This is a genomic window from Mycetocola zhadangensis, from assembly GCF_003668565.1.
Lineage (GTDB): Bacteria > Actinomycetota > Actinomycetes > Actinomycetales > Microbacteriaceae > Mycetocola_A > Mycetocola_A zhadangensis.
Genome location: NZ_RCWJ01000005.1, coordinates 1 through 114027 on the forward strand (window position 1 = coordinate 1; position 114027 = coordinate 114027).

Here is a 114027-nt window from a genome sequence, read left to right on the forward strand (position 1 = left end):
CAGTCGAGCGCAATGACTCAGTTGTGGTCCGTTATCAGATTGTGAGCGATCACAGTTTGCCCGGGTTCGCTGGCGCAGCGAAAGGCCGGTGGACTCTGGCCCACCGACCTTTCGAGTGCTGCGTCGGCCGCTTTACTGCCGGGTCAACGGCTCGAGTGTCGGGTCGTTCGCATAGGCTTCAGCCGCGTTCTCCTTGGTCACAATCTGCGGTGGCAGGAGGTAGGCAGGAACGACGATGACACCGTTATCGTATGACTCGTCGTCATTCGTCTCGATCTCTTCGCCCTTCTGCGCTTGCTGGACCATGGTGATCGCCTGGGCAACCAGCGCACGGGTGTCCTTATTGATTGTCGAGTACTGCTCGCCAGCCATGATCGACTTGACCGATTCAACCTCTGAGTCCTGACCTGTCACAATCGGGATCGGCTTACCCGCGGCCTTCACGCTGGTGATGATTGCGCGGGCGAGGGTGTCGTTGGGAGAGAGCACCCCATCGAGTTCCGCTGTGCTGTAGTTGGCGGCCAGGAGGGTGTCCATCCTGTCCTGCGCATTCTTGGCCAGCCATCCGGCTGTCGACGTTTGTTTGATGTCGGTTTGCCCTGACACCACGTTGAGCGTCCCGTCATCGATCTTCGGCTGCAGCACCTTCATGGCACCACCAAAGAACACAGCTGAGTTGGCGTCGTCAGACGAACCGGAGAACAACTCGATGTTGTACGGGCCTTCCGGTTTCTTGGCAGCCATTCCGTCGAGAAGTGCCTGCCCCTGAAGTTCGCCGACTTTTTCGTTGTCGTACGCGACGTAGTAGTCAACATCTTCCGTGTTGAGGATCAACCGGTCATATGCGATCACGATGGCCCCAGCGTCGCGAGCCGCCTTCACCTGGCTCGACAGCTGGCCGCCGTCCTTCGCCCCGATGATGATGACCTTTGCGCCCTTGGTGACCATGGACGAGATCTGGTTCTGCTGGTCCGGCACGGTGTTTGTCGCTGCGGCGTACTGGACGTCGCCATCAAAGCCGGCCTCGGCGAGCCCGTCCTCGAACAGTTGGCCTGCCAACACCCAGTTCTCCGAGGTCTTGTCCGGAAGGGCGACACCGATGACGGCATCTTCCGCGAACCCAGACGCCTCTTCGGTCGAGCCTGATCCGGACGATCCCCTGGTGGAACACCCCGTCACCGCCAGGGCCGCTGTGACGGCTATCGCCGACGCGGCAAGTGCAAATTTTCGCATGGGTTTCACTTCCTTGTGCTTGGTGGATATGCCGGGTGCCGTGTGCACTCGGAACTATCCCGTTTTTCAGTTCGGGGTAGTGGACTGTGAGCGCGAGGTCTCTTCCGCGCTGCCTGTCGGTGCGACTGACGGGCGTTCGATCGGTACTGCGTTCTGGTCACCGGGAGAGGGGTTCTTGCGGTTGCGCCTCAGAAGTCCGCGAAGCGTCGGCCTGCCCTGCCGCTTGCTGTAGACATCGATGCCAACGGCGAGAAGCAAAACGAGGCCCTTGATGATCTGCACCCTGTCGACTCCGACGCCGAGCAGCTGCAGGCCGTTGTTCAGCACGGCGATCACGAGGCCTCCGACGATCGACCCGACGATGGTTCCAATTCCACCCGAAACCGCAGCGCCACCGATGAAGACAGCGGCAATCGCATCCAGTTCCCAACCGACACCGTCTCCAGGACCGGATGCCACGGACCTCGCGACCGCGATCATTCCGGCCAGTGAAGCGAGGACCGACATGTTCATCATGACGAAGAAGTTGATCCGCTTGGTCTTCACACCGGAAAGTTCGGCCGCGTGCCAGTTGCCGCCGACCGCGTAGATGTGCCTGCCGAAGGTGGTGTTGCGCGTGACGAACGAGTACACCAGTACGAGCACCCCGAGGATGATGCCTGAGACGGGGAAGCTTGTGCCGATGCGACCTCCGGCGAACAGCAGCGTGGCGTAGACGACGATGCCGAGAAGGATGACGATCTTGACGATGCTTACCCAGAGTGGAGCTTTTTCGGACCCCATCCGGGTCTGGGTGCGCCGAACGCGAATCTCCTGAATCACAATGACAACGGCGACGGCCAGCCCCAACAGCAGGGTCGGGTTGCTGTAACCGATGTCCGGGCCGAAATCCGGAAGGAAGCCTCCGCCGATGATGGTGAAGGCGTCGGGAACGGGAACCGTCGCCGAGTTGCCGATGAACTGGTTTCCGCCGCGGAAGATGAGCATTCCGGCGAGGGTCACGATGAAGGCGGGAACTCCGACGTATGCGACCCACCAGCCCTGCCAGGCACCGATCAGCGCCCCGATGACCAGCCCGAGAAGAATGGCGAGCGGCCAGGGCAAATTCCAGCTATTCATCGACGTCGCCACGATGATGCCGGTGAACGCTGCAACCGATCCGACGGACAGGTCGATGTGTCCGGCGATGATCACCATGACCATGCCGATGGCGAGGATCAGGACGTATGCGTTTTGGTTGACCAGGTTGATCAGGTTGGTGGGGTCGAGGGTCAAACCCCCGGTCGCGATCTGAAAAATGACGACGATGACGACGAGCGCACCGAGGATGCCGACCTGCCGGCCGCTCGACTGTCCGCCGCCAAACATTTTGCCGAGTTCCCGAAGGCCACCCGACCGCTTCTGCTGGGTTGTCGTGCTCATCGACTCACTGCCCTCTTTGACGTCATGTTCTTCATCAGGGTTTCCGGGTCCGCCTCTGCACTCGGCAGGTCGGCGGTGATGGTGCCTTCGAAGATCGTGTAGATCCGATCCGAAACACCAAGGAGCTCAGGCAGTTCAGATGAAATCATGATGATTCCTTTGCCCTGCGCCGCGAGATCACGAATGATGCCGTAGATCTCGGTTTTGGCACCGACGTCGATGCCTCTGGTCGGTTCGTCGAGGATGAGCAGGTCAGGATCGGTGAACATCCACTTGGCTAAAACCACTTTCTGCTGGTTGCCGCCTGACAGCTTGTTCACGCCTTCGTCCACGGTCGGCGTCTTGATCCGCAGGCTCGTGCGGAACCGCTCAGCAACCGTGTGTTCAGCGACCTTGTCGACGACGGAGCCCTTCGAGATTTTCGACAGTTTGGCCGAGACGATCGAGCGTTTGATGTCATCGAGCAGATTGAGCCCGAGCGATTTGCGGTCCTCGCTGACATAGGCGATCCCGTGATCGATGGCCTCGCTCACGTTTCGAAGCTGGATCTCCTTGCCGTCCTTGAACACGCGGCCGGAAAGGTAGGTTCCGTATGACCGGCCGAAGATACTCATCGCCAACTCGGTGCGTCCGGCTCCCATCAGCCCGGCGAAACCGACAACCTCACCGCGGCGAACCGTGAAACTCGAGTTCTTCACCACCAGACGCTCGGTCGTCAACGGATGCTGCACCGTCCAGTTGCGGACCTCGAAGAACACCTCGCCGACCGTCGATTCGTGCTCGGGGAAGCGGTTCTCCAGCACCCGGCCAACCATGCCCTGAATGATCCGGTCTTCGTTGACGCCGTTCGCCACCACGTCGATCGTCTCGATGGTCTTGCCGTCACGGATGATCGTGATCGAATCAGCAACCGCTTCGATTTCGTTGAGTTTGTGCGAAATCATGATCGAGCTGACGCCCTTGCCTTTGAGCCCGCGAATGAGGTCGAGCAGGTGCTGCGAATCGGCTTCGTTCAGCGCGGCAGTCGGCTCATCGAGAATGAGGAGCTTGACCGACTTGTTGAGCGCCTTGGCGATCTCAACGAGCTGCTGTTTGCCGACGCCGATGTTCTTGATCTGAGTGTCGGGGTCATCGGACAGGCCCACCCTGGCGAGCAGCCCGATCGCTTCGGTCTTGGCAACTTGCCAGTCGATGATCCCGCCGCGACCCGGCTCGTTGCCGAGGAAGATGTTCTCGGTGATCGACAGTTCGGGAATCAGCGCGAGTTCCTGATGGATGATCACGATGCCGGCGTGCTCACTCGAGCGAATGTCCTTGAACCTCATCTCCTGGCCCTGGTAGATGATGTCGCCCGAGTAAGTTCCGTACGGATACACACCGGACAGCACCTTCATGAGCGTCGACTTCCCCGCACCGTTTTCACCGCAGATGGCGTGGATTTCGCCGGCCTTCACCTCGATCGAGACTTCGGAGAGCGCCTTCACTCCCGGAAATTCCTTGGTGATCGACCTCATTTCGAGGATCGTTGGATTCGCCGTCACCGAACACTCCCTTGTGTTGCCGACATTCGCCGGTCGTTCGGGGCCAGCGGTTGTGCTCGGATACCCCGCGTTCTCGCGGAATCTGAGACGCCACCGTATGACTCGACTCTGAGTAAACGACATCTGGCGAGCGCCGTCAACGCTTCGACACAATTTCGTGACCTTTGCTCACGACACACAAATTGCGTTCGGCACCTGAAAAGGGACGCTTAACGCGACAAGCGGATGCTGCCGGTCAGCAGCATCCGCTTGTCGCGTTATCGATTTATTGCGGTTAGAACCCCTGGGCCAGGCGGTAGTACGCGTTGTTCCAGCGCGCTTCGCGAGCGAAACCATCGAGGGTGGTGTCGTTGTCGATGACGAGGAGCTCGGTGCCCGCGATCTCCGCAAAGTCGCGGAACACGTCGATGCCGACCGCGTTTGTCATCACCGTGTGGTGCGCGGCCCCAGCGGTGAGCCAGGCGGCAGCCGAGGTGGCGAACGACGGCTGCGGCTTCCAGACCGCACGGCCGACCGGAAGGTTGGGCAGTGCTTCAGCTGGCTCGATCACATCGACGACGTTCGCGACCAGACGGAAGCGGTCGCGCATGTCACTCATGGCCACGACGACGGCCGGGCCGGCGTCAGCGGTGAAGACCAGGCGAACCGGGTCTTCCTTGCCTCCGATGCCGAGCGGGTGGATCTCGAGCGTCGGCTTGGCCGATGTCAGGCCTGGGCTGACCTCGAGCATGTGCGCTCCAAGGATTTGCTCCTCACCGGGAATGAGGTGGTAGGTGTAGTCCTCCATGAGCGAAGCACCACCGGGCAGGCCGGCACCCATAACCGATGCGGCTCGAACCAGGATGGCGGTCTTCCAGTCACCCTCAGCTCCGAAGCCGTACCCATCGGCCATCAGCCGTTGGACGGCGAGCCCAGGCAGCTGCTTGAGTGCACCGAGGTCTTCGAACGAGGTGGTAAATGCGCCGAAGCCGCCCTCTTCGAGGAACGACCGCAGTCCGATTTCGATCGCGGCGCCGTCGCGCAGGGACGAGTGGCGGTCGCCACCATTGCGAAGTTCGGGCGCTACGTCGTACAGCTCTTCGTACTCAGCCACGAGCGAATCGATGTCGGTCTCGGAAGCTGCAGCGACAGCATCCGCCAGTTCATTCACTCCCCAGGTGTTGACCTGAACACCGAACCGCAGTTCAGCCTCAGTTTTGTCACCCTCGGTGACCGCGACGTACCGCATGTTGTCACCGAAGCGCGCGAGTTTGAGCTCGTGTGTAGCGGCCCAGCCGGCCGCCGCGCGCATCCAGGTGCCGACCTGCGCCGTGACGGCCGGGTTCGAGACGTGGCCGACGACGGTTTTGCGTGAGACGCCGAGGCGGGTCTGGATGTAACCGAACTCACGGTCGCCGTGGGCGGCCTGGTTGAGGTTCATGAAGTCCATGTCGATGCTCGACCAGGGCAGTTCAACGTTCGCCTGGGTGTGCAGGTGCAGCAGCGGCTTGCGCAGTGCGTCGAGGCCGGCAATCCACATTTTGGCCGGCGAGAACGTGTGCATCCAGGCGATGAGGCCAATGACACGGTCGTCGGCGTTGGCGTCGAGCGCCGCACGACGAATCGACTCGGAATCCTTGAGTACCGGCTTCCAGACGATCTTGACCGGAACATCGGATGCTGCGCCGAGCGCACGCGCGATTTCCTGCGACTGGTCGGCGACCTGCTTCAGCGTCTGGTCACCGTAGAGGTTCTGGCTTCCGGTGAGGAACCAGACTTCGTACGAGTCGAGCGATGTTGAGAGTTTAGGCATGAGGGTCTCCTTGAGAGTCGGCGAGGGCGCCCTGCGGCGCCTGTCCGTAGACGTTCTGGTAGCGGTCGAACAGGGAATCGATGGCGGGCTGCGGAATCGGAACAGGAGCGCCGAGTTGACGGGAAATGTGCACGGTGCGTGCAACATCCTCAACCATGACGGCGGCCTTGACGGCGTCTTTCGCGTCCTTTCCGATGGTGAACGGTCCATGGTTGGCCATCAGGACGGCTCGGCTGCGGTGACCGCGAAGTGTCTCGACGATGCCGCGACCGATCGAGTCGTCTCCGATGATGGCGAACGGTCCGACCGGGATCTCGTCCCCGAACTCGTCTGCCATGGCCGTGATCACACATGGGATGGGCTCGTTGCGGGCTGCCCACGCCACCGCGTAGGTGGAGTGGGTGTGCACCACGCCGCCAACCTCCGGCATATTCCGGTAGACGTATGCGTGCGCCGCTGTATCGCTCGACGGGGATCGATCGGAACCCGGGGTGCCGGGAATGACGTTCCCGTCAAGGTCGCACAGAATCATGTTCTCGGGAGCGAGGTCGTCGTAGCTCACGCCGGAGGGTTTGATCACGAAGAGATCCGCTCCTGGGACGCGGCCGGAGACGTTGCCCCCCGTCCAGACGACGAGGCCATAACGCACGAGTTCACCGTGCAGTCGAGCGACATCAGAGCGGACCCGCGCGATGGCGACTTCGGTTTCGGGAGCAAAGGTACTCACGCGAGGGCCTCTCTCTTCAACTGGCGCAACCGGTGCATCACGTCGTTGCCACCTCGACCGAAGTAGTCATGCAGTTCGCGGTATTCGGCGAACAGCCTGTCGTATGCCTCAGCGGCTTTCTCGTCAGGGGTGAACACATTTTTGTGAAGTTTGCCCATGACCTCCCCTGCCGCCCGAACGTCCGCGTATGCACCGGCGGCAACGGCCGCGTGGATGGCGGAGCCGAGTGCGGGCCCCTGGTCGCTTGCGATGGTGGAGATCGGCATTCGCAGAATGTTGGAGTAGGTCTGCATCAGGAACGGGTTCTTCTGCAGGCCACCGGCAACGATGAACTCGGTGACGGGAACGCCCGAGGCGTTGAACGTCTCGACGATGACACGGGTTCCGAAGGCTGTGGCCTCAAAGAGCGCCCGGTAGACCTCTTCGGTTCGGGTGGTGAGGGTTGTGCCGACGACAACACCTGACAGTTCGTGGTCGACGAGCACCGAGCGGTTACCGGAGTGCCAGTCGAGCGCGACGAGGCCGTGCCCGCCGACCGGCTGATCCTGGATCAGGCTCGTCAGGTACTGGTGAATGCTGAGGTCGGCCTCTTCGGCGGCCTCGTAATACCCCGAAGGCACCTGATTCTGAACGTACCAGGCGAAAATATCGCCAACCCCGGACTGTCCTGCTTCGTACCCATACAGCCCGGCGACGATTCCGCCGTCGACGACGCCGCACATTCCTGGCACCTCAACGAGTTGGTCGCTGTTCATCACGTGGCAGGTGGAGGTGCCCATGATGGCCACCATCTGGCCCGGCTGCACGGCGCGGGCGGCCGGAGCTGCCACGTGTGCGTCGACGTTGCCAACGGCGACGGCGATGCCCTCGCGAAGCCCTGTCCATTCGGCGGCCTGGGCTGAGAGTCGGCCTGCCGCGTCTCCGAGCTGGCCAATCCGGTGCTCAACCTTGGTCTCGACAAAGTCGGCGAAGTCGGGGTTGAGCAGAGCGAGGTAGTCCCGACTCGGGTACTGGCCGTCCTGGTAGATGCCCTTGTATCCGGCCGTGCACGCGTTGCGCACGTACTCTCCGGTGAGCTGCCACACGATCCAGTCGGCGGCTTCGACCCAGTGATCCATCTTCTGGTACAGCTCGGGGTCCTCTTCGAGCAGCTGCAGTCCCTTGGCGAATTCCCATTCGCTCGAGATCAGCCCACCGTAGCGGGGCAGCCAGCTTTCTCCCCGGGATGCCGCCAGCTCGGTGATGCGGTCCGCCTGCGCCTGTGCGGCGTGGTGCTTCCACAGCTTCACATAGGCGTGCGGACGGTCCGCGTATTCGGGCAGCTCATTGAGCGGCGTGCCGTCAGCGAGAGTGGGAACCATTGTGCAAGCGGTGAAGTCGGTGCCGATGCCAATCACGGCTGCGGGGTCGATGCCGGCGATCTTCACGGCCTCGGGCACGGCGGACTTGAGCACATCGACGTAGTCCTGCGGAACCTGAAGAGCCCAGTCCGGCGGCAGGCGCTTACCCGTTGCGGCCAGTGTGGTGTCCATGACCGCGTGCGGGTACTCGAGGACAGCGCTGCCGAGCTCGGCACCGTCGGAAACGCGCACCACAACAGCCCGACCGGAGAGGGTGCCGTAGTCAACTCCGATGACGTAGCTCTCCTGTGTTTCTGATTTCTCGGTCACAGTGCCGACTCCTTTGTTCTGCGTGTACCCCGGGAAGGGCTCGACTGTACTGTCATGGTTGTTCTCAATTCTCAGATTGTGGATAAGTGCGGAGGCGGTACGCTGCGAGGCCTAAAGCAGACACATTCCCCCCGCGAAGTTCAGTCGAAATGCGGGTGCCGGCCTGCAGCAGGATCCGGTCGCTCAGGTCGATCAGCTGCATGGCATCCGCCGCCTCGAGGAGAACGGCGATTCCGACGTCTGCCAGGCCCTCGATCAGGGTTCGCCGTTCAGTCACCTCGGTCGGCGACAGCCCGGAGAACGGTTCGGTGAGGATAGCGACGCGCGGCGGCTGCGCGGCCCAACCGGCGAGAACCTCGTTCATATCTGACGTTGAAGGCCGGGACGGCGCTCCGGGGATCACCTCGAGGAGCATTGACGGCGCCCGACGCGGAACGTATTCACGACGCCTGTCGATGATTCCCAGTCGTGCGAGCCGGGCGAGGGACGTTCCTGAAACACTCGTCGGAACTCCGCCGATGATGCCGACGTCATACGTGGGCGGATGCTCGGAAATGAAGAGCACTCGAGCGGCGATCGCGCGCTCAACCGTGGACAGGTCCACCGGGTTGCCGTCCACAAACATCGTTCCCGTCACCGCCCCACCGGTGGAGGCACCGAAGATCCCGAGGGCCAGGTCCTGCGCTCCCCCGAGCCCGATGATCTCTCCGGCCCGAACGGTCAGGGATGCGTTCTCAACCCTGACCCGTTCGCGATGAACGGGATCGCACACCGTCACGTTCTGCAGTTCGAGGACGATCGGCCCGAGCACGCGGACCGGCCGCTCGGCGGACGCGGCATTCCCGACGAGGGATTTTGCGAGCTGCGCTGCGCCGTCTGGTTCAGCCCAGTCGACCAGATCCCCATTTCGAACCACGGCGACGAGGTCGAACGCCCTCACCCCGAAGTGCAGGTCGGGTAGAGAATCGACGGCCACGAAAACCCTGGTCGTTCTCGCCGCGTGAGCGAGAACCTCGAGCCACCGACGGTGTTCATCCACAGTGAACCGTGACTGACGATCATCGATCAGAACGTGCTCGGGCGAACGCGCGAGCGCTCGAGCCAGTTCAACCGCGCGGCGCTCAACAGGGTCCAGGTCAATTGCCGCGCTGCTCGGAGCCAGGGACAACCCAACCCTCGCGAGCAGTTCGGCCGCCCGACGGTCGAGCGTTGCCTTCCGGAGAAAAAATCCGCCGGACGACTCCGTGCCGAGGAGGACATTGTCTCCGACGCTCTGGAACGGGAGGATCAGCGATTCGACGCCGACAGCAGGAGCACCTGCCCTCTCGGGCAGCCCGCCGAGCACGGCGATCAACCGTGCGCCGTCCGGCATGTCCCCGCCCAGTGGCATCCGCTTCTCTCTCCCAAGGACAAGGTCCCGGCCGCCAACGCTTCACGCGGGCGACCGGAACCCACCGCCTACTTGCCGCCTGAGCGACGCTTGTTGAAAACGTCGAAGGCGACCGCGAGCAACAGCACGAGGCCCTTGACGGCCTGCTGCCACTCGATGCCGAGGCCGAGGATCGACATTCCGTTGTTGAGGACACCGATGATCAGACCACCGATGATGGCGCCACCGATGGTTCCGACTCCACCCTGCACAGCTGCTCCACCGATGAACGCTGCGGAGATGGCCTCGAGCTCGAATCCGTCACCTGCCTTCGGACCGGCGAGGTTGAGGCGAGCCGTGAAGATGAGGCCGGCGAGGGCCGCGAGGACACCCATGTTCACGAACAGCAGGAAGTCGGTCTTGCGGGTCTTGATGCCTGAAAGCTCGGCAGCGTGACGGTTGCCACCGATCGCGTAGACGTGGCGACCGAAGACACTGCGGTTCATGATGATGCCGTAGATCAGGACCAGCACAGCCAGCACGATCAGCGTCACAGGGATGCCCTTGTACGAGGCAAGAGCGTATGCGAAGAAGCCGATGGCCAGCGTGATGAGGACGAGCTTGGCGACGAACCAGACGATCGGCTCGACGTCCTGGCCGTACTTCTGTCGGCCGGCACGGGTGCGGAACTGCCCAACGATGAGGGCGACGACAGCGGCGGCGGCCACGATCAGGGTGAGTGGGTCGAGGTCGAGGTCACCGAAGACGTTGTTGAGGAAGCCGTTTCCGAGGGCACGGTATTCGGTCGGGAATGAACCGATGTTGGCGTTTCCGAGAACGACGAGGGCGAGACCGCGGAAGATCAACATGCCGGCGAGGGTCACGATGAACGCCGGTATGCCGACGTAGGCGATCCAGAAGCCCTGCCACATTCCGACCAGCGCGCCAATCGCGAGCGACATGATGATGGAGAGCCACCATGGCAGACCCCAGGTCACGGCGAACACACCGGAACATGCACCGACGAATGCGGCGACAGATCCGACCGAGAGGTCGATGTGGCCCGCGATGATGATCATCACCATGCCGATCGCCAGAACGAGGATGTACCCGTTCTGGACGATGAGGTTGGAGATGTTCTGCGGGCGCAGGAGGATGCCGTCCGTCACGACAGCGAAGAACAGGATCACCGCGAGCAGCGCGAGGAAGATTCCGTTCTTGCCGAGGTCGGCGAGCAGGTGGCTGAGCCAGCTGGTGAATTTGTTTTCAGGGGGATTGATTCGTCCGCCGGCGGCGATTTCCTCGGCCGCCGGGGTCTGGGTGCTTGACATGTCGTGGTTCTCCTTGGTGGTGCCGGGCGCGCTAGCGCGGCTTTTCCATGGTCATGAGCTTGAGAAGGGATTCCGGGTTTGCTTCCTCGATCGGAAGTTGCCCAGTGATGCGCCCCTCGCTGAGGGCGTAGATGCGGTCGCAGATGCCGAGGAGTTCCGGCAGCTCGCTCGAGATGACGATGATGCCCTTGCCCTGGGCGGCCAAATCGTTGATGATCGCGTAGATCTCGTACTTGGCTCCGACGTCGATTCCGCGGGTCGGCTCATCGAGAATGAGCACGTCCGGGTCAGCGTAGATCCACTTGGACAGCACAACCTTCTGCTGGTTTCCGCCTGACAGTTTGCTCGTTTTGGCCAGCACGGTCGGAGCCTTGATGTTCATGCTCTTCCGGTAGTCGTTCGCTACCTTGTATTCCTCGTTGTCGTTGACGAGGCCATTCGACGACAGCTTGTCGAGGGATGCGAGGGCGATATTGCGCTTGATGTCCTCGAGCAGGTTGAGTCCGTAGTGCTTACGGTCCTCCGTGGCGTAGGCCAGTCCGGCGCCGATCGCTTCCGAAACGGTGCGGGTGCGGATCTCTTTCCCACGCATGAAGGCCTTGCCGGAGATCTTGCTTCCGTAGCTGTGACCGAAGAGACTCATCGCAAACTCGGTTCGTCCAGCACCCATCAGTCCAGCGATCCCGACAATCTCACCGGCGCGAACGTCGATGTTGACGTTGTCGACCATCACCCGAGTTGGATCCTGCGGGTGATGCGCTGTCCAGTCTTCGACCCGGAAGATCTCCTCGCCGATGTTCGGAGTGTGGTCCGGGTACCGGTGCTCGAGGTCACGGCCGACCATGTCCTTGATGATGCGCTCTTCGGTGACATCCGTCTTCTGGATGGTCTCGATCGTCTGGCCATCGCGAATCACCGTTACGGTGTCTGCAACCTTTTTGATCTCGTTGAGCTTGTGGCTGATGATGATCGACGTGATGCCCTGCTCCTTGAGGTGCAGGATCAGGTCGAGCAGGTGATCCGAGTCCTCATCGTTGAGGGCGGCGGTCGGCTCATCGAGAATGAGGAGCTTCACCCGCTTGGAGAGGGCCTTGGCGATCTCGACGAGCTGCTGCTTGCCGACACCGATGTCCAGGATTTTCGTCGTGGGGTTTTCCTTGAGGCCGACGCGCGCGAGCAGCTTCGCTGCCTCGTGATTGGTCTTGTTCCAGTCGATCAGGCCAAGAGCGCCGGTCTGCTCGTTGTTGAGAAAGATGTTCTCGGCGATCGAGAGGTACGGGCTGAGCGCCAGCTCCTGGTGGATGATGACGATGCCCTTGGCCTCGGAGTCGCGAATGTCCTTGAATTCAACGACCTCGTCCTCGAAGACGATGTCACCCGTGTACGTTCCGTGCGGGTATACCCCGGAGAGGACCTTCATCAGGGTGGATTTGCCCGCCCCATTTTCGCCGCAGATGGCGTGGACCGTGCCGCGCCCTACGTCGAGTGTGACATCCGACAACGCTTTCACGCCGGGGAATGTCTTGGTGATGCTGCGCATCTCAAGGATGTTTGTGGTCACTTTCGCACCTTTTCCATACCGATACCTGCTTCATTGCATTCGAGTGCCGGTGAGGGAGAGTCGCTCTCCCTCACCGGCCTCAGTCGAAAAGAGGGGTGTTAGCCGATCTCTTCCGCGGTCCAGTAACCGGAGTCAACCAGAACCTCGTTGACGTTGTCCTTGACAACGATCTGCGAGTCGAGGAGGTAGGACGGCACAACGAACTTGCCGTTGTCGTAGTCCTCGGTGTTGTTGACCTCAGGCTCTTCGTCGTTCAGGACAGCAACGGTCATCTCAACGGCAGCGGTTGCAAGCTTGCGCGTGTCCTTGAAGATGGTCGCGAACTGCTCGCCCGAGTTGATGGCCTTGACCGAGTCAAGCTCAGCGTCCTGGCCAGAGATGAACGGCCATTCTTCACCGGTGGTGTAGCCGGCGTCGGTCAGAGCCGAGATGATTCCACGTGAGATGCCGTCGTACGGCGAGAGGATTCCGTTGACCTTGGTGCCGTCGGAGTAGCTCGAGGTGAGGATGTTCTCCATACGCTTCTGCGCGGTTTCGCCGTCCCAGCGGAGGGTGGCGGCCTGCTCGAAGTCGGTCTGGCCGCTCTTGACGACGAGCGTGCCTGCGTCGATGAACGGCTTCAGGGTGTCCTGAGCGCCCTCCCAGAAGAACGTGGCGTTGTTGTCGTCGGGCGAGCCGGCGAACATTTCGATGTTGAACGGCCCAGCGGGTGCGCCATCGACGGCCTTGCCCTCGAGGTCTACGAGGCCGAGTCCGTTGAGGACCGAGTTGGCCTGCTGCACGCCGACCTTGTAGTTGTCGAACGAGGCGTAGTAGCTGACGTTCTCGGTGTCACGGATGAGGCGGTCGTATGCGATGACCGGGATCTCAGCGTCAGCAGCGTCCTGGAGGACCTGCGTCAGTGTGGTTCCGTCGATCGACGCGATGATCAGGGCCTCTGCGCCCTTGGTGATCATGTTCTCGATCTGTGAAACCTGGGTGGGGATGTCGTCTTCTGCATACTGCAGGTCAACCTTGAAGCCCTCAGCTTCGAGCTGTTCCTTAACGGCGTCGCCGTCCTGGATCCAGCGTTCGCTCGACTTGGTCGGCATAGCGACGCCGACGAGAGCGCCTCCGCCTTCACCTTCGCCTTCCGCGCCGCCCGATGAGCACGCTGCGAGCGAAACGACCATTGCGCCGGCCGCGAGTGTTGCGATCAGTACTTTCTTCACTGTGTTTACCTCTCTGTAATCGGTGCCATGGACGTCTTTGTCGCCTGGTGACCCAGACAGGATGGTGTTCCGCGCGAGCAGGCTGCGTCCATGAAGGCAAGCTCTCATCGATTGAAGATCGATGCGCGGGTGACCGTGAAAGTAGTAATGGTTCTCTGTGATCGACTCCGACTTTCATGAAGTCGATCTCAGCAATGTGACCGTTCACATTGCTGTCACATGTTACTCAGGTGACGGCCGCTTGTGTCAAGTCGAAAGGTCTCGATTTGATAACCGCTCACGAACGGACCGATTCCCCCGGTCAAAACGACGGCACCCCGGTCGACGAGCGAACAATCAGTTCCGGGTGGATCCGACCCGTGTAGCCGACAGGTGAGCCGTTGATCTCGCCAAGCAACTGAGCGACGCAGCGGCGACCAAGCTCGGGGAAGTCCTGGCGCACCGTCGTGAGAGGCGGCCAGAAGTGCGCCGCCTCGGGGATATCGTCGAACCCCACGATCGAGACGTCCCGGGGAACATCGTGGCCGGAATCACGGATCGCGTGGATAAGGCCGAGAGCCATTTGGTCATTGGAGGAGAAGATCGCGGTGAAGTCGCGCACACGCATGAGCTCCCGGCCGGCGTGGTAGCCGAACTCGGCTGACCAGTCTCCGAGGATGGGCGCTGTCGTACGCACGTCCTGAGCATTCATCTCGTCGAGGAAGCCACGCATGCGCGCCTCGGCCTCCATCCAGTCCTGTGGCCCAGCCAGATGGTAAATGTGCTTGTGCCCAAGCTCAATGAGATGCCGGGTGGCCAGCCGGGCACCAGCAACCTGGTCGACAGCGATCGCGTGGTCGTCCGCGACCTCGTTGGTGTTCATGGTGACGAACGGCACCCGCAAATCGATGTTCGACAGCGCCCGAAATACCCGCACCTGTGGCGCGATGATGACAAGGCCGTCAATCGCCTGCGCGGTGAGGTGGTCGAGCGCCGCGACGATTGAGGCCTCATCGGTCGCAGTGATGTTGGCCGTTGACACCATGTAGCCGGCATCCTGTGCTGCGGTTTCGATGCTCTGGATGATGCTCGACGGCCCGTACTGCGATCGCTGCGAGGCCAGCACCCCGAGCGTTCGGGATCGATGGGTCACGAGTGCGCGGGCGGCCCGGTTGGGCCGATACTGCAGCTCGGCCATGACGTCGAGGACGCGCTGCTTCGTCGAGTCACGGATGCTCGGGTGGTCATTGAGCACCCTGGAGACGGTTTGGTGACTGACCCCGGCAAGCCGCGCGACATCGCGGATGTTCGGCGCTCGGCCTCTGTCGTCGCTGTCTGCCACCGGAACACCTCTGGGTTAATGTGCACGGTCACATCCGCGCGATTAGCTCAATTATGCACGGGCTGAGCGCCGCAGTTCTTGGAAGTTCCGACAACCGCACTCCCAGGAGCCCGGCATGTGACAGTCGTGTGACAACAGAAGTGCAACCGTCACATGCCCTGTCACATGAGGCTCCGGTGGCGACGCCTGGGGCACGCGACCGGTGTCAGGCCTCGGCTCGGACACCGTCTCCGACCCGCGGAGCAACGCCGATCGCCACGCACCCAACAACGGCCGCCAGCACGAAACAGCCGGCGAATGGCCACGCTCCACCGAGCCAGGTGAGTGCGGCGAAGACGATACCGGTTGATGCGAGTGCGAGCGCCCCTCCGAGGGAGTCACCGATCGAGAGCGCTGAGCTGTTGAAACCCTGGTCTCGATCGCTCGAGTACGACAGCGTCATGACGCTCAGCCGCGGATACATCAGTCCCATCCCGGCCCCACCGAAGAGCCAGCCGACGATCACAACCAAGGGCGACAGCTCGGCAGCGGCCGTCGCAACGGCGGTCAGGATGGCAACGAGCACCAGGGCGGTCCCGATCCGCATGGCACGCACGTGGCTGAGCGCATCGTCGAGTTTGCCCTGCAGCCAGGACGCACTCGCCCAGGTGAGGGCGGCGCCTGTGAGGGCAAGACCGGACAGGGCGGCGGAGAAATCGTACCGGTCGTTCAGCAGGTACGGGATGTACACCTCGGCGCCGAAGAAGGCGGCGGCGACGAGGCCGCGGAGGAGGATAACGCTCGGCAGTCCGCGAGCCGCGCGAAGTGAGCCACGGGGAAGCAACGGCCGCACGGCCGCGAGTGCGACAATCACGGCCGTCACGGCGACAACGCCCACCATCGGCCCGTCGAGCTGGGCGGAAAGATTGAGACTCAGCACAGCCACCGCTGCGAGCACAGACCAGGCGATCATGCCGAGCGCCCAGGCCGGTCGCAACGCGGCGTCCGTCGTCGGCTGGCCCCGCAGCATCCGCAATGCGGGTACAACCATCAGCATGGCGATGAGGACAAGCGCGACAACGCCGAGAAACACCCAGTGCCAGCTCGTCAGTTCGGCAACAACACCGGCAGCGAACGGACCGACGAGGGAGGGCACGACCCAGGCAGCCGCGAAGCCGGCGAAGATCCGGGCGTGCAGCGCTGACGGGTAGATGCGTGCGACCACAACGTACAGTGCGACGTTCATGGCACCGGAGCCGAGGCCCTGCACGAGGCGTCCGAGCAGGAAGATCGTCATGTCTGTGGCCAAACCGGCGATCAAGAGCCCGGCGATGAAGATCGCCACCGAACTGACGAGCGGAGCGACGGGCCCGTTGCGGTCAGACCAGTTGCCAGCGACGACCATGCCGATGACGCCGGTCGCGAGCGGACCGGCGAACGCGAGCGCGTAGAGCGCCGCCCCGTCGAGGTCCGCGCTGACGAGCGGCATGATGGTGGTCACCGCGAGCGACTCGAAGGCGCCGAGGAACACCAGCGCACACGCACCGATCGTCACCCAGAGGTAGCGCGGTGAGAAGATCCCGGGCGGCTTATCGGGCCTCTCGCTGCCGGACCCTGCCCGAAGCTTCGCGTTCGATGTCACGGGAACGACCCTAGTCCGCTCCCGCCGGTCAGCGCTTCTTGAGCGCCTTCCCGATGGCACGCTCGACATCGGCGAGCAGGTCATCGACGCTCTCGAGACCGACAGAGAGCCGGATCACGTTGGCAGGAACGGCCAGTTCGGTGCCCGCGACGGATGCGTGGGTCATCTCGGCCGGGTAATTGACGAGCGACTCGATGCCGCCGAGCGATTCAGCGAGCTGGAAGACCCGCGTCTTCTCGGCGAACCGCTTCGCCACCTTTTCGCCGCCCGTGAAGGCGACAGACAGCATCCCACCGAATCGTGACATCTGGGACGCGGCAAGCGCGTGGCCGGGGTGCGACTCGAGCCCCGGGTAGTACACGGTCTCGACAGCGGGGTGCCCGGCGAAGTATTCGGCGATGGCCTGGGCGTTCTCACTGTGGCGGTGCATGCGCACGTCAAGTGTTTTGATGCCACGGCTGGTGAGGAACGCGTCCATCGGTGCTGACACGGCTCCGGCAGCGAACTGCATGAAGCGCACCTTCTCGTGGATCTCGTCGTCGTTCATCACCAGCGCGCCGCCGATGACGTCGGAGTGACCGCCGAGGTACTTGGTTGTCGAGTGAACGACAACGTCGGCGCCCAGGGTCAGCGGCTGCTGCAGCGCCGGTGACGCGAACGTGTTGTCGACGACGACCGTGAGTCCGGCGGCGTGCCCGACCTCGGCCAGCTCGGCGATGTCGGTGATCTTCATCAGCGGGTTCGACGGCGTCTCAACCCAGAGCACCTTCGTGTTCGCCGTGATGGCCGTCTGCACTGTGCGCAGGTTCGACATGTCGACGACCGTGTGTGTGACCCCCCACGCGCCGAAGATCTTGTTGATCAGGCGGTAGGTTCCGCCGTAGGCATCGTTGCCGAGGATGACGTGGTCACCCGGTGAAAGGATGCCGCGCAGCAGCGCGTCCTCCGCGGCGAGGCCTGAGGCGAAGGAGATGCCGTGTTTCCCGCCCTCGAGCGCTGCGAGCTGCTCCTCGAGGCCGTTGCGGGTGGGGTTGCCGCCTCGCCCGTACTCGTAGCCGCCGCGCAGCCCGCCGATGTGCGTCTGCACGAAGGTGGACGACTGGTAGATCGGCGGAATGACCGCGCCGGTTGTCGGGTCAAAATTCTGGCCAGCGTGGATGGCCCGTGTGGCGAAACCCTGCTTCTTTTTGGGAGTCTTCTTGTCGCTCATGGTCGCTCTTCTCTACTCGCTCAGGAAGGTCAGGAGGTCCTGACGTGTGAGAACTGCCTGCGGTTTTCCTCCGTCAACAACCAGCAGAGCGTCGGATGCCGTCAGTGCGGTTCGCGCCGATTCGATCGATTCACCGATACCGATAATCGGGAGCGGTGCCTGCGTGACCGTGGAAATGGCATCCGTCAGCGTTGCAGAACCGGTGAGGATGCTGTCGAGGAGTGACTTCTCCGAGACGGATCCGACCACCTCGCCGAGAACGACGGGCGGTTCGGCCGAGAGCACGGGCAGCTGGGAGATGCCGTTGGCTGAGAGGCGTGCTGCGACATCGGCGAGGGTGTCTGTGGGGCGCGCGTGCAGCAGCGACGCCGCCGTGGTCCCCTTCGCCTGGACGAGGTCGCCGACGGTGCGGTCGTCGGCGCCTGAACCGAGGAACCCGTGCGAACGCATCCACGGGTCGTTGAAGATCTTGGCCAGGTAGCCCCGGCCACCGTCGGGAAGCACAACAACGACAACGGCGTCTGCTGGGAGCGAGCGTGCCGCCTGCAACGCGGCAACGACGGCCATTCCGCTCGACCCTCCGACGAGGAGCCCCTCTTCAAGAGCGAGGCGACGGGTCATGGCGAACGACTCGGCGTCGGAAACAGCGATGACCTCGTCAACAACTCCCGGGTCGTATGCTCCTGGCCACATGTCTTCACCGACACCCTCTACGAGGTACGGGCGCCCTGTGCCGCCTGAGTAGACCGAGCCCTCAGGGTCCGCGCCGATGATTCGAACGCCGCCGTTCGACACTTCGCGAAGGAACCGGCCGGTGCCGGTGATGGTCCCTCCTGTGCCGACACCCATGACGACATGGGTGACACTGCCGTCCGTGTCGTTCCAAATCTCGGGTCCTGTGGACTCGTAGTGGCTGAGCGGGCCGTTCTGGTTGAAGTACTGGTTGGGCTTGAACGCACCGGGAATTTCAGCGGCGAGCCGGTCGGAGACGCTGTAATACGACTCGGGCGACTCAGGCGCAACAGAGGTGGGTGTCACGACGACCTCAGCCCCGTACGCGGTGAGCACGTTGCGCTTCTCCTCGCCGACCTTGTCTGGCACGACGAAGATGCACTTGTAGCCGCGCTGCTGGGCAACGAGGGCGAGGCCAACACCGGTGTTTCCGCTTGTGGGTTCGACGATGGTTCCGCCTGGCTTCAGATCTCCGGATGCCTCGGCAGCGTCGATGATGCGCGTCGCGATGCGGTCCTTGATGGAGCCGCCCGGATTGAAATACTCAACCTTCGCGAGCACGGTGGCTGCGATGCCATCCGTGACGCTGTGAAGCTTGATCAGCGGGGTATTTCCGACGAGGTCGACAATGGTTTCTGCGTACTTCACGTGTTCGTCCGTTCGGCGTGTGCGTTGCTGGCCTCGGTCCGGATCGGATCGGCCCCTTCGACGGATTCTGGCCGTCTCTTCGAGCCTAGCCGCTCCATTCCTTCCGTTACAGGCGTGATCGACGCGAGAACCGGCATCCGCTTCACATCATCTTGTGAGGATGTGCCCCATACACTAAAAGAACAGCCCGGGCGCATACGGATGCATGGAGGCTGCCCCCACGAGAATTTCCTACGAGAGGCCTCTGTTGACCCCCCGAGACGACTCCCCCGCAGAAACCGCAAGCAAGAGCGGCAACCCGGCGAAGCAGAAAACCATCAAAGAGCAGCGCGCAGAACAGCGCACAGCCAAGGTGGAGGCCTTCAAGAAGGAACAGGCTCGGAAGCGCCGCAACAAGCGCATCGGCATCGGCGCTGCCATCGTCGGTGGTGTCGCGGTTGTCGCACTTCTCGTCACGAGCATTGTGCTGACCATTCCGAAGAACGCGACCTACGAGGCCGGCGGTTCCGGGGCAAAGATCGAGGGCGTCGAGACCTTCCAGAACTCGAACACGCACGTCGAGACGGCGGTCGACTACCCGCAGACCCCGCCAGCTGGTGGCGACCACAACCCGGCCTGGCTGAACTGTGGCATCTACACAGAGGTGCAGCAGAGCGAAAACGCCGTGCACTCGCTCGAGCACGGTGCCATCTGGGTGACATACGACCCGTCCATCTCCGATGAAGAGCTCGAACTGCTCAAGGAGAAGCTGCCGTCCACCTACGTCATCCTTTCTCCGTTCGAAGAACTTCCAACTCCGATCGTTCTGTCCGGCTGGGACGTACAGCTTCAGGTTGAGGACGCCTCGGACGAGCGCATCACCGAGTTCTTCGAGGAGTACTGGAAGAGCGAGAACGTTCCCGAGCCCGGTGCCCTCTGCACCGGCGCGGTTGAGGGCCCGGGCAAGGCGTAATTGTGACGGCGACCGGTACGCCCGATTTTGAGACGGATGCTTCGGCATCCGCCTCGACGTCGGCTCCCGTTTCACGACGCCGGTCGCCTCTCGCACTCCTGCTGCTCGCGCTCGTCGCGGTCGTGGTGGTCGGAATTGTCGCGTTCTCCGTCGGTCGGTTATCGACGCTCGGTGATCCGACGCCTACGACGGACAGCGCGGAAGCCGGGTTCGCCAGGGACATGCAGACCCACCACAACCAGGGTGTCGAGCTCTCGATGATCATTCGCGACCTCACCGATGACGACGCAGTTCGGCTGCTGGCCTATGACATCGCAACCACCCAGGGTGCGCAGTCGGGCATGATGCAGGGCTGGCTCGCGGTGTGGGGTTTGCCCGCGCACGGCACTGACCCCGAGATGACCTGGATGATGCAGCCAACGCTCGAGGGTGATGGCCACAACCACGGTTCGGGCGAGAGCGCTCACGAACCCGGTGAGCCGATGCCCGGGCTTGCGACGAGTGAGCAGATCACCGAGTTGAAGAGCCTTCGCGGTGTGGCGGCGGAACGCATGTTCCTCGAGCTCATGATCGCCCACCACCAGGGTGCGATTGACATGGCGGAGGCGGTGCTCGACCGAAGCACGAACTCGACTGTGCGCACGTTCGCGAATGGCGTCGTGAAGAGCCAGGACTCCGAGATCGACCTCATGGAGTCGATGCTCGAGGAGCGGCCGGCGCCGTAACGCCCGTTGGTTCGTTCCTGCACGCGGCGCGTCGTTGCGGCCCACGCCCCGTTCCCACCGCGCGTGCGGTCGTTTCCGGCCACGGCCCGTCAGCGCCGCGCGCACCGTCGTTACGGTGCTCGCCCCGTTCCCACCGCGCGTGCCGACGTTGCGGCGCTCGCCCCGTTCCCACCGCGCGTGCCGACCACAGCCCGTTGGCGCCGCACGTGCCGTCGTTGCGGTCCAAGACCCGTTCCCACCGCGCGTGCCGACGTTGCCGGCCACAGCGCGTCGGTGCCGCGCGCACCGTCGTTACGGCGCTCGCCCCGTTCCCACCGCGCGTGCCGACGTTGCCGGCCACAGCCCGTCAGCGCCGCGCGCACTGCGGGGTTCAGGGCGGCACTGCTGCGTTGTCGATGCACTCGGCGTTCCGTCCCTCCGCCGTTCATCGGTCCCTTCGGCACCGTTTCCGCCCGCAAGGCGTCGCAACGGACCGATGAACGGCACCTCGCGCAGCCCAGCCTCGTTCGTCGGTCCCCTACTACCCGTTTTCGCCCCGCAAGGCGTTGCAACGGACCGATGAACGGCACGTCGGGCAGTCCGCACCGGTTCGTCGGTCCCTTGGTACCCATTTCGCTCCAGGAGGCGACGTAACGGACCGATGAATGGCGGGTCCGGCGGGACAACTCCCGTCATCGGTCCCTTGGGGAAGTTCACGACGCTGCCCCACACACAAGCCCCCGCGGCAGTACCGAACCGTTGTCCACAGGGTGGTTTGCGCCCACAGATCCGGCTCCAGCGCCGCTCCAGGCGCCGCCGAGTGGAACCGTGGGGGCATGAACAGGACTTACCCGCTCCCACCGGGACTCACTGACGCATTCACCATCGCCGATGCCCGCCGCTATGGCGTCGGGCGGAAGCGACTCAACGCGCCCGACCTGGAACATCCCTTTCGCGGAGTGTTCGCGCGAAAGCCGCTCGACGTCTCGACGAACGGCTTGAACGCAGCAGAGGCAATGCGCACGGAAGTGATTCGCCTGGCGCGTGCCTACTCGACGCGAATGGGCCCGGGTGAGTTCTTCAGCCACACCACGGCGGCAACACTGTGGGGTGTGCCGCTGCCGACACTTCGCGACATCGTCCTCGATGTCGCGGTGTTTCGACCGCGACGAGCACCCAAAGCAACTGGACTCCGTGGGCACTCGCTCGATCCACGCCTCTGCTACGTCACCGAGCGCAATGGTCTCAGGCTCACGACACCGGCCTCGACCTGGGCCAGCCTCGGCTCTCTCCTCGCTCCATATGACTTGGTTGCCGCGGGCGACGCGATTGTCTGCTCTCGCACGTCGGACGGAAGGTCTTTCTCCGAGCGCCCGCTCGCCACCCTCGCTCAGCTCCAGGCAGCCATCGACGCTGGCCGCCGCCCCGGCGTACAGGCGCTTCGTAACTCGGTCGGGCGCGTCCGCTCCGGCTCATGGTCCCGGCTCGAGTCGTGGGTACGACTCATCCTCGTTGATGCGGGGCTGCCCGAACCGGTGCTCAACTTCGACGCCTATGACGATGCAGGCAACTTCCTCGGATGCCTGGACCTGGCGTACCCCGATCTGAAAATCGCGATTGAGTACGAGGGCCAGCACCACTGGAGCACCCCGGCGCAGATCCAACACGACATCGATCGCCTTGACCGACTTGTGGAGAACGGATGGCGCATCGTCCGCCTGACCAAGGAACACGTATTTCGAGACCCGGCCGAAGTTGTTCGGCGTGTCGTCGTCGCACGCGCGCAGCGCTCAACCGCGCGCTAGCTGAAGAGGGCCAGCACGGCCCCGGCTCATCCGGGCAATGCGCAGCTGAGGTCGCTGCGCGATTCGGCATGCCGATCGATGCCCTGTTCTACCTCAACCCGGTACGCACGACGATCGTCGAGTACCCATTGCTTGAACTCGGTGAGGTGCTCAACGTCCTCAAGGCGCACCGCTAACCGACTGCGATCAGTCGACCAGCGGACGGCTTCCGAGCTGCTCCTCAAACATCCTCGCGTAGGTGCCGTCGAGCGCGAGGAGTTCAGAGTGTGTGCCCTTCTCGGCGACCCGTCCCGCTTCAATCACGAAGATGACATCCGCCTGAACGATTGTGGAGAGTCGGTGTGCGATCGCGATCGTCGTACGACCAGCGGATGCCGCCTCAAGCGCACGCTGGACGACGCGCTCCGAGATCGTATCGAGGGCACTCGTGGCCTCATCGAGCACGAGAACAGCGGGGTCCTTGAGCATCACGCGAGCAATCGCGATGCGCTGTTTCTCACCGCCGGAGAGGCGATAACCGCGCTCACCAACCACGGTGTGATAGCCGTCCTCGAACGACGCGATCGTGTCGTGGATGTTTGCGGCACGTGCCGCTGTCTCGAGTTCGAGGTCAGTGGCATCCGGTTTCGCATAGCGAAGATTCTCGGCGATCGTCGCGTGGAACAGATACGTCTCCTGGCTGACAATGCCGATGTTCGAGACGAGCGACTCGGCCTGCAGGTCGCGCACATCCGTGCCAGCGAACAGCACACGGCCGCCGGTCGCATCGTAGAACCGGGGAACCAGGTACGACACTGTGGTCTTGCCCGCGCCACTCGGCCCGACGAATGCAGCGAACTCACCGGGTTCAATAGTGAATGACACATTGTCGAGCGTCGGGCGCGATTCCGGAGTCGCATCTGGGTAGCGGAAGGTCACCCCGTCGAACTCGACACTGCCGAGACGTGGGTTGTCGCGGGCGACGGGGACGGCTGTTGGCCGATCGGAGATTGACGGTTTGAGATCCAGATACTCGAAGATGCGCGCGAAGAGGGCACCCGAGGTTTGCAGGTCGAGACCGACTCGCATCAGGGCCATCAGGGGGAAGAGTAACCGTGACTGCACCGTCGTGAATGCGACGATCGCGCCTGCGGTGATGTCGGTGGCTCCGCCGGTCACGAGGAATCCGGCGACCAGGTAGACGATGGCTGGGATCGACGAGAGGAAGATGTTGACCATGGCAAAGAACCACTGCCCGCTCATCGTCTGCTTGACCTGAAGATCAACCTGTTCTTCGTTTGCGCTGCTGTAACGCGAAATCTCGGCAGGCTGCTGGTTGAAGCTCTTCGACAACAGCACACCCGAGACGCTCAGCGTCTCCTGGGTGATCGCCGTCATGTCGGACAGCGACTCTTGTGTCTTGGTCGCGATTCGAGCGCGCACCTGACCGACGCGGCGTTGCGCGATCACGAGAATCGGCATCAGCACGAGAGCGACGATGGTGAGCTGCCAGTTGATGAGAACCATCGCAACGAACGCAGCGAGCACCGTGACGGTGTTGCCGAGCACGCTGGAAATGGTGTTGCTGAGCGCTCCGGCCACTCCCCCGACGTCGTTCTGGAGTCTGGACTGAATCACGCCCGTTTTGGTGCGGGTGAAAAAGCTCAACTCCATCGCTTGCAGCTTGCGGAACAGACTCACTCGGAGTTCGCCCATGACGGTGTTACCGACCGTCGCGGTCAGCCAGGTCTGCCACACTCCGAGCCCGGTGGCCAGAATGAAGATTCCAACCATAATGGCAACGATGCGAGTGAGCGCCGGCATGTTCGGCCCGCCCTCGGGCGGAAATAGTCCAACATCGAAGGCCCGCTCGACGAGCAGTGGTGGGATGACGCTGAGGGCTGCGCCGATCAGCACGAGAACCACCGTGAGTGCGATCTTCGCCTTGTGCGGCCTGAACAGCGCCATCACCCGAGATAACAGGTGCGGAATCTTTGGCGCCTCGGCATTCACCGCCCGTTGCGCTTCTTCATCGCCCCCGCCCCGGCGTCCGCCGCCTCCTCCGCCGCGACCGCCTCCGTGCATACTCATGAATTCACCCTAAGCCCGGCATCCGTCACTCGGATGCCGGGCTTCAAAGGTGAGAGAATGCGCGTCCGGCTTACCCCTTGGTCGCACCGGCGAGCAGGCCACGCACGAAGTACCGCTGCAGGCTGAAGAACACGATCAGCGGAACGATGAGCGAAACGAAGGCTGCGGCTGTGAGGCGTTGCCAGTCCTGCCCTCGAGTACCGGTCAGTTCGGCCAACCTCTGCGTCAGCGGCGCAACGTCCGCAGTGCCGCCCGAGAAGATCAGCGCGACAAGCAGGTCGTTCCACACCCATAAGAACTGGAAGATCGCCACCGATGCGATCGCAGGCAGAGCCAGGGGAAGCACGATCCGGAAGAAGATCTGGCCGGGGCTTGCGCCGTCCACGCGTGCTGCCTCAATAACCTCTCCCGGGATTTCCGAAATGAAGTTGTGCAGCAGGAAGATGATCAGCGGCAGACCGAACATCGTGTGAGCGATCCACACGGGCAGATAGTTCTGCTCAGGAATGATCGGAATCACGTCGTGCAGGGTGTTCTGCAACGGACGGAGGAACGTAGTGAACATCGACAGAACGGGAAGCAGCGCCATCTGGAGGGGGACGATCTGCAGACCGAAGATCACGATGAACAGCCAGTTCGCGCCCCTGAACTTCATCCACGCGAACGCGTACGCGGCCATGGCACCGAGCACCAACGGGAAGAGTGTGCCTGGGATCGCGATCGCCAGGGAGTTGACGAAGTATGAGCCCAGCTGGGGAGATGACTGCGAGGACGAGAACAGAACCTCGGAGTAGTTGTCCAGAGTGAAGCCGGGATTCTGGAAAATCGTCCACCAACCGGTGGTCTGAATCAGTTCCGCCGGACGGAAGGAAGAAATGAAAAGCCCGAACGTCGGGATCGTCCAGATCACCGCGATGATGAGAGCGGCGACGGTCGCTCCACGAGAGGTCAAGCGACGTTTCACTCGCTTGGCCTTGGTGCCGACCTCCGCCTCGCGGCCACGCGCCAGTTCGTCGCCGGCCTTGGGGTCAGTGGTGGTGGGAACAATCGGTGTGGTGCTCATCGGATTTCCCTCTGCTTCCGCATGACTCGGACGTTGTAGATGATGATCGGCAGAACGAGGATGAACAGCACCAGGGCGAGGGCGGAACCACGCCCAGGCTCAGCCGCCCGAAACGCTTGGGTATACATCTCGTTGGCGATAACACTCGTGTCGAAGTTGCCAGCCGTCATTGTGCGAACGATGTCGAAGACCTTGAGAGTCGCAATCGAAATGGTCGTAATCACGACCACAAGCGAACCGCGGATGCCAGGAAGGGTCACGTTTGTGAATCTCTCCCACGCGTTCGTACCGTCGATCTCCGCCGCCTCGAGTTGCTCGGTTGGTACCGCTTTGATCGCCGCTGAGAGCACGACCATTGCGAATCCGGTCTGAATCCAAATTAGGACGATGATCAGAAGGAAGGTGTTGATCGGTGACGTCTGCAACCACTGAACCGGCTCACCGCCGAACCAGACGACGATCTGGTTGAGGAGGCCGATCTGCTCGTCTCCGGCTTGCCGGTAGTCATAAACGAACTTCCAGATGATTCCAGCACCGACCATTGAGATCGCCATCGGCATGAATACGAGTGCTTTGTAGAACCTCTCACCTCTGGACTTATCGATGAAGACGGCGTATGCCAACCCGATCGTTGTCGAAATTATCGGCACCAGAAGGACCCAGATCACTGTGTTAAGCAGTGTGTTCAGAATCGCCGGTTGTGTGAACATCCACACGAAGTTGTCGGCACCGTTGAACTCGCCTCTGCTGTTTGTGAAAGCCAGAAGACTCGTGCGAATCGCGGGATAGATCAGGCCGAGGATCAGGAGGAATAGGGCTGGGGCAAGAAATACGAAGAGTTGCACCCAGTCCTTGCCTCGCTTGGGAGCCTTGTCGAGGAAGAAGAAGAGGAGGCCGATGATGGCGGCGAAGATGGCAAGTCCTCCCACCACCTGAAGGATTTTGCCGAGGAGGTCAGCGGTCGTCATTGAGCTACGCCTTTCGGAATGAGGTAGCTCAAGGGCGGAGTCGCGTAAGGCAACTCCGCCCTTGAGCAGTGCTATGAGCTAACCCTGCGGCCAGCTGGATTCGATGTTGTCCACCGTCTCTTGGGTGCTGTCACCAGAAACCCACGCGATGATGCCCTTCCAGAAGGAGTCGGAACCCACCGCAGCAGGCATGAGGTCAGATCCGTCGAAACGGAAAGTGGTCTCGGGGTCCGCGAGGATCTCGATTCCCTGCTTCAGGATGTCGCTTGATGCGTTCTCCGGGTCGACACCCGAGTTCGCGGAGATCGTTCCTCCGAGCTTGACCCGGATGTTTGCCCAGGTGTCGCTTGACATGTACGTACGAACCGCGTCGATCGCTTCGCCCTCGTTGAAAGCCACGGGGAACTCACCGGCGCCGGTGACAGCCTTCTCACCGTCGGCCTCTAGCGAAGGAAGCAGGAACGCGTACACGTCGCCCTCCGGACCAACCTCAGTGCCCTCCGGGAACAAGCCTTCGTAGAAGGTTGCCTGGTGGTGCAGGGAGCATTCTCCGTCGAGGATGGGGTGCCCAGCTGGCTGGAAGTCGGTGGAGACGATGCTGGATACGTCACCAAGTCCGCCGTTCACGTAGTCCGGGTTCTTGATGATGTCGCCGACAGCGTCGAATGCAGCAACAATCTGCGGGTCATTGAACGGAATCTCGTGTGTCACCCATTGGTCGTAGACCTCGGGGCCCGCCTGGCGGAGTACGTAGTCCTCAACCCAGTCAGTACCTGGCCAGCCCGTCGCGTCACCCGAAGCCAAGCCAACGCACCACGGCTTGTGGTCGCCATCAGCGGCGATCTTTTCGGTGAGGTCAGTCAACTCGTCGAGGGTCGCCGGAATCTCATATCCGTTCTCCTCGAATTCAGCGGGTGAGTACCAAACGAAGCCTTTGACACTGGCCATCAGCGGTGCCGCATAGAAGACGTCGTCGTGAGTGCCGTACGCCTTCCAGTCCTCGCTCCAGAACTCGTCGGTGTTCGCCTCGACCGACTCGGGTGCCGGCTTGAGCCAGCCACCGTCGGCGAGACGCGCGAGGAGACCTGGTTGCGCCACGATTCCGATATCGGGGGCGTTACCCGCCTCAGCGAGAACCGCGATCTGCGCTTCGAACTCTTTCGTCCCCTGGTAGGCGATGTCGATGCCAGTGCAGGTCTGGAAGTCTGCCCACGATTCGATGAGGCGGTCTGCCTCGACGTCGACGATGGTGCCACCGATGGTCACTTCGGGGTTGTCATCGAACGTGCCGTACGCCTCGTAGTCCGCACAGTCGGTGTTCTCTTTGTCACCAGCGGCGGTGTCACCGGTACAACCGGTGAGGGCCAGGCCGACAATGCTCGCCGCAGCCAGCGGCACGAGCACTCGGCGATGGTTTTTAAAGCTCATCTGTGTCTCCTCATTGAGTGTGTTTCGCAGGGCGAGATGATCGCCTCAGCAGTGCAGGTGCAAGCCGGCGCCCATAAGGAACCGGTTCCATGCACAAGGTACGGCACCCCACGAAGTTACACAAGCACGAGGAGATAACGAAAACTGGCGCGTGAACGCGCTCTCACGCGCCACATCAGGCGGCTGCGGTGCGCTCCGCGATGGTCGCCCTCCCCCGCCAATGTGTAACCGGTTCCATTCCGCCGCACGGTCCGCTACCCTGTGACCGAACTACCCCCACCATCGACGGTGGTCCCCGCCCGGGTGCAAGGAGGCTCCATGTCCAGCGCGATCGCCGACGTCGCAGCGCGCGCTGGTGTTTCGAAAGCGACCGCCTCCCGCGCCCTTTCTGGCAACGGCTACGTCGCCGAAGCCACTCGGGTGCGTGTCATCGCTGCCGCGCGGGAGATTGGCTACGTCGCGTCGCCGAACGCGGCGAGCCTTGTCACCGGGCAGACGAAGAACATCGGCGTGGTGATGCCATTCATCAACCGCTGGTTCTTCGGTGAAGTGCTCGAGGGCATTGAGCAGGCGCTCCTCGACCGCGGCTACGACATGACCTTGTACAACCTTCATCCCGGGTCGGCAGATCGACAGCGGGTATTCGAGTTCTTCCTGGCCAGGAAGCGCTTCGACGGCATCGTCGTGATTGGGATAGAACCCACTCGCGTCGAAGTGGAACAGCTCGTCCGGCTTGGCGTTCCACTGGTCGGCATCGGCGGCCCGGTGAACGGCATCCCGTCGTTCACCATGGATGACACAGGCGCCGCCCGGCGCGCCACCGAGCAACTCATTGGGCTCGGGCATCGCAAGATCATGCACATCGCTGGCGAGGACGCTGACGTCCTGAGCGACTCGGTGGCTGGCAGGCGCCGAGCCGGCTATCTTGACGCAATGCGGGCGGCAGGCCTCGAAGCCGAGAGCCGAACGGAACTCGCGATCATGAGCCTGCCCGGCGGTTACGACGCTGGAGCCCAGGCATTGAGCGATGCGACGAATCGACCGACGGCCGTATTCGCGGCCTGCGATGAAATCGCCATTGGAACCATGATCGCTGCGCGCCGGTTGGGCCTCCGCGTGCCCGGTGACCTCTCGATCGTCGGCGTCGACGGCCACGAGTACGCCGAGATGTTCTCACTCACGACTGTGGAGCAGCAACCGCGTCAGCAGGGGCACGATGCGGTCACAGCTCTGCTCAACCACATCGCAGGGGATCCCTCGCCGCCAGCCGTGGTGGACGTGTCGGCCCGGCTTGTCGTGCGAGCGAGCACGGCGGCTCTGACCGCGGTGGCTGCCGCCCCCCTGTCATAAACATCCGTCGAAACTCGCTGCCTTAACGGCGAAAGGCGCCGTTCCGTGAGGAACGACGCCTTTCGCGTAACAGACTGTCGAAAACGACAGCGCACGTCACATCAAGCAAGAGCCCACGAGGGGCACAAATTACTTGAGGGTAACGGTTGCGCCAGCCTCTTCGAGTGTTGCCTTTGCCTTCTCGGCGGTCTCCTTGTTTGCACCCTCGAGGACGTTTCCCGGAGCGCCATCGACGACGGCCTTGGCCTCGCCGAGACCCAGCGAGGTGAGCTCGCGAACGGCCTTGATGACCTGGATCTTCTTGTCGCCGACCGACTCGAGAACGACGTCGAAGGAGTCCTTCTCTTCGACCTCTTCTGCAGCGGCACCGGCAGCAGCCGGTCCTGCAACAGCAACGGGTGCAGCCGCGGTGACCTCGAAGGTCTCCTCGAATGCCTTGACGAACTCGCTGAGTTCGATGAGCGTGAGGCCCTTGAACTGCTCAAGCAGCTCTTCAGTTGACAGCTTTGCCATGATTTTCTCCCTTAGATTTCTTTGGTCTACTCACCGCTGTCCCAGGACGAACCTAGGAAGCGGACTCCTGCTTCTCACGCAGCGCGTCGACCGTGCGAACGGCCTTCGACAGCGGTGCGTTGAACAGATATGCGGCTCCGAACAGCGAGGCCTTGAAGGCGCCGGCAAGCTTGCCGAGCAGAACTTCGCGGGACTCGAGGTCGGCGAGCTTGCCTACCTCTGCGGCGGTCAGAGGGTTACCGTCAAAGTAACCGCCCTTGATCACCAGGAGAGGGTTTGCCTTGGAAAAGTCGCGCAGGCTCTTTGCAACGGTGACAGGGTCTCCGTGCACGAACGCGATTGCCGACGGACCAACGAGCTCTTCGTCAAACGACGAGATGCCCGCGTTGTTCGCAGCAATCTTGGTCAGCGTGTTCTTCACCACGGCGTAGGTTGCGTCCGCACTGATGTTCTTGCGCAGCGTCTTGAGCTGAGCAACAGTGAGGCCGCGGTACTCGGTCAGCAGAACGGCAGTCGAGCTCTGGAATTTCTCCGTGAGTTCGGCAACCGAGGCTTCCTTGTTCGCCATAGCCACTCCTTGATTAGTCTTCCTCGCACCGCGGAAGCGATGCGAGCCAAAGGGGCAGTTCAGTTTTCGGCAAAAAAAGAGCTCCGGCGCAAGCGCACGGAGCATTTTGAGAGAATCTCGAGAATGTTTCGTTCACCTGCGCGGGTCGTCTCAGCTGAGAACCTTAGATCGGATGCTTACTTACGCGAGCACGCCGAAAACCTGCGGTCTTTGGTTTTGTCCCAGCTTATGGCATCCGTTTCGCATCGCCAAATCGGCAGCTTAGGCCAGCGGGCTCAACGACAGCTCACGCAGCAGCGCGGCCGGATCGTCATAGATGGCGATCGCACCGGCCGAGAGGAGCTCGGCCGAGGAGAATCCGCCACTCAGCAGGCCCACCGTGCGAACTCCTGCTCTCGAGGCTGCGATGCAGTCCCAGACCGAGTCGCCGACGAAGATGGCGTCACTCGCCGACACCCCGGCCTTATCGAGGGCGACTTCGACGATGGACGGATCTGGCTTTGCCGTCTCGACATCGTCTGAGTTTGTGGTGGCGTGGATGGCCTCGTCAACATCGAGGATGCCGGTGAGAATGTCGAGTTCGTCCTCGGGCGCCGACGTGGCCAGGACGATGGTGCGGCCGCGGGAGTGCACTTCGCGAAGGAGGTCCTGTGCGCCGTCGAGGGGACGAAGCCGGTCAGCGAGTTGCTTGTAATACTGCGAGTGCAGCTCTTTGGCCCGGTCACCGAGCTCGGCTGCTCGGCTTCCGAGCAGCGAGTCGAGAAGTTTCGCCGAGTCCTGGCCGATCGCACGGTGGATGCGCCACGCCGGAACATCGTTGGCTCCAACGTCGGCGAAGGCGTGCGCCCAGGATTCGACGTGCAGGTAGTTGGAATCGACGAGCGTCCCGTCGATGTCAAACAGGACAGCGGTTGGCGATGAGTTCGATACGGCGTCAGTCATGTTTCTCCTCCGGTTGCCGTCACTGTAGCCCGAGCCGAAAGTTGCCGTCAGGGCATTGCGCTGGCGGCGCCCTTCCCGTATCCCACTCGTCCGTCGGCGTCGACCGTTCCTGCGACCAGCGGCAGGGTGACAGTGAAACGCGTGTTTCCGGAGACGGACTCGACAGCCACGGTTCCCGCGTGCGCTTCAACGACACCGGAGACAATGGCGAGGCCCAGACCGGTTCCGCCTGACGCGCGTTGTCGGGACTGGTCGCCTCGAACGAACCGTTCAAATACGGAGCTGAGAACGGACGGGTCGATGCCCGGACCGTTGTCGGTTACCGAGATGCGCGCCACGGCGCCATCTACTTCGAGCGCGGCGACGACACGCGTGCCGGTCGGTGTGTGCACCCGAGCGTTGCCGAGCAGGTTGGCCACGGTTTGAAACAACCGCTGCGAATCGCCGGTCACGACGACGTCGCGGCCGGGAAGCTCGATCTGCCAGTCGTGCTCGGGCGCTGCCGCTTTCGCATCGCTGACGGCCGCTGCGACAAGTGCGCCGAGCTCTACCGGGTCTCGAGCGAGATCGCGTCCCTCATCAAGGCGGGCAAGCAGCAGCAGGTCCTCGACGATCGCCGTCATCCGCACGGCCTCGGACTCAATCCGGCCGAGCGCATACGTGGCGTCCTCTGGGAGCTCCTCCCCTGACCGTCGAGTGAGTTCGGCGTATCCGCGGATGGACGCGAGCGGTGTGCGCAGCTCGTGGCTGGCATCCGACACGAAGGTCCGCACCTTGTTCTCCGACGCCTGGCGCGCGGTCAACGCTGCGGCGATGTGCCCGAGCATGCGGTTGATCGACGCCCCAACCCGCCCGACCTCGGTATTCGGGTCGGCGTCCTCGTCGGGAACGCGGACCGCAATGGCCACGTGACCGCGATCGAGCGGAAGCTCTGACACGTCAGACGCTGCCTGTGCCACCCGGTCGAGCGGCCGGAGGGCGAGCCGGACGATGACATACGACGCGGCACCGGCGAGGAGCAACACCCCGAGGGCGATCGCGCTAATCACCGCGATGAGCTGGCCGAGGGTGAACTCGAGGTCGGCGAGCGGCAGACCCACGATCATCGCCCCGTCCCCCGCCTCGACGGCAACAACCCGGTACGAACCGAGCTCTCCACCCAGGTCGATCGACTCGGGCTCGCCGCCGAGGCGAACCGAGAGGAGGGTCGCCACCTGTCCGGTGGTCAGCGGCCTCAACTCGCCGGTCTCATCGAGGTAACCGGCATAGCGCACAGCCCCACCGCTGATGATGGCGCCAAGTGTTCCGGCCGACTGGCCTGGCACACCGACGAACTCGGGAACGGGAGGCTGCTCCTGCCGCGGAAACGATCCACCGTTGCCCTGCGGCGACTCAGCAGCGCCGGATGATCGTGTTGTCGCCGCAGTCAATTGCGCGTCGACGCGCCCGAGCAGCACAGATCGAACGCTCACGACACTCGCGAAACCGATCACCACAGCGGCGAGCGCCAACAGAGTGACGACAGCCACCACGAGTCGCTTGCGCAACGTCCACCGTGACATCCGCTTCACTCCAAGATTTCTGGGGCCTTGAGAATGTACCCGGCACCACGCACCGTTGAAATCATGGGGGCGCGACCGGCGTCGATCTTCTTGCGGAGGTAGGAGATGTAAATCTCGACAACACTGGCCTTGCCGTCGAAGTCATAACTCCAGACCCTGTCGAGAATCTGCGCCTTCGACAGCACCCGCCGCGGGTTGCGCATGAGGTAGCGCAGCAGTTCGTACTCGGTGGCGGTCAGTTCGATCGCTGTTCCGCCTCGGCTCACCTCGTGACTGTCCTCGTTGAGAACGAGGTCACCGACGGTCAGGAACGGTCCATCGGATGCTCCGGTGAGCGTCGATCGCCTGATCAACGCACGCAGGCGGGCGACAACTTCCTCGAGGCTGAACGGCTTGGTGACGTAGTCGTCCCCGCCAGCTGTGAGGCCGGCGATTCGATCGTCGAGCGCGTCCTTGGCGGTAAGGAAGAGAACAGGCACATCGTCGCCGTCTGCTCGCAGGCGGTGCAGCACACTCATTCCATCGATGTCGGGAAGCATGATGTCGAGCACGATCGCGTCCGGCCGAAACTCGCGCGCGACCTCGAGCGCCTGTCGCCCGGTTTCGGCGGTTCGAATCTCCCAGCCCTCGTACTTGAGCGCCATCTTCAAAAGATCGGTGAGGCTGCGTTCGTCATCGACGACAAGCACCCGAATGGCGTTGCCATCCGCTCGCTTCAGAGGGACGGATGCCGCGGGGCGGGAAGAAGAAACGAATGCGCTCACAGTCCAAGTATCGGCTTCTGCCTATGAACAAGCTATGAGTCACCTTGGTAGCGCCTCTGCACCTTTAATACGGAAGGAACTGCCAGCCTCGGCATCGGCCGGGCACATTCGGCTCCCATACCTTTGCTACCGCTGCGGTCGCCCGGACCCCAGCGGTCGCCCGTCCGTGTGGGGACTGCGGCGTACCCCCAAAACGGCGCTGTTTGCTTCCCGCCCGTTCGATCCCCACCACTCTCGGCTCATGACACGCTCCGTCGACGAAGCTCCCCGCACGATTCCAGCGGGGCGCGACCTCACGCTCGACCTCGCCCGCGTCTTCTGTGTGTTGCTCGTTGTCTTCGTGCACATCCTCTTCACCGGCGTGGGCCGCGGCGAGAACGGGTCGCTCGTGATCGAGAGAACCGTCGAGTCCCAACCCTGGTTCAACGCAGCAACCTGGGTCGCCAACGTCATGCCGCTGTTTTTCGTGGTCGGCGGTTACGCGGCGAGAGCCGGCTGGCGGACGGCGGTTGCCAAGGGCATCAGCGCCGATGACTTCATTCGGGTCCGCCTGGCGCGGCTCGCGCGGCCAGCCGTCCCGGTCTTCATCTTCTTCACCCTCGCCCTCGGGGCAACCCGCATGCTCGGCATCGCTCCGGAGCTCGTCGACGCGATCGCCATCGGTGTCGGCTCACCCCTGTGGTTCCTCGCCGCATACATGATCGTTCAGGCGCTTGCCCCTGCCATGATGCGCTGGCACGAGCGACACGGAGGGTGGGTGCTTCTTTTCCTGTTGGGCGCCGCCCTCGCGGTCGACGCCTTCCGTTACGTGTTCGTCGGTGGGGTCCTGGGGATCGATCCGCTTCCGCCAACCGGCTACGGAATCGGCCAGGAGGTATTTGGCATCCCGAACGTTCTCTTCGTCTGGCTGTTCGCCATGCAGGTCGGCTTCTTTCTGTACGACGGGTGGTTCGCGCGGCTTCGCTGGTGGCAACTCGTTCTGCTCATCGGCGTCGGGTATGCCGCCCAGTGGGGGCTGGTGTCTCTCGGCGGGTACTCGGTGAGCATGCTCGGCAACCAGTGGCCGCCGACAGCGACGATGGCCGTTTTTGCCATGGTGCAGGCCGCCGCTCTCACGCTCCTGCACGCACCACTGACCGCGCTCATGCGGGTACGGGTTGTGCAGGGCGCCGTCTTTCTCATCGGGTCACGCCTGATGACCGTCTACCTGTGGCACCTGCCGATGATCATGGTGCTCATCGGCATCGAGTTGCTGCTCCCGCTCCCCCTCCCGGAACCGGGCAGCCCGGAGTGGTGGTGGACCCGCGTGCCGTTCCTAGTCGCCGTTCTCGGCGCCGTGCTTCTGCTGTCGCTGTGGCTGGTGCGGTTCGAGAGAGTTCCCCCGGTGATCACTCCCCGCTTCCCGGCGGGTTGGGCAACGCCGCTCGCCGTGATTGTGTTCGTGCTGCCCATCCTGGCGATCACCGCCTACGGTCTCGACTTCCCGCTCGCCGCCCTCGCCCTCGGCGGCTGCGCGACCTCGCTCTGGCTCACCGGCTCGGCGAGAACCGCGGTCTGACCACCTCCGCGGGTCGCGAGTTGCTGGGTTCGAGCGGTTCCGCGCGGCGGGACCCCGTAAACCCAGCACCTCGCGAAAGGTCAGTCGCGCCAGGAGTGCTGCGGGTCGAACCCGAGTACCCGTCGCGCCTTGTCGATCGACAACAGGGTGTCGTTCGTGCCCAGTTCCCGCGTCACCGGAACACCGGAAAAGGTCTCAGCGACCAGCTCGGCGTTCGGCCGGCTCATCACCGTGTCTGCGGCGGCGATGATGAACCGATCGAAACCGGTGAACTCAAGCTCGAGCGCGCGCTGAACGGCCTGCGCGCCGTCACGCCCGTCGATGTAGCCCCAGAGGTTCCACTTGCGCAGTGACGCATCCGCGTCGAAATCGGGGAACTCCGCGTAGTCTTCCGGGTTCATGACGTTCGAGAACCGCAGCGCGATGATCTTGAGGTCGGGATTCCAGCGCACGAGCTCGATCGCCATTTGCTCCTCGAGATGTTTGACAAGGGAGTACGTGCTCTCCGGGCGGGCCGCGTATTCCTCATCGACCGGGATGTATGGCGGCGGCGTCTCGAACGGCAGCCCGAGCACGGTTTCACTTGAGGCGTAGACGATGTTGCGGATGCCCGCCCGGATCGCCCCGTTCAACACGTTGTAGCTCGCGAGAATGTTGTTGGAGAAGGTCGCGACGTTGCTCGACAGGCCGGACGCCGGGATGGCGGCGAGGTGCACGACGGCGTCGAAACCGGAATGCCTGTCGTCAACGCCGAGCAGCGCATCGAGGGTTTGGCCGTAGTCGGTGAGGTCGACCCTCACGAACCCGGGCCCTCGCTCTCCGACAGCATCGAGGTTGATGACGTCGTTTCCGGCCGCACGCAATTCACGGACGACGGTGCGTCCCAGTTTTCCGGATCCTCCGGTGACAGCAATTCTCATGCACCCATTCTGTTGCAGCCGCCGTCTTTCACGAACGGGGTGCGGAAGAACGTGGTTGAGTGTAAGGATGCAACTCGTCCTGTACACCTCGTCCTTCTGTGAGCCTTGCGCGCAGGCGCGATCAGTGCTCGCGGAAGCCGGGCGCCTCGTGCCGCAAGCCCACGTGATCGAACGAGATGTCGCGTTTGAGAATGTTCAAGCCGCCGACGACGGCATCCGGATCACGCCGACCGTCATTGTGCTCGATGACTCAGGCACCGAGGTGTTCCGCGCGACCGGCGTGCCCACCCTCAACCAGGTTCTGGCGGCAGCAGCCAAGGCCCTTTAACTCCTCGCGCGTACGCGCAGATCGGCCCGCCAATGACGACGCTCCCGAACCCTCGCTTCGCCAACCCGCGCGATGCTCCGACCCTTCGCTGGGGAATCGTCGGGCCAGGCGCTATCGCGAACGATTTCACGCGTGTTGTACTCGCGCACACCACTCAAGAGGTGGTTGCCGTGTCCTCACGTTCTTCGGAACGTGCGGCGCTTTTCGCGGCGGCCCATGGCATCCGTTCGTCGTATGGAAGTCACGACGAGCTCTTTGCGGATCCGGGGATCGATGTTGTGTACATTGCGGTTCCGCACACCGAGCACGTCAGGCTCGCGCTCGACGCGATTGCGGCGGGCAAGCACGTGCTCGTTGAAAAACCGATGGCGACAACCGCAGCCGATGCGAAGCGCGTTGTGAATGCCGCGCGCGCGGCCGGGGTGTTCGCGATGGAAGCGCTGTGGGCGAAGTATTTGCCGAAGTTCGACGTCATTCGGCAGCTGCTCGACGACGGCGCGCTTGGCGACGTGCGATTGTTCTCCGCTGACTACGGGTTCAAGGCCGACTACAACCCGGGCTCACGATTTTTCAACCCGGAACTCGGCGGCGGCGCGCTGCTCGACCTCGGCGTCTACCTCATTGCGACCGCATCGTTCGCGCTCGGCGAGTTCTCATCGGTCACCGCGAGAGGGCAACTCTCCCCCACCGGCGTCGACGTGCAGGCGTCGCTCCTGCTCGAAACTGCGGCAGGCGCGCAGGCTGTGATGTCGACGACGCTGCTCGCCGATACCCCCGGCCAGGCGAACATCGTCGGGACACACGGGCGTATCGCCATTGACCGGGTGTTCGTCGGTCCCGGCGGCTTCACCTTCTCCCCTGCCGGCGGAAACCCTGTGCGTTTTGAGGACACGTCCGGGCTCATCTGGCGTGAAGGGCTCAGCTATCAGGCGTCCGCCGTTGCACGGTATATCTCGGAGGGACGAACCGAATCACCGCTGCACTCACTGGACGAAACGTTGTCGGTACTTAGGACTCTCGACGAGGCGCGCCGACAGGTTCGTGATGGCGGCAGCATCCGTTCGTTGGAGGCACAATAGAGGAGTGACTTCCACTCATCTCGACCGCCTTGTCGCTGACTCGTCGGATCGAGTGGCCTGGCTTCGGGCGCGCTCTCGCGGGATCACCGCGACCGACGTTGCGCGCCTGTCGAGCGCGAAGTCCATCGACGCCGTTGCCACCGAGAAACTCGGAGGAGGGCCCAGCTTCTCCGGGAACGCGTACACCGATCACGGGCGGGCCCGCGAACCGGAGATTGCACGGTGGGTGGCTGCGACGCACGGCATTTCGCCGTCGTCTGCGCTGTTCCACGCCGAAATCGAGAAGCGGCACCTGGCCACGCCGGACGGCCTGGCCGTGACGAACTCGGGTGCCCTCGTGCTCGCCGAGATCAAAACGACCACCAAACCGTGGCGGAGTGTGCCCCGCAACTACCTGCGCCAGATCTGGTGGCAACAGTACGTGCTTGGTGCTGAACGCACGCTCGTCGTGTGGGAGCAGCACACAAACTTCCAGCCTCTCGGCGAGGAGCCGATGTGCCGTTGGATCGACCGCGACGACAGGGAGATCAACCAGCTCGTCGGCCTGGCCAACAACCTCATCGACGAGCTGCACAGGCGAACCACCCGGGTGTCTCGCTACGTCGTGAACGACGACCCGTACGACATCCCGTAGGTCGCGCTCCTGATGCCGGATGCCGGGCTCAGGAGGATTGTTTGCTGGGCGGGAACTCGGTCGTAACACCGCTGACTCATTGTGGGCGTTAGCTAGAGCACATGGCGACGACGACAGGGGGCAGCGATGCGTGAGGGTGTGGGTATTGCGTGGCAGACTCGGGGCATGACTGGAACTTCTGACGTTTCCCGGGGCGAGGTACCAGCAGCTGTCGTTCTTCCGGAGACGATGCGCGCGGCAGTTATCGACGCCGTCGGGGACGCCGGTTCGCTCTACGAGGCGACGGTACCTGTGCCGAGCGCCTTCAACTCGGAGTTCATCGTTCAGGTCGTTGCGGCAGGCATCAATCCCATCGACGCGAAGACGCGGGCGGGGCGCGGCGTCTCGGCGGGGATCTCGAGCTTTCCTGCCGTGCTGGGTTTCGACTTCAGCGGCGTCGTCGTGAAGGCACCGTACGAGGCACATCCGTTCCGGCCGGGCACCGAGGTGTTCGGCATGACGATGGTGCCGCGCACCTCGGGCAGTTATGCCCAGTACGTCGCGGTCTCCACGCTCTCTGTCGCGAAGAAGCCCGCTGCGCTCTCCCATGTCGAAGCGTCTGCCGTTCCGCTCGCCGCGCTGACTGCGTGGGGCATGGTCGTCGAAGTGGCCAAGGCCCATCACGGCCAACGCATTCTCATTCACGCCGGCAGCGGTGGCGTTGGCCACTTCGCCGTGCAGTTCGCGCGCTACTTCGGCGCGCACGTCATCGCTACAGGGTCGACCCGCAATCAGAACTGGCTGCGGGAACTCGGGGCGAACGAGGTCATCGACTACTCAACCACTCGGTTCGAGGATGTGGTGAGCGACGTCGACGTGGTCATCGACCTCATCGGCAACGTTGTCGACGACACCGGCAGCAGGTCGCTCGGGGTACTGCACGAGGGTGGCCTCATCGTCAACGCACCAACGGGCAGCTGGCCGACCTTCCTCGAGGACGCTGCCGCAGCCGGGCTCCGTGCGACGACGTTCAAGGTTGCCCCGGACGGCGACACTCTGTCGACGATCGCGCGGCTGCTCGAATCTGGCGACGTTCACGTCTTCGTCGACGAGGTGTTCGACCTCGCGCACGCCGCAGACGCGCACCGCGCGCTCGAGTCAGGCCACACCCGCGGCAAGATCGTGCTAACAATTCCGACGCACTGACAGCTCACTCAGCGGGTTGCGGCTCACGCGCCGGAGAGCGCTTGGCCCAGTTCGCTGCGGAAGTACAGCACGCTGTGGCCGTACCGCGTCGACGTGACGAGACCGGCGTCAGCCAATGCGCGCAAGTGCTGGTTCACAGCCGAAGCGCTGATGCCAAATCGAATGCCGAGCTCGGTTGATGAGGCAGGCGAGCGCAGAGCGGTGAGCAGCTCCGTTCGGCGAGCACCGATCAGGTTTTCGAGCGCGGTCGAGCGCTGCCCTGTCTCCACTGCCCACATCGTTCCCTGCCCGCGGGCCGGGTACATGATGAGCGGCGCTTCTCCGGCACCGATCGGGGCAGACGCCCGCCGGGTGAACATCGTAGGGACGAGAGTCACACCGGAACCACCTGCATGCTCTATTCGACTGTCAGGGGCGGACAGAGCGACGGAAACGACTCCTCGTTCGTACGACACCGCTGAGGAAATGCCATTGAGCATGGCGGCCAGACCGTCGTGCGCGATGACCCGTCCCCTGTGCACGATGTCCGCCTCCAGAATCGCACGCATCCGGGGCCAGTGCGGCTTGAGGCAGGCCTCCCAGTACTCGCGCAGAGCGCTCGTCATCCGCCGAATCGCCTGTTTTGGCGGGCCGGCGAACACGTCAGGCAGTTCAGTGTGAATCGAGAGGAGCCCGCTCCGGAACGTCTGGGAACTGATGCCATCGAGTACCGCGAATTCATCGTCGATCCGGGTGAGCGGAGAGGCAGGTCGCGGGTTGAGGAAGTCCGGCGTCCAAAGCCTCTCGTTGACCAGCGCGCTCAAAGCCGCACCGTCGAGATCCCGCCGCAAACTCTCGGTCCGAGCCAGCCACGGCAATTGCAACGGGTACCGCTCAGGGTGGCTGACCGAGCGAAGTGAGAGCCCCAGTTCGCACAGTGGGGAGATTCCGAAACGAACACCACCCAGATCCGACTCGCTGAGCTGGTACCGCAACATGAAGCACAACGCTACATCACTAACGGATGCTGTCAGTTGCGTGGGACAACAGAGAACGTGACCTTCTCCCCACCCACCGGCCTTCCGTCCTCATCCGAAACAGGTTCTCGACCAACCATCGCGAACCGCCGGTTCGGTGCAAGCCGGTTTGACGCGATACGTCAGGATCCGGTACTCAGCCGGTTAGTGCTTGCCACCTTCGTCTCCACGCTCGGCCGCGGCGTCTTCCTCACGCTCACGGTGCTGTACTTCACGCTTATCGTCGGGCTGCCCGCCATCCAGGTGGCGCTGCTCCTCACTATCTCGAGCGCGATTGGAGTGGGCACGTCCTATCTCGGCGGGCATCTGGCCGACCAGTTCAGCGCGAGGCGACTCGTAACCTGGCTGGTCATCGTCGAAGCAGTGGCTCTCGCCTGCTACCCGCTCGCCACATCGTTCGGCGCAGCCCTCGCGGTCGCGTGCGTGGTCACCGCAACCGAAAGAGCCGCGAACTCGACCCGCGGTGCGATCATCGCCAGGGCCTTCACCGGCCAGCGCCGGGTGGGAGCACGGGCAGTGCTTCGCACGGTCACCAACATCGGCATTTCCCTGGGGAGCGCTGCCGGCGGGCTGGCCCTGCTGATCGCCACACCGACGGCGTATCGCACGGTGATGATCATCGCCGCGGTCGTCACAGGCGCTAGTGCCTTTCTGCTGTCCCGGCTGCCCGACTATGTCGACGCACCACAGCACGTGCCCGAATCCGGAGTTGCAGCGCCCGTCCGCGGCCGGTCACCGTTTCGAAACCCGAAATACCTGGCGCTCACGGTTCTGTCCGGCATCTTCGGCATGCAGTTCGGCGTCGCCGAGGTCGGCCTTCCGTTGTGGATTGTCAACGAAACCAGCGCACCGAGCGCCGTGTATTCGTTGCTCCTGATTCTCAACACGGTGCTCGTCATTCTGTTTCAGGTGCGACTCTCGCGCGGCACCCACGACGTCGCCCACGCCGGCAAGGTGTCCGTGCTGGCCGGACTGCTCATGGTGGTGGCATGCGGACTGTACGCGGGATCCGCGGACCTCGCGATCGGCATGGCCATCGTTCTCCTCCTCGCGGCGATGGCGGTGCACTCCTTTGCGGAAGTGCTCTCAAGCGCCAGCAACTGGGGGCTCAGTTTCGAGCTGGCCGACCAGTCCCGGGCCGGCGCCTATCAGGGCCTGTTCGCGATGGGATATTCACTTGGCTCGATGGCCGCACCCCTGGTGATTAGCGCAACCGTGCTCACTCACGGTGTCCTCGGTTGGGTGATCCTCGCCGCAATCTTCCTTGCCTCCTCGGTCGGGATCCACCTCCTGGCGAAGCATCACCTTAAGACCCTCCCAGCGCACTGACACCAGCTTCGCGCCGCGCTCGGACCCTTGGCCGAGGAGCAGGTGACACTTGTGGCGGGTGCCGCGCGTGAACATCCACAACAAGTGTCACTCGAACCTTTCGGCCCGATTTCAGGTGCCAGTTTTTGCGAGTGCGAGACGCCCCAACCCACAAGAAGTGTCACTTGAACGGCCACACGGTCGCGGAGAGCGCTACAGCCGCCGCTCCATCGTGAAGTCGCTGTGCAACTCGGGCCCGAGGGAGAACGTCTTCTCTCCGACCACCCGAAAGCCGCTCTTCTCGTAGAAACGCTGCGCGCGTGCGTTCAACTGATTCACGCCGAGCCAGATGCCGACAGCGCCGCGAGCTCGCGCCTCGTCGAGCGTCGCTGCCATCAGCGGAGCGGACACGCCACGCCCGTGCGATCCGGCGAGCACATACACCTTGCTGAGCTCGATGGTCGGCCGGATACCCAGCGCGGCCGCGACGTCCGCGTCTGCCGGTTCACCGGCGATGAGCATCGTGTATCCGCAGAGTCCACTCTCGTCCTCGGCCACAACGATCACGCGGCCGTCGTCGACCAGGTACTCGCCAAACTTCGCGGCCGAGAGGGTGCCCGCAATGTATTCAGCGATCGCCTCGGGTGCGCTTCCAGGCGGGCAGGCAAGCGGAAACGTGACAGCAGCAAGTTCGCTCAGCCCCGTGGCATCCGCTTCACGGGCACGTCTCACAGTCACAGTCACCCCGCCATTTTAGGGGCGACGGATGCTTCGGGGCACGAAAAAGGACCCCGCACGAGGCGAGGTCCTTTCCGTCAGTTCGAGGAAAACGAACTAGATGGAGTTGATGTCCATCGGGATGCCAGGACCGAAGGTGGTCGAGACGGTGCCCTTGAGGATGTAACGGCCCTTCGAGGAGGACGGCTTGAGGCGGTTGACCTCTTCGAGAGCTGTCGAGATGTTCTCGAAGAGCTGCTCAGAGGAGAACGATGCCTTGCCGACGACGAAGTGCACGTTGGAGTGCTTGTCGACGCGGAACTCGATCTTTCCACCCTTGATGTCGTTGACCGCACGGGCCACATCGGGGGTGACGGTTCCGGTCTTCGGGTTCGGCATGAGGCCGCGGGGTCCGAGGACCTTACCGAGACGACCGACCTTGCCCATGAGCTCTGGGGTCGAAACCGCAGAGTCGAAGTTGGTGTAACCGGCGGCTACCTTTTCGATGAGCTCGTCGCCACCGACCTCGTCAGCGCCAGCAGCGATTGCCGCTTCTGCTGCGGGGCCCGTTGCGAAGACGATGACGCGGGCGGTCTTACCGGTTCCGTGAGGAAGAATCACGGTACCGCGGACCATCTGGTCTGCCTTGCGGGGGTCAACACCGAGCTTGAGGGCAACCTCAACCGTGGAGTCGAACTTGGCCGAACCGGTCTCCTTGGCAAGGTTAACTGCCTCGGATGCGGAGTAGACCTTGTCTGTGCCGATTTTCTCGGCGGCGGCCCGGTAGGCCTTTGACTTCTGTGCCATGTGAATTTCTCCAATTCGAGAATGTGGTCATTTGCGCCTGGCCGGCGCTGCCACGAATGTTGTGTCGTGAGTCGGCGTCAACTGGCCGAACTCGGGTGGAATCCTCCGCGCACGGGCGGTTCGGATTCCGGGGTGTTACTACGCTTCGACGGTGATTCCCATGGAGCGAGCGGTTCCGGCGATGATCTTCGACGCAGCGTCAATGTCGTTTGCGTTGAGGTCGGCCATCTTCTGCTCGGCGATCGAGCGGACCTGCTCCTTGGTGAGCTTCGCAACCTTGACGGTGTGCGGGGTTCCTGAACCCTTCGCAACGCCGGCAGCCTTCTTGATGAGCTCTGCGGCGGGCGGGGTCTTCAGGATGAACGTGAACGAGCGGTCCTCGTAGACGGTGATCTCGACCGGGATGACGTTTCCACGCTGGGATTCGGTCTGGGCGTTGTATGCCTTGCAGAATTCCATGATGTTCACGCCGTGCTGACCCAGTGCCGGGCCGATTGGCGGGGCGGGGTTGGCGGCGCCAGCCTTGATCTGAAGCTTAATCAGACCAGTGACCTTCTTCTTCGGTGCCATGTTTCTTCCTTCTTATTGGGGTTCGAGCGTCCGTCCGTGTGACGGGTGCTCTCCCGCTGGCTCGGTTGAGCCGCGGTGGTTTGAGAAAACTTCTAAAGCTTGGTGACCTGGTCGAAGCTGAGCTCGACCGGGGTCTCACGCTCGAACAGCGAGACGAGAACGATGAGCTTTCCGCTCTCCGGCTTGATTTCGCTGATCGAACCGGGGAGGCCTGCGAACGAGCCTTCCTTGATCGTGATTGTCTCGCCGATCTCGAAGTCGACCTCGGCCGGAATCGAGCGAGCGGTCTGGCCGCCCTTGCTGCCCGTTGCCTTGGCCTGGGTGGCTTCCTTGACCTCGACGAGGCTCTTCAACATGTTGAAGGACTCTTCGAAGCGCAGCGGCGTCGGGTTGTGTGCGTTGCCGACGAATCCGGTGACGCCGGGGGTGTGGCGAACGACAGACCAGGAGTCTTCGTTGAGGTCCATGCGGACGAGCACGTATCCGGGGATCCGAACGCGAGTGACCATCTTGCGCTGGCCGTTCTTGATCTCGACGACGTCTTCCATCGGTACTTCAACCTGATAGATGAAGTCTGCGACGTCGAGCGATCCCTTGCGCTGCTCGATGTTCGCCTTCACCTTGCGCTCGAAGCCGGCGTAGGAGTGAATGACGTACCACTTGCCCGGCATGCTGCGCAGCTCGGCGCGGAACGCGTCGTACGGGTCAACGTCTGCGGCTTCGGGCTCTTCACCGTCGTACGGTGCAACCTCTGGCTCGAGTTCTGCTTCTTCTTCGCGCTCAACCTCGACCGAATCCTCGATCGCCAGGGCGGCGGCCTCAGCCTCTGCGGCCTCGTCGATCTCGAGTGCGTCGTCAACGACGGCGTCGGCTTCGGGGTCGACAGCCTCGGCCAGAGCGTCGAGCTCTTCTTCAATGTTGATGGGAGCGCTCGAGGGGTCCTCTATGTGAAGCGCCGTGTGCTCGGCGGCGTCGACGGAATTCTCCTCGGCGGCGAGCACGTTGCCCTCCTGGGCCTCGTCGGGCTCGCTTGACTGCTCAGCGGCTGTTGCCCAATCGACGTCGTCTAGATTTCTCTCCGACACTTAAATCTCTTTCCTTTGGCTCTCGTTTGGCCGGTGCACGGCCACGTTGCGCTTTCTTGAGGTTCGAATGAACGGATGCCGGTGGCTAAGCCGCTGGCGTACCGAATGTAAAGATCACAACCCAGCTGAAGACCTGGTCCAGGCCCCAAACCAGCGCCATCATGATCACGACGAACACGAGCACAACACCGGTGTAGCTGAGCAACTCTTTGCGGGTCGGAGTGACGACCTTCTTGAGCTCAGCAACCACCTGCTTCAAAAACAGAATGATCCCGGCGAAGGGTCCGCGCTTGGCAGCGCGCTCTTTCTTCGCTGCTGCGACGATTTCCTCGCTCGGTTCGTCGATAACTTTTCGGGCCACCTGGTTACACCTTTCATGAGCCGGGGTGTTAACACCGACGCGCAGGGCGGACAGGACTCGAACCTGCAACCTGCGGTTTTGGAGACCGCTGCTCTACCAATTGAGCCACCGCCCTATGACCGGAGACCCGGTCGGGAAGGCAAAATCTGTCACGCTATTTCGAACTGCACTCCCCAGCAACCGAAACTACGGCAAAACAGGAAAATTGGCGCAAAAAAGCTTGGCAGATTTCAACTACCTCCCCCAAGTGTACAGGCCGATTCCCTCAGCGCCAACCCGAGCACGCCGGCCCTCGCACCGGGGGGTGCGCGCCCATGCAGAAGTGCCCCTTGACGCCTTACTTGCTTTTTGCAAGCATGGCCCCTGACGGTGACCGTCACCGCCGGGTACGTCAAAGGAGACACTCGTGACCGACGTCTTTATCAACCTCCCCACGCGGGACCTTGAGCGCTGCAAAGCGTTCTACGCGGCTCTCGGCTGGGAGATCAATCCGCTGTTCACCGACGAAAACGCTGCCTGCGTCGTCGTCGACAAGAACATCTACTTCATGTTCCTGACTAACGATTTCTTCGCCACTTTCACCGACAAGAAGATCATCGATCCAACCACGGCGGCGCAGGCGTCGTGCGGCTTCAGCCGCGAGAGTCGTGACGAGGTCGACGCGATGATGGAGAAAGGCCTCGCCGCCGGAGGAAGCGAACCGCGGCCGTCCCAGGACTATGGCTTCATGTACTCACGTGACCTCGAGGACCCGGACGGCAACATCCTCGGCTTCCTTTACATGGACCCCGTTGCGGCCGAGAAGGGCCCTGAGGCGTATCTGGCAGAACAGGGAGCGCAGGCCTAAAGGCTGACCATGGCAGCTCGCAACTACGGTCAGTACAGCGGCATGACGACCGCCCTCGAGCTGGTCGGCGAACGGTGGGCCCTGCTCATCGTTCGCGACCTGCTCGTCGGGCCACGCCGCTACACCGACCTCAAGGCTGGGCTGCCGCGCATCCCCACCAACATCCTCAGCACCCGGTTGCGTGAGCTGCAGGAGAGCGGCGTTCTCGCTCGCGCACCGCTTCATCACTCGGTCGTGTATGTGCTCACCGATCTCGGCCGGCAGCTCGAGCCCATAGTTCTTGCGCTCGGGCGGTGGGGATTGCAGGTGACGAACGATCCGGCCGAGGGCGACGTGATCACGGCGGATTCACTCACAATGGACCTGTACTCCGCTTTTCGAACGGATGCCGCCAGCACGCTGGCAGCGACGACCTACCGTTTGCACGTTGGTGACGTCGACCTCGCTGTGTCGGTAGACGGTGCAACCGTGCACATCGCGCCGTGGTCATCTGCAACTGCCGAGCTGGAACTCGAGGTGACTCCGAGCATCCGTTCGCTGATTGCAGGCGAGGTTTCACCGGAGAGCGCGAGAGAGCAGGGAATCGTGCGAATTGCCGCAGGAAACCCGGAGCTTCTCGCCCGATTCGCCGCGACATTCAGCCTCGCGTCCGTCGCGGTACCCTTCTAGGGTGAGCACAACACCGAGACTCTCCACGAAGATTTCCGCCATCGCCGAATCAGCAACGCTGAAGGTCGATTCGAAGGCGAAGGCCCTGCAGGCCGAAGGCCGGCCCGTGATCAGTTATGCCGCAGGCGAGCCGGATTTCGGCACGCCGCAGCACATCGTCGAGGCCGCCATCGCCGCGGCCAGCGACAAGAAGAATCACAGGTACACCCCGGCAGCAGGGCTGCCCGACCTGCGCGAGGCCATCGCGGCGAAGACCCTGCGCGACTCAGGTCTTGCGGTTCGCGCGAGCTCGGTGCTCGTCACCAACGGCGGCAAGCAGTCGGTTTACGAGGCGTTCCAGGTACTGCTCAACCCGGGCGATGAGGTCATTGTTCCGACGCCGTTCTGGACCACATACCCCGAGGTCATCGCCCTCGCAGACGGTGTCGCCGTCGAGGTTTTCGCCGATGCGTCGCAGGGCTACCAGGTCACGCTCGAGCAGCTGGAGGCCGCACGCACCGAGCGCACCAAGGTGCTGCTGTTTGTGTCGCCGTCGAACCCGACAGGAGCCGTCTACTCCCCCGAACAGACAAAGGCCATCGGCGAGTGGGCACTCGAGCACGGCATCTGGGTGATCACCGATGAGATCTACCAGAACCTCACTTACGACGGCGTGAAGGCGCTGTCGATCGTCGAAGCGGTTCCAGCGCTTGCCGAGCAGACGCTTCTCGTGAACGGTGTGGCGAAGACCTACGCGATGACGGGCTGGCGCGTTGGATGGACCGTCGGCCCGGCCGATGCCATCAAGGCACTGTCGAACCTGCAGTCGCACCTCTCCGGCAACGTCAACAACATCGCTCAGCGTGCCGCGATCGCCGCGCTGACCGGCCCGCAGGACGATGTCGAGACCATGCGCCTGGCGTTCGACCGCCGCCGCAAGGTCATCGTCTCAGAACTCAACAAGATCGACGGGTTCTCGGTGCCGACCCCGCAGGGTGCGTTCTACGTTTATGCGGACGTCACAGCGCTTCTCGGCAAGGAGATCGGCGGGGTCACCCCGACGACATCGCTCGAGCTGGCCGACCTCATGCTCGATTCGGCCGAGGTTGCCGCTGTTCCCGGTGAGGCGTTCGGCCCGTCCGGGTACCTGCGCTTCAGCTATGCGCTCGGCGACGACGCGTTGCTCGAGGGTGCTCAGCGACTGCAGAAGCTGTTCGGCTAGATCGACGTGCGTGAACCTCGGCTAAAAGTCGAGGTTCACGTACACCGGCTCGGGCTGCAGCACGACGCCGAACTCAGCGGCGACGCGCATCTGCACGTACCTGGCCAGCGAGGCGATCTCGTCCGCTGTCGACCCACCGGTGTTGGTGAGCGCGAGCGTGTGCTTCGTCGAGATACCCGCCCGAGAGCCTGGGAGGCGGAAACCCCGGGTGATTCCGGCTCGTTCAATGAGCCAGGCCGCACTGAGCTTCACTCGCGCGCCATGTTCGAACGACGGTGGCGGCACATCGCCGGTCCACTCGCCGAGCGGGATGACGACGGCATCTTCGTGCTCGTCCCCCATCGGCCAGCGCGGAGCATCCGCTGGCAGCGATCGAGCAAACGACTCGGACACGATCGGGTTGGTGAAGAACGATCCGGCACTCGACGTGTCTGGGTCTGACGGGTCGACAACCATACCCTTCGACCGGCGCAGGTCGAGCACGGTGCGACGCACGTCGGCGATGGGTAGCCGGGCTCCCATCTCAACGCCGAGCGCTGAGGCGAGCTGGGCGTAACCGATCGGAGCGCTGAGCCCGGCGTCATCCGTGAGCTCGACGTCGATGGAGACCACAACGCCGTTCCGCTCCGGCGCGTGTCCGCCGTGGCGTTTGAGCACCGAGGTGCGGTATCCGAGCCCGAGTTCGGCGGCGGGCACCCGAACCAGGTCGCCGTGCTCACGGTCGAGCAGCTCGACAGCGACGAGACAGGCGGAGAGCTCCTGCCCGTACGCGCCGATGTTCTGGATGGGGCTCGCACCGCACGAGCCGGGAATTCCACTGAGCGCTTCGATGCCAGCAAGGCCGCGCTCGACCGCAAAGGCGACGAGGTCGTCCCAGCATTCGCCCGCCTGCACACGCAGCAGCACACGCCCGTTCTCGGATGCCAACACCTCGATGCCGCGCGAAGCTACCCGGATCAGGGTGCCGTCGTATCCCTCGTCAGCGACGAGCACATTGGAACCGCCGCCGAGAATCAACGGGTCTTCGCCGAAACCCCAGACCGAGGCAACAGCAGACACGAGTTCATCTCGAGTCGTCGCCGTGATCGTTTCGACCGCTGGACCGCCGACCCGAAGCGTCGTGAGTTCAGAGAGGTTCGTCATCGTCGGCCAAGTGCAACGCGCACCTGCGCCTTGCCGAGCACTGTCTTGCCGTCAAAGCTCACGGTCAGGTCAACCCGCGCGACACCCTCATCGAGCGCACCGATCTTCGCAACCACAGTGACGAGTGCACCGTCCTGCGGGTGGACGACAACGGGGCGGGTGAACTTCACCGCGTAGTCCACGACGCGGGCGGGGTCTCCGGCCCAGTCGACAACCGGCTGAACGGCGAAACCCATCGTGAGCATGCCGTGTGCAAGGACACCGGGCAGGCCGACGGATGCCGCGACATCGTCGCGATAGTGAATGGGATTGAAGTCACCGGATGCTCCGGCGTACCGAACGAGGGAATCCCGCGTTAGCGGGAACTCACGTTCCGCAATCACGTCGCCGACGGTCAGTTCGTCGAAAATGGGCGTGCTCATTCGTCACCTCGCACAACAAGGGTGGACGTCGCGGTCACGACGTGGGCTCCAGTGGCATCGACCATGGTGGACTCCGCCGTCACCATCGCGTGCGGACCGAGCGTCTTCACACTGGTCACCGTCAACGTCGCGGTCAGCTCATCCCCGGCCACGATGGGGCGAGTGTAGGTGAAGCGCTGGTCACCGTGCACAACGCGAGTGAAGTCGATACCTGCATCAGGTTCGCTCAGCAGTTGAGCGAGGGTCTGCTCTTGCACAACGACCGCGAAGGTCGGCGGCGCAACGACACCGGCGTGACCTGCCGCGAGCGCAGCATCCGTTTCGAAGTTGATCGGGTGAGAGGCGAAAACGGCTCGCGAGAACTCGCGCACCTTCTCGAGTCCGACGAGGTATGGCGGGGCCGGCGGGAACACGCGACCCTGAAGTTCGGGGTTTACTGGCACCCGTCCAGCCTACCGGGGCGTGCAGGGACCTCTGGCGGTGCGCCGTTACTTGCGCCCGCCACCGAGCAGGCCACCGAGTACATCACCGATGCCGCCAGACGATCTGCTGTCGCCGCCGAGCAGCCCGCCGAGGATCTCACCGATGCCACCGCTGCTGCCACTGTCTGACGAACCGCCGCCGAGGAGGCCGCCAAGTATTCCACCGAGGCCACCCTGCTCCTTCTCGGGTGTCGGTTTGGGCACGCGCGACTGCATCGGCTCGGTCGGCTGGGCCGTCTCGGTCGACTGCTTGCGCTCGGAGAACTGCTTGGCGAGGTAGCTCAGCACGATCGGGGCGAGAATCGGCAACAGTTTGCCCACGACCGATCCGCCCGTGAATGACGCCGGTTGGGTGGTTCCGCTCGACAGGGTTGCGACCACCTGGTCCTTGTGCTCACCGAAGATGTGGCTGACGATCTTCTCGCCGTCGGCCGGGTCCACCTCCTCAAGGTCGATACCGCCTTCGACGAGGGCGGGTGAATGCTGCGAGACGGCTTCCTCGAGGGAGGCCGCGCCGCCGGCATCCTGCGCGTTGGCCTCAAGGCCACTGACCAGAGCGGGAAGCGCCTGCTCAACCGCGGCGGAGGCGGTTGCCTCATCGACGCCCAGCCTGGCGGCGATGTCAGCGATCGGAAGTCGGCCGAGTAGATCGTCGAGTGATGGCATGGTGTCTCCCTGTCGAACGGCAATTTCGGAAAATCGTACAGACGAGTATCCACAGGCGGTAGGGCCTAGAAAACTGAAGCGTCCGCACGGTAAGTGAGAAGGTCGCACGGGAACGGTACTCTCGGATGCGAACGGTCATTGCCGATCGCATCCGCCACGACCCCGTCCCGAATCGCAAGGAGCCCATGAATACATCGCAACTCCCGTACGCTGCGCCGGAATTGGCGAGCTTTGAGGATTCGGCTGTTGGTTACCTCAAGCGCCGGTCGTTTTTGGTGGTCTTCACCCTGCCCGGCCTCGTCATCGCGGGTGCTGGCGCAACCTGGGTGCTGATTTCAGCGGCCCTGCGGGAGAACATCGAGTCGGGTCTGATCATGACAGGGATGGGGCTGGCGATGGCCGCCATCGGCTGGCTTGCGACATTACCCATGCGGTTCAGCCGTAAACCGCCTACACCGATCCGATGGACCGAAGAGATGGAGCGCTGGGCATGGGGCTGGCCGCTCGCGCTCGGCATAGTGACAGCGCTCGTCATTGCTGGTGGTGCAGCACTCGTTCTGTTTGCCCCGCTCGGTCGGGAACCGGGTCGGATCGCCCTGGTGGCGTCGATCGCAGCGTACCCCGCCTCAATGTGGGTCGGCTTGCTCTACATCAAACACCTCAGGCTCCGACGCAACGAGAACTATGCCCGGTGGCTGGCGAAGAGGGCCAGGTAGGGCTCAGCGCGAGCGCAGCGCCTTCACCGTCATCTGCACGGCGACCGCCGCCAGGAAGATCGCGAAAAGAATTGTCGAGAGTGTCGGCGAAATGACGCTGGCCAGCGCCGCACCGATGGCCGTGGTTGTGCAGGCCGAAACGCCGATCACCGCGGCGGCGGACAGATCGACGTTGTGGCGACGGAAGTTTCCGATCGTGCCGAACAGCGCCGTCGGGATGATGACAAGAAGTGAGGTGCCCTTCGCGACGAGGTCGCTCGCTCCGAACAGCAGGATGAGCAGCGGCACGATGACAACGCCACCGCCAACACCGAGCAGACCGGACAGGATGCCGGTGCCGAGGCCGAGCACAACGAGGCCGATTCCGCTGAGCACTGTGATCTCGACGAAGGCGTCTCTCGAGGGGATGACGAGAAAGAGCGTCGCGATGACGACGACCAGGAAGCCGATGAACAGCCACGACAACACCTTGCGTGGGATGCGGTTGAGCAAAAGTGAACCGATCTGCGCACCGACAACACTGCCGAGGATGAGCAGCAGGGCTGCTGCCCAGTCGACGTAGCCGCCGATCGCATAGCTGATCACTCCGACGGAGGCCATCGGCACAATCGCGGCCAGCGACGTGCCAGCGGCGATGCGCTGGTCGAGCCCGAGCAGGAGCACGAGCGCTGGAACGATGAGGATGCCGCCACCGACGCCGAACAGGCCGGAGAGGAACCCTGCGGCGAGGCCGATGACGACGAGCCAGACCCAGTGTCCTCGTGTGCGTTGCTGTGGCATCCGCTTCCCTTCGTCGCCCGTGCGGCGAAATCGAACCTATCAGCCGGCGTCCGCGTCGAGCGGCGAGCCGACGCCGTGTGAATGCCCTGCGAGCTGGGTCGGATCGCGCAAACTCACGCGCCGCGGGTGCCAGAATTGACGAAGGCGCGCTCAAACGCGGGTCGTGAGGGAAGAAGGATCCGATGAAGGTCATTGCCGATATCGAAGTATGTGTTGCCGCTGGAGTCTGTGCCGCGATCGCGCCTGACGTGTTCGACCAGGACGACGAGGTGGGCAAGGTCATCCTGCTCGACGCTAACCCCGGTGACGACCAGCTCGACGCCGTTCGCGACGCCGTTCTGAGCTGCCCGTCCGCAGCGTTGAGGCTCGTCGAGTAGTCGTGAGCGCTGCTCCCTCGAACATTGTCATCGTCGGGGCGTCGGCTGCCGGGCTGACGACGGCCGCCGCACTCCGCCGCAACGGCTATGACCGCGACCTCACCCTGGTTGACGCCGAGCGTCACGTTCCGTACGATCGGCCGCCGCTCTCGAAGCACCTGCTCACCGGCGAGTGGGGTGTCGACCGCGTCGCGTTGAAAACCGAGGCCGATCTTGCCAGCCTGGCCGTCGACATCCGTTCGGGGGTGTCTGCAACGAAGCTCGACGTCGAACGTTCGATTCTTTCGCTGACGGATGCCACGGACCTTCCGTTTGATCGCCTCGTCATTGCGACCGGTGTGACGCCGCGCGTGCTGCCGGAGTCGGCGCACCTCGCCGGTGTGCACACCCTGCGCACGATCGACGACACGCTTGCGCTCTCCGAAGAACTCGTGGCCGGTCGGCACCTCGTCGTTGTTGGCGGTGGATTCCTCGGGACCGAGGTTGCTGCGGCTGCGATCGGGCTCGGGTTGCGGGTGACCCTCGTGAATTCGCGGCCCACCCCGCTCGAACGGAGCCTCGGGCCCGCGATCGGTGCCGAGGTTGCCGCCCTGCACACGGGCCACGGCGTCGAGTTGCGCACGGGTCCCGAGAACGCTGTGCAGTCACTGCTGTCGTCCGCGGGCCGGGTCACCGGGGTGTTGTTTACTGACGGCTCGACCCTTAACGCCGACGTGGTGTTCGTGGCGATCGGCGCATCGCCCACTGTCGACTGGCTCAACGGAAGTGGGCTGTCGATCGGGGACGGTGTCGAGTGTGCGCCAGACCTGTCCGCGGCACCCGGGATCTACGCCGCCGGCGATGTTGCCCGGTGGGAGAACCCTGCGTTCGACGAGTCGATGCGGGTCGAGCACCGCACCAACGCGACCGAGCAGGCCATGCATGTTGGGGCCCGACTGGTGGACGGGGCGCCAGACGCGTTCGCCTCTGTGCCCTACTTTTGGACAGATCAATACGACCTCAAGTTGCAGGTGCACGGCTGGATTCCGGGTTACGACGAGGTGCGAATCCTTGAGGGGTCGCTCGTCGAGCGGCGGATGCTCGCGGTGTTTAGGCGCGGCGATCGGGTGGTCGGGGCGCTCGGTGTTGGTGCGGCGAAGGCGTTGCGCCAGTGGCGGCAGCTCATCGTCGATCGCACAGCGTGGGCGGACGTCGTCGGCGGCTGATCCGCCGGAGTGCTCGTACTCACGCTTACGCTCGTACTCACGCTCACGCTCACGCTCACGCTCACCCCATTCCCGGGAGCCGCGGCCGCGACAATCGACCGGGCCCAAATGGTCACTCGGGATTCGATTGGGCCGAAAGGGTCACTCGTTAAATATTGAGCCGCCCTTTGGGCCGACTCGATTGAGCGAACAACCCTTTGGGCCGACTCGATCGAGCGAACAACCCTTTGGGCTGACTCGATCGAGCGAACTGCCCTTTGGGCCGACTCGACTGAGCGAACTACCCTTCGGGTCCGACTCGAGGGAGGGGCGGTCGTTGCCGGGTGAGCTGTGCGCAGGCTCGGCCGGTTGGCTCGCATGGCCGCACTTCCAGTGTCCGCATCCCCGCCACTGCCCCATAGGCCGCCGAGTTGCCGAACTTTGTCCCTCGCGCGCTCACGGGACGACGATTTGCGTCGTCTCAGCCGGCTCCTCCTTCCCGACCCACCCCACGGCGGGGTGAGTTGCCACACCTCGTCGCTCGCTCGCGGTGCGGCCACGAATTGCGTCGTCTCAACTGACCACGCCCCACGGGCAGATGCTCGCTCTCGCAACGGGTGAGTCGAACGCGCGTTGCTCGGGCGCGAATGGTTGTTGGGCGCGTTAATAGCGGTTGCTCGGTCGCAACCGGTCGCATAATCTGCGATTGAGCCACCACTTTCGACCGAGTAAGACCCGAACCACCGATTGTGACCGAGCACGAGGCGGGACGGCACGAGGGACACCCGAACCACCAGTTGGTGACCGCGTAGGGCTGCACAAGGGTCGAGGGACCACCCGATTCACCGGTGGGTGACCGAGTAAGGCGGCACGAGGGTCGAGGACGAGGCACCAGGCACGAGGCACCAGGCACGAAGCACGGCGCGCGCAAATCGCGGTCAGGGGCGGCCGTACGACTCCGCCAGGCGCCTGAAACCCTCATCGAGCGAAACGGCAGGCGCCCACTGGAGGTCGGCCCGCGTGCGACGCTGGTCGAACCAGTGCGCCGTCGACAACTGCTCGGCCAGGAACCGCGTCATCGGCGGCTCGTCAACACCCGGCTTGATGCGCCACGCACGTTCAATGAGCGAACCGGCGCCACGCGCAAGCCTGGCCGGGACGCTCCACCCTGGTGCCCGTACTCCCGCCGCGCCACAGATACCAGCGAGCAACTCCGCCACCGGCCGCGGCTCACCATTCGTCAACACATACGCGTTGCCGTGAACGACATCAACCCGTTCGAGCGCGGCCGCGATACCCGACGCCGCGTTGTCGATGTAGATGGTGTCGATGAGCGCCGCGCCCGAATCGAGCAGCGGCAACCGACCGGCACGTGCCCTTTCGACAACCCGCGCGACGAGCTGAGTATCACCGGGCCCCCAAACGAGGTGCGGCCGCACGGCGACGACCCGCAGCGAGGGTGAGTCAGCAGCGAGCGCGAGCAGCTCGGCCTCAGCCTTGGTCCGCGCATAGTCGCCTCGAGCGTGCTCCGGGTCGGCAGGCAACGCGTCATCACCCACAATCGACGCGCCCGCGTGGGCCACAGACGGCGACGACACGAACACAAACTTCTCGACCCCGGCAGCAGACGCCGCCGCGAGCAGATTGCGGGTTCCACCCACGTTGACGCGGTCAAAATCAGCCGGGTCCCCGGCGAGTGAGACCTTCGCAGCGAGGTGGACGATCGCGTCGACGTCCTGTGTGACGCGCGCGACAGCATCCGTTTCGGTGACAGAACCAAGCACATCGGTGACCCCGTCGACGCCAGAGGCACGTCTCTGGAACGTCGTCACCTCATGGCCAGCCGCGACGATCTCGGCCGCAACGGCACGCCCGAGCAGTCCGCTCGCACCGGTGACCAGGACTCTCACGGCGTCCGCATCCGCCCGCCGGCAAGAATGCCGCTTGCCCAGTCGGACAGCGCCGAACGGTTGATTTTCGAATTGTGACGGATGTCTGTCGGCAGCTTCGGAACCACCAGGGCTGCGGCGAGGGGAACGTCGACCACACCGCGCATTGCGGCGACCAGCTCTGGCGTGGCGAGCGACACACGTCGGGCGGGAGGCACGGTCTCGACAACGGCGACGACCTGGCGGTTGCCGTTGGGGCCAACGCCGACGACGCCAGCGCGGGCGATCTCGTGCAGGCGTTCGAGGGCCTGCTCGGGGCCGACCGGGGTGAGCACGCCGTTCGCCGTGGCGATGACGTGCGGCATGCGCCCTTCAACCCAGAGGCGCCCGGCTGAATCGAGGTGTCCAACGTCGCCGGTGCGGTGCCAGCGTTCGCCTGGCACTCCCCCGCGGCGGCTGGCGCGGTGAGTCAGCCAGAGCCGGTCGTAGTGGTCTTCGACGTGCGGAGCGGAGACGACGATCTCGCCGGTGACGTTCGCGTCCTCGGTGAGTTCTTCGGTGGCACGACCGGTCTCGTCGAGCGGCGCAATGCGCACCCGAGTGACGCCGGTGGGCGTGCCGACGCAGACTCCGCCTGCACCGGCTTCGGCGGCAGCCTCGCGGATGCCATCGAGGGTGATGTCTGTCATCAGCAGCCCCTCGGTCATGCCGTATGGGGTGTGCGCCGACGCGTTCGGCATGAGCGCGGCGATTGCGGCGAGCAGCGGTTCGGACACCGGAGCGCCGGCGGAAAGGAACCGTTCGACCCCGGCAAGGGCGGCGCGGTCGTCGTCGGTCAATGCGCTCGAGGTGGCAACAACGTTCGCGACGGCAGCGGGTGAGAGGAACACCACCGTGGCGTCGACCGCGGCGACGGCGGCCGCAACAGCGGTTGCCGTGAGCGTCTTCGGTGAGGTCACGTCCATGTCGGGGGTGACCGACCGCGCGCCGAGGGCTGGCCCGAGCAGGGCAAACGGCGCGAATCCGGCCACGAGCCCGGTGCCCACTCCGACGCCATACTGCGCGGCGAGCGCGTCACGTACAGCCGAGAGCTGGGCGTGGGTGTAAACGACACCCTTCGCGGGCCCTGTCGAACCGGAGGTAAAGAGCACGGCGGCAGTGTCTGTCGACGCCGGAGGCGCGGGCAGGATCTCGTCCGATCCGAGCGAGATCAGGTCGGAGAGCGAGTACGAAACGTCGAGGGCGCGGCGAACGGCTTTCGGGTACGTGGCCGTCGAGATCTTCTGCCCTGGCCAGCCGAGCGCGCGCGCGGCGGAGAGACCCGGCGCAGCGCCGATGACGTGGTCGGGGTAGGCGCCGCGCACTGCACGGGTCAGCCCCTTGAGGCCGAGGCCGGCGTCGGCAACGACGACGATCGCACCGATCCGAAGGCAGGCGTAGAGCACCGCAACGAGGTCGGCACTCGGCGGGATCAGCAGAGACACCCGGTCGCCCCTGGCCACACCAACGGCACTCAGCCCTGCGGCAATCTGCCGAACCCGACGTGACAGCAGCTTCCAGCTGACCACCCGCGGCGTGTCACCGGTGGGCGGCACCATGTCGACAACGACTGTCTCGTCGCTGTCGCGCATCTCGTCGAGGTAGTGCCAGAGCGGCGGCCGCTCGGTGTCATCGGCTGGCGCAACTTCGGAATCGAACGATGAGCGGATGCCATCTGCCAGCCAGGTGAGCACGGCACCTGCATAGTCCACATCTTCGGCGACCAGGTGACCGGCACCTTCGAACCGGTGCACGTCGGCGTGCGGCAGGCGGTCGATGAGGTCGTCGAGGTACTTGTCGCTGAAGATCGGGTCGCGCGGTCCCCAGAGCATGAGCGCCGGAACGGTGAGCTTCGCAACACCCGATGAGATGCGGTCGAGCTCGGCGAAGCTCTCGTGACTGTCGTCGACGGGGATGTCGGCGACGAAGCCGCCGATTCCGCCACGGCGGGCCGCGTCGCGATACGGCGCCCGGTAGCCGTCCTTGACCGACGTCGACAGTGGCGGGTGCGCGAGCGCGAGCGTGGTTTCGAGGAAGGCCGGTGTTGCGACTGTGGCGTTGCCGAGCAGCGCAGGCTGAAGCGCGAGGCGCAGCGGTGCGGGGATCGGGTCGGACTCCGGCTGGTGTACCGCCGTGTTGAGCATCATCACGCCGGCGAGCAGCTCGGGGTGATCAACGGCCCAGCCGAGCGAAACGACGCCGCCCCAGTCGTGGCCGAGCGTGAAGACGGGTCCGTCCAGTTTCAGGGCGTCGGTCAGCGCACCGAGGTCGCGTACACGCTGCGGAAGCGGGCGCCGAACACCGGTTCGCTCGGAGAATCCCATCTCCAACTGGTCGACAGCGATGACGCGCCATGCCTCGTCACCGTTAGCGGCAGCATCCGTCGCCTTCGATACCAGGTCACGCCACAGGTATGACCAGGTCGGGTTGCCGTGAACGCAGAGAATCGTGCCGACCGGCGTCACACCGAGTTCGGCGAGGCGATCGGCGTTGTCGAGCAGATGCCAGTCATTCGACCCGGACGCATCGCCAGCAGTCACAATCCGCGAGAACGCGGAGTCAAGTCCGTCAAGGTCCGTCGGGGGAAGGATCGCGGGCGAGCGAAGCTCAGCGGCGCGCGGCAGCCGAGGACTCACCAGGCGAGTTCCATCATCGCGGTGTTGAGGCCGGAGCCGACTCCCATGAGAAGGACCCGGTCACCACCCTTGAGTGTGTCGGCCTGCGCGGCGAGCGTGATGGGAATGGAGGCTGGACCGACGTTGCCGAGCGTGGGGTATGTGAGCGGAACACGTGAGCGGTCGATGCCGATCGCCTTGACGATGGCGTTGGTGTGCACGTCGGAAACCTGGTGCATGACGTACCGATCCATCGCCGACCAGCTCCAGTCGGTGCGGGCGTCTTTCCACGCACTCGTCACCAGCTGCATCCCGCCCTTGAGCAGCGCCTTGGCGTCGGTGAACATGCCGTCAACACTGCCGACACACAGTTCGTTGAACTGGGTGGCCGCACGGGTGACCCCACCGAGGATGCGGTGCCCGTTGGGGTTCGCGTCGGTCCGGCCAAGCACCGCGGCGGCAGCGCCCGAACCGAGGGTGAGGCTCGCGAACTCGCTCATGAAGTCGGTGCGGCTGATGTCTGGGCGGTGAAGCCGCTCGATGGTGTTGTGCTGGATCTCGTCGGCGTCTTCGCCGTCGATGATGACCGCGTACTCGATCTGCCCAGCGTCGATGAGCTGTGATGCGAGCGTCATTCCGTTGACGAAGCCGAGGCACGCGTTGGCGATGTCGAAGTTGATGGCAGACGACGGCAGCCCGAGGCCGTCGTGCATTTTGACCGCGACCGACGGTTCGAGGTGTTTGCGGGTGACAGAGGTGTTGATCAGCAGACCGACCTTGTCTGGAGTGATTCCAGCGGATGCCATGGCGCGCTTCCCTGCATCGATGGCCGCACTGTAGAAGGTCTGTCCCTCTTCCCAGTTGCGGCGTTCGTGCACACCGGCGACGCGCTGCAAGAGCCGCGACGGAAGCTTCAGTCGTTTGAGCACAGGCGCCAGACGGGCATCGATCTCGTCTGAGGTGGTGACTCGGGATGCGAGTGTCGACGTGACAGACAGCAACGAGACGTTGCGATGTGTGGTCGTGGCATTGCCGGTCAAGAAAGACTCCCTTTCGACTTCGGGCGGAGCCGAGTACCCATCGATTTTACGGTGCTGTTGGCTGAACGTTTACCGGGGTTGCGCTCACCGCAGATGCGTGTAGTGCGGTGACATTCATGACCGAGCGGCTCGGAAACTGAAAAACCCCAAGGTGGCGAGACCTTGGGGTTCAAATGGGAAGAGGCCTTGAGGGGCCTATCCCCGTAGCAGGAGCGGGATTCGAACCCGCGACCTCACGATTATGAGTCGTGCGCTCTCACCAACTGAGCTACCCTGCCGCGAAACTTCGCCCGGCTCGCCGAGAAAGTAACGAGCCCCGAGTCGGGTTTGAACCGACGACCTCTTCCTTACCAAGGAAGTGCTCTACCACTGAGCTACCGGAGCGTGGCCATACGAAATGGCACCAGTAGAGACTAGCATCCCGCGGGGGATGCTTCGAACCATACCGGCGGTCTGCTTCCCCAACGTAGCATGGTGGCCGGGAAGGACTCATGACCGAGATCAAGCACGCTGCACCAATCGACCAGATTCTGTCTGGCCGATACCGACTGCTGTCCATCGTCGGTTCCGGCGGAATGGCCTCGGTGTATCGGGCACGCGACGAGTCTCTGAATCGTGACGTCGCGGTCAAACTGTTCTCAGTGGCATCCGCTTCACCGTCAGACTTCCGCCGCCAACAGGGTGAAATTTCCCTGCTCGCGAGCCTCACCCACCCCGGGCTTGTGATGCTGCTTGATGCGGGCACAGACGAGACCGACCCGCTGAACCCGCGGTCGTACCTGGTGATGGAGCTGGTTCGAGGGGCTGACCTGCGTGTGGGGCTGACCGCCGGAGCGTTGAGCGAGGACGACACCAGGCACATCGGCGCCGACCTGGCCGATGCGCTGCACTACATCCACGAGCGCGGCGTTGTGCATCGCGACGTGAAGCCGGCGAACATCCTGATGGCGCACGCGGCGGGCAAGGACACCCGGCCGCACCCCAAACTCACCGACTTCGGCATCGCCCGTCTGGTCGACGGCGCACGGCTGACCGCGACGCACTTCACCGTCGGATCCGCCGGCTACCTCAGCCCCGAGCAGGCCCGCGGCGATGTTGTTGGGCCGCCGAGCGATGTCTACTCCCTTGGGCTTGTGCTGCTGGAGTGCGTCACCGGGCAGCGCGTGTTCTCGGCGCCCGGGCAGGAGGCGGCGCTCGCTCCGCTCACCCGTGACCCTCAGATTCCTGACGACCTCGACCCGATTCTCGCCGAAACGCTCGCCGCCATGACGGCGAGGATGCCCGCGAACCGGCCAAGCGCGCACGAGGTTGCCCTCGCGTTGCGCGGCATTTCTCGAATCGGAAACTACTCGGCGAGCGCCGATCCCGAGAACGACGCGACGGCCGCGATGGCCGTCGACACAGAGGGGGGCTCAACCGTCGCTCTTGCAGTGGGCTCAGCCGACCGTTCGGCTACGAAACTTCTGCCGGTGGCATCGGAGTTGAGCACCGCGTCGACGGCCCTGCTCGCACCTCGCGCTCACACGTCTCCTTTCACAACGGATGCTGTGAGCCCGTCACAGCGCGCGCGTCGCGGTCGCGGTCGCTTGCGGGTGACGGCAAGCATCGTCACGGCCGCGCTCGCGGTGATTGTCGCGATTGTGATTGCCATCGTGATCGGCATCAGCGGATCGACCGAATCGACACCCGTCGAGTACCCCGACGTGCCCGGCACCGTCGGCGAGCACCTCACCGAACTTCAGGACAGCGTGACGCCATGACCGTTCACACCTTGCTCAACGGTCGGCGCGGTCGCCTCGTCACACTGGCGTTCGGCGCGATACTGGCCGGCGGCGCTTTGACCGGTTGCCAGGCCAGCCCGCCCGATCTTAACGCTGAGACCGCGAAGCAGTTCCAGTCCACGGTGCTCTCCGTGACCCAGGCGGTCGCGGACGGCGACCTCCAGGATGCCCGCGACACCCTGGTCGCCTTCGACGCCGCACTCGAGAAGGCCGCGGCGGACGGCTCCGTCTCCTTCGCTCGGCACCAGCGCATCGACGCGGCACTCGCGCTCGTTCTGGCTGACGTCGACGCGGCACTCGCCGCCCAGGCTCCGGCGCCCGAGCCGGAGGTCGTGCCCGCGCCAGTGCCCGAGCCTGAGCCGACCCCAGAGGTCACGCCCGAGGTCACCCCCGACCCTGTCGTGCCAACCGCTCCGGTCACCGACGATCCCGGCGTTGAAAACGGCAACAACGGGAACGACAATAAGGACAAGAAGCCAAAGCCCGACAAGGGACCAAAGAACAACAAGTCCGACGATTAGCCGGGCCGGACCGAGACGGTCACCCGGCATCGCGCCTTCTCCGGGTCAGCCGACCGGTAAGCCCTCCGCCGGTGAGGCGGAAAAAATGAACGCAGTGCGGACCGGACCGCTCGCGGTGTGCCGAGAGGGTGCGACACCCGGGGTCGAACCTCGACACACTCGCCAAGTTCGGGCGACGGGTTGGAAACGGAGAAGGATCACCCGTCGTGTGGTTTCATGTCGGAAAATTACTTGACCGCACCCGCAGTCAGGCCGGAGACGATGTACTTCTGCAGGTAGAGGAACAACGCCATGACCGGGAGAGCTGCGAGCACGGCACCGGCGGCGAAGACTCCCCAGTTGGTGGTGAATTCGTCCGACACGAACTGGTACAGGCCAACCGCGAGCGTCTGCCGCTCCGGCGTGACGAGCACAACGCTCGAGATGACGAAGTCGCTGGTGGTGGCGATGAAACTCAGCAACCCGACGACAGCGAGAATCGGCGCGACCAGACGCAGGATGATCGTGAAGAAAATCCGGGCGTGCCCAGCACCGTCGAGTTTTGCTGCTTCATCCAGATCGGAGGGAACGGTGTTGAAGAACCCATACATCAGGTAGGTGTTCACGCCGAGTGCGCCGCCGAGATACACCATGATGAGCGCGATTTGATTGTCCAGACCCAGGATGGGGAAGATGTCGCCCAGAGTCGTCAGCAGCAGGAAGATAGCAACGACGGCGAGTAACTGCGGGAAAATCTGCACGATCACCAGCGACAGCAGCCCGAAACGGCGGCCGACAAATCGCATCCGACTGAAGCAGTATGCCGCGAGTGCACCGAGGAAGACGGTGCCCGCCGCTGTGGTGAGCCCGATGACCAGGGTGTTGATGAACCACGCGGCGTACGGCCGTTGCGGGTTGTTGAAAAGTGTGACGTAGTTATCGAACCCGAGCGACGAGAACAGGCCGTTCGATTGCAGAAGCGTGCCATTGGGGTTGAGCGATGCACTCAGAACGTAGAACAGCGGGAACATCGAAAACACGATCATGACGATGCCAACCAGGTGCCGCCAGCCGGTTGCTCCGAACCAGCGGGAAAACTTGAACGGGCGTTTCGCCGGGACCGCCGCTGCAGTGGTTGTGGTTGTGCGCTGAGAGGCGGGAGTCGAGGTGCTCATTAGTTCAGATCCTCCAGGGCCTTGGTCTGTCGGAAGCTCACGATGGAGATAATCGCGACGATGAGGAAGATGATGATCGAGAAGGCGCTGGCCAGCCCGTAGTCACGGTCGGCGCCTGAGAACGCCACCTTGTAGACCATCGAGATCAAGATGTCGGATGCCCCCACGTTGATGCCGGCGGATGCATCCCGCGGCCCACCGTTGGTCAACATATAGATCAGGTTGAAGTTGTTGAAGTTGAATGCAAACGATGCGATGAGCAACGGGGCGATCGATACGAGGAGCAACGGAAACTTGATCCGTCGGAAAATCTGCCAGGGATTCGCACCGTCCATCTTTGCCGCTTCTTGCAGTTCGTCGGGTATCGACTGAAGAGCGCCGGTGCACACAAGGAACATGTACGGGAAGCCGAGCCACAGGTTGACGAACAGAATGCTGAACTTGGCCAGCCACTCGTTGGTCAGCCACGGTATCTCGGCCCCACTGAGCAGGGCAACGTTCACAAATCCGAAGTCCTTGTTGAGCATGCCGGCCCAAACCAGTGCCCCGAGGAAACTGGGGAACGCGTACGGCAGAATCATCAAAACGCGGTAGAACTTGCGTCCGCGCATTCGGACGTCATTGAAGACGATGGCGAGAAATAGCCCGAGGATGAACGTCGTCGCCACGCTGAGCAGCGCGAAAGCGAAGGTCCACGCTGTGACGCTGAGCAGCGGCCCACGAATGCTCGCGTCTGTGAACGCCGTGACGTAGTTTTCCACGCCGACAACGACGCTCCAGCCGGGGAGAATCTCTTCGCCATCCTCGGACGTGAAGGCGCCGTTACCCGTGTCGGCGTAGACGACCCCTGTTTCGGTGTTCGTCATGGTGTCTGCTGCTTCATCGAAGCTCAGGGTGGAGAGGTACAGGTACGCGCTCGATCCGTCCGGAGTGCGCAGTGCGCCGTCGTTGGGGTCGTCCGAGACCTGCACGGTCATGGCTGCGATGGCGTCCTGGTTGGCGACGATGTCGGTGAAGTTGACGGTGTTGTATCCGGGGATGCTGACCGCCTTGCCTCCGGACATCTCGGCGTTCGACACCTCGGTCAGCGGTGTCTCAGTGTTCCCGATCGTTACGTCGCCATCCGGGTCGGTGACGAGGAAGTTGAACTGCCCGGCCTGCTCCACGATCGCGAGGTCGAAGGTCGGAGAATCCGGCACGCGGTACTGGGCTGACTGAATCAGCGACGTGACGGCATCCTCCTTGGTGCTGTTATGTCCGGTGCCGTAGTTCGTGAACGAGATGTATGCGGTGTACCCGATCACGAAGACCTGGAAGAGCAGCAGGAAGACCAGGCCAGGAGCGAGGTACTTCAGCGGGAGAAGGCCCCGCTTGAAGTAAATGATGTTGATCGCCGCGGTGATGACCAGTACGACCGTGAAGATCACCCAGTCCTGCTTGAGGAACAGGATGAAGAGAGCGTATACAGCGATCGCGTCAACGACGGCGAGCATGCCGATCTTGATCAACAGGGCGATGACACCGCCGGATGCGTGTTCGGCGATACGGCCGGCACGCTTTTGCCTCTTGGACTCGACCACCTTAGGGATACTCTCGTTGGAATTCTGCGTGCTCGTCTGCATTGTCGCCTCGGTTGGTTTTCGCGTATTTCAGACGGATGCCGGATGGCCAGCGATCGCTGGCCATCCGGCATCCATTCCGTGTTATTCGGCGATCGCAGCCTGGATGTCCGCGGTCATTTTGGCCCACAGCGCTGCCGGGTCTCCGCCGTCGATGATGGCGGCTTCGGTGACACCCCAGAACTGCCAGACCTTACCCATTTGAGGGATCGACGGCTGCGGGGCACCTGTTGCTCCCACTTCACCGAATGCGGCGACGATCGGGTCTGACGCGGCCTTCTCGAACGAGGCGGTCAGCGCCGGTGGGCGCTGGCCCTTCTCGAACAGGGCGGTCTGAACGTCTTCGGTACCGATGAAGTTCGTGAGGAACTCGTTGGCCGCGAGAGTGTTCTTGCTCTTTGCCGAAACGAAGAAGCCCTGCACGCCGACGAACGGCTGTGCGACCTCGCCACCAGCGGACGGGATCGGGTCGACAGCCACGTCGATGCCGGCTTCCTGCGCCGGTCCCACGTTCCATGGCCCGGTGATGAGGTACGGGCTAGCACCGGCGTTGAACTTTTCCTTGGCGATGTCTCCAGTGATAGAGGTGCTCAGCAGGCCCGCTGCGCCCTGCTCGGCGAGCCAGGCGGCGAACTCGTCACCCTGGCCGATCTGCAGGTCCTCCGGGTTGTAGCTGCCGTCTTCGTTGGTGCCGAAAACAGGAGCACCAAACGAGGACTGGAACGGGTACATGTGGTACGGGTCGCCCTCTGCGGTGACCTGCACGAGGAACGGGAACTCTGTGCCTGCTGCCCTGCCGTCGGCGACCATGTCGTTGTAGTCGGTTGGTGCCTCGGCGGCGAGCGCCGTGTTGCGAAGCAGCGCGATGTTCTCGATGGCGTACGGCAGTCCGTAGTTCTTGCCCTCGTAGCTCATTGCCTGAATGGCGACGTCTTCAAACTCCGATGCCTTGTCGCCAAGTTCGATCGGCTGCACGACGCCGTTGGTGACAAAGCCGCCAAGCCAGTCGTGTGCTCCGATAGTGATGTCCGGGCCCTTGCCAGAGGGAACCTGGGCGGTGAACTCCTCCTGGATCTTGCCGAAGTCCTTCTGGACGAGCTTGACCTTGACACCGGATTCCTTGGTGAACTCCGCTGCAGCGTCCTTCAGGACGGGAGCACGGTCAGCGTCTACCCAGACGGTCAGTGTTGTGTCGGATTCGCTTTCGGAATTGTTTCCGCCTGTGGAACAACCCGCGAGTGCGAGCGCTGCAACGGTCGCCAGTGCGCCCGCCTTCAGAATCGAAGTATTTTTCACCCTCATTGGTGTGTGCCTTTCGTGACTACGTGTGTGAGCGAGGCCTCGATGCCCCTCATAGCTGTCGGCGGTACGGTGTACCCCCGGAAGCGCCATGATCGCGAGAAACCTCTTTCTCGGTGCCGACAAGTGCTGCAAGCGTACCCAGATATACCGGGCGGGTATACAAAGCACAATTCGCGAGCGTTCTCTAGCTCGGATCGGCGGCGCTAGCAAGTACTCACGCTAGGCGAAGCGTTGGCCTAAGGTAGCGGAATGACTACCCCCACTAGCCCCGAGTGGTGGCGCTCAGCCGTCATCTACCAGATTTACCCGCGCTCCTTCGCCGACGCGAACGGTGATGGCCTCGGCGACCTGCCCGGAATCACGTCGCGTTTGGAGTCACTCTCGGAGCTCGGAGTTGACGCGATTTGGCTGTCCCCGTTCATGACGAGTCCGCAAAAGGACGCCGGCTACGACGTTGCCGACTACTGCGACGTCGACCCGATCTTCGGAACGCTCGACGACTTTGACACGATGACAGCGCAGGCACACGCGAACAATATCCGCGTCATCGTTGACCTCGTTCCCAATCACTCCTCCGACGCCCATTCCTGGTTCCAGGCTGCCCTTGCCGCAGGACCTGGCTCAGCCGAACGCGCGCACTACATGTTCCGCGACGGAAATGGGGAGAACGGCGAACTCCCGCCAAACAACTGGCAGAGTGTGTTCGGCGGACCGGCATGGACCCGTACCACCAACCCCGATGGCACCGCTGGCCAGTGGTACCTGCACCTCTTCGACTCCAGCCAGCCCGACTTCGACTGGACCAACGATGAGGTCCGCGCGATGTTCCGTGACGTTCTGCGGTTCTGGCTCGACCGAGGAGTCGACGGCTTCCGGGTCGACGTCGCCCATGGCATGATCAAGGCCGACGGCCTGCCCGACTACACCCCGCCGGCCGAAGGCGGCAGCATGGGTGGCACAACCCCGCTCGGCCTTGAACCTGGCATCGACGACTTCGAGGACATCGACGGTGGCGCTCCGTACTGGGGACAGGAGGGTGTTCACGACATCTACCGCGACTGGCACAGGCTCCTCGAAGAGTACGAGGGCGACCGCGTGCTCTGCGCTGAAGCCTGGGTCGATCCTCTGTCGAAGATGGCGAAGTGGGTGCGCCCTGACGAAATGCAACAGGCGTTCAACTTTCCGTACCTCGAGACGCCGTGGCAAGCATCCGCCCTGCGTGCCGTCATCGACGAGTCACTCGAAGCGTTCAGCGCCGTCGGCGCGCCGAGCACCTGGGTGCTTTCGAACCACGACGTCGTTCGTCACGCCTCGCGGCTCGCGCTGACCGCCGAGAACCCGCAGGGTCACGGCATCGGCCCCAAGAGCCCCGGCCAGCCGATCCGCGAGGTTGGCCTGCAGCGGGCCCGGGCCGCGTCGGCGCTCATGCTCGCTCTCCCAGGAGGCGCTTACATCTACCAGGGCGAGGAGCTCGGGCTGCCCGAGGTTATCGACCTGCCGGACGACGCCCGCCAGGATCCGACCTGGTTCCGCACGAACGGCGAACGATACGGCCGTGACGGATGCCGCGTGCCGATTCCTTGGGAGGCCAACGCCCCCGCCTACGGATTCAACACCACAGGTGCCGCGTGGTTGCCGCAGCCAGACGACTGGGCTCCGTACGCCCGTGACGCCCAGGTTGGCGTGGACGGTTCGACGCTCGAGCTCTATAGTTCCGCTCTGCGGAAGCGCCGCGAGCATGGCCTCGGCCTCGGCTCCATCGAGTGGATCGATGGCCTCGGCGATGACGTCATCGCGTTCACGAACGGCGCCGTCAGCGTGATCGCGAACGCCGGGTCCACCGACGTCCAGCTGCCCGACTCTCTTGCCGGGGCTGAACTTATCCTCTCCAGCGGAGCGTTCGACGGATCAACGCTCGGCGCTGACACCACCGTCTGGCTGCGCACGGCGTAAGTGCCACGGCAAAAAGGGGACGGGCTGCGAAGGCAGCCCGTCCCCTTTTTTAATCCCGCAGATCGGGAAGCGGTCGCCTCTTCGGCGCCTCACTCAGCTGTCGCGGCTTTTCCGCACGGCCCTGGCGATGAAGTGGAGCACAACGCCGGCGGCCAGAAGCAGCAGGCCGAACAGCCACACCTGCGCGTCCTGCTGGGTGAGCAGCAGCACACAGGAGAGCACACCGAGAACGGGAACAAATGTCCACACCGTGAAGTGCTTGTGCTCGACCTTGTCCTTGCGCAGAACGAGGACAGCGACGTTCGTGGAGATGAACACAAACAGGAGCAGCAGCACAACGGTTTCAGCAAGAGTCGACACGTCGCCGATGAGAGTCAGCGCCATCGCGACGAGGGTGGTCGCAACGATTGCGGCCCACGGGGTCTTACGCTTCGGGAGCACCTTGCCAAGCACGCTCGGTAGTAAGCCGTGCTCCGCCATGCCGTAGGTCAGGCGGCTCGACATGATCATGGTGAGCAGCGCACCATTGGCCACAGCGACGAGAGCGATGAGGCTGAAGATCCACTCGGGAACTCCGACGCCGGATGCCGCGACAACGGCGAGCAATGGCCCGGACGATTCAGAGAGCTCGTCAGCGGGAAGCGCGATGGAACTGGCGAGCCCAACGAGGATGTAGACGACACCCGCTGTTGCAAGTGAACCGAACAGCGCCATCGGGTACACCTTGCTGGGGTTTTTGATCTCTTCAGCAACGTTGGCGCTCGTTTCGAAGCCCACAAAAGAGTAGTAGGCGATGATGGCGGCGCTCAGGGTCGCGGCGGCTGGAACGGAGCCGGCGGGGAACTGGCCGATGCGCGACACGTCGCCACCACCATTGCCCAACATGATCGCAACGACAACGATGACGATGACCAGACCGCTCAGTTCGATGACGGTCATCACAAAGTTGCTTTTCATCGACTCGCTGATGCCGCGGGCGTTGAGACACGCAACAAGGGCCAGGAAGACAATGGCGGCCGGAATCGGCGGCACATCGAGGAAGGTTGCGAGGTAGTCCCCCGCGAACGCGAGCGACAGGCCCGCCGCGCTCACGACGCCAGCGGCCAGCATGCTGAATCCGACGAGGAACGAGATGATCGGCTTTTTGAACGCCCGTTCAGCGAACACGGCGGCTCCACCGGCCCTGGGGTATTTCGTCACGAGTTCGGCATACGACCCGGCGGTGAGCAGCGCGAGCAGAAGGGCGAGGATGAGCGGTGCCCACAGTGCGCCGCCGACCTCAGCGGACAGGGCACCCATGAGGGCGTAGATCCCGGCACCGAGAACGTCGCCGAGGATAAAAAGGAAGAGGAGAGGACCGGTAATGCCCTTTTTCAGCTTGGACGTGGGTGCCGATTCCGATTGGCCCGCCGGTGTCATTGTGGTCATGAGCGTCTTTCTCTCTGTCGACGTTTCTGGGTACACGCCGAATAACGCATGGGCGCCTGCGGGAACAACAGTAAGAGCGGATGTGCGCGGTCCCAAGTTCCAGGCCGGGGCTTGCGCAAGCGTGAAAACCGTGCAAATACGCTCGCCGGAGCGCGAAAAGCGACTCACAGCATCCGTCTGGGTAAACTGTCGGGGTGTCCAGACTTCTCGTAACCGGCGGCGCCGGCTTCATCGGCTCGAACTTCGTCCACTATGTTCTTCAGAACACCGATCACACGGTGACCGTGCTCGACAAGCTCACCTATGCGGGCAATCTCGCCTCGCTCGACGGCCTGCCCGAGGATCGCTTCACTTTTGTAAAGGGCGACATTCAGGATGCAGCTCTCGTCGACTCGCTCGTTGCCGACTCCGATGCGGTCGTGCACTACGCGGCTGAGAGCCACAACGACAACTCGCTGAACGACCCTCGTCCGTTCCTCGACACGAACATCATCGGCACGTACACGCTGCTCGAGGCGGCGCGGAAGCATGACAAGCGGTTCCACCACATCTCCACAGACGAGGTCTACGGCGACCTTGAGCTCGACGACCCGAACCGGTTCACCGAGAGCACGCCGTACAACCCGTCGAGCCCGTACTCGTCGACGAAGGCCGGCAGCGACCTGCTCGTTCGCGCCTGGGTGCGTTCGTTCGGTGTGAAGGCAACCATCTCGAACTGCTCGAACAACTACGGTTCGTACCAGCACGTTGAGAAGTTCATCCCGCGCCAGATCACCAACGTGCTCCGTGGCGAGCGGCCCAAGCTGTACGGCTCGGGCGAGAACGTGCGCGACTGGATCCACGCCAACGACCACTCCTCCGCTGTGCTCACGATTCTCGACAAGGGCGAGATCGGCGAGACGTACCTCATCGGCGCCGACGGCGAGAAGAACAACAAAGAGGTCGTCGAGCTCATCCTCACGCAGCTCGGCCAGCCGGCTGACGCGTACGACCACGTCATCGACCGCCCTGGACACGACCTGCGCTACGCAATCGACTCGACACGCCTGCGCACAGAGCTCGGCTGGGCTCCGCAGTTCTCCGACTTCGAGGCCGGCCTGAAGGACACCATCGACTGGTACCGCGACAACGAAGCATGGTGGGGCCCTCAGAAGGACGCCACCGAGGCTCGCTACAAGGAGCAGGGCCAGTAACCCTCCGACACAACAAATGAAGCCGGGCTCATGGGCCCGGCTTCATTCGTTAAGCGAAAAAGATTAACCGAGAACGGATGCCTCGGCTCCAGCCTCAATCAGCAACTCATGCAGCGGCTCAAAGAGGTCAGCCGCCGTCGCGAGGGTGAAATCGCGGCTTGCCCGTGCACCGTTCAGTCCGCCGACGCGCGCGCCCGCCTCCTCGGCAATGAGCACACCCGCCGCGTGGTCCCACGGGTTGAGGCCGCGCTCGTAGTAGGCGTCCAGTCGACCGCAGGCAACCGAGCAGAGGTCGAGTTCTGCCGAACCCATGCGTCGGATGTCGCGAACCGAACCGATCAGCTGCTGGACGATTCCTGCCTGCCAAATGCGACGCTCCGCAGAGTAGGCGAAGCCAGTGCCGACCAACGCAAGTGACAGAACGACATCCGTGTTCGCCTGAATTTTCGTACCATTCAGGGTCGCTCCCATGCCGCGGGCCGCACTGAAGGTCTCGCCCGCCGCTGGGTTTGTCACCGTTGCGGCGAGGGCGGTCCAGGTGTGCGGGTTCGGGTCGCCTTCGATCACGGCGATGCTGACTGCGTAGTTGGGGATGTCGTAGAGGTAGTTGACGGTGCCATCGATCGGGTCGACGACCCAGGTGATGCCCGTCGTGCTGCCAGTCGCGTCCGACTCTTCGCCGTAGAAGCCGTCGCCCGGTCTAGCGTCGGCGATGAGCGAGCGAATGAGGTTCTCCGACTCGCGGTCGGCGTGGGTGACGACGTCTTCCGCCGACGACTTCGATGCGGCGATGCTCACGCCCTCGCGGCGGCGGCGAACGATCAGTTCACCCGCCTGAAGTGCAATCTCGGTGGCCAGTTTCTGCAGCTCAGCGCTCATCGAAAAGTCCTCTCGGGTCCCCTCCAACGCTAGACCAGAAAGTGTGGAGACAATTGTTGAGGGATCGCCGATGTGGAATTGATTCTCGGCAGATTCGAAACTATATTCGAAGTATGCCCGATCTCTCGAACTTCACGAAACCACTGGAGTGGGAGGTGACCCACAGCGCGTCGCAGGTGCCGATTGCCGTCATCCGCAAGCTGAAACTCGGGCCAGGTCAGGTGCTCTACTTCCGCGCGGTTACCTGGAACGCCGATGTGCGGAAGCGCGAACTGATCGGTTACTGGGGCTCGCTCGCTGAAGCGACACAGAACGTGTATGGGCTGTACGAACGCAAACTACCGCCACAAAAACTCGCGTCGAGCGGGAGTACCTGGCGTGAGCCTCTTCCCCTCACGAAGCCGAAGGCGCCGCCCGCGGGTTGAGGATCGGCGGGTGCACTACCCGCCCTGAGGCGTCGAACATGCGTCTGAGTTCCCGGCCGTCCCGCTTGGGTATTCCGGGCTCGCCTTGTGCCTGCCCCACAACCCGTCGGCCGTGATCCGCGCGCGGACGCGGGTGAGCATGGACTCAAGCTGGTCCTGCTCCTCTGGGGTGAGCGGATCGAAGATGGACTCACGAACGAAGGTCACGTGACCCGGCGCCGCCGCACGAATCTCATCCCAGCCGACGTCGGTGAGAACAATGTCCTGACCACGGCCGTCGACATCCGAAATGGCGCGCTCGACTGTACCCTTGCTCTCCATGCGCTTGACGAGGTGAGACAGTCGACTGCGGTCCCAGCCGAGGTCTGCGGCCAGGTCGCCTGAGCGTTTTCGCGCACCCTCACACTCCGAGAGCGCCGCAAGTACCGAATACTCGACGTTCGACAACGCGGAATCCCGTTGGAGTTGACGATCCATAGCGGCCGGGAACTCCCAGATGAATTCGCGGAGGGTCAGCCACACTGCTTTCTCCCTGTCGTCCAGCCACCGGGGCTGGGAGTTCTCTGCGCTCATTAGATATTCACCTCCATTTAGTTGACATGACAATCAATACACTGCACACTGATCTAGTCAGACTAATTGACACATCAACTATTCGAAAGGTCGCCAATGACTAAGATCGCTATTGTCACCGGAAGCACCCGCCCCGGACGCATCAACCTCGGAGTTGCTGAGTGGGTTCTCGCACAGGCGCAGCTGCGTTCAGACGCCGAGTTCGAACTGGTAGACATCGCGGCTTACAACCTGCCGATCCTCGACGAGGGCTACCCCGCCGCGTACCAGAACTACACGAACGACCACACCAAGGTTTGGTCCGAAAAGATCGCTGAGTTCGACGGCTTCGTCTTCATCACCGGTGAGTACAACCACTCGGTCACCCCGGCACTCGCCAACGCGCTCTCGTACCTCAACGCAGAGTTCGCCAACAAGGCTGCCGGCATCGTTGGGTACGGATCCGCTTCGGGCGTCCGCGCCGTCGAGCACCTCCGTGGAATCCTCTCCGAGCTCCAGATCGCTCACGTCCAGAAGACCGGCATGTTCAGCCTCTTCACCGACTTCGAGAACTTCAGCACCTTCGCTCCGACCGAGCTCTCGGCCGCGACCGTTGCGCCGATGCTCGACCAGACCGTCGTCTGGGCCAAGGCCATGGAGACCGTTCGCGACGCAGCACTCGTCGCCGCGTAAGCTTCTCCCCTGCGTTCAGGGTGTCTCGCCATCGGCGAGGCACCCTGTTCTCGTTAACGGGCTGTCGCCTGACTGCGCGCCTCCGGTAGCATCCCCGGTTATGGATGCGATCCTAAGCCAGTGGTCCGAGTTCAACGTCGCCATGGCGGGCGCAACGGCAGCGTTGGCCGGGTTGGTGATCGTTGCATCCAGCGTGAATATCGCTGAAATCATCAAGTCGAACACGCTTACTGCCCGGCTGGGCGCCGGAATCGCATCGCTCGTACTTGCACTCGTTGCCTCGGCCCTGGGTCTGGTTCCGGAGATCTCGCCGATGTGGTTCGGGATCGTTCTGCTGTGCGCCGTGCTGGGTTCCGCTGTGTTCCAGGTCCACGCGGCCCGACTGGTCTTCGCGGATGCCGATCCGGCCGCTCGGGTGCGCATACCCAAGGCCGCGCTCGGCTTTCTTCCGATCGTCGCATACGCAGCAAGCGCAGTCGCGGTAATGCTCCAGCACCCGTCCGGACTTCACTTCAGTGCGGCGGGATGCCTGCTGGCGATCGTGGCAGCGATCATTGTTTCGTGGGTCGCTCTCGTCGAGGTCCTGCGCTAACCGACGAGGACCCGGACGACTGTGTGCCTGGTGTAGCTTCGGAGCTTGCGCGCGCGGGAAATCCTATGGGCACAACACCTCGCCCGCCCGCACCGGCTCGTCGTTCGTCATTAGATTGAGCTCATGGACATTACGTGGCTGCTCGTCGTCGGATTTCTCGTGGTCGTTTTCGCCAGCATCAGCGCCATAGGCGCCTTGCGGCGAATTGCGGATGCCACGGAGAAGACAGCCGCGGACGTCGCGGAACTCCTCACCGCGGCACGAAAAAGCGATCTCCAGCCGTAACGGGGAATGACTAGCTCGCACGCCGCAACGGGAAAACCCCCGGAATCCGCATGATTCCGAGGGTTTGTACGTGGCGAGTGAGGGATTCGAACCCGTTTGCCAGCCCCAAGCTGAACAGCCAACCTGACATAGAGCTGGACTTACGGCTCTCGGGCGTTGTCAAGCTGTTTGGAGTCGTTTGTTGGTGTGCTTGTCGTTTTCGGGAACGTTGTTGATGCCGACCAGGGCTGCCGGGGAGGGTGTGGAAGGGCGCTGACGGAATCGTTCGGGGTGCGCTTGGTAGTAGGCCTGCTGTGCCTGGTCGCGGTGGTTCCAGAGCTCTAACCAGGTGCCGTCATGCACCTCGGAGGGGAAGAATTATGCGATCCCGGAGTGCTTGTGGTGGTCGTTATACCAAGGCACGTATCCCTCAACGTAAGCGCGTGCGCCGTCGAGGTCAGTGAACACGGTCGGGTAGTTCGACCGGTATTTCATGGTCCGAAACTCGGACTCGGACTCGGACTCGGAGAACGGATTGTCGTTCGAAACCCGGGGCCGGTTATAGGTCTGCTCGATGTTGTTCTCGATCAGGAACTCTTTCAGCAGGTTGGAGCGCATCGCGGGACCGGAGTCGGCGTGGACAACGTCCGGTGTCCCGTGACGGTCGCATGCGCATTGGAACATGTCGACGGCGAGATGGTCGCTTTCGCGTTCCTCGACCCGCCAGCCGACGAGTTTGCGGGAGAAGATATCGATGATCGAATATGCCTTGAACGTTATCCCGCGCCAGGGCGAGCGCAGGTCGGTGATGTCCCAACTCCAAACCTGACCTGGGCCGGTCGCTTCCAGCGCCGGAGCCTGGCGGGGTGTCCGACTGCGTTGCTTCGTTGGTGCGATCGATGCGCCACCACGAGGGCCGCGAACCGAGCATCTTATTCCTGTGGAGTTCAGTTTCGGGTATCTCGTTGACTGGCTAGGGCTTGTCAAGTCTTTTGTGTAAGTGAGTTGGTCGGGGTTAGAGATATTTGTTGATTCGGTCGGGGTAGGCCAGGGCGAGTTGGCCGAGTGCTTGTTTCCAGTTGGTGACGATCTGGCCTTCGACGAGGTGGCCCTCAGCGTTCCTCGGGAGCCTGTGTGGTGTCCCTTTCTGTTTCAGTCGGTCGCGGGCTCGTTTGTCTTCGATGTTGCAGATCGCGAGCCAGAGCAGCTTCACTGCGGCGTCGTCGGAAGGGAAATGGCCTCGGTTCTTGGTGACCTTGCGCAGTTGGTAGTTCAGCGACTCGATGCTGTTGGTGGTGTAGATCACCTTCCGCAGCTCGGGCGGGAAGGCAAGGAACGGGATGAATCTCTCCCACGCGTCCTCGAACGTTTTCACCGCCGTCGGATATCTCTTGCCCAGCTCCGAGGCAGAAAACAAGGCCAGCTCGTCCAGTGCCGCGTCAGCGGTCGGGGCTTGATAGATCGGCTTCAACGCCGCAGATAACGGTTTGCGATCTTTGTAGTTCACGAACCGGTTCGCGGCGCGAATCAGGTGAACAACGCAGGTCTGGATCGTGGTTTCCGGCCAGGTTTCCGCGATCGCTTCGGAGAACCCTTTCAACCCATCGCAGCAGACGATGAGCACGTCACGGACACCACGGTTGGCGAGATTCGCGCAGACCCCGCCCCAGACCTTCGCTCCCTCGGTCTGCTGGATCCAGATCCCGAGGACGTGCTTGATCCCGTCGATGTCGACACCGACAGCGATATGGGCGGCCTTGTTGATCACGTGGGCTCCGTCGCGGACCTTGACCACGATCGCGTCGAGGAAGACCACGGGATAGAACACGTCCAAGGGTCGGTTCTGCCAAGCGATGACCTCGTCGAGGACCTCGTCGGTGATCTTCGAAATCGTCTCCGGGGACAGTTCCGTGCCGATCGTCCTCGCCAGATGGTACTGAATATCGCGGATCGTCATTCCGCCGGCATAGAGCGAGATGATCATGTCGTCCAGCCCGCCTAACCGCCTCGAGCCCTTCGGCACCAGCTTCGGTGTGAACGATCCGTCACGGTCCCGGGGAATCGCGAGGAGGATGTCACCGGTCTCGGACGCGACGGTCTTCGCCGACGTTCCGTTGCGTGAGTTCTCATAGAACCGGGCCTCCGGATCGCCCTTGTCATAGTGAAGATGCTCGCTCAGTTCCGCCTGGAGGCCACGTTCGAGAGCTGCCTTGATCAGTCCCGGGACGAGACCGCCGTCACCGGTGAGTTGCACTTCACCGGCGTCGATCTTCGCGAACAGGGCATCCAACGCACCCGTCGCACGGAGTTCCTCAATCGCGTCAGCCGCGGACTGCGGCGACACATCCCTGTCGTCTGTCATAGACATCAGTGTCGGTTCCTCTCAGAGTTGACCGCCACCCCTTCCACAAACAATCTGACACCCTCACTGGCTACAATCTTCGACGCATCAGGAGAAAATCAGGGAAGTCAGAAGGCCCAATCCCTCCTTCTGAGAAAAACGCCAAAACAAAATTTGTCGCCTCTTGCTCGATCTGCGTCCGGGTCAGGCTTCCCTCAGCTCCGGGCCCATGCTCGCCGCCTCCGGGCGCGACCGTGAAGCCATAAGTCCCATCCTCAGGACCATTCAGCCACGTGAAGTCGACGGCCTGTCGCCCAAATGGATCGGTTCGCGTATCGACGCGGAAGCGCTCTCCTCGGACCTCAATAAAAACGCTCACTCCATCACGATACGACATCCTCGCAGCGGTCGACCCTAGTCCCCCAAAAGGTGGATATTGCACTACGTCCACATGTGCTCAAATCGATAAACGGCGCAGAACTAACGGCGCAGAACTATTGAAGGGACACCTATGATCAACCTAAGAGCCACTTCTAAAGCAGAAACTCGACCCGAACTCCGCTACCGCGATCGACGAAGTGGTCGCGTCATCGGCGCCGTACTCGCTTCACTACTACTCGCATCCCCTCTTGCCACGGCACCTGCTACGGCGGCACCGGCAATCTCCCCTCCGACCGACGGACAGCAGGGTGAGGCGGAGGTCTTCGATGGGCCAGGGCATGGGACCCTTGACCAGGAACTGGCACCACAGCCTGTCAAGTCGCCGGCACCTGAGGACCTCGGGCGACAGCCGTCCGGCTCAGCATCCATCGCGGCCACCTGCGTGTTCCAGCAGCGAGTGGATTATGTGCACTTCTCAACTAGTTCCTTACCCGACAAAGCTGTTCAGTCTCACGGCAATTGGTACAACGAAAACTGCCCGCAGTACACAAAAGGTGACACCACAACGCAGATCGACCGGAAGAACTTTATCGGTCTCTTTCAGGCCGTCGGAAGCCCCGGTCGAGCGGTTCTCGCGCCGAATCCGAATGGACTGACAAGTGGCGGCGCGGGGCGAGTGACAGCGCACTACGACTGCAACGGAACAGCAACCGCCGCATTCCGTTCGTGGACCGGCGTCGACATCGTTGGCTATGACAACACGGATACTCCTGCATTTTCCCCGGCAATCGACCTTGCTTGCGGCTGATCCAAGCCATAGGGCCGTCGACTCACTTCGACGGCCATACATCATTTGACCACGACCGGCCCCTATAAGCAGCGAACGGAACATCGAGAACAATGCACAAACGCGTCAATCGACTGGGGAAGCTTGGGCACGTACGCATTGCGATGGTGCTTCTCCTATCTAGCGCATTTCTCGCTGGATGTTCGACGTCACCATCGGCGCCAAGTGACCCTATAGAAACGGCCAGAAAATTTGTTGAGCGATATGACGCGTGGGCACAGCAGGGGTATTCCAGCCCCATTCCGGACTTTCTACGCAACGCCTCGACCAGTTCGACCTTAGATGCGCTAGAGCGAGATCAGTCCTGGTATGAACGAGGGGAGGTTCGTCAAGAGGGTTCAGCGCGAATATCAAAGGCCGAGCTCCTCCGCTTGGAGCAGGACCAAGCGGTTGTGCGCATAATCCTCGACGTGAGCGACATCGTCGTCACGGCGGGGGGAAGCCCCACAGCAATGGACGGCAAGAAGGTTCACTCGACAGTCATCACGCTCATCGAAGAGCAAAACCAGTGGCTCGTCTCAGCGTCGGCCCCCGAGGAATAAGCCTCATCCACTTCTGAGCAAGGCAGGGTTCTAACAAATGTCATAAGGCAAAGGTCCGCTCGTGAGAGGAAGTACCGAGCCCCGAGCCAGCGATCGTTGAACACCATCACGGCAGACTCGGCGCCATCCACGACGTCACCGCAGATCATCTTTGTTCAGCCATGAAATGGGCGGCGTCGATTCCGTCGTCGTTCTCGGCGTGAGCTGCGAGCCAGTCCGCGGCGGCGAGCGCGAGAACTGACAGTGTCGTAACGGATAGTGACGGTGCCTGTTCGTTTGTCCCGAATAAGTCCGATGACCGTCCGGCAGACGTAACACCGTCGGGCGTCGGCCGCGCAGCGCATTTCGATGGTTCCGTTCAGGCGTAAACGAGACGCGCTGAAACGATCGTGGGGCTTTCGTAGGGGACGGCCGTCGAGCAACGACTGAAACCCTCGGAATCCGCGTGATTCCGAGGGTTGTGTGCGTGGCAAGTGAGGTTTCTGTCGTCAAAGCATTGTTAGTACATCTGTCGCGCATCGTTCGCGACTGATTGTTCCTCCATGTCTCGGGACATGAATCCGATCTGACTGGCGGTCGGTGTTCCAGGACATCGTTCATCATTGATCCCGTCGTGCGGCCTGGTCTCACTCCCGTGATCACAGCCAAGGGGCAGGCATCAGCCGAACGACGTAGCCTCTCCCGCTTCGGCGAAGAAGCCGTGCGAACCGCCGAAAGGTGAGTTCCGCAGCGGACCGCGTTATCCCAATACGATCGGGCAGAATCAACGAACCCACGTCGTCGCGCTCGGCAAGAAGGCCTACAACACCAACATGGCCGCCGGAACGTTTCGGGGCTATACCTACCCGGACAGCACCTGCAGGCCAAACAGAAACAGCCCAGGCCTGAGATCGACCAGTCGGTTAAATGAACGATGTCGCGGGACATATATGAACTATGTCCCGCGACATCACAACGTGGCGAGTGAGGGATTCGAACCCCCGAATGCTGAGCAGTCTGATTTACAGTCAGATCCCTTTGGCCGCTTGGGTAACTCGCCAGAACGCATCCGACCGACTTGTACAGACAACCGGAGGCGCTGTAAAAGAATACTCTGTGCCTACCCGCTTCGAGAAATCGGCTCCCTCGCGACGTGAGGCTAGGGGCGCACGCGGCCCATGGCATCCGGAACCGGAGGCAACTGGAGAAGCGCGCCCGGAGTCCGACAGGTCCAGCCCGCGATGAGCATCGCTTCATCGAGAACCCGCTTCCACGCGTCGAGCCCGTTCGGGATTCCAGCGGTCGCCAGCGCGTGCACCGTCGCGGCGAGGGTGGCATCGCCGGCCCCCATGGTGTCGACAATCGGGCCGGGCAGGTCAGCAATCGGCGCGACAACCCGCCCGACCGCAGAGACGATCTCGGCCCCGTCGCGACCAGCCGTCGCGAGCACGTGAGCGGCACCGGCGAATCGCAGCCGTTTCACCAGGTCGGGCAGCGCGACGCCGTACAGCAGTTCAGCGTCTTCGTCGCCGACCTTGGTGACGAGGCTGGTCGCGGCGATCCGTTCGAAGTTGAGCACAAAAGCCGCCGGGTCATGCAGCATGCCAGCACGCGGGTTGGGGTCGATCACCAGTCGGCGACTCGGGTTCAGCACAGACTCTTCGAGCTCGGCACTCTGCTCATCGTCATCAAACGGGAAGCAGCTGACCACGACGAGCGGAGCATCCGCTATCGCCAGTCGCTCCTCGTCACCGAACACGATTCGACGCTTCTGCGCCGCCTCATTGAAGCTGTAGCGCGGCTCGCCGTCTGTGCGGTCGCTCACCGCCCGCGAGCTGCCGAGCGGACCCGGCGTCGCGATGAGTTCGACACCATGTAGATCAAGAAATGAACGGATGCTTGCACCATCGGCGTCGTTTCCAACCATGGCGATCAGTGTGGTCGGAACGCCCAACCGGGCCAGGCCGACGGCCACGTTGAGCGCGGCGCCGCCGACGAAATCCCGACTGGTCGAACCGTCTCGCATCTCGTCAATGAGCGCGTCACCGATAACCACTGTTCTGGCGTCGTTTCTGTCCATTGCTCGTTTGCTCCGTTCCTCTTCGAGGGTCGCACACCACGCCAGCGACTCGCCAGTGCGCCGCCGCCGCAGTTGCGCCACCACCGCACGGTCGACATGGGTGGGCAGCTCGCTTACGCACGGACATGCCTACGCCGCTCGGCCGCACCGCCCGTTTGCCGAAAATGGCTTTGCAACACCGTCAGGGAGCCGCGCACGGAGCGACTTTTGGTAAATCGACGGGGCCGGAGCGGACGCGACGAGCGAACGACTACCCCTCGGCGGCGCGCTCCGCGTACAGGGTGCCGGCACGGGCCACCGTCGCCACATAGTCCTCGTTCGGGTTGAACCCGAGCACCGCTTCTCTCCACCCGGACTCACTCACCAGGTCCCCCGACACCCGGCAGAGGTAGTTCGCCGTTGCGAACGCCGCATCGTCGAGGTTGTGCGGGTCCTGCACCCCGTCACCGTTGCCGTCGATGCGCCAGTTGTTCCACGTCTGCGGGATCAGCTGCATCGGCCCGATCGCACGATCGTGCTCAGCATCGCCGTCGATGGCGCCGGCATCCGAATCGGGAATGGCGATGTTGCCGTCGCCGTCGAGCGCGACACCGAAGATCGGCGGCGACACTGTGCCGTCGTCGCCAACCGCCGAGCCACCGTGGCGGCCGTGGTCACTTTCGGCGAACCCGACGCCGGCGATCGTGTTCCAGCTGAGCCCGCAGGTCGGCATCTGCTCAGCCTTGAACAGCGCGGCACCGGCATACGCACGCAGCGCCCGTTCCGGGATCCGCGTCGCCTTCGCCGTTGCGGTGACCCAGCCATCATCGACGAGCCCAGGGTTACCCGGGAGCGTTGGCACAGTCGCGGCAAGCGGCGCTTCAGCGGGGGCCGCAAAGGTCGGGGCCGGCCCCTCCGGCGATGCGGACGGTTGAGCGGCAGGCGTGATGGCACACGAGCTGAGCAGCAGAGCGGATGCCACGGCACCGGTCGAGAGTGCAAGGCGAGCAGACAGCATCCGCTTATCTAATCATCCCTCGCAGACAGGATGCCTGATGGTGGCCGCTGACCGCCCGGCCAGCGGCGGAAACCCGTACCATGGGGGCCATGGCAGATTCATCGTTTGACGTGGTTAGCAAGGTCGACAAGATGGAGGCGGACAACGCACTCCACCAGGCGCACAAGGAGATCGAGCAGCGCTACGACTTCAAGGGCACCGGGGCGTCGATCGCGCAGTCCGGCGACAAGATCCTCATGAAGGCGAACAGCGAGGAGCGCGTCAAGGCGATTCTCGACGTGTTCCAGACGAAGCTGATCAAGCGCGGCATTTCGCTCAAGAGCCTCGACTCAGGTGAGCCGTTCGCGAGCGGCAAGGAGTACCGCATCGAAGCCGAGCTCAAAGACGGCATCACGCAGGAGAACGCGAAGAAGATCAACAAGATCATTCGCGACGAGGGACCCAAGGGTGTCAAGAGCCAGATCCAGGGCGACGAATTGCGCGTGCAGTCGAAGAGCCGCGACGACCTGCAGGAGACCATTGCCCTGCTCAAGGGCAAGGACCTCGACATCGACCTGCAGTTCATCAACTTCCGCTAACGGCAGTCGCAGACCATGAGCGTGCTGGTTCTCGGCGCAGGACCTGTCGGGTCGACTGTGGCTCGCGCGTTCCTGGATCGGGGTGAGCAGGTGACCGTCGCGACCCGGTCGGGCACAGCCCCGGAGGGCGTAACCTCGGTGCGCCTCGATGCTGCCGATGTCGACGCGCTCACTCGCGCCGCGTCGGGTCATTCCACCGTCGCGGTGTGCACGAATCCGCCGTACAACACCTGGCGCCGGGACTGGCCGCCGATCATCGAATCGGTGATCGGCGCGGCTCGGTCTACGGGCGCGAACATCGTGATGATTGGCAACCTGTACTCGTACGGCATGGCAACCATGCCGATGCGGGAGAGCTCTCCTGAGGAGCCCGCGGAGTCCAAGGGCGAGGTTCGTCGCGATCTCTGGGCCGCACTTCGGGCTGCGACCGAGCGAGGTGACGTGCAAGCCGTCGAAGTGCGCGCGAGCGACTACTTCGGCCCAGGCGCCGCGGGTGAAGCGCACCTCGGGACACGGTTCTTCGACCCGATTCTTGCGAACAAACGGTCGTGGGCGATTGGCAACCCGGCACTGCCCCACAGCTGGGCGTACCTTCCTGATCTGGCTCGCACTGTTGTGGCCGCGAGTGAGTATCGAGGGGATTGGGGACGCGTCTGGCATGTGCCGGCGGCGTCTAACCTCAGTCGCACCGAGATTTGCCGCATAGTCAACGCGCGCTACGGTGTCCGCGGGTCGATCTCCGGCATCCCGTCGTTGGTACTCAAGGGCGTCGGCACGTTCAACCCGATTTTGCGCGAGGTCTCAAAGTCGAGCTACCAGTTTCTGGCGCCATTCCTCTCGGATGCCACCGAAACCGAGAGCATGCTCGATGTTGGTGCGACCGCCTGGGAGCGCGCACTTGACGACACTGTGGCGTACTACCGGTCGGGTCGACCTGCCTAGATCGCCTTGGTCATTTCGTTGACAGTCGATTCGGGCGCACGGGCCGCGCGTCGCTCGGCCCGGTTCACCAGAGTTGCCGCAGTTGTCGCCGCGACGATGCCAGCGATCACACCGAACATCACATAGCCCAAGGGCCAGCCCGAGTCGCTGACTACAAATCCGAACACGATGCACTCGGTCAAGACGGCCATGCCCGCACCGACGCCGGCCCAGGACACACGGACGATGGCTGCCCGCTGCAGACGACGATCGACCAGCGCTACCGCCGTCATGCCGCCGATCAGGGCCGCAACCGCAACGACGACTCCGATGAGGCCCCACGTGAGAATCGAACGGAATGCCTCAGCAAGTGAGATCTGCGCCTGCCAGCCAATGGCGCTGGTGAGCACGACAAACTGAAACAGCCCGGCGCTGATCGCGAACCCGAGAAAGGGCGCTTGCAAAGCCACGCGGCGGTATCGGCGGAACACACCCGAAGCCTATCGCCGGAACACGAGGACCGAGGCCGCACGCGAAACGCTGACTCTGAGGGGTTGCGGTTCGCCGCACACCAGCAAAGTCAGCATCTCGCGAGCGGTTACACCGGCAGCTCGTCGAGTTCCTCGTCGTCTCTCCCGTTCGACGCTCCACGCTCGAGCGTTTCGCCGCGGAAGAAGGCCGGACGCCGGATCGCCTGAATGATCATGAGGACGATGCCAGACACGATGACCGCCATGCCGAGGATGAACACAAGCCCGACCCCGCCAATGTTTGAGCCCGAGCCGTACTCCGGGTCCATGCTCTCGGTGATCGTCGTGTAGAACAGCACAGCCAGGATGATCCCACCAACGAGCGGGAACAGCAGTTGGAAGAAGAAGTTGCGCACCGAAACGAACAACTGCTTTCGGAAGTACCAGACGGCGGCGAATGCCGTGAGGCCGTAGTAGAAACAGATCATCATGCCGAGCGCCGTGATGGTGTCCCAGAGCACATCCTCGGAGACGAACCGCATGATCGCGTAAAACGCCGACGCCACAACACTGGAGACGATGGTGGCGAATCCGGGTGTCAGGAAACGTGGGCTGATCCGAGAGAATCTCTCAGGCAGCGCCCCGTAGTGCCCCATCGCAAGCAGCGTTCGTGCCGGCGAGACGAAGGTTGACTGCAACGACGCCGCCGAACTGGACAGCACCGCAATGGACACGAGGATGGCAAGTGGGCCAAGCACCGGGCCGGCGAGCGCAAAGAACACGTTGCCCTGAATGTCTTCGTTTCCGAGCCCGAACTCACCGGTTCCGATGCCGGCGAAACTGATCGACGCTGTCGCGATGAGCAGGTACAGCACCACGATGATGAGCACTGTGAGAGTCGCCGCCCTACCAGGAGTCGACCGTGATCCCTTGGTTTCCTCGTTCATGGTCAGTGTGACGTCCCAACCCCAGAAGATGAAGATGGAGAGCGAGAGTCCAGCGGCGAACGCACTGAAAGACTGAACGGCGAACGGGTTGAACCACTCGAGGCTGACCGGCACCGGGTCGAACGCTGATCCGTTCGCGACCTGGTAGAACGCGACGATGCCAAACAGGAGCAACACAATCAGTTGGAAGCCGACGAGAACGTATTGCACCTTTTGTGTGGTCTGCATGTCGCGGTAGGAGATCGCCGTCGCCGCAGCCATGAACGCCAAACACGTCACGACATTGATGACGGGGTTGAGGGCGAGGTTCGCAATGTCGGGGTTGCCGAAGATCTGCGCGAGCATCAGGTAGAAGAAGTCCACAGCAATTCCTGCGAGGTTTGACAGCACAAGGATGGTTGCCGCGATGAGCCCCCACCCGGTCATCCAGCCGATCCACGGCCCAAAGGCCCGCGTCGCCCAGGTGAACGACGTGCCGCTGTCAGGCATCGCCCGGTTGAGTTCGCGGTAGCCGAACGCGACGAGCAGCATTGGAATGAAGCCGACCAGAATGATGGCTGGCACCTGAAGGCCCACTTCTGACACGGTCGGGCCGAGCGCCGCCGTCATGGTGTACGCGGGCGCGATGCAGGAAATCCCGATAACAATGGCACCGAGCAGCCCGACGGAGCCGGCGCTGAGGCCCTTCTTGGAGAGACCGCGCTCGGTCTGGTGAACGGCCATGGCCCTAGTCCTCAACCGTCAGGATCGAGTCGCGCGGAACGACGACCATCGGCACCGGCAGCTCACGAAGCATCTTCGCCGCTGTGGTTCCCAGGAACAGCTGCCTAGGCTGTGCGAGTCGACTCGACCCGACAAACACCACCTCACCCGGGTCCCATTCGAGCGCAGCGACCGCATCCTCCACCCGACTTCCGGATGCCGTCAGTACAGTCACGTCGATATCGTCCGGCAGGTGCTCCGCCACATACGCGACGGTCTTCGCTGCGTGCTCTTCGGCCTGGGCCCGCACCCGCGGGGGTGTGTCGACACCGTCAGCGTCGAGGGCGACGAGCGAGACCAGCCGAAGAGGAACCCGTGATGCTCGCGCAGCCAGGATTCCGGCGTCGACGAGCTCCTTCGCGCCTGACCGGGTGCCGACCGCGACGGTGATTCGCGAGATGCCCTCGAGTCCCACTTCGGCGACGGACCCTTGCGGCGCGAGAGCAACAGGGACAACTGCCGAGTGCAGCAGGGAGTTCGCCACACTTCCGATGGTGAATCGGCCGAGCAGGCCGCCCCGCGCCGCACCAACGATGATCATTCGACCCTCGAGGTCGCGACTGGTGTCGAGGAGCCCCTGCGCGAACGACTCCGCGTAGACAATATGCCCCTTCGCGTCCATGTCGTTCGGCACAAGAGTGAGTGCACGGTGCAACCACTCTTCGGCCGCCTCGTGCAGATACTTCTCGTAGCCGGCGTCCACCGGAACAAGGGTTGCCCTCGCTTCGCTCCTCAGAACGATGACGATGTCGAGGCCCCTCTGCATGGAGCGAGCGAGCCTCACGGCGAGGTTGAGTGCATCCTCGCCGGAGGGGGTGTCGGTGTAGCCCACGATGTATCGCATGTCGAGTCGCTCCTTTGCGGTCGGTACAGCGGGAGTTGCGGGATCTTACGTTCGGTTCAGAAGGATGGCGTCGGCGGTTTGTCGGCCCATTCGGATGGCACCGTCGACGTGCTGGTAGCCCTCGGCGGCCAGGTCGCTGCACGACCAGTGGATCGGCCCGACCGGCGAGCGCAGGTCGGCGCCGTACCGATGCAGCCCACCCATGTCGAAGCTCGCGGCATACGCACCGCGCGTCCACTCCTCACTGCCCCAGTCGCTCTCGTAGTAGACGACAGGGCTCAGCGCTTCCTCGCCGTAGTAGTGCGACAGGGAAGTGAGGATGATCCGTTTGCGTTCCTCGGCGGGCAGCGTGAACAGCTGATCGGCCTTCCGGTCAGACACGAAACCGACCAGTGTGCCGCGCGGGTCGTCGTAGTTCGAGTTGTCATAGGCCTCGTGCACGATCTCGTATGGGCTGAACGAGGTACCGGAGAGCCCGGCGTTCCGCCAAAACGGAGTCTCGTAGACGGCATGCACCTTGATCACGAAACCGAGCGACAGGTGCTGGTGCATCTGCTGCTGGCGCCGCGGCAGTGGCGGCTGGAAGTCGATCCTTGAGTAGAGGTTCGGCGGCACTGCGACGATCGCCTGCCGCGCCGACACCGTCATGCCGTCGGCGACCGCTCGCACACTGTCAGCGGTGTACTCGAGGCGGCGCACCGGCTGCGACAGGAACACGTCGTCGCCGAGCTTCTCGGCGAGCAGCAGCGGCACCCGCTGCAGGCCGCCAATCACCCGCTTGTCAAGAATGAAGTCGGCGTCGACCAGATTCGAAAAACTGCCAGCGGATGCCGCCATCAAGATCGCCTGCAGCGCACTGAACGCGTGGGCCGGTTTGGTGAGCATGGCGTCGGCGACGAAGAGCGCGATGTTGTCACGAGCTTCAACGTCATCGGTTTGGCTCTCAAGCCACTCGATCCAGGTGACCGAGTCGAGCTCCTCCGCGCGGGGGTGCGCCCACGGCTCGCGCGGACCGATGTCGGCGACGAGCTCGTCGAGCACAGTGATGAGCCGTTCCATCTCGCGCTGGGTGGATGCCTCGACCGGGAAGATCTCACCGGTGAACCTGGTCAGCGTTCCCGACGCATTGATGTAAACGCTGTCACCCTCGCGGTAGCGCGAGTAGGTCTCGAGTCCGAGCTCGGCGAGCGTCTCGATCAGCGCGTCCTGGTCTGGAGACACCCACTGGCCACCGATCTCGAGGGTCGCCCCGTCAATGTCGTTCGTCCACAGCCGGCCGCCCACCCGATCCCGTGCCTCAAGCACCGCCACGCTGAGTCCCGCCTCGCGCAGCCTGGTGGCCGCTGTCAGCCCCGATGCTCCTGCGCCAATGATGACGACGTCGCGCTGCAGTTCGGTCATGCCCTGTTCTCCTCGGCGTGCCACGCTCATACCTCGATCGCGCTCATCACGTGCTTGATCCGGGTGTAATCCTCGAGTCCGTACGACGAGAGGTCCTTGCCGTAGCCCGACATCTTGAATCCGCCGTGCGGCATCTCTGCGGCAAGCAGGATGTGGGTGTTGATCCAGACCGCGCCGAAGTCGAGCTCACGCGCCATTCGCATCGCCGTGCCGTGATTCCTCGTCCATACACTCGACGCGAGTCCGTAGTCCACATCGTTGGCCATGTCGACGGCCTGCTCTTCGGTGGCGAACGTCTGCACAGTGAGCACAGGCCCGAAGGTTTCCTCCTGCACGCAGGCATCGATCTGCGATACACCGGTGATCACGGTCGGCGCGTAATAGAAGCCCTTCTCCCCCACCCGATGACCACCGGTGACGACCTTCGCGTGGGAGGGCAGGTCGTCGATCACGCTCGACACCTTCGCGAAGTGTGAGGCGTTATTGAGCGGCCCATAGTAAGCGTCGGGGTCCTCAGCATTCCCGGTCTTCGTGGCTTCCGCCGCCTTGACCAGCTCGGTCACGAACTCGTCTGCGACCGATTCGTGCACGAGCACACGCGTGACAGCCGTGCAGTCCTGGCCGGCGTTGAAGTACCCGGCACCTGCGATGCCCTCTGCGGCTCCCGCGATGTCCGCGTCGGCGAAGACGACGGCGGGCGCTTTGCCACCGAGTTCGAGGTGCGCCCTGTGCAACCTCTTCGCAGCGGATGCAGCGACCGCCATTCCGGCGCGCACAGAGCCTGTGATCGACACGAGCCCCGGAACAGGATGCTCGGTCATCAGTTGACCTGTGCTTCCGTCGCCGAGCACAACGTTGAGCACGCCGTCTGGGAGGATGCCCTGCGTCAGCCGCGCGAGAACCAGGGTGGACTCCGGCGTGGTGTCGCTCGGCTTCAGCACGACGGTGTTGCCAGCAGCGAGCGCTGGAGCGATCTTCCAGATGGCCATCATGATCGGGTAGTTCCACGGCGTCACCTGGGCGACGACGCCGATCGGTTCACGGCGCACAAATGAGGTGTGGTTCTCGAGGTATTCCCCGGCGCTCTTGCCCTCGAGCACCCGCGCTGCTCCGGCGAAGAAGCGCAGGTGGTCTGCACCGGCGATCACCTCTTCCACCCGGATCGCCTCGCGGGGCTGCCCGGTGTTCCGGTGTTGCGCTTCAACGAGTTCGTCCGCGTTAGCCTCCATGGCATCCGCAATTTTCAGGAGCATCGCCTGTCGCTGGCTCGGGGTTGTGCGCTTCCAGGTGGCAAATGCCGCGTGCGCACCGGCGAACGCGTTGTCGATATCCGCGTCGTTCGAGATCGGCGAGGTCGCAACGACGTCGCCGGTCGCCGGGTTCACGATGTCGAGTGTTTTCGACCCGGCAGCGTCCACAAATTTGCCGTGAATGTAGTTCTGGAGCAACGTCATTGTTCTTCCTTCCGTACTGCGAGCGGGTGCCCTACGCCACAGGCGTCATGGTGTACTTCGTGGAGAGGTACTCGTGGATTCCCTCGAAACCTCCCTCTCGGCCGATGCCGGACTGCTTCACACCGCCGAACGGTGCTGACGCGTTCGAGATCACACCGACGTTGAGGCCCATCATTCCGGTCTCGAGCTTGTCGATCATTCGCTGACCCCGCGCCAGGTCGGTGGTGAAGACGTAACTGACGAGTCCGTACTCGGTGTCGTTTGCCAGCCGAATGGCATCCGCTTCGGTGCTGAATGGGACGATGGCCAGCACCGGGCCGAAGATTTCTTCGCGGAGGATGTTCGAGCCCGGCTTCACGTCCGTGATCACCGTTGGTTCGAAGAAGCTGCCGTCGCCGTCGATCGACGAACCGCCGGTGAGGAGCGTCGCGCCCTTGCTCACGGCGTCGTCGACGAGGTCGGTGGCCTTGGTCACGGCGCGGTCGTCGATGAGCGGGCCAATGGTGACGCCGTCCTCGGTGCCGCGGCCCACGGTAAAGCCCTTCACCCGTTCGGTGACCCGGCGCGCGAATTCTTCGGCGACGGATTCGTGGACGATGAAGCGGTTCGCCGCAGTGCAGGCCTGGCCGACGTTGCGGAACTTCGCGGCGATGGCGCCGTCAACGGCTGCGTCGAGGTCAGCGTCACCGAACACAACGAACGGGGCGTTTCCGCCGAGCTCCATCGAGGTGCGGAGCACGTTCTTCGCCGACTGGGAGATGAGCTTCTGGCCGACCGGTGTGGATCCGGTGAAGCTGAGCTTGCGCAAGCGAGGGTCATCGAGCAGCGGCTCGGTGACGGCGCCGGACGAGCTCGTCGTGAGCACGTTGACCACACCGGCTGGAAGACCAGCCTCTTCGAGCAGCTTCGCGAAGTACAGGGTGGTCAGAGGTGTGAGCGACGCCGGCTTGACGATGACCGTGCAGCCTGCGGCGAGTGCCGGCGCGATCTTGCGCGTGGCCATGGCGAGCGGGAAGTTCCACGGGGTGATGAGGTAGCACGGCCCGACCGGGTGCTGCGAGACGATGGTGCGGCCGGTGCCCTCGGGGTTCACGCCGTACCGCCCGGTGATGCGGACGGCTTCTTCGCTGAACCAGCGGAGGAATTCGCCGCCGTAGGTCACCTCACCCTGCGCCTCGGCGAGCGGCTTGCCCATTTCGAGTGTCATCAGCAGTGCGAACTCGTCACGCCGTTCCTGCATGAGGTCGAATGCCTTGCGGAGAATGTTCGACCGGGTGCGTGGAGCGGTTGCCGCCCACTCGTCCTGCACGGAGACGGCGGCGTCGAGTGCTGCCCTTGCATCGGTGGCGGATGCGTCGGCGATCGAGGCGAGGACGGCTCCGGTTGACGGATCCATCACGTCGATCGTTCCCTCCGTCGATCGCCACTCCCCGCCGATGAACAGTCCGGTCGGGATCTTGGCGAGCAGGGCGGATTCGGAAATCATGCGTTCTCCAATGCGGAAAGGACGACGTCGATGCCTTCGTTGAGCAGCGCGTCGGGGATGGACAGTGGGGGCAGGAAACGGATGACGTTACCGTAGGTTCCGCAGGTCAGGACGATCACACCTTCGGCAGCGGCCGCCTTCGCGATCGCCGCCGTCAGCGCGGCATCCGGTTCGTTCGTTCGTGGGTCAACGAATTCGATCGCCATCATGGCGCCACGCCCGCGGATGTCACCGATGCGCGCGTCGGTTTTCTGCGCCGCGGTGAACCGGGCGGCGATCGTCTCACCGATAGTGCGAGCGGCCGATGCCAGGTCGTCCTCGAGGTACGTCTCGATGGCGGCGAGCGCGGCGACGCAGGCGATGGGGTTACCGCCGTACGTGCCACCGAGGCCGCCGGTGTGGGTGGCGTCCATGATCTCGGCGCGACCGGTGATGGCAGACAGCGGAAGCCCGCCCGCGATGCCTTTTGCCGTCGCGATGATGTCGGGTACGATGCCCTCGTTTTCACTCGCGAACAGGTCACCGGTTCGCGCAAATCCGGTTTGCACCTCGTCGGCGATGAACACGACGTCGTTTTCGCGAGCCCACTCCGCGAGCGCCGGGAGGAAGCCGGGTGCCGGAACGATGAAACCGCCCTCACCCTGAATCGGTTCGACGACGATCGCCGCCAGGTTGGCAGCGCCGACCTGCTTCTCGATCACCGAAACCGCGCGCTTCGCTGCCTCTGGCCCCGACAGCCCATCGCGGAAGGGATACGACATTGGGGCGCGATAGATCTCAGGAGCGAATGGGCCGAAGCCGCTCTTGTACGGCATCGACTTCGCGGTGAGCGCCATGGTGAGATTCGTGCGGCCGTGGTAGGCGTGGTCGAACGCGACGACGGCCTGTTTACCCGTGTAACTCCGCGCCACCTTGATGGCGTTCTCGACGGCTTCGGCACCGGAGTTGAAGAGGGCGCTGCGCTTCTCGTGATCACCCGGCGTGAGTTCGTTGAGTTTCTCTGCCACCTCGACGTAGGAGTCGTACGGCGTGACCATAAAACAGGTGTGCGTGAACTGCGCGACCTGCGCCTGCACAGCGTCCACAACGCGGGGTGCACTGTTGCCGACGCCGGTCACGGCGATGCCCGAGCCCAGGTCGATGAACGAGTTGCCGTCGACGTCGACAATTACTCCCCCGCCGGCCGCCGCAGCGAACACCGGCATGGTCGTTCCGACCGCGCTCGTCACAGCGCTTCGCTTGCGGGCCATCAGCTCCACTGAGCGCGGGCCTGGGATGGCCGTGACGATCCTCCGCTCCTGCGCGAGCGTAGGGCCTCCGGTGGTCGGGGTGGTCAGTGTCATGGTTTCGAGTGCTCCCTGTCAGTGGTTGCCAGCGTATGAGGTGACCGGGCCGCCGTGAACTGACAAAACGGCCAGAGGCATCCGCTATTCTGCCACTCTGGCATTTCCGCGTACGCTTGCCCCATGCAACCAACGGTGAACGGACTGCTCCACAATGCCGGCCTCGGACTGCGCCTGCTCACCGGCGCGAACTCGGAACGACTCACCGCGCCCATCTCCTGGATTCACAGCTCGGACCTCGCCGACCCAACGCCGTTTCTCGACGCCGGGCAGCTCGTGCTGACCACTGGCACCCAGTTCGCCCAGGCAACCGCGACGCGGGAGAGCTTCGAAAGCTACGTCGAACGTCTGGCCGGCGCTGGCCTCCTCGGCATCGGTTTCGGCACAGAGGTGATCCAGGCCGGAACCCCGGATGGCCTGATCGCGGCGTGCGAACGTTTCAGCATGCCGCTGTTCGAGGTGCCGTACCGCGTGCCGTTCATCGCCGTCATCCGTTCGGTCGCCGACCTCATCGCCGAGGCGGCACACGCCAGAGACGCGTGGGCTTTGAATGCGCAGCGCGCCATTTCGTTTGCAGCACTTCGACCGGATGCCATCGGTTCGGTCCTGCAGGAACTCTCACGTCAGCTCGGTCGCTGGGTGCGTCTCTACGATTCGCGCGGGCACCAGTCGGCGACGTTTGATGAGGCATCGGCGCTTGGGCGGTCCGAGCTGCTCGAGCGGGTGGACGCTGAAGCCCAGCGTTTGATCGCGCGAGGGCAACGATCGAGCTCGACCATCAGCGACCCGGCCGGGCAGGTGTCGCTGCAGACACTGGGCCGACGCGGAGCCCTCAGGGGTGTTCTCGCCACAGCTGGTGCCGGGCCGCTCGACGCCGCTGACCAGACCGTCGTGACGAGCGTTGTTGCGCTGGCCGGTCTGGCGCTCGAACAGAACCGTGAGCTCGGTCGGGCACGCGGCCGACTGCGCAGCGGACTGTTCCAGAGCCTGCTCGAGGGAAACGTTGCCCCGGTACGGCGGATTGTCGAGCAGATGGGCGGCGCGCTCCCCGTCGAGCCTGTACGGTTCGTGGTGCTGCGCCCATCGAGTGGGTCGCGCGACGCCCTGTTCACCGACCTCGAAGCACGAGACGCCGAGTTCACCGGAGAGCTGTTTTTTGCTGCGAGCGACGGGCGGGTTGTGATCTCCGCGTCGTCGGACGCTGCGCCCGCGCTTGCTGCCCAGCTGAGCCGACTGCACGGGCTGGCCGCTGGGCTCTCTGAGCCGATGCCGTGGGTTGAGACGGCGACCGGTGTCTCGCAGGCGGTGCGTGCTCTCGAAAAAGCGGGCGAAGCATCCGTTCTCGGATTTTCCGACATCGTCGATGGGAGCCTGTCCGGGTTGCTGCGCGAGACCGCGGCGAGCGAGGTGGCTCGTGCGCTGCTGCGGCCGGTGCGAGAGCACGACGCGGGCACGACGCTGATCGAGAGTGCGCGGGTGTGGCTCGAGCACAACGGCGCATGGGACCCGGCCGCGAAGCAGCTCGGCATTCACCGGCACACGCTGAAGAGCCGGGTGGCGCTCGTGGAGAAGCTCACCGGACGCCCGTTGGCAGGTTTTGACGCGCGCACCAACCTCTGGCTCGCGCTGGAGCTCGAGTAACGGGCGTCAGCGCAGGTAGGATCGCGCCCAGCGCGTGATTTGTGCGTAGGCGTACGCCCGTACCGACGGCGCAGACAGCAGCACGTCGTGGATGGCGCCGGGGATCCTGGCGACCGTGACCGTCGGAGCGAGCCGCAGCGACTGCTCGGCGATCTCATCAACAACGAGCACCGTGTCACTCGACCGCATCTCGTCTGACCAGGTCATCGAGAGCGTCGACTTCGCTGAGACCATGCTGAGCACTGGAACGTCGATGGAGAGCCCTGCTGCGACGCGCTGGTGCCCGCCGAACACCGCGGCGAGCCAGGCCGGATGAGCCGGGAAACCGCGGGCCGGACGCCAGTCGGTGTTGTACTCCCATTCGCCGTCCATCGCCCTCGACACGGAGCGGGAGTAGAAACCCAGGTCGACGTTCGGGAGAGGTGCCCGAGGGTCGAGCCGCGCTCCGATCGAGGCGAGCGGGGCGAGGGCACGGCGGCCGACGGCGCCGGCCTGGAACTCGAGCCACGGGCTATTCAGTACAACGGCGTGCGCCCGTTCAGGGTGCCGGTCGACCCACAGCGACACGGTCAGCCCGCCGGTGGAGTGGCCCAGAATCAAGAGACGACGGGACGGCTGCATCCCGTGCCCATGCCCCATCGCGGTCAGAGCCGCTTCGATGTCCTCGTCATAGTCGGCCAGGTTGGTGACATAGCCGGGGGTGTGGTGGTCCCGGAGAGAGCGGCCATACTTTCGCAGGTCGAGTGCGAAGAACCTGGCACCCTGCGAGTGCCAGTATTCGGCGAGCTCGGTCTGAAAGAAGTAGTCAGACCAGCCGTGCACGTAGAGGACATCCCAGCCACGGGCGACCGCTTCGTCGTCGAAGATTGACGCGAGGCGACGGAACGCTGATTCGCGACGGCGAACCAGCGTCGCCACTATTGGGCCCTGGAAGTCGTCGGTCAGCTCGAGGGTGAGCTGCTCGAACGGTTCACCGAGGACGTCTGGCTGCCAGTTGTCGCCCTCCGGCTCTCTCTGCGCGCTTGCTGCCACCGCTGACTACGGCTGGGGCGGGTACGGCGGCTGCGCCTGGGGAGCGGCCGGGTACTGCGGAGCCTGCTGCTGCGGTTGCGGTTGCGGCTGGTGCTGCTGCTGCTGCTGCTGCTGCTGAGCGTGTGGCTGCGGAGCGTGCTGCTGGGGCACCTGGCCCTGCGGCGCAGCGTAACCCTGTGGAGCCTGAGTCTGCTGCGGGGCAGCGTAACCCTGTGGAGCCTGAGTCTGCTGCTGGGCAGGGTAACCCTGCGGTGCGCCGAACTGCGGTGCCGCGGCTCGCGGTCGCGGCGGCACGTTGCGGGCGATGAGCACACCGAGCACGAAGATCGCGGTCAGGGTGAGAGCCGTCAGGATCGATCCAATGAACGCCGAGCTGAAGATCACCTGTCCGAGAAGTGAGCCGCCGTCAATCACGGCCCAGATCAGGTTGATGAGGACGAGCCCGACGAGGCCGATCGCGCCGCCGACGACAAGCTTCTTGAGCAGTTCGACCGTGTTGCGTGCCTTCTCGATCGGCACGATGTACAGGGCACTCACCACGACGAGGCCAGCGAAGACCGCAGCGGCCACAACCGAAACGATGAAGTAGATGACCTGGTTGCCGAGCATCCCGTAGATCGCATTGCTGACCAGACTCAGGACGCCGGTGAGGAACTCGAAGCCGACAACCAGGACCGCACCGAAGATCAGCTGGCGCAGAATACTCTTGTCGATCGGACGTGACTGCTGCACCGGTGGCCCGAATCCGCCCTGGGGTGCGGCACCCTGGGGCTGCCCTCCCGCTGGCGGTACCTGCTGGGCGTACGGGTTCTGGGGAGGCTGCTGCATCGACATGCCACCACCCTATCGGGCGTCAACAACGCCGAACCATGGGCAGGACTGCCCGACTACGCCCCGAGTGCCTCGCCGCGCGAAATAGCGACCATGTCCTCGCGCGGGACCACCTTGATGCGCGCCCGACCGTGCGGTTCACCGAGCTTGACCTCGTGCTGGTCGAGGTTGTGCCACCCGTCGAGGTCGGTGTACTTCACGCCACGCTCCTCGAGCAGGTCAATCACACCCTGTTCGCTCGGGTCTGCAGGCGCCCACCAGTTGCTCTCGCCGTTGATGACGTGCTTGATGGTCTCCATGGCATCGGACTTCGTGTGGCCGATCAGACCGACGGGTCCGCGCTTGATCCATCCGGTCGCGTAGACGCCAGGCACGACGTCATTGCTGCCCTTTTTGAGCACCATACCCTCGCGGTTCGGAATCACTCCGTGACGTTTATCGAATGGGATGCCATCAAGCGGCGACCCGAAATAGCCAACGGCCCGGTAGATGGCCTGAATGGGGACCTCGCGAATCTCGCCTGTCCCGACGACCCCGCCCTCGGCATCCGGTGTCGTCCGTTCATAACGGAATGCGGCGACACGGCCCTCGTCGTCGGAAACGACCTCGAGGGGCTTGGCGTAGAAGTGCAGGTGCAGGCGACGGGAGGCTGTTCCGACGTCACGCTGGCGCCACTTCTGCAGCACCTTGTCGATCACCATGACCTGCTTGTTGCTTGTGATGGCGGCCTTTGAGGCCTCGTCGTAGTCGAAGTCCTCGTCGTAGACGATCATGTCGACGTCGCGAAGCTCACCAAGTTCGCGCAGTTCAAGCGGTGTGAACTTTACCTGCGCCGGGCCGCGACGCCCGAAGACGTGCACGTCGGTCACAGGTGAGGCCTTGAGCCCTTCGTAGACGTTGTCGGGAATCTCGGTCGACAGTAGGTCTTCTGGGTGTTTCGCCAGAATGCGCGACACGTCAAGCGCGACGTTGCCGTTGCCGATCACCGCGACCGACTGAGCTTCGAGCGGCCAGGTGCGCGGAACGTCGGGGTGACCATCGAACCAGCTCACGAAGTCGGCGGCTCCATAGGACCCATCGAGGTCGATGCCGGGGATGTCGAGGTCGGCGTCGCGAACGGCACCCGTCGCGAAAATCACCGCGTGATAGTGCTTCTTGAGGTCGTCGAGCGTGATGTCCGTGCCGAAGTTGACGTTGCCGAACACCCGGATGTCACCGCGATCGAGTACCTCACGCAGAGCGGTGATGATGCCCTTGATGCGCGGGTGATCTGGAGCGACGCCGTAACGCACCAGCCCGTACGGCGCCGGAAGGCGGTCGAACAGGTCGATCGACACGTCGAAGTTGCGTTCCGCCTTGAGCAGGATGTCCGCTGCGTAGATACCTGCCGGGCCGGCGCCGACGATCGCGAGTCTCAACTTGGTCATGCGGGAATTCGTTCCTTACTTGCTTCGGTCAACGATGGTGTCCGCAAAGCGGGTGAGAGCCTGTTTCACCGGGCCGTCTGGCAGCGGTGCGAGAGCCTCGACGGCTTCGCGGGCCCATTCGTGCGCTTCGGCGAGGGTGCGCGTGGTGACGTCGTGGACGCGGAGTTCAGCGATTGCCGCATCAAAGTCAGCGGATGCTGCGTCGCCGTCTGTTCCCGCGGCATCCGTTTCGATGCGGGACACAAGCGCTGCCGCTGCCGCATCGGTTGCAGCGAGTGCGCGAAGGCGAATCAGCGGCAGGGTTGCGACGCCGGCACGGAGGTCGGTTCCCGGAACCTTGCCTGTCTCCTCGGGTTGCGGGGAGAGGTCGATCACGTCATCGATCAGCTGAAACGCGACACCGATCTTCTCGCCGTACTCGACGACCGGCGCCTCGAACTCGTGCGGAGCACCGGAGAAGATGAGACCGGCCTGGGCGGCGAGGGCGATCAGCGACCCGGTTTTGTCTGCGAGCACCTGGATGTACTGCTCTTCGGGATCTTCGTCGTCGCGCGGGCCGACGGTTTCGTGCAGCTGGCCGAGGACGAGTCGTTCGAAGGTGTCGGCCTGCAGTTGGGTGGCGCGTTCACCGAGGCCGGCCATGAGCTGGCTGGCGCGGGCGAAGAGCAGGTCACCGGTGAGGATCGCCACGGAGTTGCCGAAGACGGCGTGTGCACTCGGGACGCCGCGCCTGCGGTCGGCGTCGTCCATCACGTCGTCGTGGTAGAGCGACGCAAGGTGGGTGATCTCGATGGCCTGGGCTGCCTGGATGACATCTGGGGTGTTGCCGTCGCCGAGCTGAGCGGTGAGCAACAGAAGCATCGGACGAACACGTTTGCCACCGGCTTCGAGCAGGTACCGCGAGGTGGAGTCCGCGACGGAGTCGGTGAAGCTCAGTTCGACCTCGAGTGCGCTTTCGATGAGTTCGAGTCCGTCGTCGACCGCTGCGAGCACTTTTTTGCTCTTTGCTGACGCGAAGATGCGGTCGGTCTGACCCAGATGACTGGAAAGGCTCGTCGCACGCCGGATAGCACTCGAATTCACGCTCTCTAGCCTACCTGTGCCCGACGACACCGCCCCTTCTCCTCAACACCGCCGTCAGCTGGCGATGGATGGACTGCGGAAATTCGTGCTAGAACCAATATTGTGAAGAGCTCTCGCGCAGTCCGGCAAGCCCATCAAGACCAGTTTGAGGATGGAGTGTGCCTGGGATCGCTCGAGTTCCAGCAGGCGCTCGACACACCATCGCTCCGGACCGGGATGTCGGTCGACACCTTTGCCCGGCTCGCCAAGGGCATCGCGCTGGTCGCGCCACTCGGCGGATTTTTCGCGCCGATCGGTGGCTCAGGGGCTGACGTCTTCTCGGGCACCGGCATGATGAGTCCGGATCTCGCGCGATCGGTCACGGTGATCTGCTTCTGGGTCGCAGCGGTCGGTCAGGTGTGGGCGCTCGTCGACTGGTGGCGACTTGGCCGGCCGAAGGATGGCTACGGAATCGCTGCCGCGTTCCTCGCGATGACTGCAGTAGCTGGGGCGATATGGTTTCACAGTTCGCGTGCTGACCCTGCGACACTGCCGATGCTCGCCGTGCCGATCATCCTCACGGGCTTGCTGGGTGCTGTCTCTTTGGTCGCACGCCTGATCGGTTCACAAAAGTTCACCGTGCGCCAGGCCAGGCTTACGGTGCTCGGCGAACGCATGCGCTCGCTCCCCGGTCACGAGCAGCAAGCGCTTCACGCCGAGCGGCGGGAGATCCTGGACGCATTGGACAAGCGGGACCTTGTTCACGCTGGCCTTGCCGAGCGCGCCGCAGCAGCACCGCTCGGCGACTGGTGGCTCCTCGACGCGGCCAACGGCAAGCAGTAGTTTCCGGCGGATGATGCCGCGCGGCCTGCCCGAAGTCGGCGCTATTTCTCCTCGACGCCCCAGGGGGAACCGTATCCGCGCGGCGAATCGGCGGCGAGGAGATCGAGGAACGGGCGAGCGTCGAATGCCTCAGGTCCGAGCACTCCTGTGCCGCTCCAGACACCGGTCGCCAACAGCTCGAGGGCCACGACGGGGTTGATGGCTGTCTGCCAGACGACGGCCTGGGATCCGTACTCCGCCATCGTCTGCTCGTTGTCGACCACGTGATACAGGTAGGTGGAGCGAGGTTTGCCGTTCTTGCCTGTGCCGCGCACCCAGACGCCGGCGCAGGTCTTGCCTCGCATCCGATCGCCGAGTGTTGCCGGGTCGGGAAGGCTCGCGGCGACCACGTCGCGCGGTGATACCTGCATCCCTTTCACCGTGACGGGATCCGTTCTGTCGAGGCCGATCTTGTGCAGCACCTGAAGCACCTGGATGAATTCGTCGCCGAGCCCGTACTTGAATGTGACCCGCTTCGCCTTCGTCCAGCGCGGCATGAGGAGCACTTCCTCGTGTTCGACGTTCACGCACTCGACCGGACCTATGCCTTCGGGAAAATCAAACACTTCGGGTTCGCTGAACGGCGGTGTCGTAAACCAGCCGCGGTCCTTTTCGAAGATCACCGGTGGGTTCAGGCATTCCTCGATCGTGGTCCAGATCGAGAACGACGGAGCAAAGTCGTAGCCGTCGACGACGAGGTTCGCACCGTCGCGGACACCGAGTTCGTCGATCTCACTGAACAGTTCGTCCTCGGCGTATCGCGCGAAGACGTCGGACAGGCCGGGCTCAACGCCGATGCCGACCAACGCGAGCCGACCGGCATCCGTCCATTTATCCGCCTGCGCGAATTGCTCATCACCGAGCTTCACTCCCGGCAGTTCGTGGGGCTTTTCGGGATGCGGGTGCGAGAGGCTCATTGCCATGTCGAGGTAGACGGCACCGCCGGCGAATGCGCCGTCGAAGATCGGCATTACGAAGCGCGGGTCGACGGCGTTGAGAATGTGGGTGATGTTGTGCTCACGGATGAGGGCGGCGACCTCGGCGGCACTCGACGCGTCAACCTGTGCCGCGGTGAGCCGCGCGTCAGCCAGTTCAGCGGCGAGCGCTTCTGGCCGCGCGGGGTCGTAATCGGCGATCACCAGCGCCTCGAAGAAGTCGCGGCGAACGAGGATGCGAGCGGCGGCCGAGCCGACCCCTCCCGTGCCGATGATCAGGATGCGCATGCGATTGCCTTTCGAAAGAGGAGCGGGACAGGCGAACGGGTCATGCCAGGCCGCCGTCGACCGAACGGCCATACACCTCGGGGCTGTCCGGCACGAGTACCTCGGTGTCGCGGTTGAGGCTTTCACCGCGGAAGAAGGGCTTCGATCGCGGGAACGCCCACCAGACCAGCATCAGGACCACGCCGATGGCGAGCGCTCCAACACCGATCACAAACGTGCCGCCGATGCCCCAAATGATCGTGTAACCGTAGTCGACGTCGTACATGTCGATGCAGGACTGGATGAAGGCGTAGCCGAGCATGAGCGCACCGAGGAGCGGAAACAGGCCCTTGAAGAAGAAGTTTCGAGCCGAGGTGAACAACTCACGGCGGAAGTACCAGACGCAGGCGAAGCCGGTGATGCCGTAGTAGAACGCGATCGCGAGACCGAGGGAGAGGATCGAGTCGGCCAGGATGTTCTCGGAGATGAACGTCATGCCCACGTAGTAGACGATGGCGACAATGCCCATCACCAGGGTGGAGAACGACGGTGTCTGGTATTTCGGGTGCACCGTGGCGAACCGTTTCGGCAACGCCCGATACGCGGCCATGGACAGCGTGCCCCTTGCTGTCGGGAGGATGGTGGTCTGGGTCGATGACACGGCCGAAACGAGAACGGCAACCACGAGGATCCATGCCCAGGGACCGAGAATGAGGTCCTTGAGCGCCAGGAACACGTCATTCGCGTTGTCTTCGTTCGCGAGCCCGGTGCCGCCAGTGCCGAGACCGGCGTACGACATCGCGGCGACCGTGACGGTGACGTATGTGACGAGGAGGATGACCGTGGTGACGAGCGCCGCCCTCCCGGGAATGCGTTTCGGGTCCTTGGTCTCTTCGTTGAGAGCCAGGCAGGTGTCCCAGCCCCAGTAGATGAACAAGGCGAGCAGGACAGCCTCGATGAATCCGGAGTAATCGGTAAAACCCAACGGATTGAACCAGTCCAGGCTGACGGGTGTCGGATTCGGTGCGTCGCCGGTGCCGACCTTGATGAACGCGACGATCGCGAACAGTGCAAGGGCGAAGTACTGCACGGCGAGGAGCACGTTCTGCACCCGCGCTCCCAGCTCGATTCCGCGGTAGCTCACCCAGGTCATGAGAGCGATGAACACGACACCCGTTCCTGTGACGAGCGGCACGTTCGAGGCCAGGGACCCGTCACCGACCAGCAGCCAGAGGTATTGCCCGCCGACCTGGGCCAGGTTTGCCAAAACGACCATTCCGGCGACGGCCACTCCCCATCCGGCCATCCACCCGACGTACGCCCGGAACGCCTTGGTTCCCCAGGTGAACGCCGTGCCGCAGTCGGGGACGGCCCTGTTCAGTTCCCGATATGCGAACGCGATGAAAAGCATGGGGATGAAGGCGACGATGAAAGCGATGGGCGCCTGCGCGCCTACTGCGAGCACCACAAATCCGAGGGTCGCAACGAGCGAGTACACGGGCGCCGTTGATGCGAGCCCGATCACGACGGACCCCCACAGGCCGAGAGTGCCTGCCGCGAGCCCCTTTCCCTCGCTGCCAGGGGCTGTCGGGCGCGAGGGACCCGTCGACTGCGTTGTCATGAGCGAAAGCTACTGCCGCGCAGTTTCCGAGTCAATGCCCGAGAGCGGGGGCGGGTGCAGGGGAAAGGTGAGAGAACGGATGCCACGTGGCAGGTAGCGCCAGTGCCTCCCGGGCCGAGCGCAAGAGGCTTAACCTGAGGTCATGGCAGACACCCGTGCAGAGATCCGTGAGTTTTTGAGTTCTCGCCGTGCCCGCATTGCGCCGGAAGATACCGGCCTCACTGCGTTCGGCGGCAACCGTCGTGTCCCCGGCCTCCGCCGTGAGGAGGTTGCTCTGCTGACGGGGGTTTCCGTCGACTACTACGTGCGACTCGAACGCGGCAACCTCGCCGGAGCCTCCGAAAGTGTTCTCGATGCGCTCGCGCGCACCCTTCGGCTTGACGACGCCGAACGCGAGTACCTCTTTGATCTGGCGCGCGCTTCAGCACCCACCCTGCACAAGAAGAAGCGGGCATCGACGACAGTGCGTCCCGCTGTGCAGCAGGTTCTCGACGCTCTCGCGGATGCCCCTGCCTGGGTTCGCAACGGTCGTCACGACATCCTCGCGGCGAACCGGATGGGGCGAGCACTCTATGCACCGGTTTTCGATGACCCCCGCCGACCGGTCAACACCACGCGGTTCACCTATCTCAATCCGGCCGCTCGTGAATTCTGGCGGGACTACGACCGCATCGCCAACGACGCCGCGGCCATGTTGCGTCTCGAAGCCGGCCGCAACCCGCACGACCCCGATCTGATCAACCTGGTCGGTGAGCTCTCAACCCAGAGCGAACTGTTCCGTGAACGATGGGCGTCACGCGACGTCATGCACCATCGCAGTGGAGTGAAGCGACTGCACCACCCGGTTGTCGGTGACCTCGACCTCAACTTCGAATCGATGGAACTTCCAAGTGAACCGGGGCTCGTGATGAATGTGTACACGGCACCGGCCGGTTCTCCCACCGCCGACGCCCTGCGGGTTCTCGCCTCATGGGTCGCTTCGCAGGAAAGCTCGGTCGCGGAACAGGAACCACGACCGAGCTGACTTGGCCCGGGACGAGCCCGGGCGTGGAACAAACGCCCTAGCTTGGCGGGTATTCCTCGCTGGTGAGTTTGTCACCCCAGGTCGTTTCTGGCTCGTCGCTTTCCGGTGCTGGAGCCTCCCACATCGCCAGGTGACACATGAAGTTGTCCGCGGTTGCACCGTGCCAGTGCCACTCGCCAGCCGGCGTGTAAACGGTGTCTCCCGGGTGAAGCTCAATCAGTTCCTCGCCGCGAGACTGCACGTACCCGAGGCCTTCCGTCACGTGAAGCGTCTGCCCGACGGCGTGTCTGTGCCACGCTGTGTGCGCACCCGGCGTGAACCGGACGAGGTTCAGGCGTAACCGGGACGGCTCCTCGCCGCGGTAGTAGGCGTTGAAGTAGACGTCCCCGGTGAACCACTCGGCTGGGCCCTTCACGGTTGGCGCTGTTGGCTGCTTCTTAGTACTCATAAGTCACTCCTCGATGAAAATGTCGTGTGCATTGTGGGGCGCAGACATAGCTCTGAGGCCAGCCCGTGTAGGCGATGGCGCCTGTCCCTGCGCGGCAGTTTGGTCTTCTGTCATATCTTGTGCTCCTCTTTTGTTCCGGCTCTGAGAACGGGCCCTCAGAATGCGATCATGACCTTCAACGCTTCGCGGGCATCCATCGCCGCGTACGCGGCTGGTACGTCATCGATCGTCACTGTGCGGTCGAAGACTCTTCCCGGGGCGATTTCGCCGTTCAGAACCTGCCGAATTGCTTGTTCCAGGTAGGCGCGGACGGGCGCTGGGCCTCCGGTGAGTGTCGCGTTTTTACCGAACAGCGAACCGAACCCGACCGGGGCTTTCTCATACTGCGGAACGCCGACGCGCGAGATCACTCCGCCGGGACGAACGATGCCGAACGCCTGTTCGTAGGCTGGCATCAGGCCGACAGCTTCCAAAACTATGTGCGTTCCCTCTCCGCCGGTAAGCTCCATCACCTTGGCGATACCCTCCTCGCCCCGCTCGGCGACGACGTCTGTTGCGCCGAAATCGACGCCCAGATCGGTGCGAGCCCGGTGTCGGCCCATGAGGATGATGCGCTCGGCGCCGAGCCGCTTCGACGCGAGCACCGCAGAAAGCCCAACAGCGCCGTCACCGATCACGGTGACGGTCTTGCCAGTTTCGACTCGGCCCATGTGGGCTGCGTGATATCCGGTCAGGTACACATCCGACAGGGCGAGCAGGGAAGGCAACAACTCGCTGGCCTCGTCTACACCCGGGACGACGACGAGGCTGCCGTCCGCCTGCGGGATCCGAGCCATCTCAGCCTGCAAACCACCGAACTCGGTGTTGCCATACCAGCCTCCGTGAACGCACGACGTCTGGAATCCTTCGAGGCAGAACGCACAGGTGTTGTCCGAGAATGCGAACGGCGCAACAACGAAGTCGCCCTTCTTCACCGATGAGACGGCCGCCCCGGTCTCCTCCACGACACCGATGAGCTCGTGTCCCATCGGGTTGCCACCCTCGGAATACGGCATCGAATGATACGGGTGGAGGTCGCTGCCGCAGACGCACGCGCGCACAACCCGCACGATGGCATCCGTCGGTTCTTTGAGAATCGGATCGGCAACGGTCTTCACGCGGACGTCGCCCGCGCCATACATGTACGTGGCTTTCATGAAATCCTTCGAGTCGATGAGCAACCGCAATGGCGGCGTTCAACCATCACATCGTCTTAATGCTGCGCGTGGGAGTGCCCATCGAGACAGGTACCACCAGTGCCTCCCGGCACGCCCGATTGCGGCGTAACGTCCGTGATCCGTCCGTCACCTCGGCCATCATCGGGCCCGAACCATGAAGCAACTCCAGTCGCAGCTCCCGCAGCCGACACAGTTCTCAGCGACGAGCTGCTCGATTGCATCGATGAGATCGTCGCGTCTGGAACAACGATCAACCCCGATGACAACAGCTACGGCGCAACCGAACCCCGAACCCCGAACGCACGACAACGCGAGGTCCCGGCATCCCGAAGGTCTAGACGGATGCCACGTGGCACGCCACTATTGGACCGTTCAGGTGTCGACACGGGCGAGACACCGGAAGCGGAGTGATCATGTTTCTGAGAGGTATTGCCACCGTCAGTTTCTTCGCTGACGATATTGACGCGGCGCGCGCCTGGTACACCGAGCTGCTCGGAATCGCGCCCTATTTCGTTCGCCCCGAAACCGGCCCTGCCGCATATATCGAGTACAGGCTCGGCGACTTTGAACACGAACTCGGCATCATCGACCGGCGATACTCGCCGCATCCAACGGCGACCGAACCTGGTGGCGCTGTCGTGTTTTGGCACGTGAACGATGTGGAGCAGGCGCTGGAGCGACTGCTCACTCTTGGAGCGGCAGAACACGAACCGATAACCAAGCGGGAAGCGGGCTTTGTGACGGCATCCGTTGTCGACCCTTTCGGCAACATCCTGGGCATCATGTTCAATCCGCACTACCTCGAGATCCTCGAGTTCCGTACCGGCGGGATGCTGGGCGAGTAATGGCGGTCGAGCAGGAAACGCTGCGTTTTGACGGCCCGGACGAGTTCCGCGCCTGGGTCGAGGAGAACCAGGACACATCGCCCGGCATTTGGCTGGTTCTCGCGAAAAAGGGATCAGGCCAGACGACGGTGACCTACGCCGAGGCGCTTGACGTCGCCCTCGCGTATGGCTGGATAGACGGTCAGGCGCGCCGGGTCGACGATGAAACCTATGTGCAGCGCTTCACACCGCGGCGGCCGCGGAGTCCCTGGTCGATGCGCAACGTGCGAACAGTCGAGGCCATGATCGCCGAGGGGAGGATGACACCGCGCGGCCTGGCCGAGGTCGAGCGTGCCCGCGCCGATGGCCGCTGGGAGCGGGCATACGAGGGGCCCAAAACGGCCGAACCACACCCCGACTTCCTCGCTGAGCTGGAAAAGAACCCCGAGGCGGCCGCATTCTTCGCGACGCTCAACAGCCAGAACCGCTTCGCCATCTATTACCGGATCCAGGAGGCCAAACGACCGGAGACACGTGCTCGACGGATCGAGACCTTCGTCGAGAAACTCGCTCAGGGAGAGAAGTTTTATTGAGCGCCGGAGTTCAAGCGGCCGGTCGGGGCGTCGAGGCGACCGACCGGCTGCGGCGTGCGGGATCGGTGTTTGCCGCGGACGAGGCGCGGCTCCTCCTCGAAGCGGCAGGCGATGCGTCCGAATTCGAAACGCTGGTGCTCCGTCGCATCGCGGGCGAGCCGCTCGAGTACATCCTCGGCTGGGCCGAGTTCTGCGACCTGAGAATCAGGGTGCAACCCGGGGTGTTCGTGCCCCGGAAACGCACCGAATTTCTTGTGGAACGTGCAGCCGCCCTCGCGTCGCAGCGCAGGCATCCGCTCGTTATCGACGTGTGTTGCGGGTCGGGAGCCATCGGAGCAGCACTGCTGACGCGGGTTGAGGGAATCGAGGTGCACGCAACGGACATCGACCCTGCCGCTGTCGCCTGCGCTCGGGAAAACCTCGGCGAGCGCGCCGTCGTGGCGGTCGGCGACCTCTTCGCTGGACTCCCAACCGACCTCCTTGGCCGCGTCGATGTCATCGTGGCGAACGCGCCGTACGTTCCGAGCGCCGAGATCGACCTCATGCCTCGAGAAGCCCGATTGCACGAGAGCCGCTTGAGTCTCGACGGTGGTGGGGACGGGCTCGCACTTCACCGTCGGATCAGCGCCGACGCGGTGGAGTGGCTGGCGCCCGGTGGCCAACTGCTCATCGAGACGAGCGAGCGTCAGGCCGAACGCACGGCACTCAGCGTGGAAAACGCTGGCCTCGACGCGCGGGTGGAGCACTCCGAGGAGTTCGACGCGACGCTCGTCATCGGCACGCGATGACCGAACACATCGCGCCGGCCCCGAGCGGGGAGGCCAGCAGCACGAGGACGCTGAGGTTCGCGACGACGGTGCCCCCGAATACTCGCATGAATGTCTGTTTGCGGATCTTGTGGCGAAACACCTGCTGCGCAACGATCGCACCGGGCCACCCGCCGAGAAGCCCGAGGCTGAGCAGGGTGTTCTCGGGTGTGCGCCGGCGACCGGACACAGCGGCGGACTTGTCGACAGCGTAGGAGACGAAGCACAGGATGCTCACCGCGAGGTAACCCAGGACGGCCCAGTACGGAACGGTCCACCAGCTCGCCCGCACGAGGAGAGCCGCGAAGAATGCGAGTGCCACCGCGAGGGCGCCCAGAACGGCGACGGCTCGCGAAGCGCGCGACCGCGCCAATGGGCGAGGCCGGGTCGATGGGCGAGGCCGCGTCGATGGGCGAGGCCGCGGTGACCGTGGGGCGCGGTTCGCTGTGCTGTTCGTGTGCACCAAGTCGACCCGCGCAGCCCGCCGCTTGCCATCAGCAGTGAGTTCGACGACGTAATTGACCAGATCCCCGCGTTGCGGTCGAGCGGCCGAGCGTGGAACCGCCGAGATGTGAAGGAAGACGTCCGCACCACCATCGAGGGGCGTGAGGAAGCCGAAGCCCCGCTCGTCGTCCCATCGAGTGAGCTCGCCGGTGAGCGTCGCAAGCGGTGAAGTCATTCCACCGATGCTAGCGGCCGTGGTGCAGTTGCCGGTTTACCGAAAAGTGCTCTGTGACACGTGGATTCGTTGCTGCTGGCGACCATTTTTAGTACATGGTCGGCGGGCGTCGATCGCACGCGAGAGGGAGCGGGGCGGCGCCCTACGCGCGGGGCTTCGTCCCGCGGTGCAACGCCACGATTCCCCCGGTGAGGTTGCGGAACTGCACCTCGGTCCAGCCGGCTCCACGCAGCCACGACGCCAGCTCGCGCTGCCCCGGCCACGCCTTGATCGAGTCGTTGAGGTAGTCGTACGCGTCGGGGTTCGAGCTCGAGAACTTCACCATCACTGGCGTCACACGCTCGAGGTAGAAGTCGTAGAGGTTCTTCATGGCCGCGTTCGGGGGCGTCGAGAACTCGCAAATCACGATGCGCCCACCCGGCTTGGTCACGCGGAACATCTCGGCGATCGCCTTCTTCGGCTCCACCACATTGCGCAGCCCGAACGAAATCGTCGTCGCGTCGAATTCGTTGTCGCCAAACGGGAGGTCAGTGGCATCCGCTTCGACAAACTGCATATTGCGCACGCGGTCGTACTTCTTGCGACCAACCTCGATCATCCCCGGCGAGAAGTCGGCGGCGACAACGGTCGCGCCGGACTTGGCCAGTGAGGCGCTCGAGGTGCCGGTGCCGGCGGCGAGGTCGAGAATACGGTCGCCAGGGCGCGGGTCGACAGCGCGGGTGGTGGCCACCCGCCAGAGCAGGTCATTGCCGACACTCATCACCGTGTTTGTGCGGTCGTAATGCGTCGAGACCTGGTCGAACATGGCGGATACCTGCGATGGCTGCTTGGAGAGATCTGCCTTGTTCATTCCCCCAGTGTACGGCGACTGCTGAGCAAGCCACGGGGGTGGCAGCGCAGCACAATTTATGGCAGGCGACCGATACTCTGACAGGAATATAAGCGGATGCAGTTTCGCAGCAACACCAGCGAGGAGAAGCTCGATGCTCGAAATGCGTCCGAACTGCGAATGCTGCGATCGCGACCTGTCACCCGAGGACACCTCGGTCTCGATCTGCTCGTTCGAGTGCACGTGGTGCGCGGACTGCGTCGCCACCTTCCGAGGCGGCCGCTGTCCGAACTGCGGCGGCGACCTGACACCGCGCCCGACCAGGTCAGCCGAGAAATGCGCAAGCAACCCGGTCTCAACGGTGCGTGTGCACAACCCGGACTGCCTCAGCGCGCGCTGAGCACCCACTCCCAGCCGGGAGTAAGCGCCGAGGCGTAGGCTGATCGAGTGATTTCACCCGGAACAATCGCACAGGACTCCCGCGTGCGGCATCTCACAGTGTCGACGATTCAGGTTGACGACATCCGCTCGCTCCTCCCCCTCGCGAACCCGCACCACCCCCTGCTGTGGCTGCGCCAGGGCGACGGCATCACAGGTCTCGGTGAAACGCTCCGACTTGAATTCTCCGGCCCAACCCGAATGGCAGACGCCGCACGGTTGTGGCGCGAGGTAGCCGCAGCCGCTGACATTTCCGACGAGGTACGGATGCCAGGAAGCGGCCTGGTTGCGTTCGGCACCTTCGCGTTCGCAGACTCCTCAGCGAAATCGAGCGTGCTCGTGATTCCCCGCATGATTCTCGGTCGCAGGGATGGGGTCAGCTGGATCACACGAATCACCGAGTCGGATTCGGGAACCGAGCCGATGGCATCCGCTCCCTCCGCAACGCCGTTCGGCGATGAGTATCGCATTTCACTCACCCCAGGTGCGGAGTCCGTCGACGGTTTTCAGGCGCACGTTGCCGAAGCTGTGGAGCGCATCGTCGCCGGGAACGTAGACAAGGTCGTGCTCTCCCGTGACCTCACCGGGCACCTCCCAGCCGGCGCCGACCTTCGGCGGGTTCTCGCCGACCTCGCGCTCGGGTACCCGAACTGCTGGACATACTCGGTTGACGGGCTGATCGGGTCGAGCCCCGAGACCCTGGTGACCGTGTCGAACGGGTCCGTCACCGCGCGCGTGCTCGCCGGAACGAGCTCGCGCGGTCGCGACGCCGAGAGCGACCACCGGGCGGCCGTCGACCTTCAGTCGAGCACGAAGGACCAGGATGAGCACCAGTTCGCCGTGCAGAGTGTGCTCGACTCCCTTCGCCCGCACACCGCGCACGTGATCACGAGCGAGATGCCGTTCACCCTCAAGCTGCCGAACCTCTGGCACCTGGCGACGGACGTCGAGGGCACGCTCACCGACGACGCCTCGTCGCTCGACCTCATCGATGCGCTGCACCCGACCGCCGCCGTTGCCGGCGCTCCGACAGCGAAGGCCGTCGCCCTCATCGACGAGCTCGAGCCGTTCGACCGCGGCCGGTACGCCGGGCCGGTCGGCTGGGTCGGCGCAGACGGTGACGGCGAATGGGCCATTGCGCTGCGCAGCGCCCAGGTCGAGCACAACGGTGACGTCACCGCGTATGCCGGCTGTGGCATCGTGGCCGAGTCGGTGCCAGAGAAGGAACTCGCCGAAACCCGGATGAAGTTCCGCCCGATCCTCGACGCGTTCGCCTGACCCGCTAACCCAGGCTTGAGGCCTCGAGCCGCGCCTTCTGCTCCTCAACGTCGAAATCGGCGGCCGGCCACTGCGGGTCGATCGTGGTGAGCGCGTGAAGCAGCAGGTGCTGAACGGCCACCCGTGCGTACCATTTGTGGTTCGCAGGCACCACGAACCACGGCGCTGCCTCGGTCGATGTCCGGTCGAACACCCGCTGGTACGCGGCCTGGTAGTCGGGCCACATCTGCCGCTCGTCGATGTCGCCCGGGTTGAACTTCCAGTGCTTGTCCGGCCGTTCCAGCCGCTCGGCCAACCGACGCTTCTGCTCTTCCGGACTGATCTGCAGCATCACCTTCACCACCCGGATGTCGCGCTGCACGAGCCGCGACTCGAAGTCGAGAATGGCGTCGAAGCGTCGCTCGATCTCATTCTCATCCGCGAGCTTGCGCACAGAGCCGATCAGCACGTCCTCGTAGTGCGACCTGTCGAACACCCCGATGTAGCCGGGATCGGGAACGCGCTGCTCGATCCGCCAGAGAAAGTCGTGGCTGAGCTCCTCAGCGGTCGGTGCCTTGAACGCGGTAAGCGCAACGCCCTGAGGGTCGACAGCTCCGACGACGTGGCGCACGATTCCGCCTTTGCCTGCCGTGTCCATCGCCTGCAGAACAAGCAGCACGGCGTCTGGGGCCCCGCCCTTCGATGCCGCGAACAGTCGCTCCTGTTTCTCGTCGAGCAGCTCAGCGACGGCGGTCAACTCGGTTTTTCCCTCGGCCTTTCCACCCGCAAAACCCGGCGTCGAGTCCGGATCGACGTCGGCAAGAACAAACCCGGGCGCCACCCGGAGGACCGTCGTCGGGTTCTCAAGCCACGCCGATTCCGGTCGGCTCTCCCCCGAGTTCTTTTTCGCGCTCATGCCGCCAGTGTGACCCGCTTACCTCGCACGCTCAAGTGATTGCGCGATTCGGGCCGCTGTGTCACCGCGGCAGTGGAACCTCGATAAGAACAGCGGATGCCGTCGGCGCTGTCAACGCCTGATCAAGCGACGAGCGCGTGGTCGCCTTCACGTAGTCCCAGCCGTACGCCGTCGCGAGGGCCTCAAGGTTCACGGACTGTGGGGTGTAGAGCACCCGGTCGACGTCGTGGCGGTCGGTGGACTGGGCCACCTCGAGTCCGTCGAAGATCGTTCCGCCCCCGTCATTTCCGACGATGACCTGGATCCGTGGCATCCGTTCGCCCGAAGCGGTGAGGAACGCACCCGCATCGTGCAGGAGCGTGAGGTCGCCGAGCAGCACCCGGGTGATGCCGGCACCGTCGTTCTGGCTGGCCGACGCGATGCCGAGCGCTGTGGAGATCGTTCCGTCGATCCCGGCCAGACCACGGTTGGAGTGCACGGCGATCTTCTTGCCAGGCACTGCCGCGTCGACGTCACGAATCAGGCGAGACGCTCCGAGCACCAGCCGATCGTGCGGCCAGGTCGCTCCCCACACGGCGAGTGCAAGCGACCGCCGGTCAACGGGGGCGCGGACCGCCTCGAACTCGCCCTTCACATAGGCGAGCCGGGTGGCCGGGTCGTGGGAGTGTGCGGCCTCAAGGTCTGGTGCTTTGTCCGTCGACCGGGCGTCGACAAGCTCCCGAGACGCCGTGATCCACGAGCCAAGCCAGGCACGGTCGATTCCGCCGTCGACGACGTTCGCTGTGCCGACGATGTGGGCGGCGCGGCGGCCGGGGTTGTAGACCTCGTCACCGGTGGGGGCGACGATGATTACCTCGACGCCGTCGGTCGCAAGCAGCGTTGGCACCTGCCTCGACAGCGTCGGGTGCCCGAACACCACGGCACGCTCAATGCGACCACCGAACTGCGGCTCACCGAGGAGTTCGCGGTACGCCACGACGAGGTTGCGACCGTACCGAGCGCCGCTCGACACCTCGGCAATCAGCGGCCAGCCTCCCGCGTGAGCAAGCGCCTCGGCGGTCGGACCCGAGCCGTGCCCGGCGATCACCACTGTGCGCTTGCCACGCTCGAGCAGGATGCCCGGGCGGGTCATACGGGAATTCTGCGGCTCAGCGATATCGGGAGCGTGGCTCTCGGGCGCAGCGGGAGCCGGAGCCTTCGGAGCGGGCGTCCGGTCCGAAAGCGGCCGCGACAGCGGCTCGCGCAGCGGCAGGTTGATGTGCACGGGCCCCGCGCTCGCCCGCCCGGTGCCGAGCGCCGCCGCGACAGCGCTCCTGCCGAGTTCGAGCGCGTCGGCGTGCTCACCTGCCGCACCGGTCGGCGCATCGACGTCGCGAGCAAACCGCACTGCCTCACCGAAGATGCCGACCTGATGTGTGGTCTGATTCGAACGGATGCCACGCAACTCAAGCGGGCGGTCTGCCGTGATCAAGAGCAGCGGCACGTCGGAGGAGTGCGCCTCGAGCACTGCGGGGTGAAGGTTGGCTACAGCTGTGCCGCTCGTCACAATGACGATCGCAGGGGCGCCCGTCTCGACAGCGAGGCCGAGCGCAAAGAAGCCGGCCACCCGCTCGTCGATACGAACGTGCAGCCGCACCTCGCCTGAACGCTCAAGCGCCGCTGCGGCGAGGGCGAGCGCCTGCGACCGTGAGCCAGGGCACACGACGATATCTGTGACACCCTGCCGAATGCATTCCTCGAGAAGTGCGAGCGCGTAATCGGTTGCCGGACTGGCGTCAGGCATCCGCCCTGCCCGTGTCATCAGGCTTCGGTTTCGGGTCAGGGTTCTTGTCCGGCGTCGGCTTCGATCCGCCAGGCTCGTGCGGGTCGACACCGTCAGAGTCGAGCGATGCGAGCTCTTCCTCGAGCCGGCGAATGCGCTCGTCCTGTTCCTTGTCGCGGCCGAGCGTTCCGATGAACGCCGGGTCGTCGTCGGGAGCGAGGCGAGGACGGGCCACCTGGCCTGCGCGGGCTCGCCCGACCGTGAACCACAGAATCAGTCCGAGAACCGGCAGCAGCAGGATGATGACGAGCCACACGGGCTTCGACAGCCCGCGTACCCTGTCGTGCGCCATCATGGCGCAATCGATCACCGCATAAATCGTCGCGACAACGACAACGACCGCGAGAATGAGGAGCCAACGCATACCCCTCATCGTAGCCTCAGGTTCTGGGAAATCCCCCGGCTCGAGAGAACCCGTGAGGCCCACTCACAGCGCTCTCCCCGGACACCGCCGCATACACTGGAAATCGTGAAACGCATTCCCCCCGTCGTGACCTATACGGTGCTCCGTCTCCTGACGTTCGCCGCTCCGCTGGCCCTTCTCCTGCTGCTCAACTTCGAGCCGTGGGTGGCGACGGTGCTGGCCGCGATCATCGGCCTGAGCGTCTCATACATCTTCCTGCGGCACCCGCGCGAGCGCGTCGCGGCTGAGCTCTACGAACGGCGTCACGGCAACCGCACCCCCGACACGCAGGACGAAGACGCCGAAGATGCGGTGGCGACCGACGGCTCGGCTGTTTCTTCCCCCGCTACACCGCAGGAAAACACGAAAACGGATGCCACAGCATCCGTTTCCGAGATCCCCTCGCCAACCGAGAAGTAGTTACTTCCAGAACGCCACAAACAGGGCGATGCCGTAGAGCAACTGGGTGAGACCGGTGAGCTTGAGCGCCAGGATGTACTCCTTCGGCGTGCGTGCGGTTGCGACAATGATCGCAGCCGGAAGCGCGGCCAGGAGCGCAAACAGTGCGAACCAGGCAATCGGGTAGAGCACTGCGATCCAGACGGCGATGCCGAACGGCGCAAGCAGGCAGACGATGTAGAGCACTCGGCTCGGAACCGTTCCGAGGAACGTGGTGAGCGTGCGCTTGCCAGCCGCCCGATCCTGCGTGATGTCACGGATGTTGTTGACGATCAGCGTCGCCACCGAGATGAGGCCGACGCCGACCGCGCCGAGCCACGCCTCCTGGGTCAGCGCGAGAATCTGCACGAAGGTGGTGCCGAGCGTGGCAACGAGCCCGAAGAAGATAAAAACGAACAGCTCGCCGAGCGCGAGGTAGCCGTATGGACGTTTGCCGCCGGTGTAGAACCAGGCAGCCACGATGGCGAGGGCACCGACCGCGAGCAGCCACCACTGCTGCGTGAGGATGGTGAGCACGAGGCCGGCGACCGCCGCGGTGCCGAAGAAGACCAGGGCGGCGGTGAGAACGGCCTTCGGTGTGGCTTTGCCGCTGCCGACGAGACGGAACGGTCCGACCCGGTCGCGGTCCGTTCCGCGGATGCCGTCGGAGTAGTCGTTCGCGTAGTTCACGGCGATCTGCAGGCTCACGGCCACAACCAGGCAGAGCAGCGCGCGAACCCAGTGGTACTGGCCAGGGTCACTGGCTGCGATGGCCGCGCCCGTTCCGACGAGAACAGGTGAGATCGACATCGGCAGCGTCGGGATCCGTGCGCCTGCCACCCAGTCGCTGAACCGCGCCGGGCGCACGTCGGCGTAGACGCGAGCCGCCGGGTTGCCGCTCTTGCCCTTGCCCTTGCCCTTGTGCTTCGAAGCGGCCGGCGCCTGAGGCGGTGTGAGTCTCTGCTGCTTAGCTGCCACCTGGCAACCTCCCTCTGTTCCGGGAAGGAGTTTACAGGGGGCGACGACGTCGAATCGCTGTTCGCTCAGGGCAAACGGAAACGTGCTTTTCGTTGTGCGAAAACCGGTGTTAACATGTTTTCCAGAAATTGAGTCACCTCGACTCAACTTCGAAAACATTTCACGACACTAGTAAAGGAGAGATCCTATGGCACTGAACTTCGACCCGTTCC

General features: G+C 63.6%; 108 protein-coding genes and 4 tRNA genes (1 of these 112 only partly in view). 38 read left to right on the forward strand and 74 right to left on the reverse strand.

The genetic code is table 11. From position 1 onward, the window contains the following. Nucleotides 1–132: 132 nt before the first annotated feature. The 14 genes from D9V28_RS14540 to D9V28_RS14605 all read right to left on the reverse strand — a co-directional run bounded on the left by D9V28_RS14540 (nt 133) and on the right by D9V28_RS14605 (nt 19389). On the reverse strand, nt 133–1233 hold the full coding sequence (locus tag D9V28_RS14540) for a substrate-binding domain-containing protein (RefSeq protein ID WP_121660439.1): 1101 nt from the start codon (nt 1231–1233) through the stop codon (nt 133–135). 66 nt (nt 1234–1299) lie between these two features. Beyond that, a complete protein-coding gene (gene mmsB / locus D9V28_RS14545; protein ID WP_121660440.1) occupies nt 1300–2655 on the reverse strand; it encodes a multiple monosaccharide ABC transporter permease in 1356 nt (451 codons plus the stop codon). Next, entirely contained in the window at nt 2652–4169 is a 1518-nt protein-coding gene (gene mmsA, locus D9V28_RS14550; protein ID WP_188422845.1) for a multiple monosaccharide ABC transporter ATP-binding protein, read from the reverse strand. The genes mmsB (D9V28_RS14545) and mmsA (D9V28_RS14550) overlap by 4 nt, the downstream gene beginning before the upstream one ends. 301 nt (nt 4170–4470) lie before the next feature. Further along, entirely contained in the window at nt 4471–5988 is a 1518-nt protein-coding gene (gene araA / locus D9V28_RS14555) for an L-arabinose isomerase (protein ID WP_121660442.1), read from the reverse strand. After that, nucleotides 5981–6715, reverse strand: coding sequence for an L-ribulose-5-phosphate 4-epimerase (locus D9V28_RS14560; protein WP_121660443.1), 735 nt, complete (start codon nt 6713–6715; stop codon nt 5981–5983). Before D9V28_RS14560 ends, araA begins: the two co-directional genes overlap by 8 nt. Beyond that, on the reverse strand, nt 6712–8385 hold the full coding sequence (gene araB / locus D9V28_RS14565; protein WP_121660444.1) for a ribulokinase: 1674 nt from the start codon (nt 8383–8385) through the stop codon (nt 6712–6714). The genes D9V28_RS14560 and araB overlap by 4 nt, the downstream gene beginning before the upstream one ends. A gap of 64 nt (nt 8386–8449) precedes the next feature. After that, complete coding sequence (locus tag D9V28_RS14570; protein ID WP_121660445.1) at nt 8450–9775, reverse strand: sugar ABC transporter ATP-binding protein; 1326 nt, start codon at nt 9773–9775, stop codon at nt 8450–8452. A gap of 68 nt (nt 9776–9843) precedes the next feature. After that, a complete protein-coding gene (mmsB, locus tag D9V28_RS14575) occupies nt 9844–11085 on the reverse strand; it encodes a multiple monosaccharide ABC transporter permease (protein ID WP_121660446.1) in 1242 nt (413 codons plus the stop codon). A 31-nt stretch (nt 11086–11116) separates the two neighbouring features. Continuing rightward, a complete protein-coding gene (gene mmsA, locus D9V28_RS14580) occupies nt 11117–12646 on the reverse strand; it encodes a multiple monosaccharide ABC transporter ATP-binding protein (protein WP_121660447.1) in 1530 nt (509 codons plus the stop codon). 98 nt (nt 12647–12744) lie between these two features. Further along, nucleotides 12745–13818 carry a multiple monosaccharide ABC transporter substrate-binding protein gene (gene chvE, locus D9V28_RS14585; protein WP_183086567.1) on the reverse strand — a complete coding sequence of 358 codons (1074 nt, stop codon included), beginning with the start codon at nt 13816–13818 and terminating at the stop codon, nt 12745–12747. A gap of 340 nt (nt 13819–14158) precedes the next feature. Further along, the gene (locus D9V28_RS14590) at nt 14159–15178 is read right to left on the reverse strand and encodes a LacI family DNA-binding transcriptional regulator (protein WP_121660449.1); all 1020 of its coding nucleotides are present in this window, start codon (nt 15176–15178) and stop codon (nt 14159–14161) included. A 205-nt stretch (nt 15179–15383) separates the two neighbouring features. Then, entirely contained in the window at nt 15384–16799 is a 1416-nt protein-coding gene (locus D9V28_RS14595) for an MFS transporter (protein WP_371870013.1), read from the reverse strand. 28 nt (nt 16800–16827) lie between these two features. Next, nucleotides 16828–18009, reverse strand: coding sequence for a cystathionine gamma-synthase (locus D9V28_RS14600; protein WP_121660451.1), 1182 nt, complete (start codon nt 18007–18009; stop codon nt 16828–16830). A 12-nt stretch (nt 18010–18021) separates the two neighbouring features. After that, nucleotides 18022–19389, reverse strand: a complete 1368-nt coding sequence (locus tag D9V28_RS14605) for a cystathionine beta-synthase (protein ID WP_121660452.1) — start codon at nt 19387–19389, stop codon at nt 18022–18024. Nucleotides 19390–19636: 247 nt separating this feature from the next. On the opposite strand from D9V28_RS14605, the gene D9V28_RS14610 reads away from it, so the two are divergent. The 3 genes from D9V28_RS14610 to D9V28_RS14620 all read left to right on the forward strand — a co-directional run bounded on the left by D9V28_RS14610 (nt 19637) and on the right by D9V28_RS14620 (nt 22850). Then, nucleotides 19637–20341 (forward strand): thioredoxin-like domain-containing protein, encoded by a 705-nt coding sequence (locus D9V28_RS14610; RefSeq protein ID WP_229728168.1) that lies wholly within the window; start codon nt 19637–19639, stop codon nt 20339–20341. Nucleotides 20342–20343: 2 nt separating this feature from the next. Further along, nucleotides 20344–21066 (forward strand): DUF305 domain-containing protein, encoded by a 723-nt coding sequence (locus D9V28_RS14615; protein WP_121660454.1) that lies wholly within the window; start codon nt 20344–20346, stop codon nt 21064–21066. Between the two features lie 815 nt (nt 21067–21881). Beyond that, the gene (locus D9V28_RS14620; protein WP_121660455.1) at nt 21882–22850 is read left to right on the forward strand and encodes an endonuclease domain-containing protein; all 969 of its coding nucleotides are present in this window, start codon (nt 21882–21884) and stop codon (nt 22848–22850) included. Nucleotides 22851–23036: 186 nt separating this feature from the next. Here D9V28_RS14620 and D9V28_RS14625 read toward each other — a convergent pair whose 3' ends face one another. The 4 genes from D9V28_RS14625 to D9V28_RS14640 form a co-directional block, all read right to left on the reverse strand. Further along, nucleotides 23037–24914 (reverse strand): ABC transporter ATP-binding protein, encoded by a 1878-nt coding sequence (locus D9V28_RS14625; protein WP_121660456.1) that lies wholly within the window; start codon nt 24912–24914, stop codon nt 23037–23039. A gap of 76 nt (nt 24915–24990) precedes the next feature. Then, nucleotides 24991–25983, reverse strand: a complete 993-nt coding sequence (locus tag D9V28_RS14630) for a carbohydrate ABC transporter permease (RefSeq protein WP_121660457.1) — start codon at nt 25981–25983, stop codon at nt 24991–24993. After that, complete coding sequence (locus D9V28_RS14635; RefSeq protein ID WP_121660458.1) at nt 25980–26951, reverse strand: carbohydrate ABC transporter permease; 972 nt, start codon at nt 26949–26951, stop codon at nt 25980–25982. The genes D9V28_RS14630 and D9V28_RS14635 overlap by 4 nt, the downstream gene beginning before the upstream one ends. A 78-nt stretch (nt 26952–27029) precedes the next feature. Beyond that, nucleotides 27030–28379: an ABC transporter substrate-binding protein gene (locus D9V28_RS14640; protein WP_121660459.1), complete on the reverse strand. Its 1350-nt coding sequence runs from the start codon at nt 28377–28379 to the stop codon at nt 27030–27032. A 318-nt stretch (nt 28380–28697) separates the two neighbouring features. Here D9V28_RS14640 and D9V28_RS14645 point away from each other — a divergent pair, with 318 nt between their 5' ends. Further along, nucleotides 28698–29729, forward strand: a complete 1032-nt coding sequence (locus D9V28_RS14645) for a LacI family DNA-binding transcriptional regulator (RefSeq protein WP_121660460.1) — start codon at nt 28698–28700, stop codon at nt 29727–29729. Nucleotides 29730–29858: 129 nt separating this feature from the next. Here D9V28_RS14645 and rplL read toward each other — a convergent pair whose 3' ends face one another. From rplL to D9V28_RS14670, 5 genes are all read right to left on the reverse strand, one after another. Further along, a complete protein-coding gene (rplL, locus tag D9V28_RS14650) occupies nt 29859–30242 on the reverse strand; it encodes a 50S ribosomal protein L7/L12 (RefSeq protein ID WP_121660461.1) in 384 nt (127 codons plus the stop codon). 52 nt (nt 30243–30294) lie between these two features. Beyond that, a complete protein-coding gene (gene rplJ, locus D9V28_RS14655) occupies nt 30295–30810 on the reverse strand; it encodes a 50S ribosomal protein L10 (RefSeq protein ID WP_121660462.1) in 516 nt (171 codons plus the stop codon). A 261-nt stretch (nt 30811–31071) separates the two neighbouring features. Continuing rightward, nucleotides 31072–31752 (reverse strand): HAD family hydrolase, encoded by a 681-nt coding sequence (locus D9V28_RS14660; protein ID WP_121660463.1) that lies wholly within the window; start codon nt 31750–31752, stop codon nt 31072–31074. A gap of 47 nt (nt 31753–31799) precedes the next feature. Then, the gene (locus D9V28_RS14665) at nt 31800–33314 is read right to left on the reverse strand and encodes a sensor histidine kinase (protein WP_121660464.1); all 1515 of its coding nucleotides are present in this window, start codon (nt 33312–33314) and stop codon (nt 31800–31802) included. A gap of 5 nt (nt 33315–33319) precedes the next feature. Beyond that, a complete protein-coding gene (locus D9V28_RS14670; RefSeq protein WP_121660678.1) occupies nt 33320–34078 on the reverse strand; it encodes a response regulator transcription factor in 759 nt (252 codons plus the stop codon). 241 nt (nt 34079–34319) lie between these two features. Here D9V28_RS14670 and D9V28_RS14675 point away from each other — a divergent pair, with 241 nt between their 5' ends. Then, nucleotides 34320–35636, forward strand: a complete 1317-nt coding sequence (locus tag D9V28_RS14675) for an acyltransferase family protein (protein ID WP_183086552.1) — start codon at nt 34320–34322, stop codon at nt 35634–35636. A gap of 80 nt (nt 35637–35716) precedes the next feature. On the opposite strand, the gene D9V28_RS14680 is transcribed toward D9V28_RS14675, so the two are convergent. Continuing rightward, nucleotides 35717–36556 (reverse strand): NAD-dependent epimerase/dehydratase family protein, encoded by an 840-nt coding sequence (locus D9V28_RS14680; RefSeq protein WP_121660466.1) that lies wholly within the window; start codon nt 36554–36556, stop codon nt 35717–35719. Between the two features lie 124 nt (nt 36557–36680). Between D9V28_RS14680 and D9V28_RS14685 the strand changes: the two genes are divergently transcribed. The 4 genes from D9V28_RS14685 (at nt 36681) to D9V28_RS14700 (ending at nt 39782) form a co-directional block, all read left to right on the forward strand. After that, on the forward strand, nt 36681–36884 hold the full coding sequence (locus tag D9V28_RS14685; RefSeq protein ID WP_244934446.1) for a thioredoxin: 204 nt from the start codon (nt 36681–36683) through the stop codon (nt 36882–36884). A gap of 32 nt (nt 36885–36916) precedes the next feature. Continuing rightward, a complete protein-coding gene (locus D9V28_RS14690) occupies nt 36917–37963 on the forward strand; it encodes a Gfo/Idh/MocA family protein (protein ID WP_121660468.1) in 1047 nt (348 codons plus the stop codon). Then, nucleotides 37929–38597 (forward strand): YqaJ viral recombinase family protein, encoded by a 669-nt coding sequence (locus tag D9V28_RS14695; protein WP_121660469.1) that lies wholly within the window; start codon nt 37929–37931, stop codon nt 38595–38597. Before D9V28_RS14690 ends, D9V28_RS14695 begins: the two co-directional genes overlap by 35 nt. Nucleotides 38598–38762: 165 nt before the next feature. Continuing rightward, entirely contained in the window at nt 38763–39782 is a 1020-nt protein-coding gene (locus D9V28_RS14700; protein ID WP_229728169.1) for an NADP-dependent oxidoreductase, read from the forward strand. 23 nt (nt 39783–39805) lie between these two features. Here the strand turns inward: D9V28_RS14700 and D9V28_RS14705 are convergent, their stop codons facing one another. Beyond that, on the reverse strand, nt 39806–40759 hold the full coding sequence (locus D9V28_RS14705; RefSeq protein ID WP_121660471.1) for an ArsR/SmtB family transcription factor: 954 nt from the start codon (nt 40757–40759) through the stop codon (nt 39806–39808). A gap of 57 nt (nt 40760–40816) precedes the next feature. On the opposite strand from D9V28_RS14705, the gene D9V28_RS14710 reads away from it, so the two are divergent. Further along, nucleotides 40817–42127, forward strand: coding sequence for an MFS transporter (locus D9V28_RS14710; protein WP_183086554.1), 1311 nt, complete (start codon nt 40817–40819; stop codon nt 42125–42127). A 192-nt stretch (nt 42128–42319) separates the two neighbouring features. On the opposite strand, the gene D9V28_RS14715 is transcribed toward D9V28_RS14710, so the two are convergent. The 6 genes from D9V28_RS14715 to D9V28_RS14740 all read right to left on the reverse strand — a co-directional run bounded on the left by D9V28_RS14715 (nt 42320) and on the right by D9V28_RS14740 (nt 45761). Further along, entirely contained in the window at nt 42320–42850 is a 531-nt protein-coding gene (locus D9V28_RS14715; RefSeq protein WP_121660473.1) for a GNAT family N-acetyltransferase, read from the reverse strand. 90 nt (nt 42851–42940) lie between these two features. Beyond that, nucleotides 42941–43630: a 50S ribosomal protein L1 gene (gene rplA / locus D9V28_RS14720; protein ID WP_121660474.1), complete on the reverse strand. Its 690-nt coding sequence runs from the start codon at nt 43628–43630 to the stop codon at nt 42941–42943. A 138-nt stretch (nt 43631–43768) separates the two neighbouring features. After that, complete coding sequence (gene rplK / locus D9V28_RS14725) at nt 43769–44200, reverse strand: 50S ribosomal protein L11 (RefSeq protein WP_108390140.1); 432 nt, start codon at nt 44198–44200, stop codon at nt 43769–43771. A gap of 92 nt (nt 44201–44292) precedes the next feature. Continuing rightward, a complete protein-coding gene (nusG, locus tag D9V28_RS14730) occupies nt 44293–45285 on the reverse strand; it encodes a transcription termination/antitermination protein NusG (RefSeq protein ID WP_121660475.1) in 993 nt (330 codons plus the stop codon). Between the two features lie 85 nt (nt 45286–45370). Continuing rightward, on the reverse strand, nt 45371–45646 hold the full coding sequence (gene secE / locus D9V28_RS14735; protein ID WP_121660476.1) for a preprotein translocase subunit SecE: 276 nt from the start codon (nt 45644–45646) through the stop codon (nt 45371–45373). A 42-nt stretch (nt 45647–45688) separates the two neighbouring features. Continuing rightward, a tRNA-Trp gene (locus D9V28_RS14740) sits at nt 45689–45761 on the reverse strand. 291 nt (nt 45762–46052) lie between these two features. Here D9V28_RS14740 and D9V28_RS14745 point away from each other — a divergent pair. Genes D9V28_RS14745 through D9V28_RS14755 form a run of 3 tightly spaced genes read left to right on the forward strand, consistent with a single transcriptional unit; the run spans nt 46053 to nt 48363 of the window. Continuing rightward, nucleotides 46053–46493, forward strand: coding sequence for a VOC family protein (locus tag D9V28_RS14745; RefSeq protein ID WP_121660477.1), 441 nt, complete (start codon nt 46053–46055; stop codon nt 46491–46493). Between the two features lie 9 nt (nt 46494–46502). Next, the gene (locus D9V28_RS14750; RefSeq protein WP_121660478.1) at nt 46503–47162 is read left to right on the forward strand and encodes a winged helix-turn-helix transcriptional regulator; all 660 of its coding nucleotides are present in this window, start codon (nt 46503–46505) and stop codon (nt 47160–47162) included. Nucleotide 47163: 1 nt separating this feature from the next. After that, a complete protein-coding gene (locus D9V28_RS14755) occupies nt 47164–48363 on the forward strand; it encodes a pyridoxal phosphate-dependent aminotransferase (RefSeq protein ID WP_121660479.1) in 1200 nt (399 codons plus the stop codon). 21 nt (nt 48364–48384) lie between these two features. Here D9V28_RS14755 and D9V28_RS14760 read toward each other — a convergent pair whose 3' ends face one another. Genes D9V28_RS14760 through D9V28_RS14775 form a run of 4 tightly spaced genes read right to left on the reverse strand, consistent with a single transcriptional unit; the run spans nt 48385 to nt 51076 of the window. Beyond that, nucleotides 48385–49506, reverse strand: coding sequence for a UDP-N-acetylmuramate dehydrogenase (locus D9V28_RS14760; RefSeq protein ID WP_121660480.1), 1122 nt, complete (start codon nt 49504–49506; stop codon nt 48385–48387). Beyond that, nucleotides 49503–49928: a MaoC family dehydratase gene (locus tag D9V28_RS14765; RefSeq protein WP_121660481.1), complete on the reverse strand. Its 426-nt coding sequence runs from the start codon at nt 49926–49928 to the stop codon at nt 49503–49505. The genes D9V28_RS14760 and D9V28_RS14765 overlap by 4 nt, the downstream gene beginning before the upstream one ends. Then, nucleotides 49925–50371, reverse strand: a complete 447-nt coding sequence (locus D9V28_RS14770) for an FAS1-like dehydratase domain-containing protein (RefSeq protein WP_121660482.1) — start codon at nt 50369–50371, stop codon at nt 49925–49927. The genes D9V28_RS14765 and D9V28_RS14770 overlap by 4 nt, the downstream gene beginning before the upstream one ends. A gap of 45 nt (nt 50372–50416) precedes the next feature. Continuing rightward, nucleotides 50417–51076: a DUF937 domain-containing protein gene (locus D9V28_RS14775; protein ID WP_121660483.1), complete on the reverse strand. Its 660-nt coding sequence runs from the start codon at nt 51074–51076 to the stop codon at nt 50417–50419. Nucleotides 51077–51261: 185 nt separating this feature from the next. On the opposite strand from D9V28_RS14775, the gene D9V28_RS14780 reads away from it, so the two are divergent. Beyond that, nucleotides 51262–51792 (forward strand): hypothetical protein, encoded by a 531-nt coding sequence (locus D9V28_RS14780; protein WP_147441022.1) that lies wholly within the window; start codon nt 51262–51264, stop codon nt 51790–51792. A 3-nt stretch (nt 51793–51795) separates the two neighbouring features. Here D9V28_RS14780 and D9V28_RS14785 read toward each other — a convergent pair whose 3' ends face one another. Further along, nucleotides 51796–52572 (reverse strand): sulfite exporter TauE/SafE family protein, encoded by a 777-nt coding sequence (locus D9V28_RS14785; protein ID WP_121660485.1) that lies wholly within the window; start codon nt 52570–52572, stop codon nt 51796–51798. 182 nt (nt 52573–52754) lie between these two features. On the opposite strand from D9V28_RS14785, the gene D9V28_RS14790 reads away from it, so the two are divergent. Both D9V28_RS14790 and D9V28_RS14795 read left to right on the forward strand, forming a co-directional pair. Then, the gene (locus tag D9V28_RS14790) at nt 52755–52949 is read left to right on the forward strand and encodes a ferredoxin (RefSeq protein ID WP_121660486.1); all 195 of its coding nucleotides are present in this window, start codon (nt 52755–52757) and stop codon (nt 52947–52949) included. Nucleotides 52950–52951: 2 nt separating this feature from the next. Further along, the gene (locus D9V28_RS14795; RefSeq protein ID WP_121660487.1) at nt 52952–54154 is read left to right on the forward strand and encodes an NAD(P)/FAD-dependent oxidoreductase; all 1203 of its coding nucleotides are present in this window, start codon (nt 52952–52954) and stop codon (nt 54152–54154) included. A gap of 917 nt (nt 54155–55071) precedes the next feature. On the opposite strand, the gene D9V28_RS14800 is transcribed toward D9V28_RS14795, so the two are convergent. From D9V28_RS14800 to D9V28_RS14820, 5 genes are all read right to left on the reverse strand, one after another. After that, nucleotides 55072–56043 carry an NAD-dependent epimerase/dehydratase family protein gene (locus tag D9V28_RS14800; RefSeq protein ID WP_121660488.1) on the reverse strand — a complete coding sequence of 324 codons (972 nt, stop codon included), beginning with the start codon at nt 56041–56043 and terminating at the stop codon, nt 55072–55074. Continuing rightward, a complete protein-coding gene (locus D9V28_RS14805) occupies nt 56040–58697 on the reverse strand; it encodes an alpha/beta fold hydrolase (RefSeq protein WP_121660489.1) in 2658 nt (885 codons plus the stop codon). Before D9V28_RS14805 ends, D9V28_RS14800 begins: the two co-directional genes overlap by 4 nt. Next, nucleotides 58694–59716 carry a 3-oxoacyl-ACP synthase III gene (locus tag D9V28_RS14810; protein ID WP_121660490.1) on the reverse strand — a complete coding sequence of 341 codons (1023 nt, stop codon included), beginning with the start codon at nt 59714–59716 and terminating at the stop codon, nt 58694–58696. The genes D9V28_RS14805 and D9V28_RS14810 overlap by 4 nt, the downstream gene beginning before the upstream one ends. Nucleotides 59717–59920: 204 nt before the next feature. Then, nucleotides 59921–59994: transfer RNA gene (locus D9V28_RS14815), tRNA-Met, on the reverse strand. A gap of 34 nt (nt 59995–60028) precedes the next feature. After that, a tRNA-Thr gene (locus tag D9V28_RS14820) sits at nt 60029–60100 on the reverse strand. Nucleotides 60101–60207: 107 nt separating this feature from the next. Between D9V28_RS14820 and D9V28_RS14825 the strand changes: the two genes are divergently transcribed. Continuing rightward, nucleotides 60208–61476 carry a serine/threonine-protein kinase gene (locus D9V28_RS14825; protein WP_229728170.1) on the forward strand — a complete coding sequence of 423 codons (1269 nt, stop codon included), beginning with the start codon at nt 60208–60210 and terminating at the stop codon, nt 61474–61476. Beyond that, nucleotides 61473–62018, forward strand: a complete 546-nt coding sequence (locus tag D9V28_RS14830; protein ID WP_121660491.1) for a hypothetical protein — start codon at nt 61473–61475, stop codon at nt 62016–62018. The genes D9V28_RS14825 and D9V28_RS14830 overlap by 4 nt, the downstream gene beginning before the upstream one ends. Nucleotides 62019–62245: 227 nt before the next feature. On the opposite strand, the gene D9V28_RS14835 is transcribed toward D9V28_RS14830, so the two are convergent. From D9V28_RS14835 to D9V28_RS14845, 3 genes are all read right to left on the reverse strand, one after another. Continuing rightward, nucleotides 62246–63172 carry a sugar ABC transporter permease gene (locus tag D9V28_RS14835; RefSeq protein WP_121660492.1) on the reverse strand — a complete coding sequence of 309 codons (927 nt, stop codon included), beginning with the start codon at nt 63170–63172 and terminating at the stop codon, nt 62246–62248. Continuing rightward, nucleotides 63172–64794 (reverse strand): ABC transporter permease subunit, encoded by a 1623-nt coding sequence (locus tag D9V28_RS14840; RefSeq protein ID WP_121660493.1) that lies wholly within the window; start codon nt 64792–64794, stop codon nt 63172–63174. Before D9V28_RS14840 ends, D9V28_RS14835 begins: the two co-directional genes overlap by 1 nt. A gap of 81 nt (nt 64795–64875) precedes the next feature. After that, on the reverse strand, nt 64876–66093 hold the full coding sequence (locus tag D9V28_RS14845; protein WP_121660494.1) for a sugar ABC transporter substrate-binding protein: 1218 nt from the start codon (nt 66091–66093) through the stop codon (nt 64876–64878). Between the two features lie 249 nt (nt 66094–66342). Here D9V28_RS14845 and D9V28_RS14850 point away from each other — a divergent pair, with 249 nt between their 5' ends. After that, a complete protein-coding gene (locus D9V28_RS14850; protein ID WP_121660495.1) occupies nt 66343–68046 on the forward strand; it encodes a glycoside hydrolase family 13 protein in 1704 nt (567 codons plus the stop codon). Nucleotides 68047–68139: 93 nt separating this feature from the next. Here the strand turns inward: D9V28_RS14850 and D9V28_RS14855 are convergent, their stop codons facing one another. Then, nucleotides 68140–69474: an APC family permease gene (locus D9V28_RS14855; RefSeq protein ID WP_121660496.1), complete on the reverse strand. Its 1335-nt coding sequence runs from the start codon at nt 69472–69474 to the stop codon at nt 68140–68142. A gap of 194 nt (nt 69475–69668) precedes the next feature. Between D9V28_RS14855 and rfbB the strand changes: the two genes are divergently transcribed. Then, entirely contained in the window at nt 69669–70667 is a 999-nt protein-coding gene (gene rfbB, locus D9V28_RS14860) for a dTDP-glucose 4,6-dehydratase (RefSeq protein ID WP_121660497.1), read from the forward strand. A 63-nt stretch (nt 70668–70730) separates the two neighbouring features. On the opposite strand, the gene D9V28_RS14865 is transcribed toward rfbB, so the two are convergent. Beyond that, nucleotides 70731–71546: an inositol monophosphatase family protein gene (locus D9V28_RS14865; RefSeq protein ID WP_121660498.1), complete on the reverse strand. Its 816-nt coding sequence runs from the start codon at nt 71544–71546 to the stop codon at nt 70731–70733. A 113-nt stretch (nt 71547–71659) separates the two neighbouring features. On the opposite strand from D9V28_RS14865, the gene D9V28_RS14870 reads away from it, so the two are divergent. Beyond that, nucleotides 71660–71971, forward strand: a complete 312-nt coding sequence (locus tag D9V28_RS14870; RefSeq protein WP_121660499.1) for a hypothetical protein — start codon at nt 71660–71662, stop codon at nt 71969–71971. Between the two features lie 15 nt (nt 71972–71986). On the opposite strand, the gene D9V28_RS14875 is transcribed toward D9V28_RS14870, so the two are convergent. Then, nucleotides 71987–72544 (reverse strand): MarR family winged helix-turn-helix transcriptional regulator, encoded by a 558-nt coding sequence (locus D9V28_RS14875; protein ID WP_121660500.1) that lies wholly within the window; start codon nt 72542–72544, stop codon nt 71987–71989. Between the two features lie 96 nt (nt 72545–72640). Between D9V28_RS14875 and D9V28_RS14880 the strand changes: the two genes are divergently transcribed. From D9V28_RS14880 to D9V28_RS16150, 3 genes are all read left to right on the forward strand, one after another. Continuing rightward, the gene (locus D9V28_RS14880) at nt 72641–73216 is read left to right on the forward strand and encodes an NADPH-dependent FMN reductase (RefSeq protein WP_121660501.1); all 576 of its coding nucleotides are present in this window, start codon (nt 72641–72643) and stop codon (nt 73214–73216) included. 100 nt (nt 73217–73316) lie between these two features. After that, complete coding sequence (locus D9V28_RS14885) at nt 73317–73808, forward strand: hypothetical protein (protein ID WP_183086555.1); 492 nt, start codon at nt 73317–73319, stop codon at nt 73806–73808. A 123-nt stretch (nt 73809–73931) separates the two neighbouring features. After that, complete coding sequence (locus tag D9V28_RS16150; RefSeq protein WP_183086556.1) at nt 73932–74093, forward strand: hypothetical protein; 162 nt, start codon at nt 73932–73934, stop codon at nt 74091–74093. 357 nt (nt 74094–74450) lie between these two features. Here the strand turns inward: D9V28_RS16150 and D9V28_RS14895 are convergent, their stop codons facing one another. From D9V28_RS14895 to D9V28_RS15995, 3 genes are all read right to left on the reverse strand, one after another. After that, complete coding sequence (locus tag D9V28_RS14895) at nt 74451–75059, reverse strand: DDE-type integrase/transposase/recombinase (protein ID WP_183086557.1); 609 nt, start codon at nt 75057–75059, stop codon at nt 74451–74453. 28 nt (nt 75060–75087) lie between these two features. Next, complete coding sequence (locus D9V28_RS14900; protein WP_121660504.1) at nt 75088–76434, reverse strand: IS256 family transposase; 1347 nt, start codon at nt 76432–76434, stop codon at nt 75088–75090. Nucleotides 76435–76504: 70 nt separating this feature from the next. Then, a complete protein-coding gene (locus D9V28_RS15995; protein ID WP_147441023.1) occupies nt 76505–76792 on the reverse strand; it encodes a hypothetical protein in 288 nt (95 codons plus the stop codon). Nucleotides 76793–76924: 132 nt separating this feature from the next. Between D9V28_RS15995 and D9V28_RS14905 the strand changes: the two genes are divergently transcribed. Both D9V28_RS14905 and D9V28_RS16455 read left to right on the forward strand, forming a co-directional pair. Further along, entirely contained in the window at nt 76925–77602 is a 678-nt protein-coding gene (locus D9V28_RS14905) for a hypothetical protein (RefSeq protein ID WP_121660505.1), read from the forward strand. A 449-nt stretch (nt 77603–78051) separates the two neighbouring features. Continuing rightward, nucleotides 78052–78183 carry a hypothetical protein gene (locus D9V28_RS16455; protein WP_268234440.1) on the forward strand — a complete coding sequence of 44 codons (132 nt, stop codon included), beginning with the start codon at nt 78052–78054 and terminating at the stop codon, nt 78181–78183. A gap of 957 nt (nt 78184–79140) precedes the next feature. Here D9V28_RS16455 and D9V28_RS14910 read toward each other — a convergent pair. The 3 genes from D9V28_RS14910 to D9V28_RS14920 all read right to left on the reverse strand — a co-directional run bounded on the left by D9V28_RS14910 (nt 79141) and on the right by D9V28_RS14920 (nt 81239). After that, a tRNA-Tyr gene (locus D9V28_RS14910) sits at nt 79141–79222 on the reverse strand. Nucleotides 79223–79321: 99 nt separating this feature from the next. Beyond that, nucleotides 79322–80242 carry a carbohydrate kinase family protein gene (locus D9V28_RS14915; RefSeq protein ID WP_121660506.1) on the reverse strand — a complete coding sequence of 307 codons (921 nt, stop codon included), beginning with the start codon at nt 80240–80242 and terminating at the stop codon, nt 79322–79324. Nucleotides 80243–80492: 250 nt separating this feature from the next. Next, nucleotides 80493–81239: a lytic murein transglycosylase gene (locus D9V28_RS14920; protein WP_121660507.1), complete on the reverse strand. Its 747-nt coding sequence runs from the start codon at nt 81237–81239 to the stop codon at nt 80493–80495. Between the two features lie 89 nt (nt 81240–81328). On the opposite strand from D9V28_RS14920, the gene D9V28_RS14925 reads away from it, so the two are divergent. Further along, nucleotides 81329–81817 (forward strand): YajQ family cyclic di-GMP-binding protein, encoded by a 489-nt coding sequence (locus D9V28_RS14925; protein ID WP_121660508.1) that lies wholly within the window; start codon nt 81329–81331, stop codon nt 81815–81817. 15 nt (nt 81818–81832) lie between these two features. Beyond that, a complete protein-coding gene (locus tag D9V28_RS14930; RefSeq protein ID WP_121660509.1) occupies nt 81833–82759 on the forward strand; it encodes an NAD-dependent epimerase/dehydratase family protein in 927 nt (308 codons plus the stop codon). Here the strand turns inward: D9V28_RS14930 and D9V28_RS14935 are convergent. From D9V28_RS14935 to gabT, 7 genes are all read right to left on the reverse strand, one after another. After that, complete coding sequence (locus D9V28_RS14935) at nt 82756–83229, reverse strand: hypothetical protein (RefSeq protein WP_147441024.1); 474 nt, start codon at nt 83227–83229, stop codon at nt 82756–82758. The two genes, D9V28_RS14930 and D9V28_RS14935, sit on opposite strands and share 4 nt — an antisense overlap. A 107-nt stretch (nt 83230–83336) precedes the next feature. Then, complete coding sequence (locus D9V28_RS14940; protein WP_121660511.1) at nt 83337–84878, reverse strand: APC family permease; 1542 nt, start codon at nt 84876–84878, stop codon at nt 83337–83339. Between the two features lie 4 nt (nt 84879–84882). Further along, entirely contained in the window at nt 84883–85761 is an 879-nt protein-coding gene (locus D9V28_RS14945; RefSeq protein ID WP_121660512.1) for a universal stress protein, read from the reverse strand. A gap of 45 nt (nt 85762–85806) precedes the next feature. Then, entirely contained in the window at nt 85807–87162 is a 1356-nt protein-coding gene (locus tag D9V28_RS14950; RefSeq protein ID WP_121660513.1) for a flavin monoamine oxidase family protein, read from the reverse strand. A gap of 26 nt (nt 87163–87188) precedes the next feature. Further along, nucleotides 87189–88616, reverse strand: a complete 1428-nt coding sequence (locus tag D9V28_RS14955) for a gamma-aminobutyraldehyde dehydrogenase (protein ID WP_121660514.1) — start codon at nt 88614–88616, stop codon at nt 87189–87191. A gap of 31 nt (nt 88617–88647) precedes the next feature. Then, a complete protein-coding gene (locus D9V28_RS14960) occupies nt 88648–90102 on the reverse strand; it encodes an NAD-dependent succinate-semialdehyde dehydrogenase (protein ID WP_121660515.1) in 1455 nt (484 codons plus the stop codon). Next, complete coding sequence (gene gabT, locus D9V28_RS14965) at nt 90099–91445, reverse strand: 4-aminobutyrate--2-oxoglutarate transaminase (protein WP_121660516.1); 1347 nt, start codon at nt 91443–91445, stop codon at nt 90099–90101. The genes D9V28_RS14960 and gabT overlap by 4 nt, the downstream gene beginning before the upstream one ends. A 123-nt stretch (nt 91446–91568) precedes the next feature. Here gabT and D9V28_RS14970 point away from each other — a divergent pair, with 123 nt between their 5' ends. Then, on the forward strand, nt 91569–93086 hold the full coding sequence (locus tag D9V28_RS14970) for a PucR family transcriptional regulator (protein ID WP_121660517.1): 1518 nt from the start codon (nt 91569–91571) through the stop codon (nt 93084–93086). Between the two features lie 6 nt (nt 93087–93092). Here the strand turns inward: D9V28_RS14970 and D9V28_RS14975 are convergent, their stop codons facing one another. Genes D9V28_RS14975 through D9V28_RS14990 form a run of 4 tightly spaced genes read right to left on the reverse strand, consistent with a single transcriptional unit; the run spans nt 93093 to nt 97459 of the window. Then, nucleotides 93093–94118 carry an alpha/beta hydrolase gene (locus D9V28_RS14975; protein ID WP_121660518.1) on the reverse strand — a complete coding sequence of 342 codons (1026 nt, stop codon included), beginning with the start codon at nt 94116–94118 and terminating at the stop codon, nt 93093–93095. Between the two features lie 6 nt (nt 94119–94124). Beyond that, entirely contained in the window at nt 94125–94952 is an 828-nt protein-coding gene (locus D9V28_RS14980; protein ID WP_121660519.1) for a hypothetical protein, read from the reverse strand. Between the two features lie 53 nt (nt 94953–95005). Continuing rightward, nucleotides 95006–96376: an FAD-dependent oxidoreductase gene (locus D9V28_RS14985; RefSeq protein ID WP_121660520.1), complete on the reverse strand. Its 1371-nt coding sequence runs from the start codon at nt 96374–96376 to the stop codon at nt 95006–95008. Nucleotides 96377–96391: 15 nt separating this feature from the next. Then, a complete protein-coding gene (locus D9V28_RS14990) occupies nt 96392–97459 on the reverse strand; it encodes a polyprenyl synthetase family protein (protein ID WP_121660521.1) in 1068 nt (355 codons plus the stop codon). Nucleotides 97460–97615: 156 nt separating this feature from the next. Here D9V28_RS14990 and D9V28_RS14995 point away from each other — a divergent pair, with 156 nt between their 5' ends. Next, nucleotides 97616–98281, forward strand: a complete 666-nt coding sequence (locus D9V28_RS14995) for a hypothetical protein (RefSeq protein WP_121660522.1) — start codon at nt 97616–97618, stop codon at nt 98279–98281. 41 nt (nt 98282–98322) lie between these two features. On the opposite strand, the gene D9V28_RS15000 is transcribed toward D9V28_RS14995, so the two are convergent. Together D9V28_RS15000 and D9V28_RS15005 are read right to left on the reverse strand one after the other, a co-directional pair. After that, nucleotides 98323–99543 (reverse strand): saccharopine dehydrogenase family protein, encoded by a 1221-nt coding sequence (locus tag D9V28_RS15000; RefSeq protein ID WP_121660523.1) that lies wholly within the window; start codon nt 99541–99543, stop codon nt 98323–98325. Nucleotides 99544–99583: 40 nt separating this feature from the next. Beyond that, entirely contained in the window at nt 99584–101143 is a 1560-nt protein-coding gene (locus D9V28_RS15005) for an APC family permease (protein ID WP_121660524.1), read from the reverse strand. A 142-nt stretch (nt 101144–101285) separates the two neighbouring features. On the opposite strand from D9V28_RS15005, the gene D9V28_RS15010 reads away from it, so the two are divergent. After that, complete coding sequence (locus D9V28_RS15010; RefSeq protein ID WP_121660525.1) at nt 101286–102167, forward strand: helix-turn-helix transcriptional regulator; 882 nt, start codon at nt 101286–101288, stop codon at nt 102165–102167. Between the two features lie 37 nt (nt 102168–102204). Here D9V28_RS15010 and D9V28_RS15015 read toward each other — a convergent pair whose 3' ends face one another. After that, the gene (locus tag D9V28_RS15015) at nt 102205–102615 is read right to left on the reverse strand and encodes a (R)-mandelonitrile lyase (protein ID WP_121660526.1); all 411 of its coding nucleotides are present in this window, start codon (nt 102613–102615) and stop codon (nt 102205–102207) included. Between the two features lie 155 nt (nt 102616–102770). Further along, nucleotides 102771–103811, reverse strand: a complete 1041-nt coding sequence (locus D9V28_RS15020) for a zinc-binding dehydrogenase (protein ID WP_220700515.1) — start codon at nt 103809–103811, stop codon at nt 102771–102773. Nucleotides 103812–104245: 434 nt separating this feature from the next. On the opposite strand from D9V28_RS15020, the gene D9V28_RS15025 reads away from it, so the two are divergent. From D9V28_RS15025 to D9V28_RS15035, 3 genes are read left to right on the forward strand one after another with little or no spacing between them, the layout of a single operon-like run. Continuing rightward, nucleotides 104246–104677 carry a VOC family protein gene (locus D9V28_RS15025; protein ID WP_121660682.1) on the forward strand — a complete coding sequence of 144 codons (432 nt, stop codon included), beginning with the start codon at nt 104246–104248 and terminating at the stop codon, nt 104675–104677. Further along, on the forward strand, nt 104677–105249 hold the full coding sequence (locus D9V28_RS15030; protein ID WP_121660527.1) for a YdeI/OmpD-associated family protein: 573 nt from the start codon (nt 104677–104679) through the stop codon (nt 105247–105249). Before D9V28_RS15025 ends, D9V28_RS15030 begins: the two co-directional genes overlap by 1 nt. Beyond that, on the forward strand, nt 105246–106037 hold the full coding sequence (locus D9V28_RS15035; protein WP_121660528.1) for a putative protein N(5)-glutamine methyltransferase: 792 nt from the start codon (nt 105246–105248) through the stop codon (nt 106035–106037). Before D9V28_RS15030 ends, D9V28_RS15035 begins: the two co-directional genes overlap by 4 nt. Here D9V28_RS15035 and D9V28_RS15040 read toward each other — a convergent pair. Both D9V28_RS15040 and D9V28_RS15045 read right to left on the reverse strand, forming a co-directional pair. After that, the gene (locus D9V28_RS15040; protein ID WP_121660529.1) at nt 106021–106734 is read right to left on the reverse strand and encodes a DUF1294 domain-containing protein; all 714 of its coding nucleotides are present in this window, start codon (nt 106732–106734) and stop codon (nt 106021–106023) included. The genes D9V28_RS15035 and D9V28_RS15040 overlap by 17 nt on opposite strands. 142 nt (nt 106735–106876) lie before the next feature. Beyond that, nucleotides 106877–107584: a demethylmenaquinone methyltransferase gene (locus tag D9V28_RS15045; RefSeq protein WP_121660530.1), complete on the reverse strand. Its 708-nt coding sequence runs from the start codon at nt 107582–107584 to the stop codon at nt 106877–106879. A 142-nt stretch (nt 107585–107726) separates the two neighbouring features. Here D9V28_RS15045 and D9V28_RS15050 point away from each other — a divergent pair, with 142 nt between their 5' ends. Further along, nucleotides 107727–107963, forward strand: a complete 237-nt coding sequence (locus tag D9V28_RS15050; RefSeq protein ID WP_229728187.1) for a DUF1272 domain-containing protein — start codon at nt 107727–107729, stop codon at nt 107961–107963. A gap of 47 nt (nt 107964–108010) precedes the next feature. Then, nucleotides 108011–109279, forward strand: a complete 1269-nt coding sequence (locus D9V28_RS15055; protein ID WP_229728171.1) for an isochorismate synthase — start codon at nt 108011–108013, stop codon at nt 109277–109279. Nucleotides 109280–109283: 4 nt separating this feature from the next. Here D9V28_RS15055 and D9V28_RS15060 read toward each other — a convergent pair whose 3' ends face one another. The 3 genes from D9V28_RS15060 to D9V28_RS15070 all read right to left on the reverse strand — a co-directional run bounded on the left by D9V28_RS15060 (nt 109284) and on the right by D9V28_RS15070 (nt 112360). Beyond that, the gene (locus D9V28_RS15060; protein ID WP_121660532.1) at nt 109284–110174 is read right to left on the reverse strand and encodes a PPK2 family polyphosphate kinase; all 891 of its coding nucleotides are present in this window, start codon (nt 110172–110174) and stop codon (nt 109284–109286) included. Between the two features lie 61 nt (nt 110175–110235). Next, complete coding sequence (menD, locus tag D9V28_RS15065) at nt 110236–111957, reverse strand: 2-succinyl-5-enolpyruvyl-6-hydroxy-3-cyclohexene-1-carboxylic-acid synthase (protein ID WP_229728172.1); 1722 nt, start codon at nt 111955–111957, stop codon at nt 110236–110238. Beyond that, complete coding sequence (locus tag D9V28_RS15070) at nt 111950–112360, reverse strand: PLDc N-terminal domain-containing protein (RefSeq protein ID WP_121660534.1); 411 nt, start codon at nt 112358–112360, stop codon at nt 111950–111952. Before D9V28_RS15070 ends, menD begins: the two co-directional genes overlap by 8 nt. A gap of 105 nt (nt 112361–112465) precedes the next feature. On the opposite strand from D9V28_RS15070, the gene D9V28_RS15075 reads away from it, so the two are divergent. Continuing rightward, the gene (locus D9V28_RS15075; protein ID WP_229728173.1) at nt 112466–112819 is read left to right on the forward strand and encodes a DUF4229 domain-containing protein; all 354 of its coding nucleotides are present in this window, start codon (nt 112466–112468) and stop codon (nt 112817–112819) included. Here D9V28_RS15075 and D9V28_RS15080 read toward each other — a convergent pair whose 3' ends face one another. Next, nucleotides 112820–113815 carry a 1,4-dihydroxy-2-naphthoate polyprenyltransferase gene (locus D9V28_RS15080; protein WP_229728174.1) on the reverse strand — a complete coding sequence of 332 codons (996 nt, stop codon included), beginning with the start codon at nt 113813–113815 and terminating at the stop codon, nt 112820–112822. A gap of 187 nt (nt 113816–114002) precedes the next feature. Here D9V28_RS15080 and D9V28_RS15085 point away from each other — a divergent pair, with 187 nt between their 5' ends. Beyond that, on the forward strand, nt 114003–114027 hold the 5' portion of the coding sequence (locus D9V28_RS15085; protein ID WP_121660536.1) for an Hsp20/alpha crystallin family protein. The gene runs 422 nt beyond the window's last position; only the first 25 of its 447 coding nucleotides appear in the window; its start codon is at nt 114003–114005; the stop codon falls past the right edge of the window.

Bases quoted from the DNA above. Each gene is read 5' to 3' on its own strand.
- D9V28_RS15005 (WP_121660524.1), bottom strand. From the start codon at position 101,143: ATGACAACGCAGTCGACGGGTCCCTCGCGCCCGACAGCCCCTGGCAGC.
- D9V28_RS14905 (WP_121660505.1), top strand. From the start codon at position 76,925: ATGATCAACCTAAGAGCCACTTCTAAAGCAGAAACTCGACCCGAACTC.
- D9V28_RS14915 (WP_121660506.1), bottom strand. From the start codon at position 80,242: ATGGACAGAAACGACGCCAGAACAGTGGTTATCGGTGACGCGCTCATT.
- D9V28_RS14775 (WP_121660483.1), bottom strand. From the start codon at position 51,076: ATGCCATCACTCGACGATCTACTCGGCCGACTTCCGATCGCTGACATC.
- D9V28_RS14780 (WP_147441022.1), top strand. From the start codon at position 51,262: ATGAATACATCGCAACTCCCGTACGCTGCGCCGGAATTGGCGAGCTTT.
- D9V28_RS14785 (WP_121660485.1), bottom strand. From the start codon at position 52,572: ATGCCACAGCAACGCACACGAGGACACTGGGTCTGGCTCGTCGTCATC.
- D9V28_RS15060 (WP_121660532.1), bottom strand. From the start codon at position 110,174: ATGAGCGCGAAAAAGAACTCGGGGGAGAGCCGACCGGAATCGGCGTGG.
- D9V28_RS15070 (WP_121660534.1), bottom strand. From the start codon at position 112,360: ATGCGTTGGCTCCTCATTCTCGCGGTCGTTGTCGTTGTCGCGACGATT.
- rplJ (WP_121660462.1), bottom strand. From the start codon at position 30,810: ATGGCGAACAAGGAAGCCTCGGTTGCCGAACTCACGGAGAAATTCCAG.
- D9V28_RS14930 (WP_121660509.1), top strand. From the start codon at position 81,833: ATGAGCGTGCTGGTTCTCGGCGCAGGACCTGTCGGGTCGACTGTGGCT.
- rplA (WP_121660474.1), bottom strand. From the start codon at position 43,630: ATGGCACAGAAGTCAAAGGCCTACCGGGCCGCCGCCGAGAAAATCGGC.
- D9V28_RS14845 (WP_121660494.1), bottom strand. From the start codon at position 66,093: ATGAGGGTGAAAAATACTTCGATTCTGAAGGCGGGCGCACTGGCGACC.
- D9V28_RS14870 (WP_121660499.1), top strand. From the start codon at position 71,660: ATGCCCGATCTCTCGAACTTCACGAAACCACTGGAGTGGGAGGTGACC.
- rplK (WP_108390140.1), bottom strand. From the start codon at position 44,200: ATGGCACCGAAGAAGAAGGTCACTGGTCTGATTAAGCTTCAGATCAAG.
- mmsA (WP_188422845.1), bottom strand. From the start codon at position 4,169: ATGAGGTCGATCACCAAGGAATTTCCGGGAGTGAAGGCGCTCTCCGAA.
- D9V28_RS14690 (WP_121660468.1), top strand. From the start codon at position 36,917: ATGACGACGCTCCCGAACCCTCGCTTCGCCAACCCGCGCGATGCTCCG.
- D9V28_RS14945 (WP_121660512.1), bottom strand. From the start codon at position 85,761: ATGCGATACATCGTGGGCTACACCGACACCCCCTCCGGCGAGGATGCA.
- D9V28_RS14675 (WP_183086552.1), top strand. From the start codon at position 34,320: ATGACACGCTCCGTCGACGAAGCTCCCCGCACGATTCCAGCGGGGCGC.
- D9V28_RS14900 (WP_121660504.1), bottom strand. From the start codon at position 76,434: ATGACAGACGACAGGGATGTGTCGCCGCAGTCCGCGGCTGACGCGATT.
- D9V28_RS14960 (WP_121660515.1), bottom strand. From the start codon at position 90,102: ATGATTTCCGAATCCGCCCTGCTCGCCAAGATCCCGACCGGACTGTTC.
- D9V28_RS14600 (WP_121660451.1), bottom strand. From the start codon at position 18,009: ATGAGCGACAAGAAGACTCCCAAAAAGAAGCAGGGTTTCGCCACACGG.
- rplL (WP_121660461.1), bottom strand. From the start codon at position 30,242: ATGGCAAAGCTGTCAACTGAAGAGCTGCTTGAGCAGTTCAAGGGCCTC.
- D9V28_RS14700 (WP_229728169.1), top strand. From the start codon at position 38,763: ATGACTGGAACTTCTGACGTTTCCCGGGGCGAGGTACCAGCAGCTGTC.
- chvE (WP_183086567.1), bottom strand. From the start codon at position 13,818: ATGGTCGTTTCGCTCGCAGCGTGCTCATCGGGCGGCGCGGAAGGCGAA.
- D9V28_RS14570 (WP_121660445.1), bottom strand. From the start codon at position 9,775: ATGCCACTGGGCGGGGACATGCCGGACGGCGCACGGTTGATCGCCGTG.
- D9V28_RS14825 (WP_229728170.1), top strand. From the start codon at position 60,208: ATGACCGAGATCAAGCACGCTGCACCAATCGACCAGATTCTGTCTGGC.
- D9V28_RS14625 (WP_121660456.1), bottom strand. From the start codon at position 24,914: ATGCACGGAGGCGGTCGCGGCGGAGGAGGCGGCGGACGCCGGGGCGGG.
- D9V28_RS14645 (WP_121660460.1), top strand. From the start codon at position 28,698: ATGTCCAGCGCGATCGCCGACGTCGCAGCGCGCGCTGGTGTTTCGAAA.
- D9V28_RS15050 (WP_229728187.1), top strand. From the start codon at position 107,727: ATGCGTCCGAACTGCGAATGCTGCGATCGCGACCTGTCACCCGAGGAC.
- D9V28_RS14630 (WP_121660457.1), bottom strand. From the start codon at position 25,983: ATGAGCACCACACCGATTGTTCCCACCACCACTGACCCCAAGGCCGGC.
- D9V28_RS14640 (WP_121660459.1), bottom strand. From the start codon at position 28,379: ATGAGCTTTAAAAACCATCGCCGAGTGCTCGTGCCGCTGGCTGCGGCG.
- D9V28_RS14660 (WP_121660463.1), bottom strand. From the start codon at position 31,752: ATGACTGACGCCGTATCGAACTCATCGCCAACCGCTGTCCTGTTTGAC.
- D9V28_RS14925 (WP_121660508.1), top strand. From the start codon at position 81,329: ATGGCAGATTCATCGTTTGACGTGGTTAGCAAGGTCGACAAGATGGAG.
- D9V28_RS14865 (WP_121660498.1), bottom strand. From the start codon at position 71,546: ATGAGCGCTGAGCTGCAGAAACTGGCCACCGAGATTGCACTTCAGGCG.
- D9V28_RS15025 (WP_121660682.1), top strand. From the start codon at position 104,246: ATGTTTCTGAGAGGTATTGCCACCGTCAGTTTCTTCGCTGACGATATT.
- D9V28_RS14885 (WP_183086555.1), top strand. From the start codon at position 73,317: ATGGATGCGATCCTAAGCCAGTGGTCCGAGTTCAACGTCGCCATGGCG.
- D9V28_RS14840 (WP_121660493.1), bottom strand. From the start codon at position 64,794: ATGCAGACGAGCACGCAGAATTCCAACGAGAGTATCCCTAAGGTGGTC.
- D9V28_RS14920 (WP_121660507.1), bottom strand. From the start codon at position 81,239: ATGCTGTCTGCTCGCCTTGCACTCTCGACCGGTGCCGTGGCATCCGCT.
- D9V28_RS15000 (WP_121660523.1), bottom strand. From the start codon at position 99,543: ATGCGCATCCTGATCATCGGCACGGGAGGGGTCGGCTCGGCCGCCGCT.
- D9V28_RS15040 (WP_121660529.1), bottom strand. From the start codon at position 106,734: ATGACTTCACCGCTTGCGACGCTCACCGGCGAGCTCACTCGATGGGAC.
- D9V28_RS14940 (WP_121660511.1), bottom strand. From the start codon at position 84,878: ATGGCCGTTCACCAGACCGAGCGCGGTCTCTCCAAGAAGGGCCTCAGC.
- D9V28_RS14705 (WP_121660471.1), bottom strand. From the start codon at position 40,759: ATGTTGCGGTACCAGCTCAGCGAGTCGGATCTGGGTGGTGTTCGTTTC.
- D9V28_RS14850 (WP_121660495.1), top strand. From the start codon at position 66,343: ATGACTACCCCCACTAGCCCCGAGTGGTGGCGCTCAGCCGTCATCTAC.
- D9V28_RS14760 (WP_121660480.1), bottom strand. From the start codon at position 49,506: ATGACGAACCTCTCTGAACTCACGACGCTTCGGGTCGGCGGTCCAGCG.
- D9V28_RS14750 (WP_121660478.1), top strand. From the start codon at position 46,503: ATGGCAGCTCGCAACTACGGTCAGTACAGCGGCATGACGACCGCCCTC.
- D9V28_RS14680 (WP_121660466.1), bottom strand. From the start codon at position 36,556: ATGAGAATTGCTGTCACCGGAGGATCCGGAAAACTGGGACGCACCGTC.
- D9V28_RS14855 (WP_121660496.1), bottom strand. From the start codon at position 69,474: ATGACCACAATGACACCGGCGGGCCAATCGGAATCGGCACCCACGTCC.
- D9V28_RS14875 (WP_121660500.1), bottom strand. From the start codon at position 72,544: ATGAGCGCAGAGAACTCCCAGCCCCGGTGGCTGGACGACAGGGAGAAA.
- D9V28_RS14950 (WP_121660513.1), bottom strand. From the start codon at position 87,162: ATGACCGAACTGCAGCGCGACGTCGTCATCATTGGCGCAGGAGCATCG.
- D9V28_RS14830 (WP_121660491.1), top strand. From the start codon at position 61,473: ATGACCGTTCACACCTTGCTCAACGGTCGGCGCGGTCGCCTCGTCACA.
- D9V28_RS14955 (WP_121660514.1), bottom strand. From the start codon at position 88,616: ATGACGTTGCTCCAGAACTACATTCACGGCAAATTTGTGGACGCTGCC.
- mmsB (WP_121660440.1), bottom strand. From the start codon at position 2,655: ATGAGCACGACAACCCAGCAGAAGCGGTCGGGTGGCCTTCGGGAACTC.
- D9V28_RS16150 (WP_183086556.1), top strand. From the start codon at position 73,932: ATGGACATTACGTGGCTGCTCGTCGTCGGATTTCTCGTGGTCGTTTTC.
- D9V28_RS14695 (WP_121660469.1), top strand. From the start codon at position 37,929: ATGGCGGCAGCATCCGTTCGTTGGAGGCACAATAGAGGAGTGACTTCC.
- D9V28_RS15015 (WP_121660526.1), bottom strand. From the start codon at position 102,615: ATGAGTACTAAGAAGCAGCCAACAGCGCCAACCGTGAAGGGCCCAGCC.
- D9V28_RS15010 (WP_121660525.1), top strand. From the start codon at position 101,286: ATGGCAGACACCCGTGCAGAGATCCGTGAGTTTTTGAGTTCTCGCCGT.
- D9V28_RS14790 (WP_121660486.1), top strand. From the start codon at position 52,755: ATGAAGGTCATTGCCGATATCGAAGTATGTGTTGCCGCTGGAGTCTGT.
- D9V28_RS14540 (WP_121660439.1), bottom strand. From the start codon at position 1,233: ATGCGAAAATTTGCACTTGCCGCGTCGGCGATAGCCGTCACAGCGGCC.
- mmsB (WP_121660446.1), bottom strand. From the start codon at position 11,085: ATGTCAAGCACCCAGACCCCGGCGGCCGAGGAAATCGCCGCCGGCGGA.
- D9V28_RS14970 (WP_121660517.1), top strand. From the start codon at position 91,569: ATGCAACCAACGGTGAACGGACTGCTCCACAATGCCGGCCTCGGACTG.
- D9V28_RS15045 (WP_121660530.1), bottom strand. From the start codon at position 107,584: ATGAACAAGGCAGATCTCTCCAAGCAGCCATCGCAGGTATCCGCCATG.
- D9V28_RS14985 (WP_121660520.1), bottom strand. From the start codon at position 96,376: ATGACCAAGTTGAGACTCGCGATCGTCGGCGCCGGCCCGGCAGGTATC.
- araA (WP_121660442.1), bottom strand. From the start codon at position 5,988: ATGCCTAAACTCTCAACATCGCTCGACTCGTACGAAGTCTGGTTCCTC.
- D9V28_RS14765 (WP_121660481.1), bottom strand. From the start codon at position 49,928: ATGAGCACGCCCATTTTCGACGAACTGACCGTCGGCGACGTGATTGCG.
- D9V28_RS15020 (WP_220700515.1), bottom strand. From the start codon at position 103,811: ATGAAAGCCACGTACATGTATGGCGCGGGCGACGTCCGCGTGAAGACC.
- D9V28_RS14620 (WP_121660455.1), top strand. From the start codon at position 21,882: ATGAACAGGACTTACCCGCTCCCACCGGGACTCACTGACGCATTCACC.
- D9V28_RS14835 (WP_121660492.1), bottom strand. From the start codon at position 63,172: ATGAGCACCTCGACTCCCGCCTCTCAGCGCACAACCACAACCACTGCA.
- D9V28_RS15030 (WP_121660527.1), top strand. From the start codon at position 104,677: ATGGCGGTCGAGCAGGAAACGCTGCGTTTTGACGGCCCGGACGAGTTC.
- D9V28_RS14880 (WP_121660501.1), top strand. From the start codon at position 72,641: ATGACTAAGATCGCTATTGTCACCGGAAGCACCCGCCCCGGACGCATC.
- D9V28_RS14980 (WP_121660519.1), bottom strand. From the start codon at position 94,952: ATGTCGATGCAGCAGCCTCCCCAGAACCCGTACGCCCAGCAGGTACCG.
- gabT (WP_121660516.1), bottom strand. From the start codon at position 91,445: ATGACACTGACCACCCCGACCACCGGAGGCCCTACGCTCGCGCAGGAG.
- D9V28_RS14635 (WP_121660458.1), bottom strand. From the start codon at position 26,951: ATGACGACCGCTGACCTCCTCGGCAAAATCCTTCAGGTGGTGGGAGGA.
- menD (WP_229728172.1), bottom strand. From the start codon at position 111,957: ATGCCTGACGCCAGTCCGGCAACCGATTACGCGCTCGCACTTCTCGAG.
- D9V28_RS14665 (WP_121660464.1), bottom strand. From the start codon at position 33,314: ATGTCACGGTGGACGTTGCGCAAGCGACTCGTGGTGGCTGTCGTCACT.